The sequence below is a fragment of the Mesorhizobium sp. M0663 genome (assembly GCF_040320585.1).
In the GTDB taxonomy this organism is placed as follows: domain Bacteria; phylum Pseudomonadota; class Alphaproteobacteria; order Rhizobiales; family Rhizobiaceae; genus Mesorhizobium.
In genome coordinates this window covers 1-111,527 of sequence record NZ_JAMYPX010000007.1, presented here as the reverse complement: position 1 = coordinate 111,527, position 111,527 = coordinate 1, and the positions used below count along the sequence as shown (strand labels likewise).

Below are 111,527 nucleotides of genomic sequence, written 5' to 3'. Positions count from 1 at the left end.
GGGTCCAGTGCGTTACCGCTTTCACAGCCATGTCCCGGCAGGGCTCCCCTCGTACGCAAGCCGATTCTACGATGGTGACAGGCTTTGGCTAGTCGGCCTCAGGTACTTCAAGGCACTGTCAACAAGATTGAACGCCACCCGGAGGTGGCGTTCTTTCTTATGAAGGCCTCATGCTCGGATGTGGCCGAGGCGCTGAGCCTCACTCGCATAAGCCGACAGAGGCTTGTCCGCCCGGAAATGCAGGTCACGTTCGACCGGCAATCCAAGGCGCCCTCGCACTGACGCGAGTTCGGTCAGGCTGACGCTGCCGAGTTCGGGACAACCGAGCCCGAGGTCATAAAGACCGAAGGCGATATCCGGGTCGTCCGGATCGATCTCGGTAAGTAGCCAGGTCGCACCGGCATCCGGCGTGAACAGTTTGACGACGGGCATGAAGTCGATTTCGCCGTCGGCGCCGCGGAGAGGAAGCTGCTGGCGACCATTCGCCAGCAGCTTCGCCCGCAGGTCTTGGGTCAAGAGCTGCATGGCGGCCTCCTACTCGTCGTCTTCGACTCTGGGAGCGCGAAGGACGATGCGTCCGTCGAGCGGCAGGGCGTCGAGGAGGAGCGTGCCGCCTTCGCCGTCGTCGTGGGCGAAGAAGGAGCCGATGCGGGTCCAGAAGCCCTTCTGGCCTTCCTTGCCGTCCCGCACGGTGTAGGCGTGATAGATCGGCATCTTGGGCTCGGACTTCGCTTCGGTGTTGCGTTTGATGGTCATGGTCTTTTCCTTTGGTTGATGGTGTCTGTCCCGGAGGACGGTTCCAAAGGAGACGTCGTAAAGGGCTGGCTTGTCCCCAACACGGGAGCGCAGCGAAGGAGCGGGCAGGAACGGGACAAGACGGCCGCGCCGGCTAAAAGAGAACAGTCATCAGCTCCGGGCAGACCATCGACGGAAACGCCATGGCCAATCGCACGACATCGGACGTGACGAGCCAAATTCGACAACACGATCACGCTGCGGCGGCGGAGGCTGGAGGCCTGCCGGACGGGCCGCAGTCCTGGCTCCCGTATGCACAGACTGCGCAGGCGGTCGCCACCGACCCGCCAAGCCCGGCCCACACGGGCCACCGCTTGCCGCGCCGAACGCAATCCGGGTACCGGGCCAATGCGGTTGGCCAGGAACACGGAGAAGCGTGACGAGCATGGTCGGGCATGGAATGTCCGACGATGCCGGCGGCCGGCGGTCTGTCACTCGCCAATGTATTGGGGAGTGACAGACCGCCCGCAATCCCACGGTGGATGCCGGGTTCGCGCAAACGCCACCACATGACTCGCAAATGACGCCGCGCTTCGGTGATCATTTCCGGTGCAATGTGCTGGCCACAAACAGGCGACAGCCTCCACTATCCCGGCAGGCAAAAACTGCCTGATCCATCTCACCCGACCTTTTCCCCAACCAAAGGAGAGCAGAATGACTGCTTATCGCATACGTGCGCCGCCGCGGCGGCCACACCTCCGGTTTCGACCTCTCGGTAACCGGATGCCCAACAGGGCAAACCATATCGGCCAGCCGCCCGGCTGGCTCGGGAGGCTCATACCGTAAGGAAATTACGCATTCCGGCCCTGCCGCGAATGACCTTCGCGGGGTGTCACGCTCTACGGACGTGCATCGGCCATCAACACTCAGCCAAAAACAAAAAGCGAGCAAGATGGACGATCTGACCATGGACCTGGTGCGGCTGTGCCAACGCAACCGGGACGGCTCTTATGGCACTCAAAACAACCGCCGGCGCGGCCTGTCCGCAATGGCCAACGACCTCGTGGACCTCGGCTACAAGCTGCCGTCCGCGACTTCCCTCAAACCCAAGCATGTCGAGGCCCTTGTTGAACGATGGCTCGATACCGACACCTCGGATGCGAGTATCCGCAACCGCCTCACCTGGCTGCGCTGGTGGGCGGAGAAGGTCAACAAGCCCAACGTCGTCAACCGTGACAACGCCACGTACGGCGTCGCCGAACGTGGCGAGGTCACGCGCAATCGCGCGCAAACCCTCGACACGGCCAAGCTCGGCACCATCGAATGTCCCTATATCAAGGCCTCGATTCTCCTTCAGGTGGCGTTTGGCCTGCGGCGCGAGGAGGCCATGAAGTTCCAGCCGCAGGCGGCCATCCGCGCCGACCAGATCGCCTTGCAGGCGAGCTGGACGAAAGGGGGCCGGGCGCGGACCGTGCCCGTCACCACGCTGGAACAGCGGCAGGTCCTTGAACACGTTATGCGCCTTGTCCCCGGCGGCGGATCCCTGATCCCCGCGCAGATGACCTATGTCGAACACCTCAAGCGGTTCGAGTACCAGACGCTCAAGGCAGGGCTGCGCAACACCCACGGATTCCGCCACGCCTATGCCCAGCAACGCTATGCGGTGCTGACCGGCCAGTCCTGCCCGCTGGCAGGCGGCAAGCGCTGGGCTGACATGAGCGGAAACGAACGTGCCGCCGACCGCGCGGCGCGCCACCGGATTTCCGCCGAGCTGGGCCACGGCCGCCTGAAAATCACCGACACTTACCTCGGGAGTGCCTTCTGATGAAACGCGCGGAAGGCAATGTCCTCATGGCCACCAATACGAGGACGAAATACGCTGAAAGGCTCTTCAAGCCCGCGACGATCGCGGCCGCCATCGATGAGGCCGCCTTCCAAGGCCATCGCCGCTACCGTGTGGTGCAGGAGTTTCCATTCGACCTTTCTGATACGGAGGCCGCCAAGGCGCTTGAGAAATGGCTCGATTCCGAGCAGTTCGAATACGTCTGGCGTCCGACCCGTCTCGAACAGGATGATTTCCGCCCGTCAATCCTGGCGGAATACCCGGAACTTGAGATTTCCTGGTGAAAATGCCGGAAACAAGGGCAACTGCAAGGAACAGTAATCAAGGCGTCAAAGAACGGGAAAACTGGGCGTTCGCCTGCTCAAGAGGCAAGGGGATGTTCATCCCCCTCTTTTGTTTCTTGCCTCCGCTTCCGGAGGCCTCTGGCACAGCAGTTCTGCTGTGTGACTGAAAGTGGCCCGCCAGCTTTCCACTCCGGCCCTTACCGTAGTCTCGTCACGAATCCGCGAGCGAACATTCTGGAAAATTCGTCCAGCCCCTACCAGAGGGGGGTTTATGCCAGCTGTTTCTTGGTGTTACATCGTCCCGTCTTGCGGGGGCTGGGGCATGCCGGATTGGTTCAAGGATTTCGATCCCTTGAAGGGAATGGAGCCGTTCGGATCGTCCGGCAAAGGGGCGACAGACGGCCTGTCCACCGGGATTAAAATCGGCAGCGCCATCACCAACATGTTCGCCCAGCGGCGGGCGCGCAAACAGATCGAAAACGAGCAGCGCGAGGAGCAGCGGCGCGTCGACGAGGGCATCGCCAACCCGCCGCCGCTGCATGGTTCGGCGCGCTGGGCGGATGCCTCCGATCTCCTGAATGCCGACCTGCTGCACCCGGCGCCGAAATTTGAGAGCGCGTCTTCCATTTTGATCGGGGCCTTCGAGGACCCCGCTCTCGGCGGCGCCGTCGTCGGCCAGATTCACTGGGATGGCGAAGGGCACCTCCTCACCGTGGCGCCGACACGCTCCGGCAAATCGACGACGACGATCATCCCCAACCTGGTCCGCTACAAGGGTTCATGCGTCGTGCTTGACCCTAAGGGCGAGCTCTACGCGCAAACGGCGGCCTGGCGCCGGCAGAACGTCGGGCCGGTTTACCGGATTGCACCGTTCCAGCCCGAAACCGATGCCTACAACCCGCTCGACGGCGTGGTCTCGTTTTCCGATGCGCAGGCGCTTGCCGACCTGATCATGCCGCCGGATCCGAACGCGCCGGACTTCTTCCGCAAGGATGCCATCGCCATCCTGACCGCCATCATCATGTTCGTCACCGAGTCCGCGCCGCCGGGCCATCGCAGCATGGCCGAGGTGCGGCGCATCACCGCCGCGCCGCTCGACCTCTTCACCGAGGCGATCAGGACCATGGCCGGCTCGCGCAACCATGCCATTGCGAATGCCGCCAACATTGTCCTCGGCAAGGACCGCAGCAGGGCCATTCCGGCGCTGCGGGATACCCTCAACACCGAGTTCGCCCTTTGGGACGACCCGGGACTCCACCGTGCGACCTCGGTGGCTTCGTTTGATTTCCGCGCGCTGAAGGATGCACCGGCGACCGTCTACATCACCGTGCCGTTCCACAAGATGTCCGCCTACGCCGCGTTCCTGAAGATCACGCTCACCACCGCCCTGGAAGCGATGCTCCAGAACGAAACCATTCCCGACATCCCGGTCCTCTTCATCCTCGATGAATTCCTGAGTCTCGGCCCGTTCCCGCGCTTCCGCGACGCCATCCGCACGCATGCCGGCGCGGGCGTCCGCCTCTGGTTCTTCCTTCAGGACGTGCCCACGCTGGAAGAACATTATCCCGCCGGCTGGAAGACGTTTTTCAACACCTCGGTGAAAACGTTCTTCGGCACCGACGAACACTTTACCGCCTCGATGATCTCGGATTTCCTCGGCGACCAGACGCGCGGCTACCGCACGGCAGGGACCAGCAACAGCGCCTCGACCGGCCCGGTCTTCAGCGGCAATGGCGCAGGAACGGGCTCGGTCAATCACGGCATCGCCTATTCCGGCCGTCCCCTGCTGACGCCGGACGAAGTGACGGAACTGCTCAGTGGCTCCGCCGCGGACCAGACCCGCATCGGCCTGGTCTTTGCGCGGGGCGTCCGCCCGATCCGGGCCAAACTCGTGCCCTGGTATCTGGGGCAAGCCTGCCGTGAGCGCGTCACTCCACCAGCCAATCGCAGAACGTGAGGAGCGGTATGACCCTTGGTGCTTTCCTGGACGAAGTTAAGCCCCTGGCTGCCAGGTATTTGACGGCCACGGCGCTGAGGCTCGGCTGGTACGCGATCAACAGCGGCCTTAGGCTTTACCCGAGCGTTGTTCTGCCGCTGCCGCCCCATCTTTATTGGCCAGGCCTGTTCGTGCTGGTCGACCTGGGGCTTACGATCTGGCAGGTGGTGCTCCTCGTCAAAGTCGTGAAAGCCGCCTTGATCCGCTTTCGACCGGATACCGCCGCAACGCTCCACCTGACGACTCCGGGTGAAACCCAGGAACGCGACCTGACCTCCTTAAGCCGCACCGTCGTCAGCACCCCCCTCGTGCTGGCGGGCACCGTGCTGTTTACCTGCGTCTTCATGCAATGGTTGATCATGGGCGGCCTTCTCGGTGTGCCCTTGGTGTCGATGCCGCTGGACAGCCCGGGATGGGTGATCGGCGGACTCTTGGCGGTTGCCGGCCTCGTCTACGGCAACAGGTTTACCGCCCGGGCCAAGGCCAGGGTCGGCAATTCGTTCGGGGTTGAGTACCTCCAGGCCAATCACCCGCTTGCGCAGCGTGTCGCCGGACATGCCGCGACGCTTGGCATCAAGCCGCCGGCCGTCGGCGTGGTGAATGTCACCAACGCCTTCGCCATGGGAACCCGCACCGACGCGGCGGTCGTGATTGGCAAGCCCCTGTTGAACCTGCTGTCGCCGCAGGAGCTGGACGCGGTGATTGGCCACGAACTCGGGCACGTGGTCTACAACGACGTGGAACGGATGCAATTCGCGGAAGGGTTCCAGACCATGATGGGTCACGTGGCGAATTTCGGCACGGTCATCGCGACGACAGTGGTGGCGCAGGCCACCAAAGACAAGCGCTATGGGCGCGATGTGACGGAGGTGACCGGCGCCATGGGCACGGCGGCCCGGCACACGCTTTTTGCCGGGTCCGAGCTTATGGTGAAGGGATTGTCGCGCGCCCGTGAGTTCAAGGCCGATGCCATCGGTGCCAGCATTGCTTCACCGGAGGCGATGATTGGCGCCCTTGAGCGGGTCCATGGCATACCGGCCAAGCCGACCGGGGCCGAAAACAAATACGGCTACCTGATGTTTCGCGGCGGCAAAATGGGGGCTTTGTTCAGTACCCACCCCACGCTCAAACGCCGCACCGATGCCCTTCGCAGCGGCGCCCACCTGAAAATGCTTCCCGGGAAAAGGGCCGCCTGATCCTTGCAGGCTTAGCGATCTCGCTGCCATTCGGGGCTTAAGTCCCGCTCTTCCTCATGGCCACCAGAAGCAGCTGCGCCGGGTGACCGCTTGACCCACCATGGATCGGCGTCGGCCTGGATCTGACGTTGCATGCCATCGAAATGCGCCGGGTTAACAGCGCGCATCTCCTCCAACTGGTCGCGGAGCCCACGATACTCCTGAAACAACGCCGGAAGCCGCAAGCTGGCGTCGATGGCCTGCTCCTTCCGGGTCTCGTCCCGGGGCATCTCGCCGAGCGAGAAGAGATGGTTTTTCAGGATTTCGTACGAATGGGCGTCGTTCAACGCGAACTTGGTCCACTCGCCATAAGCGACATCGGGCTGCTCAAAGCAGCGCCCGAAGAGATCGGCAAACTGGCGGTTGAGCTGAACCATCCGCGTGGTCAGTTTCTGCATGTCTGCTTCCGGGTCGATCGAAAAATCCTTCGCCATCGCGATATCCTTTGACAGACCGTAGGAATAATGTCCTATTTTTCCTATGCGGCCCTATTGGATCAGAAGGTTAGACTACGAACTTGCATTAGCAAAGCGGCGCCGCTGGGGCGATTGGCCAACATGGTTGTGGTTTCACCTGGTGAAACGACATTACTATGCCTACCTGCTGTACCGTCGCCGCAAGCTCGGAACCTATCGGGAAGGGTTGCCACCCGGCGCTACCGCGACCCGCGTACGACGCACCATGCTCGCGGAGGCGCTGCCTCCCAGGCATATTCCAAAAGATTCACTGCACTAGCGTTCGACACATCCCGGCCGAGACGCCAGTCAGCGGGTCCGCCACCAGGCCTCGCGGTCCCGTTCAGGTGCGTCAGGTTCGCTTTCTGGTTGCCTTTGGTGTTCGGCATTGACCCACCACGCCCTGTCGTTCTCCGCAGTGAGTTCCTGCGCGTTCGGGAGCGGATAACGGTCAGCCGGTTGCTCGACCTCGGCAATCATCCTGTCCTGCGCCGCCTCCAGCTCATGCGAGGGTATCAGGTCGCCCTCGGGACCTGGAACAGGCCGATCGCGCCCGGCAACCGGATCGCCTCGCTCGTGATCCCGCGACTGCCAATAGAGCCAGAATTCGTCACGTTCGCGCTCGCTCATGTCCGGCGCCGGCTCGCGGCTTTCAGGCGGCCAGTCCCGCCTCAGGGACAGGTGGGGATACAGGTCGGCAAGCGGGTTTGGCATTCTCAGCTCCTGGCGGACCGTGGCAATACGTTCTGCATCAATCTGCGCCCGGCGTGCCCGTCGCGCCTGGCGATCGGCACCTACGTGCTGGCCCGCGCGCTGCGCCGAACCGATCGCGGCATGGCTGCGGGCATCGATGCGGGCATCGAGGCCGGCGCTGGCGAAGCTGGCATTGGCAATTTTGGCCCACATGGCACGCGCGTCGGTGACGAAGCGAACCCCGTCGGCCTCACGGAGCTTTCCGGCGAATCCTCCTGCCGTGATCCGACGCGTTGTCAGCAGCAGGTGGGCATGCGGATTGGTGTTCCTGCCGTCCTCGTGAATCGCCAAATCGACGACATAGCCTTGGCGCGTGTACGCGTCGGCCATGGCGCCAGTCAGCTCCAGCCAAATCGCCGGCGCGACTTCACGCGGCAGCGCAAATTCGATTTCCTTGGCAAGCCGCGCGTCCTTGCGCTTCTCGGCGGCTTCGACGGCATTCCAAAGCTTGGCACGCTCGCCCATCCAGACCGGAGCTCCAGCCGGCATCCGGATCTCGGCGTGAACAACGTCGCGCCGGCCGCCGAACGCGCTCTCGCGTTCTTCCGCGTCGTTCGGCAGCGTTTCGCCGGCCCGATAGGCGGCGGCAGCGACAACCGAACGACCGTCACCGCGGCTGATGTTTTTGACGTGCAGATGAAAGATCGCCATTCGTCACCCTGCCTATCCGCACTTTGTCGGGCCCCGGCGCACAGTCAAGGTGAAACCCGGTTCTCGATGCTGAGCGGGGTTCCAAGGGGCTTGCCCCTGGCGCACTTGCCGGTTTTCTCCGGGCCGCTCTACCCGCGCCCGGTTAGAAAACCGAGCAACGCATCGCTTTCTCTGGCTCAATGCGTACACATTGGGCGATGCGTAAGTGCGCTGTACGCATTGCCATAAGCTCCCCGGACAGCTTTCAAGCCTGCCCAGCCCAAGGAGGCACCTCAACCCTCAATCTGCTCTGCCGTCTCGGGCTTGGCCCGCTGTGCCGGCTTGGGCTTGCGCACGTTGATGGCCGCCGCGTCGAGGCGGTTCTTGAGATGCACCGCATAGTGCTTCTCGATCATTTCGACACTTGTCCGGCAGTTCTTGGCGATCTGGTAGATGTCGGCGCCCTCAAGCAACCGGAAGCTTATGTAGCTGTGGCGGAGCGAGTACAGCGTCCGCCGATTGCCCTCGCGGTCGGATTTGAGGCCGAGCTTATCGAGGATGCCGTTGAACTGCTTCTTGTGGTCGACCGGAAACACCCGGTCGGTGGGCTTCGGCTTGTTGCGCGCCACCATCCGCTGGAAGGGGAATACGGCGCCGGACGTACTTTTGCAGTACCCTACCCCGCGCTTGCCGCGCACCTGGATTTCCAGGATCTTTTGGCCGCTCGCCTCGTCCTTGACGACCTCGACGTCCCGATATTCGAGCCAGGTGGCCTCGTCCGGTCGCAGGCCCGTGTTCGTCAGGAAGAGGATCTTGTCGTGGAGTTGTTCCGCCAGCCACACCCGCTTGGCCTGCTCGCCCTTCTTGGCTTTGTGGCTAACATCCCGCGCCTTCTGCGCGTGGGCCCGCGTCGCTTGGTACAGCTGTTTGTACTCCTCTGGCGTAAACCAAGCGCGGTGGACGACCTTCGCAGACTTTTTGTAAGGCTGGGAGATATCCGGCAGATGCGCCAGCCAGCGATGGCGCACAGCGGTTTTCAGGACCAGGCGCAAGGTCACGGTTTCGTGGTGCAATGTGCTGCGTGAGGGGAGTTTCTTACCCTCCGCAGGTGTGAGCCGGGAGATGCGATAGTCCTGCACCGTGCCGGCGGTGATGGTCGAGAGGCCCATCTTGCCAAAGAACGGCACCAGATAGGTGCGAACCCTTCGATAATGATCCTGGACCCATCGGGCGTTGCGCTCTCCGTCTGTCAGCACCTCATATTCGGTGATGAACTGATCGGCGGCGTCTTTGAAGGTCTTCTCGGCCACCAACTCGCCGCGCCGTCCCTTGTCCTTCAGGCCGAAATACCAGTCTTCGGCCCAGTCCTTAGCCCGCGCCAGGCTGTCTTCCTTGGTGCTGACCCGCCAATTTTTGCCTTTGAGATACGTCGAACACTGCCAAATCGGGCTGTCGTTGCGCCGATAGACGTGAACCTTGCCTTCGAGAATCGTGTGATTTTCCGCCACTGCCAGACACTCCCTGCGCACGTGCAAGTTTGTGAAAGAGATGTGTAAGGCTAATTTCGGCGCTACCGGCAATCAAGCGAATTCCTAAATGCTTGATTTCGTTGCCTGAATGGCACGGGCAGCAGGGCTCGAACCTACGACCTGCGGTTTTGGAGACCGCCGCTCTACCAACTGAGCTATGCCCGTATGCGCATGTCGGCGCAGCAGGCGCTTCCTAAAAGCTTCCGCGCGCTCTGTAAAGAGCGACGTGCGCTACCCGGCCTTCATCTTCGAAAGTCCAGGCGTCCTCCCGGCCATTTCCCGTCGATCCGTTGATTGCTGACGATCAAGCCGACCCAGGGACGCACGATTTCCGGGTCGGTCAGATTGATGTATTTTCCCACCAGCCCTTTCGCACCCTGGCGCCGGGCATCGATGAGCCCTTTGCGCACGCCATTATGCCAATCGAACAGCAGGTAAACTCTCTCTCCCGCCGTCTTCACCTCGCCCCAGCCAGACTTCCATTTATCCTTGCTGTCGCCTGGAATCGTGGGATCGGCACCGCCGTTCCAACGGCTGGACCAGCTGCCTTCGATGGTGTCGTTGCGGTCGCGGTCGCTTTCGGTGCCCCAGGCCTCGGCATTTTCATCGCTTGGAGTTCCCTCCGGTTTCACGCCGGCGGCGAACGCCGACACCTCCTCGTCGTCGGGAGTAGGGACGTCCATGACGCCAAACGGATTTCGGAGTCCGCGGTCGCTGTCAGAATTTGCTTTGCTGTCCGATCCCATCGCAGGCCTCCGGTTTTTCAGCGCGGCCCCCGCCGGCCACGGTGGCCTCAAACCGTTCCAGCCTGGCGGACCGAACCATTCACCGCCACCCATTTCCCGCAAATCGGGTCCTGGCGGCAGGGTTTTCGACCGATTCGCGCCCCGGTCAGTCTCCCGAAGGCGGCTTGTAGGGGCCGCCCGGCACGCCCCAACCCCAGGCCGGCATTGGTTCCGCCTCGGGATCGCAGGTCGGGCCCTTGTTGGAGTTCATCTTGGCCAGCCGCGATCCCCATTCGACATAGGCCATGAAGGCCGAGCGGAATTCGGGATCGTCAGGCAGCCCGATCTCGTCGGCGGCGTCGGCGAGAAGATTGATCCAGCGCCGGCGCTGCTCCTCGGTCAGATGCTTGCCGAGATGGTGCATCACCATCTCGCGGTGGCCGCCATGCTTTTCGCTGTAGGTTTTCGGTCCGCCAAAGACTTCGCCGATGAAGGCTGCGACGTGAGCGGGATGGTCCGGCGACATATGTTTGAACACCGGCCCGACGATGGGATCCCGAGAGACGCTGTCGTAGAAGGTCTGGGTCAGGCGGTTCAGCGCTTCGGAGCCGCCGGCCCATTCAAACAATGTCGGGACATCCTGGCTCATTCGCGATCCCTCCCATGCTGGTCTTCAACCGCGCTGGACGATAGCGGAAACATCGAGCGCCGCTCAACCTGCCTCGATGGGCAGTGCAAGGTTGCGCTAAAGCTTCGCCGGCGTCTCTGCCTCGGCGCTGGCGGACGGCAGAACGCGGCAGTTGTCGGGCTTCGGCGACGACTTGCAGATGGTGGCGCCCGTCAGCGCGTCCACCGATTGCGGCCCCGTCGTCAGTCCAACCTTCAGCATTAGGTCGGGTTCGAGCTGGCGCTCGACCGAGCGCTGCTCGAGCGCGGCGAACAGACCGGGACCAATCGCCATGTCCTCGAGATAGGGCTTAATTATCTGCTGCTGTCCCATCAGGTACATGCCGAGCCGCGCTTGCGGACCGACAAACCGTCTGACGCCGCCGGCAAGCATGAGCGCGCAAGCCGAATCGCATGCCGCTCCCGAATCGACGGTCAGGCCGGCATAGGCGCCCTCTTTAGCCAAGCAACTCCACTCTCCCGGGTCGCAGCCAACGAAATCGGTGCGGGCGACGGCGATGTCGAGCTTCTTTTCGTGGATAAGTCGCCCCACCGCCAGAGCACTGAACAGGTCGCCTCCTTGTGAGCTGACCACCACCGGCAGCCGTCGGTTGCCAAGCATGGCGAGCAACTGGCGCAGCTTCTGCGGGGTCTGAGGCGCAATCGCGCCTTCCGCCGAGATCCATTCCGGGCAGTTGGGATTGCACAGCGGATTGCTTCCGCGAACCACAACGAAGCGCATCTCCGGCGCCCCATTCCCTGGCGCTGCCTCGACCGGCTGGGTAGGTGCCACCTTCGCCGGCTGAGAAAGTGGGACTTGAGCCGGTTGAGAAGGTCTGGCCTTAGCATCGATCGCTGCCACCTCGGCCGGCTTGGCATTCGCAGGGATTTCCTTGCAGTTCGCCGGCGCCGGGCTCCGCCGGCATATGGCTGCTTCCGTCAGGATGTCGACGGACTCGAGGCTGGTGACGAGCTTCATCGCCAGCATATCTCCCGGCTTGATCTGCCTTATATCGCTGGCTGGCGTTGCCTTCATGATATCCAGCACGCCCTTATCAATACCCATCTCCTTCAGATAGGCCGATAGCCGCCTCTCCAGCGGCTTGTTCATCTCGTAGGTCTTGTAGCTGCCGGCGTCTCTTCGGCTGACGATCCGGGTGCTGAGGATCTTTTTCTTGCCCTTCACCATGCGATAGGTGGTGCGGTACAGCAGTTTCGTCCGGATGTAGGTCGTGGTGATCTGATGAACGCCGAGAAAGGCCCATTCGCCTACCACGCGCCGCGTTCCGCCGGCAAACATCAGCGGACAGGCGGAATTGCAGATGGCGCCGCTGGCATAGCTGAACCCGAAATAGGCCGCGCCCTTGCCGTCATTGGCCCGGCAATTCTTCATCTGCGGCTCGCAGCCGTAAAACATCGTCGCGCCGACAGCGATATCGAGCTTGTTCTTGCGGATCATACGGCCGAGTTGAAGCGCTGCATCGACATTGCCGCCCGGAGAATTGACGACGATCGGCAATTTGCGGCCACCAAGCGTCTTCAACGTGCGTTTGAGCAGGGCGGGCGTGCCGGCTTCTATGGTGCCTTCCGCCGAGATCCATTCCGGGCAGTTGGGCTCACAGCCCGGCGCGGTGCTGCGCACGACAACAAACCGCATCGTCGGACCAAGATCGGGCGTGGTTTCTGTTATAGCTGCCGCCAGGGCATCAGCGTACCCCGCAATGAGCAACGACACCAGGCAGATCAGCCCTAGCGACCACCATGCCTGACTATGCAAACGGCGCCATGGAACCATTCGGGCAGCCCCCTCGATGCAACCTATACTAGTTATGGCAGAGGCGCTTGCAACAGGATTTGAAGCAATGCGGTTAATCCATTGCCAGAATATCAGAATCAAAAAGGGCGGCCCGAAGACCGCCCCTTTGCATCCGATCTCAACCGGCAGCGCCGGCGATTACTCTTTGATGGTGACGACGATGCCGGCACCGACGGTGCGGCCGCCTTCACGGATGGCGAAGCGCAGCTTCTCTTCCATGGCGATCGGCACGATCAGCTCGACATCGACGGTGATGTTGTCGCCCGGCATCACCATCTCGGTGCCTTCCGGCAGCGACACGATGCCGGTCACGTCCGTCGTGCGGAAATAGAACTGCGGACGGTAGTTGGTGAAGAACGGCGTGTGGCGGCCGCCCTCGTCCTTGGTCAGGATGTAGGCTTCGGCAACGAACTTCTTGTGCGGCTTGACGGTGCCGGGCTTGGCCAGGACCTGGCCGCGCTCGACGCCCTCACGGTCGACACCGCGCAACAGCGCGCCGATGTTGTCGCCGGCCTGGCCCTGGTCGAGCAGCTTGCGGAACATCTCGACGCCCGTGCAGGTCGTCTTGGTGGTCGGACGGATGCCGACGATCTCCAGCTCCTCGCCGACCTTGACCACGCCGCGCTCGACGCGGCCGGTCACAACCGTGCCGCGGCCCGAGATCGAGAACACGTCCTCGATCGGCATCAGGAACGGCTTGTCGAGCGGACGCACCGGCGTCGGAATGTAGGCATCGACCGCAGCCATCAGTTCGCGGATGGCGTCCTCGCCGATCTTCTTGTCGGAATCTTCAAGTGCGGCAAGCGCCGAACCCTTGACGATCGGAATGTCATCGCCGGGGAACTCGTTCTTGGTCAAAAGCTCACGCACCTCGAGCTCGACCAGCTCGAGCAGCTCGGCGTCGTCGACCTGGTCGACCTTGTTCAAGAACACCACGATCGAGGGCACGCCGACCTGGCGGGCGAGCAGGATGTGCTCACGCGTCTGCGGCATCGGGCCGTCGGCGGCCGACACCACCAGGATCGCGCCGTCCATCTGCGCGGCACCGGTGATCATGTTCTTCACATAGTCGGCGTGGCCGGGGCAGTCGACATGGGCATAGTGGCGGTTGGCGGTCTCGTATTCGACGTGCGCCGTCGAAATGGTGATGCCGCGGGCCTTCTCTTCGGGCGCCGCATCGATCTGGTCGTAGCGCTTGTATTCGCCAAAATACTTGGTGATCGCCGCCGTCAGCGACGTCTTGCCATGATCGACGTGACCAATCGTGCCAATGTTCACATGAGGCTTAGTGCGCTCGAATTTACCTTTTGCCATAGTCTCTTTCCTTGGACGGCCTGGGGACGGCCTGGACCTTCAGTTCAGTCGAATGCGGGGCGATTAGCGACTAAGGCCGAAAAACACAAGTGCCTTGTCGCCGAGCGCGCTCGCCCGGCCCGAACGTGTGATCCGGTTTCGGAGAATGTGGCGCGGATATAGGAACGAACAAGGGCAAATGGAATGGTTACGGCGGCGGCTGACGGCTTTGTCGGATTTACAGCCGGATCTGGCCCATTGCCGCCCTGGCGCCGGTCTGATTTCGTGGGCCGATGCATTTCATCCCGACTGCCATACGAGGCCCGCTGTTCATGGTCGTTTCGACCGGGTCCTACATCGTCAACGACACGATGATGAAGCTCGCAACCGCGGGACTGCCGCCCTATGAGGTGCTGTTCCTGCGCGGCGCTGCGGCAACATTGTGGGGCATTCCGCTGCTGTTCATGTTGGGCTATGGCAAGCAAATTCCGCTGATCCTCGACGCGAAGGTTTTGCGCAGGAACCTGCTCGAACTGGGTGCTATCCTTTGCTACGTGGTGGCGCTCGCCAACATGCAGATCGCCGATTCGACCGCGCTCGGGCAGATCACGCCCTTGCTGATGCTGGTCGGCTCCTCGATGCTGTTTGGCGAACGGATCGGCGGGCTGCGCATGGCGCTGATCGGCCTTGGTTTTATCGGCGCGGTGATGGTTGCACAACCGACGATGCAGGGGATTTCGGTCTATGCCCTGCTGGCGCTAGGCAATGCCGCCCTGTCCGCGGCGCGCGATCTGGCCGGACGCAAGGTCGCCGCCGACGTGCCGGGGATGATCGTCGCTATTTCCGCGGTGATTGTGGTGCTCACCGGCGCCGGCGTTGCGCATCTGGTTTCCGAGCAGTGGGTGGTGCCTGAAATCCGTCACCTGCTGCTGATGGGCGGCGCCGGACTGTTCCTGATCTTCGGCCACTTCTTTATCTTCATGGCCTATCGCGTCGGGCCGACCAGCGTGGTGGCGCCGTTCTACTATTGCTTTACCGTCTGGGCGGTGATTTCAGGCCTGGTGGTATTCCGGCAGCTCCCGAATGCGCTGGCCATCTGCGGCATCCTGCTGGTGGTGGCCAGCGGGTTGACCATCGTCTCGCTCGACGAGCGCAAGCGCCGGTTGACCGTCGTCGCTTGAAACTGAAATCGGCCTGCACAATAGGAGGAGCGCGTGGCAAGCCCGGATGACAACCAGAATTCACGCAACCGCAGGCTTATCGGAAAGTGCCTGTGCGGCGCCGTTCAGTACGCGGTGGCGGACGCGTTCGTCTATGCCACGAACTGCCACTGCTCGAACTGCCGGCGCACCACCGGCTCGGCCTTCAAGCCATTCGCCGGCATCGAGCGCGACAGGCTGAGCCTGGCGAGGGGCGAGGACAATCTCATGATCTTCGGCGACGAAACCGGCCATGACGCGCATTGCAAGACCTGCGGCTCGTTGCTCTATTCCGTGGTCCGCGACGGTGCCTTCGTGCATGTCGCCATGGGAACCCTGGTCGACGAGCCGACCATCCGCCCGACGCAGCACATCTTCGTCGGCTCGAAGGCGAAGTGGTTCACGATCACCGACGATCTGCCGCAATACAGAGAACACGCGGTCGCCGGAGATGCCGGCGAATAGCTGACCGTTAGAAAACGCTCAACCAAATTATCGTTTCGTTTTCGCGTCGGCCGCCAACGAAACTATACTGTGCTCCGTCACTGAACTTATGTCGCGGGGATTTCTGTGGCATTGCCGCCCGACTGGTTGCCCAATGTTGCGATGAGGCGCGTCATTTGCCATTGGACGGCCGGCTCGCATTCGGCCGGCGATACCGACAGGGATGCGTATCACATACTGGTCGAGGGGAATGGCCGCCTGGTCAGGGGCCGGCCTTCGATCGCGCTCAATTCGAGCCGGGTAAAACCGGGATATGCCGCGCACACGCTCAACTGCAACGGCGGCTCGATCGGGGTTTCGCTCTGCTGCATGGCCGGGGCGGAGGAAAGGCCGTTCGATGCCGGCCGCTATCCGATGACCAGGGCGCAGTGGGACGCGATGACCACGGTTGTCGCCGAACTCTGCAAATATTACCGCATCAAGGTCACGCCCAAAACGGTGCTCTCGCACGCCGAGGTCGAAAGCAATCTCGGCATCGAGCAACGCGGAAAATGGGATTTCACCCGGCTGCCCTTCGATCCGACGATCAGCGGCGCAAGCGCCTGCGGCGACCGGCTGCGCCGCGACGTGACGGCGGCAATGGGCGCGATGCCAAATCTGCCGGTGAGGAACGGGCGCGATGCCGCATGGCAGCGACTGCTCGAGGAATCATGGCCGATCATGGTGAGAGGGCTGGAAGCCGGCCTCAACACGCTGATCCGCGAAATCCTCAAAAGGATCAGATAGGCGGTCGGCATTCGGGTGAATGCCGACGCAATTGCCGAGCGGCTTCTACAGAGCCCTCTTGCCGCTGAACTGGTGATAGGCCCACAGGACCACCACGGCACCGACCACGGCGACGATCAGGCTATAGATGTTGAGCCCGGTAACGCCCGACGCTCCAAAGGCGCTAAAGATGAGCCCGCCGACGATGGCGCCGACGATCCCAAGCACGATATCGAGCACAAGGCCTTGCCCGCTTTTATTGACGATCTTGCTGCCTATGAAGCCGGCGATGACGCCGAGAATAATCCAGCTTAATATTGACATTTTTCCTCTCCGTTCCCCGCACCCGATTACTTCCACATTATTAAGCAAAGCTCAAGCCAACTTGAAAATCATGATTACGGAAAGCTCAAACCGGCTTGAAATTCGCCATGATGCGTCATTGTTGGAGACGGACGGGCAATTTGACATGGAGATCCACAATGGGACTGTTTGACAATGCCGTTCCCGGCGGCAACGTCGCCAAGCCGCTGATGATCGCGCTCGGCGCACTTTTGGTGGGAAAAATGCTGAGCGGTGGAAGTTCCGCCCAGCCGGAGGCGGCGCAGAGCCCTGCCCCCGTCCCGCCTGATACAACCGCATCCGCCGATGGCGGACTGCTCGGCGGTCTGGGCGGCCTGCTCGACAAACTGAAGGACGCCGGCCACGGCAACGTTGCCAATTCGTGGGTCGGTACCGGTCAGAACCAGCCGATCAACCCCAGCGATCTGGGCAGTGCTCTCGGGCCACAAATCATTCAGGAGATCGCGCAAAGGACGGGCCTGAACCAGCAGGATCTGCTCAAGCAATTGTCCGCGGCCTTGCCAGGGCTTGTCGACCAGTTGACGCCGAACGGGCAGGTGCCGCAGCAGAACCAGCTCGCGTCCATATTCAGCAAATTCGCGAGCTGACGCCTGTCGCCCAACGCCGCCTGCGGTTCGGGACAACGATAACACAGATTAAGATGCGCGTCCGTCTGGACGCGCAACGAATACTTTGAATTATCGGCAAAGCGCTTCGCTTGGCGGTGCCTGCTTCGGCATCGTGCGCGAGGTGCGCCGCGGCTTGGGGGAAATCTGGAGCGGGTAGCGGGAATCGAACCCGCATATTCAGCTTGGAAGGCTGCTGCTCTACCACTGAGCTATACCCGCGCCTTTCAGTCAAGCATCGGATCCGCTCCGACGCTCGCTCTGCGTTTCAGGGCTTCCGGGCCGGCAGTGGTGGAGAGGGTTGGATTTGAACCAACGTAGGCATAGCCAACGGATTTACAGTCCGTCCCCTTTAACCACTCGGGCACCTCTCCAGTCTGCCGCCGGAGCCATGCAACGAGGCATCGACGCGTCGCGGCCGCCAAAGCAGCCCTTCCGCGAAGCGCCTTATGGCGGCAGCGCCCAAAACTGTCAACCGCAACAGCCCGGCAAAAAGCGCTGAATCTCACGCCTCGCCCGACAAGCAGCTTCTGCAGCTGTATCCATGACCGGACGACACGGCTATAGAAGCCGGCCATGAGCAACGATAACAAATCCAAGACCCCTAAAGACACCCACTACGCCAAGCTGCGCCGCGCGCATCGCGACGAGAAGAGCGGCGGCGCGCCGGCGTTCAGGCCACGCCAGCCGGTGCCGCCCGGCGAGAACCCGGCGGATGGGCTGGTGCGGCTCTACGGGCTGCACACGGTGCGGGCCGCACTCGACAATCCGCGCCGCAAAATCAAAAAGATGCTGGTGACGCGCAACGCTGCCGAGCGACTGGCAATCGCCGATCTCGGCGCTTTGCCCTTCAAGGCGGAACTGGTCGAACCAAGGGACATCGACAAGGTCACCGGCTCGGATGCCGTGCACCAGGGCGTGGTGATCGAGGCCGAGCCGCTGAAACCGAAACGCCTCGATGCGCTCGGCGACACCAGGCTGGTGCTGGTGCTCGACCAGATCACCGATCCGCACAATGTCGGTGCGATCCTGCGCTCGGCCGTGGCTTTCGGCGCCGGTGCACTAATCACCACGGCGCGCCACAGCCCGCAGGAATCCGGCGTGCTGGCGAAGTCGGCCTCCGGCGCGCTTGAGCATATCGACCAGATCGAGGTGAAGAACCTCGCCGATGCGCTGGGGCAGCTGCACGAGGCCGGCTTCCAGACGATAGGGCTGGATTCGGACGGGCCGGCGGAACTTGAAACCAGCTTTGCCGGTGACAAGATCGCTCTGGTGCTCGGCGCCGAGGGCAAAGGCCTGCGCCAGAAAACGCGCGAAACGGTGACGACGCTCGCCCGGCTCGACATGCCCGGCGCCATTCGTTCGCTCAACGTCTCGAATGCCGCGGCGGTGAGCCTTTATGCGGCGAGGCGGTGGTTCGCGCGCGGCAAATAGGGCGCAATGCATGTCATTGGATTTTGCCGTTCTCAATCCAGATGGACATATCGATCGATGCGTATCGGTAGGTCCCTCTGCGCATCATGAAAAATCGTGTCAATCGCAAACCAAAACGCGTTTGAACTCATACTGAAATTCGAAGATTTCTATGAGGACGTCACTCTTCCGATCGAATCCCTACCTTCCTTGACCAAGCAAGTTGAGGCACTTGTGCGAACTGAAGGAATGTCGGAGGAATCCAAAGATTTTCTGAAACGTTTTGCCGATCTCATACGCTATGCGGTCGAACGAAGTCGGCCCATCGAAGGTATTGCAGACTAATTCACTTCACTCTCACCCAACCTCGTGACCAGCCATCCGCTCCAGTGCCCTGACCAGTGCCGAATGATCTTCCTTTGCTCCACCGTTCGCCGCGCAAGAGTTGAACAATTGCTGCGTCATCGAGGTGTTGGGTAGTGCTACCCCAAGCGCCTTCGCGCCTTCCAGCGCCAGATTGAGATCCTTCTGGTGGAGTTCGACGCGAAAGCCCGGCGCGAAGCTGCGCTTGATCATGCGCTCGCCATGCACTTCCAGGATACGCGAGTTTGCGAGCCCGCCCATCAGCGCCTGCCTGACCTTGGCCGGGTCTGCGCCGGCTTTCGATGCAAAAACCAGCGCTTCGGCGACGGCCTCGATGGTCAGCGCGACGACGATCTGGTTGGCGACCTTGGTGGTCTGGCCGACGCCGTTCGGCCCGACCAGAGTGATGTTCTTGCCAAGCTTCTCGAAGATGGGCCTGGCGCGTTCGAAGGCTTTTTCCTCACCGCCGACCATGATGGTCAGCGAAGCCGCCTTGGCGCCGACCTCGCCGCCCGACACCGGCGCGTCGAGATAGTCGCAGCCGAGATCGTTTATCTTTTTAGCGAATTCCTTGGTCGCGATCGGCGAGATCGAGCTCATGTCGATGACCAGCCTGCCTTTAGTAAGGCCTGACGCGACGCCGTTTTGGCCGAACAGCACATCGGCCACCTGCGGCGTATCCGGAACCATGGTGATGACGATGTCGGCCGCGCGGGCAACGGCATCATGGCCGGTGACGGTCTTTAATCCCCTGGCGACGAGATCGGCCGGCGGCTTCGAGCGGTGGTCGCTGGCGACGACCTGATAACCCGCGTCTAGCAGATGCCCCGCCATCGGCGCGCCCATGATGCCGAGACCGATGAAGCCGATGGTGTCCATGTCTTTCTCCGTTTCTTGTTAAGGGGGCGTTCCTGCGCGCCCCCCTCTGGCCTGCCGGCCATCTCCCCCACGAGTGGGGAGATCGGCAGTTCCCGCGCCGGCCCTTAAACGTTCCCGACCTCGAAAATTGGCGAAAGCGGCGGTGACATCCAATCTCCCTCCTTGTGGGGGAGATGCCAAGTTTTGGCAAAGAGGGCAGGCCAGAGGGGGGCGCGCAGGAACGCGACGTGCGATACGTAGCGTCTACGCCGCCGCACTCCCCTGCCCGGCCGCGTCCCGAAACCAGCCAAGCCCGGCTTCCGTCCCCGCCTTCGGCTTATACTCCGCGCCGACCCAGCCGGAATAGCCGATGCGGTCGATGTGGTTGTACAGGAAGGGAAAATTGATCTCGCCCGTCCCCGGCTCATGACGGCCGGGATTATCCGCAAGCTGGATATGCGCGATGCGGTCGAGGTTTGCCTCGATGGTACGGGCGAGATCCCCCTCCATGATCTGCATGTGATAGATGTCGTATTGCAGGAACAGGTTCTTCGATCCGACGCGGTCGATCAGGGCCAGAGCCTGGTCCGAGTAATTCAGGAAGAAGCCCGGAATGTCGCGGGTGTTGATCGGCTCGATCAGCAGCCTGATGCCGGCCTGCTCCAGCTTTTCGGCCGCGAAAGCCAGATTTTCGGCGAAGACGTCTTCCAGCACGGAGCGATCGACGCCTTGCGGCGCGATGCCGGCGAGGCAGTTGACCTGCTCGCAGCCGAGCGCATGGGCATAGGTGACGACCTTGGCAATGCCCTGCCGGAACTCCGGGATGCGGTCGGGCAGGATCGCGATGCCGCGCTCGCCCTTGGCCCAGTCGCCGGCAGGCAGGTTGAACAGGACCTGCGTCAGCCCGTTCTTCTTCAACCTGGCCGCGACGACATCCGGCGCATGGTCATAGGGGCCGATATACTCGACGCCCTTGAAGCCGGCGCGGGCGGCGGCATCGAAGCGGTCGAGGAAGTCATGCTCGCCAAAGAGCATCGAAAGATTGGCTGAAAACCGTGGCATGGCAGTAGTTCCTCATATGCGGCTTAATCGAGCATGACGATCGCCGTGGGGGCATCTTCGTGATGTTCGGCTAGCTCCTCGAATTCGGTGATCTTGTCGATTTCGGTACCCATCGAAACGTTGGTGACGCGCTCGAGGATGAATTCGAGCACCACCGGAACCTGGTGCTCGTTCATCAGGCGCTTTGCCTCTTCGAAGGCACCGGCGAATTCCTCCGGCCGGCGCACCCGGACCGCCTTGCAGCCCATCGCCTCGGCAACGGCGACGTGGTCGACGCCGTAGCCCGCCTCGGGATCGCCCTGTCGGTTGACGTTCTCGAAGGCCAAGCTGACTTCGAAGTCCATCGAAAAGCCGCGCTGCGCCTGGCGGATCAGGCCGAGATAGGCATTGTTCACGACGACATGGATGTAGGGCAATCTGTGCTGCGCACCGGCTGCCAACTCCTCGATCATGAACTGGAAATCATAGTCGCCGGACAGCGCCACGATGGTGCGGTCCGGATCGGCGGCGCGAACGCCAAGTGCTGCCGGCAATGTCCAGCCGAGCGGGCCGGCCTGGCCGCAATTGATCCAGTTGCGCGGCTTGTAGACATGCAGGAATTGCGCCCCGGCGATCTGGGACAGGCCGATCGTGGTGACATAGGTGGTGTCGCGGCCGAACGCCTTGTTCATCTCCTCGTAGACGCGCTGCGGCTTCAGCGGCACCTGGTCGAAATGCGTCTTGCGCTTCATTGTCTTCTTGCGCTGCCGGCATTCGCCGGCCCAGCCCGACCAGTCGCGCAATTTTCCGGCCGTCCTCCACTCGGTGGCGACGTCGAGCAGCATCTTAAGCGCCGCACCGGCGTCCGAGACGACGCCGAGGTCCGGCGCGAAGACGCGGCCGATCTGCGTCGGCTCGATGTCGACGTGGATGAATTTCTTGCCCTTGGTATAGACGTCGACCGAACCGGTGTGGCGGTTGGCCCAGCGGTTGCCGATGCCGAAAACGAAATCGGCTTCGAGCATCGTCGCATTGCCATAGCGGTGCGAGGTCTGCAGCCCGCACATGCCGGCCATCAGGCGGTGGTCGTCGGGGATCGCGCCCCAGCCCATCAGCGTCGGGATGACAGGCACGCCGGTGACCTCGGCGAACTCGATCAGCAGATCGGACGCATCGGCGTTGATGATGCCGCCGCCGGCGACGATGACAGGCTTTTCCGCCGCGTTCAGCATCGTCAACGCCTTCTCGGCCTGGGCGCGCGACATTGCCGGCTTGAACGGCACCAGCGGCTCGTAGGCATCGATGTCGAACTCGATCTCGGTCAGTTGCACATCGACAGGCAAATCGATCAGCACCGGCCCCGGCCGCGACGAGCGCATCAGATGGAACGCTTTCTGCAGCGCCATCGGCACCAGATAGGGTTCCATGACGGTGACCGCCCATTTGGCGACGGGTGCGGCGATCGCCGCAATGTCGACGGCCTGAAAATCCTCCTTGTTGAGACGCGCGCGCGGCGCCTGCCCGGTGATGCAGAGGATGGGAATTGAATCGGCAGCGGCCGAATAGAGGCCGGTGATCATGTCGGTGCCGGCAGGACCCGAGGTGCCGATGCACAGACCGATATTGCCCGATCTGGCGCGGGTAAACCCTTCGGCCATATGCGAGGCCGCCTCGACGTGACGCGCAAGGATGTGGCGGATACTGCCCCTCGCCTTCAGTGCCGAATAGAGCGGGTTGATCGCAGCACCCGGCACGCCGAAGGCACAGGAGATGCCTTCCTTTTCGAGAACGAGAACCGCTGCGTCGACTGCGCGCATCCTGGCCATGTCAGCCTCCACGGAATTGTTGATAGCCGATGATGCCAGCGCACCAATGATTTTTCAATTTTTTCAGAATATTTTTCCATTTCTAGAAAACAGCTCTTGTTGGTTGAATTGATTGGCCTTTTTGTTTTCCATGAATTCGCTTCGTAAATCACTGGAAAACTTTTTCATTGCCTGTTTGGGCGAACAGGGCGAAGAATGGCCCGATGGAAACCACCGAAAAACGCCAGCGCGGCCGGCCGCGCGCCTTCAACGGGCCGTCCGAGGCCGCATCGGTGCAGTCGCTGGACCGGGCGCTGCGCATCCTGGCAATCGTCGCCGATGGCAGTGGCCTGTCGCTGAGCGAGATCGCTGCCAGTTCCGGTCTGCCGGCATCCACCGCCTACCGCATGCTGACGACGCTGGAGAACCATGGCATGGTCGAGTTCGACGGCATCGACCAGCTGTGGTCGATCGGCGTCGAGACCTATCGCATGGGCGCGGCGTTCCTGCGCCGCCGCAAGCTGGTCGACCGCGCCCGTATCGTCATGCAGGAACTGATGGAGAAGACCGGCGAGACCGCCAATCTCGGCGTCGCCGAGGACGATTGCGTCGTCTTCGTCAGTCAGGTCGAGACGCACCAGGCGATCCGCGCCTTTTTCCGGCCGGGCACGCGCAGCTCCTTCCATGCCTCGGGCATCGGCAAGGCGGTGCTGGCGCATCTCGAGCCGGAGCGCGTCGCCACCATCCTGCGCCGGGCCGGGTTGGAGCGCTTCACCGAAAATACGCTGTCCGACATCTCGGCGCTCGCCCGCGACCTGGTGACGATCAAGCTGCGCGGCTGGTCGGTAGACGACGAGGAGCGGCATCCCGGCATGCGCTGCGTTGCCGCCGCCATCTTCAATGAATTCGGCGAGCCGATCGGCGGCGTTTCGGTCTCCGGGCCGACAGTACGGGTCACGCCGGAACGGCTGGCCGAGATCGGCCCGCTGGTGCACGATGCGGCGGCGGAGGTGACGAGGATGATCGGCGGGCTGCCGACCCCTCCCGGCCTTGGCAGCGAGCCGAGCGCATGGCAGCGCTGACCGGCGCGGAATGGTGCGACATCTGCCAGGATGGCCAGAGCTAGGCCCCGGGCACCGCGCTCTTGGTCGATAGGTCGTAGAAATCAAGCAGCATCGCCAGCCCAACTCCGCAGGCGGTGAAGATGAGGCCGGCAATGAAGATACGATTGGCGCGTTCATAAACGCGCCGTTGTAGAGACGTTATGTCGAGCAGCAACCGCAGCGCTCGTATCTGCAGGGCAATGCCGATCAAAATCGGCGCGACGGCGGCCAGGTGATAGATTTCCCATGGTATCGGGTTGGCGGCCCAATGCGTGATGAAGCCCAGCGAGAACGCCAGCAGGATGCCGACGGTGGTGATTGTGCCGTTGCGGAAAATTGTCTCGATCGGCTCTTCGTTCGGATCTTGCTCGCCCAAGCGCCCTCTCCCCTGTTTCGGTATCGGTGCAGATTAGGCTGTTGGGAAATCGCTGTACATCGGCAAGAGTGTTGGCGAATGCTGAAGCGGCATCCGATCTCGTCTTAAGTGGGCGATGTTCGACAGGACAGAGAGGCTGACGGAGCGCGGCTTTATTCCAGCTTGGGTTCCTCGCCCCACGGAAGTGGGGAGAGGTGGCGCGGCGAAGCCGCGACGGAGAGGGGACCGCGCCCTACGAAGGCCCCCTCTCCGGCCGCGGAGCCTGTCCTCGGGCTTGCCGAAGGCAAGACCCGTGGGCGGCCACCTCTCCCCCGCTTCGCGGCGGGCGAGGAACCCAGGTCCTAAGAGGTCGGAGGAACAACCCCTCTGCCCTGCCACTCAGACGCGCAGAAAAAGGGGCAGTGGGGTGCCCCTTCTTCCGGTTGCCTGAAACGGTCACCTCCTCCCAAGCTGGCATAGTGGCCCTCAAAGCCAGCAGCGATGGCGATAGCCGTCGTAGCCGACATAGGTGTCCGAGTACGGGTCGTAGCTCTGGTAGCGATTGAGGCAGCGCCGGACGTGCCAGGAGCCGCCGTCTTCCTCGATATAGACGGTGCGCGGCTGGGCGAGCGCGCTGCCGAGCAGGAAGCCGCCGACACCTGCGGCAATGCCGATGCCGAGGTGCTTGTGCTTGTGATGGGCGGCCGACGGCTGAACGGTGCCGACCAGCATGGCGGCGGCGACGGTGGTGGCGACGAGGCCGGAAACGATGGTGCGCTTGAACATGACGATCTCCTTGTTGTGGGAGGCGATCCAACCGCCTCTTGACCGTCAGTCGTCGCGACAAGGAAAAAGGTTCGAAGGTCTTTTTGGATTTTTTCTCGGCGGGAGAAATCGCGCGGTCTGATGCGCGACCACGAACGGTCGCGCCGTCGACAGTTCACCGGAACAACCGGCAGGCCTCAGCCCATGCCGGTGATATGGCGAAGCCAGAAGGCGAGCGCGATGAAGCCGATGATGGTGGTGACGCCGGTCCAGTCGATATTGGCGTGCTTCAGGTCCTTGATGAGCTTCACCAGGAGAACCCAGGCCACGACGACGAGCGGGAGAATGATGACAAACCTGATCATGCGACTGCCTCGCTGATGCAATTGCACCTTCGATCAATATAGGAAGCGAATTGGCCGTTTTCAGGACGCCTTGGCGGCAGAACCGCCGCGTTCGCGGCAGCGGAAAACGGAGTTTTGTCTTTACTGGCGCAGCAGATATGGTAACCGGAGCGCCGTGCCCTTGTAGCTCAGCTGGTAGAGCAGCGGTTTTGTAAACCGAAGGTCGGCGGTTCGATTCCGTCCGGGGGCACCAGTACGGGCTTCTTGAGACCTCCGGGGCGCTTGATATCTGCTCATCCCCGATATCCACAGGCCGGGGCCGTCAGGATCGGTAGCACATCAGCTTCAACGCATATATTCCCTAGCGGAAACCATAGTTCCCTAGCGGAAAACCTAGGAGTCTTCGTTGGAGCAGAAACGCACGACCGCCCCCTTCATCAACGGCATATTTGGCGGATTTATCGTCTTCGCCTTCGCGTTCGGTTTCCGTTTCCTGCTAAGTCCCGATCCCGATCCAACATCAAGAGCAACGACAAGCCTTTCAGTACTGGCCTTCGCCATTTGTTTCGGCGCAGCCTTCCTCCGCGAGCACCGGCGCCAGATTGCCGCCGCCAGAGAATATATAAGCCGCCCAAGATCGTATTAGGGGCGTACGTGTCGGGACCGTCCTCGTCGGGTCACCAGAAACTTCCGTGAAATTGCTGGCAAAATCTGTCGCCAGACAACGAGTTAGCATCTCATATCTAGAGACGCTGAGCCCGGGCGTGACTTCGCGGTTGCAGAGCCGTCATTTCGGCCCTCTCTCCCGGCCTCGGCCATCTCGTACCATTCGATTAAATTGCTCCTGTGTATATTAGCACTCGCTCAATTAAGCGCGCCGACAATGTCGGTGCGGCGGGCCAAAAACCAAAGGGTGTTGTCATGCGAAGTGATTTCGCCGCGGCGCGCGAGCTTTTGGAGTGCGCACAAAACCGCCTCTGCGGCGCGGATGAAACGAGCCGACGCGTCAACGAGGCCCTCGACGCGCTGATTGAAGAAATAGCCATCGCGGAATTCCGCAAGGCGCCACTGACGGTTGTGCCGTTTCCGCGTGCGCGGCCGCCTAAGCATGTTCGGTAGAGCGCTGATCGCTCGCGTTGACGAAGAGCCGGCAACTGGTGTTTCCGCAATCGCCCGTTGGAGCGTCGTTGAACGACCAAGCCTTTGACGATAGAGTTGCCGGGCAGTGGTGCTCTGAAACTCCGGAGCCGATCCATGTCACGCTGTGGAGATGTCTACGAGAACAAAGTGACCGGCGAATATGCGGTCATCCTGCGTGGCACCGAAGACCGCGGCCAGGGACCTGGCATCGCTCATCTGACAGCCCGGCCGGGAGCCGCAGTGGTGGGCGAGCACTTCCACCCGAACCTGACGGAACGGTTTACCGTCCTCCGTGGCCGTCTCGACGCTTGCATCGCCGGGAAAACTTTGTCCCTGGGGCCTGGCCAATCCGCCACGGTCGAAGCAGGCGTCGCACATGATTGGTGGAACAGCAGCAAAACCGAAGAAGCGCATGTCCTGGTCGAAGTCGACCGGGCGCCAGGTGCGGACAATGTCGACCCGAACTGTTTCGAGCTGCTGATCGGCATGCTCTTCGGCCTGGCCAATGCCGGCAAGGTGGACAGAAAAGGTAGACCTTCGCCGCTTCAGGCAGCAGTCATCGCCAGAGAATTTGCCGACGTGATCGTCTTCACGCACCCGCCACCTTCGATTCAGCGAGTGGCGCTGGCGATCCTGGCGCCACTCGGCCATCTGCTCGGCTATCGCGCGATCGACCCGGACTACTGCAAGCCGCACGGGCATGTCACGCCGGCTCCTGAAATCCTCGCTAGAGCAGGCCTAGTAGCCGGATGATCCGGGTCCATATTGGGCGCCCGGCATTTTTGTCGGCAGCCATACATAGGACTCGCGGCAAGCTCTATGAAGCACTCGCGACATGACCGGATATGGCGACCCGGTCGAACGTGTTTCTCACCCTGACCGACTTGTAGACGTAGGCGACCCAGATGCCGGTCAGGACAAAAGAAACTGCGGGCATTACCAGCGCATCCCCTGCAAGCACCAAGCTCACAGGAGCGCTCATAACCGCTGAGATCCATGCCGCGTCCAGAATAAACACGATTGGTATTGCAAACCACTGATACAGGAATAGCTGCTTGAAGCGGTAACTCCGCAGCAGCATCGCAAAGAGCACAACCACCTGGAACACCACAAACGCCAGCAAGAGGGCAATCTCTCCGTAGACCGCCAAAGTGCCATTCGGGAGCGTCATGAGCTGTCGGTAGCCTTCACTCGATGAGCCCAATGAGACGAGCGTGCGTAGCGGGGAGAAAGCCTGAAGGATCGCCAGCAGCATAAGCCAGCCTCCGAAACCTACGAGAGCCGAAGGATCCTGTAATGGCTTTGCGGCTGACCGAACGGCAAAGAAAACAGGCACGCCGATCAGCAGCAGCACTATAGCCCAATGCCAGATGGAAATCTGCATCCAACCCTCCCTTGATGCCCTTTTAGGTTGTAACAGATTTCAACCTCAACTCAAGAGGCAACATCGAGAGGAAGCGCTGCTTGCAGACCCGTCAACACTAGATTTCCGGCATGATACTATTTCCGGCAGGATGCTGCCATGTCGCGAACTCTGATCGTCGTTGGTCTCAGCATAGTCGCCATAGGCCTGCTGTGGCCTTGGTTGGCTCGGACCGGCCTTGGCAGGCTGCCCGGCGATATCGTGATCGAGCGTGAGAACTTCAGGCTTTATGTCCCTATCACCACGGGGATACTGGTCAGCATCGTGCTCTCGGCCATTCTATGGCTGATCAACCGTTAGGCGATGCTCCGGCTGCGGCGATTTGGGTTGCAGGCCCTACTCGCCCTTGATCTTCTTACACTCCGATCGCCGCCACCAATATCCTGTTCTGCCTGCGTATCGCCGTGCGCAGTTCGGCAATCCTCGCCTCCTCGCGCTTCACGAATTCGATGAACATCATGTTCATGTTGTTGAAGATGAGTTCGCCGAGCGCCGGCCCGTCGATGTCGCGGCGCACCAGGCCGAGCGCCTGCAGGCGGACGATCAGCGCGCGGATTTGCTCGGTCAGGGCGCGGTCTAGCGCGGTATAGGCCTGGCCGAACGGGCTGTCGGGCAGTTGCGTCGAGATCGCCATCGCCTGCCGCCACATCTCCTTGCTGAGATAATGCAGCGAGTGCTCGATATAGATGCCGAGCAGCGTATCGAGAGCGTCGCCGACATTGGCCGGCGGGTTGGCGACGACGCCGCGCCCGGCATTCAGCACCTCGTTGACCTCCATCGAGACGATGGCGCCGAGGATGTCGCCCTTGTTCTGGTAGTAATTGTAGATCGTGCCGACCGAGACTTCGGCCTGCGCGGCGATGGTCTCGATCTTGGCGCCTTCATAACCCGCATCGCGGAAAAGCGCCGCCGCCGCCTCGATGATGCGGCGGTGCCGATCCGCCTTCTGCCTTGCCCGCAATCCGCTCATATCGGCTGTTTGCCACAAAAACAGAATTGACTCAATTTTAGAATTGGTTCAATTTTTTCCTACAAGCCAAAAAGGCATGGGAGAACACTCGATGTCCATCAATCAAAAGACCCCCAATCCAATTACCAGGAATCCGCTTTCCGTTCTGAAGAGCCATCTCCAAGGCGCCTGTGCGGCGGCAGCACTGCTGCTGGCGGCGGGCAGCCTCGCTCAGGCGCAGGATCTCAACGCACTGATCTGGTGCGATCACGCCGATCCGGCGCTGCTGCAGCCGTTCGAGGAGGCGAACGGCGTCAAGGTCAATGTCAAGGAGTTCGAAGGCACCGGGGCCGGCCTGGCGATCGTCGAACAATCGCAGCCCGGCGACTGGGACGTGATGGTGATCGACAGCATCGACGTACGGCGCGGTGTCGAAAAAGGCCTGTTCGAGCCGCTACCGGAAGACAAGCTGCCGCTGGCCGACCTGTTTCCGCAGGTGAAGATGGATAGCTCCACCGTCGTCGACGGCAAGCGTTACGGCATCACCGAAAAGTTCGGCTACAACACGATCGGCTACAACAAGACAAAGGTCGACCCGGCCGACATGCAGTCGATGGCGGCGCTGACCGGCGACAAATACAAGGGCAAGATCGCCATCTACGATTATTACCTGCCTGTCATCGGCATGGCCGCACTGGCGATCGGCAAGAAGACTGCCGAGCTGACCGAAGCCGACCTTCCCGCCATCAAGGAAGAGCTGCTCAAAATGAAGGCCAACGCCAAGCTGGTCGGCGAGGTGACCGCCAGCCAGACGGCGCTGGCGACCGGCGAGGTCGACATTCTGGTCGGCGGCGGCGAATGGGTGACGGCGGGACTGGCCAAGGAAAACCCTGCCCTCGATTTCTCTATCCCGAAAGAAGGCGCCGTGCTGTGGTCGCAGTCGCTGGCAATGTTCAAGGATTCCAAGAACAAGGAGCTGGCGCTTAAATTCATCCAGTACATTATGAGCCCCGAAGGCCAGGCGCGGCTCGCCACCTCGTCCTGTTATTGGGGCATGCCGGCCAACACCAAGGCGGCGCTGAGCGATGAGCAGAAGAAGATCCTGCGCTTCGACGAGCAGCCGGAATTCCTCGCCCGCGCGCAATCCTATCCGGCGCCGAACGCGGATCTCGACAAGAAGATGCAGGACGTCTGGACCGAAATGCTGCAGGCGCAATGACCGGCTGCCGGTCGTGAGCGTTGCGGCAAAGAGCCCCCTGCCCTGGGCGCTGGTCACGCCGGCGCTCGGCTGGACGCTGCTGTTCTTCGTGCTGCCCTTCGTCGCCATGGCGGTATCGAGCCTGACGGCGCATGACGGCGGCGGCTTCACGCTGTCCAACTACAGCCAATTCTTTGCCAATCCGTCCTACTGGCAGGCGATGGTGAACTCGCTGCAGGTCACGGCGATCGTCACCGTGATCTCCGTGCTGCTCGCCTATCCTTTTGCCTGGATCCTGGCCGAACAGGTGCCGGAGCGCTGGCAGCGGCTGGCGCTGATGCTGGCCGTGCTGCCGTTCTGGACCTCCTATGTCGTGCGCTCCTATTCGTGGCTGCTGGTGCTGGCGCAAAACGGCGTCGTCAACCGCGCACTGACAGGCTCCGGCCTGTCCAGCGAACCGCTGCAGCTCGCCAATACTCGGCTGGCCACCGTCACCGGCTTCGTGCATTTCTTCGTCATGCTGTTGACGCTGACGATCTTCGCCAATCTGAAGCAGCTCAGCCCCAGCTACCGCAAGGCCGCCGCCGATCTCGGCGCCGGGCCGATGCGCACATTCCTGCATGTCGTTCTGCCGCTGACGCTCCCCGGCATCATGGTCGGCGCCTTCCTCACCTTTGTGCTGTGCATCGGCGACTACATCACGCCGCAGATCCTCGGCGGCAACAACGAGCTTTTGATGCCGCAGCTCGTCATGATGCAGATCGGCCGGCGCGGCGACTTTCCGCTCGCCTCGGCGCTGTCGATCATCCTGATGGCGGTGGTCACCGTCGCCTACCTCGCCTGCTCCCGCTGGCTGAAGATCGAGCGGGCCTGACCATGCGCGCGCTCATCCGCCTCGTCTCCGGCCTTTATGCCATCGCCATCTATGGCTTCATCTTCCTGCCGGTGGTGGTGCTGGTGCTGTTTTCGCTGCAGGCGACGTCGTTTCCGATCCCGCCCTTCACCGGGCCGTCGCTGCGCTGGTACGAGGCCGTGCTCGCCGACACGCGGCTGACTTCGGCTCTGGTCAATTCGCTGCTGGTGGCGGTCGTCTCCTCGGCTGTCGCCGTCACGCTTGGCTTTCTCTCCGCCTGGGGTTTTGCGCGCTTCGCCTTGCCGGGCTCGGGCCTGATGCGCGGGCTGATCACCTTGCCCTTGACCGTCAGCTATCTCATCATCGGCATGGGGCTGCTGGTGCTGTTCAACTGGACCGGCGTACCGAAGTCTCTACTTGCCGCAGGCATCGGCCATGTCGTGATCAACCTGCCGCTCTGCTTTGCCATCGTCTACAGCCAGATGGGCGACCACCAGATCAATATCGAGCGCGCCGCGCGCGACCTCGGCGCGCCCGAATGGAAGGTGCTGCTGCTGATCACCGTGCCCATCATGGCGCCGGCCATCTTCGCCGGTTTCTTCCTGTCGATGACCTTCTCCTGGGACGAGTTCGTCATCTCGTTCCTGTTGACGCGCTTCGACACGACGCTACCGGTCGAGATCTGGAACCTGCTCCGCTCCGGCCTCAATCCCAAGACCAACGCCGTCGGCTCGCTGGTCTTCGCCGTCTCCATCGTACTGGTGGTATTGTTCGAGCTGATGCTGTTGCGGAGGAAGCCGGCATGACCGCGCCACTGGTCGATATAAGCTCTGTCTCGCATCGCTTCGGCCAGCACACGGTGCTGAAGAACGTCTCGCTGACGATCGAGCCTGGCAGCTACACGATCCTGCTCGGCCCGTCCGGCTCCGGCAAGACGACGCTTTTGTCCATCCTCGGCGGCTTCGTCACGCCGAGCGAAGGCAAGGTGCTGATCCGCGGCGAGGACTGCACCGCCGTGCCGCCGGCGAAGCGGCCGACGACGACCGTGTTCCAGGATTATGCGCTGTTCCCGCATATGAGCGTCGGCAGCAATGTCGGCTTCGGGCTGCGCATGCGGGGTGTCGATGGCGCAACCCGGGCAGCAAGGGCACGCGAGGCGCTGGCGCTGGTTGGCCTCGCCACCGCCTTCGACAAGAAGCCGCATCAGCTTTCGGGCGGTCAGCGGCAGCGCGTGGCGCTGGCGCGCGCCCTGGTGGTCGAGCCGGCGGTGCTCCTGCTCGACGAGCCGCTCGGCGCGCTCGACCTGAAATTGCGCCGGCAGATGCAGGATGAATTGAAGGCGATCCAAAAACGCGTCGGCACCGCCTTCATCCACGTCACTCACGATCAGGAAGAGGCGATGGCGCTGGCCGATCATTGCGTGGTGATGAATGACGGGCGCATCGAGGACGAAGGACCGCCCGAGCGCGTCTATGCACGGCCAGCGACGCGCTTTTCCGCGACTTTCATGGGCGAAAGCACGCTGTTATCGGGAACGGTGACCGAGGCGAAGAGCGGCAAAGTCACCGTCACCACGAAGCTTGGGTCGCTCTCGCCGCCCGGCACATTGCCGGCCGGCTCGACCGTTGCGCTGGCCATCCGCCCGGAGCATCTTGTTCTCGGCGCTGCCGGCGGTGCTGTGGCGCTCGGTACGGCCAAGGTCAGCGACGTCGTCTTCCAGGGCAGCTTCAAGCGCGTGCTGGGGACCTCCACGACCGACCCGGCGCTGCACTTCATCGCCAAGGTCGCGGCCGCATCGGCCGTCCAGCCGGGCGACGTTGTCGCGGTATCGTGCGATGCTGGCGACATCATCCTGCTTGCGGACCAAACATGAGCACGCTTCCAATCATCGACGCTCCTGACTGGTACGAAACTATCCGCATGGGCGATGGCGTGACGCTGATCCACGAGCCGTGGATCAAGCCGTTCTTCCGCTGCAACATCTGGCATGTGCGCGGCCGCAACCGCGATCTTCTGTTCGACACCGGCCTCGGCCATTTCAGCCTGCGCCGCCACGTGCCGCTGGTCACGGAGCGCAAGCTCACCTGCGTGGCCAGCCACACGCATTTCGATCATATCGGCTGCCATCACGAATTTCCCGACCGCTGCGTGCACCCGGCCGAGGCCGAAATCCTCGCCGATCCACGCAACGAATGGACGGTTGCCGACCGCTATGCAACTGACGAGATGTTCGACGGCATGCCGCAAGGCTGGGACACGAAGCGCTACCAGATCCTGCCCGCACCAGCCGGCCGGTTGCTCGAACAAGGCGATGTCGTCGATCTCGGCGACCGTGCCTTCGAGGTCATCCACACGCCCGGTCATTCACCCGGCGGCATTGCGCTCTACGAAAACAGGACAGGCATCCTGTTTTCCGGCGACATCGTCTATGACGGCCCGCTGATCGACGACGTCTATCACTCCGATATCGACGATTATGTCGAAACGCTGCTGCGCATGCGCGATCTCGATGTCTCGGTCGTGCACGGCGGCCATTTCCCGAGCTTCGGCAAAGTCCGCTATCGCCAGCTTGTCGACGAGTATCTCGCGCAAAAGCGCCAGGCCGGCTGCCATCTGTTGCAAGCCCGATAAGCACTGGCGCTGTGGCGTCAAAGCGCCCTTTGCGGACAGGGTGTCCCCGCCGCGTCGCCGCAGCGTGAGGCCGTGGGCTCGGGTCTAAAGCTCTTTTCCTCCGACTGGCGCACCAGTTCCGCGAAAGCCAGGGCAAAACTTGCCAGCATCAGGAAGACAATAATCAAGCGTGCCAGCGGCAATAGATCGGCCTCGACTGGTTAGCCCCCACGCCGCCCGTCCGCTGCCGGCTAACATGATCGATATGGCTTTACGAGAGTTTAAGGCGAGTCTTAACCATCACATCATTTTGTCCTCCGACATGATGCGCGAGTGCGGCTTGTTTGGTCGCCATCTCCAGGCACCTCCCTCCCTTTGCAGAAATGCCCACCCATGCTAACCCGGCGCTGGCGCGGCCCAGCAACCGGTCGCCGCCAATCGGTCGCCAGACGGTCGTCGCCAATCGGTTGTCGTTGAGAGCCATGAGCAAAACCGCCAGCCGTTTCGCCTTCGTCTCATCCGGTACAGCCGACGCCAATGCAGCGCTGGAAAGCCTCTCTGCACGTTACGGCCAGGCATCCGTCGAAGAAGCCGGGATCGTCGTGGCGCTCGGCGGCGACGGCTTTCTGCTGCAGACCCTGCGTGAGACGATGAGCACGGGAAAGAAGGTCTACGGCATGAACCGTGGCACCATCGGTTTCCTGATGAACGAATACCGCGCCAGCGGCTTGACCGGGCGCATCGCGGCGGCCGTTGCCGAAACGATCCGTCCGCTGGAGATGCAGGCGGTGACGGCCGAAGGCGAGACGATTTCGGCGCTCGCGATCAACGAGGTCGCGCTTTGGCGCCAGTCGTACCAGACGGCCAAGATCCGCATCACCGTGGATGGGCAAGAGCGGCTGGAGGAATTGCACTGCGACGGCGTGATGATTGCGACGCCGGCCGGCTCGACCGCATATAATCTGTCGGCGCACGGGCCGATCCTGCCGCTCGACGCTCCGCTGCTGGCGCTGACCCCGGTCAGCCCGTTTCGTCCGCCCCGCTGGCGCGGCGCGCTGCTCTCCAACAAGGCGATCGTGCGTTTCGACATTCTGGAGCCGGAAAAGCGGCCGGTGAATGCCGCCGCCGACCACACCGAGGTCAAGGCGGTGACGACGGTCACGGTGAGGGAATCGCCGACGGCAACGGCGACGCTGCTGTTCGATCCCAACCATTCGTGGAACGAGCGCATTCTCGCCGAACAGTTCAGGTATTGAGCCGGCGCAGCGTCCACTGCGCAAATTAAGCATCGCGATTAAGGTTACGACTTCACAATCGCGCCAATGCCGCCCGTTTGTGTTGACAAATCGTGGGCTTGCGCCTACCTGCAATACCAATCTTGCAGGCGCGCGGCGCTTGCCGCGACTGCATATGTTGCGCCCCCGAACCAGCCAAAGACAGCCAAACTTGTCCTCAGACACCCAGATCGCTCAAGAAGCGTTGACCTTTGCAGACCTCGGTCTGTCGCCGAAGGTCCTTTCCGCAGTTACCGATGCCGGCTACACCGAGCCGACGCCGATCCAGGCTGGCGCCATCCCTCACGCCTTGCTCGGCAAGGACGTGCTGGGCATAGCCCAGACCGGCACCGGCAAGACGGCGTCCTTCGTCCTGCCGATGCTCACCCGGCTGGAAAAGGGCCGCGCCCGCGCCCGCATGCCGCGCACGCTGATCCTCGAGCCGACGCGCGAGCTCGCCGCGCAGGTCGAGGAAAACTTCGTCAAATACGGCAAGAACCACAAGCTCAACATCGCACTGCTGATCGGCGGCGTGTCCTTCGACGAGCAGGACAAGAAGCTCGAGCGCGGCGCCGATGTGCTGATCGCGACCCCCGGCCGCCTGCTCGACCATCGCGAGCGCGGCAAGCTCCTGCTCAACGGCGTCGAGATCCTCGTCATCGACGAGGCCGACCGCATGCTCGACATGGGCTTCATCCCCGACATCGAGCGTATCTGCGAGATGATCCCGTTCACCAGGCAGACGCTGTTCTTCTCGGCGACGATGCCGCCGGAAATCACCAAGCTCACCGAGAAATTCCTGCACGCACCGGTGCGCGTCGAAGTGTCGAAGGCAGCATCGGCCGCCACCAACATCACCCAGCGGCTGGTGAAATCCGGTCCGAAACCCTGGGACAAGCGCGAGACGCTGCGCAATCTGATGAAAGCCGAGGATGCCGAGCTGAAGAACGCCATCATCTTCTGCAACCGCAAGATCGAGGTATCGGAGCTGTTCCGCTCGCTGCTGAAATATGACTTCGACGCCGGCGCTCTGCACGGCGACATGGACCAGCGCGCGCGCATGCAGATGCTGGCCAATTTCCGTGACGGCAAGCTGCGCTACCTCGTTGCTTCGGATGTCGCGGCGCGCGGCCTCGACATTCCCGATGTCAGCCATGTCTTCAATTACGACGTGCCGATCCACGCGGAGGATTACGTCCACCGCATCGGCCGTACCGGCCGCGCCGGGCGCTCGGGCAAATCCTTCACCATCGCGACCAAGTCGGACACCAAATACATCGACGCCATCGAGCGGCTGATCGGCACGAAGATCGAGTGGCATGACGGCGATTTGTCGACGGTCGTTGCCAGCGAAGGCGGCGAGGATGAGGCCCCGCGCCGTGGCCGCGGTGCGCCACGCCGTGCCGGCCGCAAGGACGACGCCAAGGACAGGGGCGAGCGCAAACCGCGTGAACGCCACGCCAAGCGCAGCGAAGAAGCAGCGCCGGAAGCAGTTAGCGAGGAACAGCCGGTCGTGGCCGAAGCCGCGGTCGCCGACATCGACGAGCGGCGTACCCGCAAGGACGCGATCCGGTCGGAAAACAGCGAACGCCAGGCTTCACCTGAACGGAAGGCTTCGCCGGATCGCAACGAAAGGCGCGCGCCCGAACGCGGCGACACCAGGCCGCAGCGCGAGCGCCCTGCCCGCCAGCGACAGGAAGACAATGACGCGACCGTCGGCTTCGGCGACGACATGCCGGCCTTCATGCGGATCGTCGCCAAGGTCTGATGCTGCAGCGCTTGTGCGTCCTGCGGACGCGCGAAGCACCGAAACCTGCATAAGACAGCCTCGCTTCGCGCTGAGATGGGGTTAGTCCGGCAGGCCCGCCTTGCGAAGGCCTTCGATATATCTGCTGCGATCGTCCGGTCGATAAAACGGCGGCAGCACCTCGGCGAGATTCGAAAGCCGCAGCGAGGGATCGAACTCGCAAAGCCGGGCCATCATTTGCTGCGCTTCCGTTAGGCGCCCCGCAAGGGCATGACCCGCCGCCACTACACGCATCGCGCTCACGTAGTTCGGCTGGTGACGCAGCGACTTTCCCGCCCAAGCGACGGCGTCATCGTAGTGGCCTGCACAAAAATGAGCGAGCCCGGTGTTGAACTGCCAAGCGAACAGGCGTGGATCCAATGGGCTTAGGCGCATGGCAAGCGCGGCGTGCTCGATGGCCTTGCCTGGCTCGCCCAAGCAAGCCCTCACCCAGCTGCTGACGCCCAAAGCAGCGGCCAAGTTCGGGTTGAGAGCGAGCGCGCGATCGATGCAAGCCGCACTATCATCAAGGTCGCCGCCTACGTAGCCGAGGACGTATCCACCGTAGGAAAGCGCAATTGCATCGTCCCTTCCGAGTTCGACCGCTCTCCTGGCCAGTCGAGTAGCTTCGGCAATCTCTTCTGCACGGTCGACCATCCAGCCGTTGCTTTTTCGGGTAGCGTAGCACCGCGCCGCCCGCGCATGGGCTATCGCGAACTCCGGGTCACGGTCGATCGCCTTCATGAAGAGGCGCAAGGCGTCGTCAATGGCCGCTCTACTAGTGATCGTTCGGTCAAAGGCCGCCAGCCCGCGGAGATAGTAGTCATAAGCATCGAGGCTTTCTGTCGGTTTGCGTTTGGCACGCTCGATCTCAGCCTCCTCCATTTTCGGTGTGATTGCGCCGACGATGCTCGAGGCGACCTGGTCCTGCAGATTGAAAACTTCGGCGAGCGTTCCATCAAAACGGTCGGCCCAGAGATAGGCCCCCGTCGAGGTGTCGATGAGCTGCCCGGCGATGCGCAGGCGGTCGCCCGCCCGGCGAACACTTCCCTCGACCACATAGCGCACGCCCAGCTCACGCCCGACCTGCTTTATGTCTATGGACCGTCCCCTGTAGGTGAAGCTCGAATTCCGTGCGACCACGAACAGGTGACGAAAGTGAGCCAAGGCGGTGACAATGTCTTCCACCATGCCGTCGGCGAAATATTCCTGCTCCACATCACCGCTTAGATTCTGAAACGGCAGCACCGCAATTGATGGCTGATCGTCGCGCCTCGTCGGGACTGCCAGAACCTGCGCCAGTGATACGGCGCCAGAGCTTGGCTCCGGCCGCTGACGTTCAGGTCGTTCGCGGGACTGCAGGGAAGCCGCAAGTGAGCTTGTCTGCTCCTCTGGGTCCGCATTCAGATGTTTTTTTAAAGCTGCCCGACACAGCTCGAACTGGCGCAAAGCGGCGTTTTCGTGGCCCCGATGAGCGTGGATGCGGATCAGCGCCCGATGGGCTGCCTCCGCCGTCGAATCCGAGGCGAGCAATCTCTCCGCGAGCCCTTCGCAGGCCGTCTCTTCCGCTGAGCCGGGTGCGGGCAGCGCCAGGCTCAGCCGATCGACCAATTGCAGCGCTTTGCGCTGATACTTGCTCAGATACGGTCCAAACCACTCGTCCAGTTCGTCAGGAATGGCTTGCCCAGCAAGCAGCTCACCGCGGTAGAGATCGGCGGCGAAGGCGAGATCGGTGGTTCGGCCCTCCTCTAATTTCCGATCGAAGATCGAGATGTCCGCCTCATCCGGTCCGGCAATCAGCGCAACGGTTTCCTGATCCCCATCGATGTAGACGGTCGCATCCGAGCTGGCGGGGAACGTGCGCCTGATGTCGACCAGCGCTTGCCGCAGACTATTGCGGGCCTGCCCATTGCTTCGCCCCGGCCAAAAGACTTCGGAAAGCTGCTCGCGACGATGGCCGCGGCGGCCTGCAAGAACCAGAGCAGCAAAAAGAAGCGAAGTCTTGCGTGTGGCGAACCGGACAGGCCGATGCTCCGGGGAAGTAACCTCCAGGCCACCAAGCAACCGGATGCGCACAAATCGTCTCCAGACTTTGACCGCAGCGACAGAATAGCATCTCGGTAGATTGATTTAACACCGATTTAACGGCGGATCGTCGGACTTCTCCCAGTTGTTCACGCACAGCCGAACAGCCCGAAAACGCCTTCGTGGCACGCTCCCATCCGCAAACTGGAAATGGGAGACCAAAACAATGGCTCACACGGAACCTCGCGCCGCCCGCAGCATGTCCAAACGGTTGCTTGGGTCTAGCCTGAAAGGCGCAGCAATGATGATCGCTGCCTTCACGCGATGGCGGCGGACCGTCGCGAGACGCAGGGCACTGGCAGATTTGACGAACGATCAGCTGAATGACATCGGTCATTCGGAGGTCCATCAACCCGTGGTCAACGCCGCCAAGGCAGTTCTGATCACGAACTTGATGTCGATGAGGTAAGATCGGCGCTCAAAATGGTTTTGCGCCCTAAAGATTCTTGAGTTCCAGGCGGGATGCCAGCAGGTCCAGAAAAGCACGGACTTTGGCCGAGGATAATCTGCCTTCCGGCCACACGGCGTGTATCGGCACCGGCACAGGCTCGAATTCGGTCAGAACCAGTTCCAGGCGGCCGTCGTCCACCAGGTGTTTTATCTGCCAAAGCGGCGAGTAGCCCAGACCCAATCCGTGAACCGCGGCTGCATAGATGGATATCATCAAATTCGACCGGAAAGTGCCCGCGACCTTCACCGACCGGGGCTTGCCTTCAATCTGAAACATCCATTCGCCCGGGCGGCCGTCGACAGTTCGTACGATGCAATCGTGCTCACGCAATTCAAGCGGATGGGCCGGTCGGCCGCGTTGCTGGAAGTAGGCAGGTGCGCCGAACACGACGCGCCGCAACGCCCCCAGCCGCTTCGCACGTAAATTGGAATCCGGCAAATTGCCGATCCGGACCGCCAAATCGAGACCCTCGGCATCAAGATCGACAAATTCATCGGAAAGCTGGAGGTCAACCTCGACGCGGGGATATGTCCGCATATAGTCGGCGATGACCGGCATCAGGAAATCCGGGCCGAACAGAACCGGGGCACTCACACGCAGGATGCCCGACGGCTCCGACCGTCGGTTGGCCGCCTGAAGCCTGGCTTCGTTAATTTCCTCGACGGCGGGTTTGATGCGCTGGAAAAAAGCCGCTCCGGCTTCGCTCGGCGTCGAGCGGCGTGTCGTCCTGTGCAGAAGCTCGACCCCGATGGATTCCTCCAATGTCGCCAAGGACCGACTGACCGACTGCAGTGAGCGGTTCAGCCGGCGTGCGGCAGCCGTCAGGCTGCCGTGCTCGACAATGGCAATGAAGGCTTCGAAATCATCTATCCGGCTCATCGCTCCTTTCTCCCGAAAATCGGGAGAAACTATCGCAAAATCGATCAATTGTAACGCAGTTCGCTAGATTTTATCTTCCCTGCATAGGCCGAAAGGCAGACTTGAGGGAAGGAGATCGTCATGCGAACACCCAGTCCAACGGTCCTGATCGTAGGCGCCGCAGGCCGCGTTGCCGGTTTGCTGGTGCCTGAACTCGTCCGCCGCAATGCCAGGATTCGGGCGCTTGTTCGTGACGCCGCGAGTGCCGAAAAAGCCCAGAAAGCCGGTGCATCCGAGATCGCGATCGGAGATCTGCGCGACCATCGGAGCCTTGAGCAGGCCGTGGAAGGTGTCGACGGTGTCTTTCACATCGGACCGGCCTTTGCTCCCGACGAAGCCGCCATGGGGGTTGCCATGGTTGAGGCGGCGGCGCGAGCAGGCGTTCGAAAGTTCGTCTTTTCGTCGGTGATCCAGCCGACCAATACGAGGCTGGAAAACCATGCAAGCAAGGTACCCGTTGAAGCTGCCCTCTATTCGACGAACATGGAGTACACCATTCTGCACCCGGCCAATTTCATGCAAAATATCGCGGCGGCCTGGCCGTCCGTCGTCGAGCACGGCGTTTTCGCCGAGCCGTTTCCAAGGACGGCGAAGCTCGCCCGCGTCGACTATCGCGATGTGGCTGAAGTTGCGGCAATCGCACTGACCGAAGCGCGTTTGTCCTATGCGACCCTCGAGCTGTGCGCCGACGGTATGCACAGCCGCGAAGAGGTCGTCGCCATGATGAGCGAAGCGCTTGGCCGGCCGGTTTCGGCGGGCGAGCCGACATTTCAGGACTGGGCGGCGAAGGCCCGCCTTCCCTATACGGACCGGCAGTTGCAGATGCTGGCCAAAGTACACAGCCACTACGCCAAATACGGCCTCGGCGGGAACAGCCTGACGTTGCGTGCCGTGCTTGGCCGCGAGCCGCGTTCGCTGCGAAGCTTCATTCGGGAATTGGCGCTGCAGACGGCATATGCCGCCTGATCGTCCTCACAATAGCGCCTACGCATATTTTTTTATTAGGAGATTTCGATGCAAGCATCACCGGACCGAGCCTTCAAGTTGAGAAAGCTGCCGCCCTCCTACGGCGCGGTGGTGATGCCGTTGGTTCTTTCGATTCTGATGTCCTCGATTGTCTCGGCGGTTTCGACGGCAATCGGCGCAGGCTGGACGAACGGGTTTATAGCGGCCTGGAGCTATGCGTGGGGCGCTTCATGGCTTGTTGCGTTTCCCAGCCTGCTGATTGTGCTTCCGATCGTGCGCCGGATCGTTGCCGCAATTGTCGATCAGCCGGCCCGGTCCTGATATCGCGAACGAAGGGCGCCGGCGGCCGGTGGTCCGGCATAACCATTAGAGCGGCCCCTTGCGGGGCCGCTCTCGGTTCATGTGCTTGCCTCAGGTGAGCGGCGACAGCTGGATCTCGACGCGGCGGTTCTGAGCCCGGCCGGCAGCCGTCGCATTGGAGGCGATCGGACGCGTCTTGCCGAAGCCGGTGACGGCGAAGCGGCGGGAATCGACGCCCTGTCCGGACAGATAGTTGGCGACCGCCAAAGCACGGCGCTGCGACAGGTCGAAATTGTGCTCGTCGCCGCCGGTCGAGTCGGTGTGGCCGAACACGTCGACGGTGGTCTGCCGGAACTTTTTCAGCACAAGGGCAACCGAATTCAGCACCGGATAGAAACCGGCCTTCACCGCGTCCTGGTCGACGTTGAAGGTGATGTCGGACGGCATATTGAGGATGATCTGGTCGCCGGTGCGGGTGACGCTGACGCCGGTGCCCTGAAGCTGTCGGCGCAGTTCGGCCTCGTTCTGGTCCATGGTGGCACCGATGGCACCGCCGGCAAGCGCGCCGATGCCCGCGCCGATCAGCGCGTTGCGGCGGTCGTTACCGCCGGCAAGCATGCCGAGCCCGGCACCCGCCAAAGCACCGAGACCGGCGCCGGCAGCGGTGTTGGAAACCTTCTGTTCCCCGGTGTAGGGATCGGTGGTGCATGCGCTCACGAGCACAGCCGTCGCCACGACGGCGAGCACAATCTTTTTCATATGGTGGTCCCTCTCCATTCCACGGTCGCGCAACGGCGCACCGCATCAGCCCTTCCAGCGACTTGTACCATGAAATGCGGCGAAAAACGGACCAGCAAAAGCCGTTGCCGCGGCTTTCCCCGGCTCAATTCCACACGCCTGCAGCGGCTCGCGCGACCACCCCAATTCGATCGGCTACCAGAGATTCTTGCCGTCGATGACCACCACTTCGACCTTGTCGAGATCGAAATCGTCGAACAGCCGCGAGTTCACGCTGATCTTCGGATTGTCGAAATTCGGCTCGCCTGTCGACCAGTCCGGCGTCTCGGTGAAGGTGCCGCAGCCGCAGGTGGCGCAAAAACCGTGTTTTATGGTTTTCGATCCCCACTGGTAGAACGAAACATTCTCCGGCGGGCTGGTGAGTCTGAATTGCGATGGGGTGTAATAGGCCCACAACGAACCGCGTTTCGAACAGAAGGAACAGGTGCATCGCGTCACTGTCTGCGGCGCTTGCGAAACCTCGAACGTCGTCGCCTTGCAGTGGCAGCTTGCCTTGATGGTCATGAATTGGTCCCTCACAATGCCGCCGCCCCGTACGGCAAAGGCAGCATAAAGAAACGCTCCTGACAACTGCCGGTCAGCAGACCTGTGAGCCTGCGATGCACAGATCGAAGGCCCATCGATCCAAAACCGCTGCACACGCTCGGGTCAGCCCGTGGGCAAGCTTTTGGGCGTCATGCGCTAGTAGGACGATGGGGGCACGAACAGGCAGATGGTCTTTCCGTCATTGGCACCGGCAACGGAGCACCAATGATATTCGCCGTCGGGCGAATTCTTGATCCGCTTGTCGCTATAGGCCACGACTTCCCCGGTTCCTTTGATGACATAGCCCTCGGGACGTTCGCTGATCGATGTCTGAGAGACCTCGCGGCAATCATAGCCCGAGCAGCAGGAGAACGGATAGCTCCAGCCTTGCGGCATTGCCGCGGTCGGCTTGGCATCATGCGCCAGAGCAGGCGCCGCAAATGGAATGGCGGCAGCAATCAAAACCACTGCCGCGACAAGTGAATTCAGGAGTCGGCGCGCCGTGCGGGCGACTGGGGCCGGTCTGGTTGTGAGAGCAGGCATGAGCGCAGTTCCTATCAACGGTTGTCAAGCATTTCGCTTGCCCGTTCCCGGAACGTGTCTTCCCAGTGGCCGGATCGTCAGGTCGCAGATACGCCGCGTCCGGCCATAAATGCTTTTTTCCTCCCCAGCGCATGAATGCTGGGCTGATTCCTTGGTTGGCGCAAGGAATTGCTGTCGCAATCGAACGCCGACCTCTGCAGCCGGAACCAACCTGCCGCCCTGGTTGACGAACCTCGTCGACCCCCGGCAGAGGGATCGCCAATAACGGGATTTGGCTCGCGCTGGTTCCAGGCTTGGCACCGGCAGGCCCGAGGCATCCGCGTCAAAAGCGGAAATCGATTTTGAAAAACTCTACGAAAAACAAAGTTGTAGAACGACAGGTAGGTGCAAATTGAGAGCTCGTCACTCTCGCACGATGGCCGTAACTCTCGCGTGATGAACCCACATTCCTGCCGGATTGGTGCCCGGCGGCCTCAGTCGATATCGGCCACCGTTTCGCCGGCGCCACCCTCGATCCGCTGCGACAGCGAGGCTTCCATGAAATCATCGAGGTCGCCGTCGAGCACGCTCGACGGGCTGGTGCTCTCGACACCGGTGCGCAGATCTTTCACCAACTGATAGGGCTGCAGCACGTAGGACCGTATCTGGTGGCCCCAGCCGATATCGCTCTTCGACGCTTCCGTGGCGTCCGCCACCGCTTCGCGCTTCTTCAGCTCTTCCTCGTAAAGCCGCGAGCGCAGCATTTCCCAGGCCTTGGCCTTGTTCTTGTGCTGGGAGCGCTCGGCCTGGCAGGCAACCGCGATGCCGGTGGCGAGATGGGTTATGCGCACGGCCGAATCGGTGGTGTTGACGTGCTGGCCGCCCGATCCCGACGACCGATACGTGTCGATACGGACGTCGGATTCGGAAACGTCGATGTCGATCGTATCGTCGATGACGGGATAGACCCAGACGCTGGCGAAGGAGGTGTGGCGGCGCGCATTGCTGTCATAGGGCGAAATCCGCACGAGACGATGCACGCCGGATTCCGTCTTCAGCCAGCCGTAGGCGTTGTGGCCCTTGATCAGCAGCGTGGCGGACTTGATGCCGGCTTCTTCACCGTCATGTACTTCCAGCACTTCGACCTTGAAGCGGCGGCGCTCGGCCCAGCGCGTATACATGCGCAGAAGCATCGAGGCCCAGTCCTGGCTTTCGGTGCCGCCGGCGCCAGCATGGACTTCCAGATAGCTATCGTTGGCGTCAGCCTCGCCCGACAGCAGCGTTTCGATCTGGCGCGCCTTGGCCTCGCCGCGCATCGAGCGGATCGCCGCTTCGGCCTCCGCGATTACGCCCTCGTCGCCCTCTTCCTCGCCAAGCTCGATCAGGCCGATATTGTCTTCCAGGGCCTGGGTGAGGCCTTTGACCGCGGCAATACCTTCCTCGAGGCCCTGACGCTCGCGCATCAGCTTTTGCGCTTCCAGCGGCTCGTTCCAGAGGCTCGAATCCTCGGCACGGACATTCAGGTACTCAAGCCGCTTTATGGCTTGATCCCAGTCAAAGATGCCTCCTCAGCAGGGTTATCGCCTGCCTGATCTCGTCGACAATATTTTGCGTTTCCGCGCGCATGGCTGGCTGTTCTGTCCTGTTGCTAAATGGCGGCTTGATGGCGCGATACATAGGGACGGCACCGGCCCCTGTAAAGCGGAATGGGCCGGCTCGACCATCATCGTCAAGTCGGCCCGACCCGATGTAGCGATTGTCAGTAGAGCCCGCCGCCGCCCGACTGGATGGCCTGGTTGGCCTGCGGCGACAGCGCCCCGCCGGTGGCGTTGGAGCCGTCCGCACCCATGCCGATCACCCAATAGCTGTCGGCGGGACCGGTACCCGGCTTGAAGGCTTCGGTGATGGTTCCGGCGTCGCCCGCGTTGGCTCGCATGCCGGTCTTGCGATTGATCGCAATCAGCTTCATGCCTTCCGGAACCTTGAAGTCGACATTGGGCGTGCCATCCAGCGCCACGCGCATGAAATCCTTGAAGATCGGCGCGGCAAGGCCGCCGCCGGTCGCGCCCTTGCCAAGACCTTTCGGCTGATCGTAGCCCATATAGAGGCCGACAACGAGGTTCGGCGTATAGCCGATGAACCAGGCATCCTTTTCGTCGTTGGTCGTTCCGGTCTTGCCGGCGATGTGACGGCCAAGCTCGTTGATGGTGGCGCCGGTACCGCGTTGCACGACGCCCTCCATCATCGATGTGATCTGGTAGGCGGTCATCGGATCGAGCACCTGCTCGGAGTTGTCGACCAGCTCCGGCTCTGGCTGGTCCTGCCACTCGGCGGCATTGCAGTTCGAGCAGCCGCGTTCGTCCTGCCTAAAGACGGTCTTGCCGTAGCGATCCTGGATGCGGTCGATCAGCGACGGCTTGATCGACTTGCCGCCATTGGCCATGATCGAATAGGCCGACACCATGCGCATCACCGTCGTCTCGCCGGATCCCAGCGCCATCGGCAGATACGGCGCCAGGTGGTCGTAGACGCCGAAACGCTCGGCATATTCCACGACCAGCTTCATGCCCATGTCGTTGGCAAGCCGCACCGTCATCAGATTGCGCGATTTCTCGATGCCGGAGCGCAACGTCGCCGGGCCGGCCACCGTTCCGTCGTAGTTCTTGGGCGTCCAGGTCGTGTTGCCGCTCTGGATGGTGATCGGCCCGTCCATGATCACGGAGGCGGGGGTATAGCCATTGTCGAGGGCGGCCGAATAGACGATCGGCTTGAACGACGATCCCGGCTGGCGCATGGCCTGCGTCGCCCGGTTGAACTCCGATTGCGCGTAGGAGAAACCGCCGACCATGGCCAGGACGCGTCCGGTATGCGGGTCCATGGCGATCAGGCCGCCTTCCACTTCGGGAACCTGGCGCAAGCTGTAGCTGTTGTCCGAGCCGTCGTTCTTCTGCACGAAAATCACGTCGCCCGGCTTCAACACGTCGGCGGGCGACTTCGCCTTGACGGTCCTGCCGTCGACCACGTGGCGCATGGCGAAGCTCATGTCTTCCTTGCTGACAGTGCCTTCGACGCGGTCCTTGACGATTTCGCCGGAGATCTGGCGCGTCGGCTGCAGGCCGATGGACAGGCCGGTGGCCGAGCTGTCGAGCACGACGGCGAGCGACCATTCCGGCACGTCCTCCAACCGCTTGACGTTGCCAAGCGGCACGCCCCAGTCGCCGGAAACGTCGATGCTCGTGACCGGCCCGCGGTAGCCGCGCAGCGTGTCGAACTTCATAAGTCCGTTCTGCATGGCCTTGCGGGCAATCAGCTGCATCTTCGGATCGAGCGTCGTGCGGACGGAAAGGCCGCCCTCGTAGAGCGCATTCTCGCCATAGCGCGCGATGATCTGGCGACGCACTTCCTCGGTGAAATACTCCCCGGCGAAGAGATAGTTGCCGGTGCGGCGCGGCGTGACGCCGAGCGGCTCGGCCTTGGCCTTCTCGCCTTCTTCATGCGTGACGTAGCCGTTCTCGACCATCTGGTCGATGACCCAGTTGCGGCGCTCCAAGGCGCGATCGGCATGCTTGAAGGGATGGTAGTTGTTCGGCCCCTTCGGCAGAGAGGCGAGATAGGCGGCTTCGGCCACCGTGAGCTCGTTCACCGATTTGTCGAAATAGGTTAGCGCAGCACCCGCGACGCCATAGGCGCCGAAGCCGAAGAAAATCTCGTTGAGATAGAGCTCGAGAATGCGATCCTTCGAGTAGGCCTGCTCGATGCGGAAGGCGAGGATCATCTCCTTGATCTTGCGCTCGTAGGTCTGGTCTGAAGACAACAGGAAGTTCTTCGCCACCTGCTGGGTGATGGTCGAGGCGCCGACCTGGCGCTTTCCCGAACCAACATTCTGCAGGTTGACGACAATGGCCCGGCCAAGGCCGGTCACGTCGATGCCGGGGTGATTGTAAAAGTTCTTGTCCTCGGCCGACAGGAAGGCCGCCTTGACACGGTCCGGGATCGCCTGAATCGGCAGATAAAGCCGCCGCTCACGCGCATATTCGGCCATCAGCGCGCCATCCGACGCGTGGATGCGGGTGGTCACCGGCGGCTCGTATTTGGCCAGCACCTCGTAATCGGGCAGGTCCTTCGACAAATGGCCGATATAGATCGCCACGCCCGCCGCGACCAAAAGGGCCAGCGTCGTGCCGATGCCGAAGAAATAGCCAATGAGACGAATCATACCCGCTCCAGTCCTTGGTTCGGGAATTTCCTAAACGAAGCCGCCCTTCACGCAAGCTTTCGGGACGATCCCAAACCGTAATCGCAAAATCCATGTCGCGACCATGTGGGCAAAATACGGCAGCGCGGGATTTCGGTTTCGAATGCCGGAAATAAAAGCACAGGGTGTTGTCGCCGTGCAACGCTGCTTCAGGTTGTGGGCGCCGGCGGACATTTCAGCCTCCGGCCCCCGTTCCGCTCTTGGCCGAAGCAAACAGGGCAACGGCGTTGGTTATGCTCTGGGTCGCCTTGTTGCGCCAATCGGCGCTGAGCAATTGCGCTTCGTCCTTGGCGTTCGACAGATAGCCGAGTTCGACCAGCACGGATGGAACGTCCGGCGCCTTCAGCACCTTGAAGCCGGCAGAACGCTGCGGGTTGTTGATCAGACCGACGCTGGTGGAAAGCTGTCCGACGAGAGTATGGGCGAAGCTCATCGAAAAATTATGCGTCTCGCGGCGGATCAGGTCGATCAGGATATCGGTCACTTCCTTGCTGTCGTCCTTGATCTCCATGCCGGCGAACTGGTCGGAAAGATTTTCACGGTCGGCAAGCGCCTGCGCCTCGGGATCGGAAGCCTTGTCGGACACGGTGTAGACCGTTGCGCCGCGAATGCCCTTGAGGCTGATCGTGTCGGCATGGATCGAGATGAGCAGGTCGGCCTCATGCTGGCGGGCAATGCGCACGCGGTCGTCGAGCCGCAGGAACACGTCGGTCTCACGTGTCAGGAACACGTCGTATTTGCCGCCGGCGGCGAGCTTGTCGCGCAGTTCCATGGCGAAGGCGAGCGTCACGTTCTTCTCGACCGTCCCGTTCAGGCCCTCGGCGCCGCCGTCGATGCCGCCATGGCCGGGATCGATGACGACGGTGAAACGATGGCCCGGATTGGAGACCGGCCCGGTACCGACCCTGCCGGCCTTGTCGGCGGAGACCGTCGAACCGGTGGTCAGCGCCTGATTGGCGAGCGCTGCGTCGAATTCCCGCTGCGAGGCCGCCGACATGTCGATGGCGATGCGGTAGCCGTTGCCGTCATCGTTCTTGAGCACGTCGAGATTGTCGACGGCGAACGGTCCCTTGCCGGTGAGAATCAGCCGCGATTTCCCCTCGCCGAGTCCGCCGTAACGCACGGCGCGGACAAGCCCGCGCGGCTTCATATCCTTGGCATTGAGGGCGAATCTCGTGGCCGGGAGATCGATGACCAGGCGATTGGGGCCGCGCAGCAGGAACCATTTGATGTCGGGCTCGCGGTCGAAATTGATGACGATGCGCATCTTGGTGGCATCGCCGGCCATCTTGTAGCTTATGGCGCCGAGCGGTACGTCGGCAGCACGCGAAAGCGGCGAAAAGACCAGGCAAGCCAGGATCAGCGGCAGCAGGCAGGCGGTGCGGAAGAACCAGCCTCCATGATGACGGCCCTTGTCTGCGAAGCCTGCCAGTCCCATCTTTCTACCAATCGCTCCCTTTGGCGTCATGCCCGATCGCTTGTCGAAGTGCCTTATTGCTTGTCAAAGTTCTGGCAGGCCGCGAACTCGATTAACGATTGGTATCCAGAGAAGGTTAACCAAGCCTTTTCATGGAAGGCTTGGGACCGGGGCTTCCGCTGCGGAACGGCTTTTTGCCGGCATCGGGAATCGGGGTTGCCTTCCAACCCGCCAAATCATAAAAGCGATGGTGGATCACTGCAATCCTGGAACCGTCCTCCTCCGCAGCTTCCTGCTACAGGTCAGACGCAAGACGGCTCCTTTCGCTTCAGGCGAAGAAGGCATCGGTGATCGCGACGATTTTCGCAGGCGTGCTCCCGTGGCGGGGGAATCGCCTGCGTGAGCAAAACGGCCGGGATTGTCCCGTGCCGGCTCTGTATGAGCAAACAAGCTGGTCCGGTTTTTTCCGGGCTTTGGTTCAAAAGGTTCTGCTGGTGACGATGGCTTCAAGCGCAATCATGGAAAGGTCCGCAACAAACCGCGCCACTACGGCTGCGGGCGGCACCGCCATGGCGCTCAGGCAGCGGCCGGCGGACGTTCAATTGTCCGGCACCCATGTTCCAGGTCCACGGCAGCGGGCAGTGTCCTGCAAGCTGCGGCCGACGGCTGCCGGGAGGAAACGAAATAATGCCCAACAAAATGCTGATAGACGCCTCCCACCCGGAGGAAACACGCGTTGTCGTCGTTCGCGGTAACCGTATTGAAGAATTCGACTTTGAATCCCAGGACAAGAAGCAGCTCAAAGGAAATATCTATCTCGCCCGCGTAACGCGCGTCGAACCTTCCCTTCAGGCAGCCTTTGTCGAATATGGCGGCAACCGTCACGGTTTCCTCGCCTTCAGTGAAATACATCCCGACTACTACCAGATTCCGGTCGCCGACCGTCAGGCGCTGCTGCGTGCGGAAGCACAGGAAGCCCAGGACGAAGAGGACGAGGAAGCCGCCGAAGGCGAGGACCGCCAGAGCCGCGACCGTGGCAAGCGCGGACGCCGGCGCGGCGGCAAGAGCCGCGACCGCGGCGAGCACAGGCGCGAGGCAGGCGCGGCCGACGGTGAGAATGGCGAGAACGGCGAAGATGCCGTCGCAGAAAAGCTGGATGCCGTTGCCGACAATACCACGTCCGACATTGCCGGACAGAGCGAGGGTGCCGCCGGGCAGAGCGATGAAGTCGCCGATAGCGGCGAGACCGAGCCTTCCGAAGGCGGATCGAGTTCCATCGCTGCCAGCGTCGATGCCGACGTAATCTCGGAAGCCGTCCCGCAAGTCGAGCTAAGCGGGCCCGAGACAAGCGGGGCCGAGACAAGCGGCGAAGCAACCTCCGAAGACAATGACCGCGGCATGCTGGAAGAGGTGCAATCCTCGCATCCGGACGATCACGAGGTCGAATCGGTCGGCGCCGAAGACGCGCTCGAAGAAGTACGCAACCGCCGCAAGCCGGTGCGCCGCCAGTACAAGATCCAGGAAGTGATCAAGCGCCGGCAGATCCTGCTGGTGCAGGTCGTCAAGGAAGAGCGCGGCAACAAGGGTGCGGCGCTGACCACCTACCTGTCACTGGCCGGCCGCTATTCGGTGCTGATGCCGAACACGGCGCGCGGCGGCGGGATTTCGCGCAAGATCACCAATGCGCAGGACCGCAAGCGGCTGAAGGAAGTGGTCGCCGATCTCGAAGTGCCGCAAGGCATGGGTGTCATACTGCGTACGGCCGGCGAAAGCCGCACCAAGGCAGAGATCAAGCGCGACTACGAATATTTGATGCGACTTTGGGAAAATGTTCGCAATCTGACGCTGCAATCGACGGCCCCTGCCCTGGTCTATGAGGAAGGCAGCCTGATCAAGCGCTCGGTGCGCGACCTCTACAACAAGGATATCGACGAGATCCTGGTTTCCGGCGAAGAAGGCTACCGTGAGGCCAAGGACTTCATGCGCATGCTGATGCCGAGCCACGCCAAGGTGGTTCAGCCGTTCCGCGACACGACGCCAATCTTTGTGCGCAACGGCATCGAAGCGCAGCTCGACCGCATGCTGCAGCCGCAGGTGACGCTGAAGAGCGGCGGCTACATCATCATCAACCAGACGGAAGCGCTGGTCGCCATCGACGTCAATTCGGGCCGTTCCACCAAGGAGCACTCGATCGAGGACACCGCACTTCACACCAATCTGGAAGCCGCCGAGGAAGTCGCCCGGCAATTGAGGCTGCGCGATCTCGCCGGCCTCATCGTCATCGACTTCATCGATATGGAGGAGAACCGCAACAACCGCTCCGTCGAGAAGCGGCTGAAGGATCACCTCAAGAACGATCGTGCCCGCATCCAGGTCGGCCGCATCTCGCATTTCGGCCTGATGGAGATGTCACGCCAGCGCATCCGTGCCAGCGTGCTGGAATCGACCATGAAGCCTTGCCCGCATTGCGGCGGCACCGGCCATGTGCGCTCCGATTCGTCGGTCGCGCTGATGGTGGTGCGGGCAATCGAGGAATTCCTGCTCAAGGATTCGCGCAGCCACATCACGGTGCGGACGCCGGCGGCGACCGCGCTCTATGTGCTCAATCACAAGCGCGGCACGCTGGTGGAATTCGAGCACCGCTTCGGCGTGACCATCACCATCGAAGCCGATGACGCGGTCGGTGCACAACACTATGCCATCTTCCGCGGCGCGCTGGCCGAAAAGCCGGAAGGCTTTGTCGAGGCGCGCACGTTCCCGGCCTATGTCGAGCCGGAAGAACCCGAGGACGAGATCGTCATCGAAGAGGAAGACGAGGCACCGGTGCAGGCCGAGCAGCCACGCATTGCCCAGCAGCCGCAGCAGCCAAGGTCCGGCGAGGACGGCGAAGGCCGCGATCGCAAGCGCCGCAAGCGCCGCAGACGGCGCGGCGGCAAGGATCGTGAACACGGGGATCGTGAACACGGGGAACGTGAACATGGCGATCGCGAGCATGGCGCTGCTGTGGAAGGTGCTTCCGTTTCGGAGCCGATAGACGATGCCTTCGTAGCCGCCGGCGATCAAGGCGCCGAAGCGGAACGTGAAACGCCGGCCGGTGTTGCCGAAACGGCGGAAGCGGCGGACGACGGTCACGGCAAGAAGCGCCGGCGCGGCAAGCGCGGCGGCAAGCGCAATCGCCGTGAGGACGGCGAGGACGGCTTGGAGGCTGCCCCCGGCGAGCCAGCCGCCATGACGGAAGGTGCCGTGTCGGAAGCAGAGCCCGTAACCGGCGAGCCGGAAGGTGCGCCGCCGGCCGAAGAGCTTGCGGTGCTCGCTCCGGCGAACGACGACATGCCGAGCGCCGAAAAGCCGAAGAAGCCGCGCCGTACCGCCAAGCCGAAGAAGGTTGCGGCGGATGCAGTTGCCGAGATTGCGGGCGCCGAAACATCGGCCGCCGAGGCCGCCTCAGTGGCTTCCGGCGAGACCCCCACGCCGGTTCCGCAGGAGACCGAAGCGGCGGCTGCCAAGGAAACGCCGAAGGTCCGGCCGTCGCGGCGCAAACCCGCACCGGTGGATGCTCCGGTCGTGCCGGTCGTCTCCTCGATCGTCCCGGACGAGGCAAAGACCGACGAGGCAAAGACCGACGAGGCAAAGACCGAGGACAAGCCGAAGCGTGCCGGCTGGTGGCAACGGAAGGGCTTTTTCTAAGCTTTTCCGTGCATTAGCCAGACTTTCTGATTAAAAAAAAATCCCGCGCTGCCGATCGGCTGCGCGGGATTTTTTTGCCCCAATTCAGGCGACAGGCACCAGAGCGGAATGTATTCAAATTGAATGGGGCATTCCGCTCACTGTTTGTTTTGCCGCATTTGTGCGGACGCCAAATGGTTCCATTTGGCTGCAAAATGCTTATGGCGCGAAGATCGACCAGTTCATCGTCTTCGCCAGTTTTTCCAACGCGATCGAGCCCAGCCTGGAATTGCCGTTGGCATTAAGGCCAGGGGACCAGACGGCAAGCGAGGCGACGCCCGGCACGATCCCCAATATGCCGCCGCCAACGCCGCTCTTGCCGGGAATGCCGACGCGGAAAGCGAAGTCGCCGGAGCCGTCATAGTGGCCGCAGGTCAGCATCATCGCGCCGATGCGGCGGGCGCGCTCTGCCGAGACGACGGAATGCCCGGTCGCCGGGTTGTTGCCGCCATTGGCAAGGAAGCGGCCGGCCAGGGCCAGTTGCCGGCAGCTCATGGCGATAGCGCAATGGTGGAAATAGACGCCCAGCGCCAGTTCCGGCGCGTGATTGAGATTACCGAACGATTTCATGTAATTGGCAAGCGCGAAATTGCGAAAGCCGGTGGCGCGTTCGGACGCCGCGACCTCGCGGTCGATGATGATGGTGTCGTCATCGGCCAGGAACTGGATGAAGCGCAGGATCTCGCCGATCGCCTCGCGCGGCTGATGGCCGGCAAGCAGGATGTCCGAGACCACGATGGCGCCGGCATTGATGAATGGATTGCGCGGAATGCCGTTCTCGTGCTCGAGCTGGACGATCGAGTTGAACGGATTGCCCGAAGGTTCGCGCCCAACCCGCTGCCACAGCGCGTCGCCGACATTGCCGAGCGCCAGCGTCAGCGTGAACACCTTTGAGATGCTCTGGATCGAAAACGCCTCGTCGGCATCGCCTGCGGTCAGCATGCGGCCGTCATTGGTCACCGCGGCAATGCCGAATTTTTTCGGATCGATCTTGCCGAGCTGGGGGATATAGCTGGCGACGTCGCCGCGATCGGTACGCTCCGCCATTTCGGCAGCGACCTCGCGCAACGCATGTTCGAGTTGGGGCGCCTGTTCAAGCTCCGGCATCGTCGCCCCCGCTACTTCAGCCAGCGTTCGATACGCGCCATCGCCTCGACCATGTCGTCGTGGCTGCCGGCATAGGAAAAGCGCATCGTGCGATGGCCTTGCAGCGGGTCGAAATCGCGGCCCGGCGTCGCAGCCACATGCGCCTCGGCAAGCATCCGGCGCGCAAACGCCATGCTGTCATTGGTGTGCCTGGTGACGTCGCAGAAGGCGTAGAACGCGCCGTCCATGGGCGCGGCCAAAGCAAAGCCGAGCTCCGGCAGGCGTTGCATCAGGAGCTCGCGGTTCCAGGCATAGCGCGCCTTCACCGCTTCCAGCTCTGGCGTCGCCTTGAATGCCTCGATCGCGGCAATCTGGGACAGTTCGGGCGGCGAGATGTAGAGGCTCTGGGCGATGCGCTCGACTGGCCGCACCAGTTCCTGCGGCAGCACCATCCAGCCGATGCGCCAGCCGGTCATGCAATAATATTTCGAGAAGGAATTGATCACCGTCACATCCGCGCCGAAAGAAAGCGCCGTCGTGTCGGGCGCCGCATAGGCCAGCCGGTGGTAGATTTCGTCCGAGATGACGGCGATGCCGAGCTCTTGCGCCGTCTCGACCAGCGCCTCGAGATCGCCGGCGGGGATGACCGCGCCGGTCGGGTTGGCCGGGCTGGCGAACAGCACGCCCTTCAGCGGTTTTTCGCGATGCGCGGCTTGCAGGTGCTCGGCATGCAGATAGGCGGCGCCGTCCAACTCGATCTCGGCGATGTCGATGCCGAGCGCGGCCATGATGTTGCGATAGGCAGGATATCCGGGCGCAGCGATGGCGACGCGGTCGCCTGGATCGAACATTGCCAGGAAAGCGAGGTTGAAGGCAGCCGACGATCCGGTGGTGACGGCTATCCGCTCGGGCGAAACGTCAAGCCCGTAGTGCTCGCCATAATGCGCCGCGATCGCCTTGCGCAGACCGGCGATGCCCAGCGCGTCGGTATAGCCGATGCGGCCTGCTTTCAAGGCATTGGCCGCCGCTTCGCGAACCCCGGCCGGCGCCGGATCGGAAGGCTGGCCGACGGCCATAGAAACGACCGGCAGGCCCTTGGCTTTCAGCCGATTCGCCTCGGCCAGGATGTCCATGGCATGGAACGGTTCGACCGCGCCGCGGCGCGAAAGCGAAACAACCATTTTTCAATCCACCACACTTGTCCGCACGTGCCGGCCATGCTGGCCGCGCCGCACAAATGCCCGATTGGTGTGGGGATCACAAGTTCGGTAAGTTTAGGCTGCCGACTTTTCATCCTTCGCCCACTCGTCTACCAGTGGACCTGCCATGTTGAGCCGACCCAAATCGACGATCGCCAGGACAGCGCGCGCCCTCGCGACGCTTTCGCTCGCCGCGGTGGTCGCCATGGCCGGCTCGGTCAATGCCTTTGCGCAGAATGTGCCGGTTGTGCGCGATGCCGAGATCGAGGCGCTGGTGCGCGATTACGCGCGGCCGATCTTCAAGGCGGCGGGCTTGTCGGGCGACGCCATCAACATCGTGCTGGTCAACGACCAGAGCTTCAACGCCTTTGTTGCCGGCCGCCGCCTGTTCATCAACACCGGCGCGCTGATGACGGCCGAAACGCCCAACGAGATCATTGGCGTCATTGCCCACGAGGCCGGCCATATCGCCGGCGGACACCAGCAGAAATTGCGAGAACAGCTCGAGCGCGCCAAGACGATGGCGATCCTGGCGACGCTGCTTGGCGCCGGCGCCATGGTGGCCGGCGCCACCAGCAACAGCCGCGGTCTCGCCGGCGCCGGCATGGGCGTGATGGCCGGCGGCGGCGAGATGGCGCAACGCAGTATCCTCGCTTATCAGCGCACCGAAGAGATGACCGCCGACCGTTCGGCGATCACCTATCTCAATGCAACCGGCCAGTCCGGCATGGGCATGCTGAAGACGTTTGGCCGCTTCCAGAACGCATTGTCGCTCTCGGGCGCGCAAGTCGATCCCTACAGGATCAGCCATCCGATGCCGCAGGAGCGTATCGCCAATCTCGAAGTGCTGGTGAAGCAGAGCCCTTACGTCGACAAGGTCGACCCGCCGGCACTGCAGCAGCGCCACGACATGATGCGCATCAAGATCGCCGCCTACATGCAGGGCCAGGCGGCGGCGTCGCGATTGATGCGCAAGAACCCCGGCAGCCTTGCCTCACGCTATGGCGACGCGCAGATGACCTATCTTTTCGGCAATCTGGCGTCGGCGCTCACCAAGACCAACGCGTTGATCAAGGAACAGCCGAAAAATCCCTATTTCCAGGAATTACGCGGCGACATCCTGATGAAGGCGAACCGGCCGAAGGATGCGGCGGACGCCTATGCCAAGTCGGTCAGCCTCGATCCGGCGCGATCGGGGCTGCTGCCGGTCTCTTACGGCCAGGCGCTGATGGCGATCGGCACGCAGGATTCGCTGAAGAAGGCGGTGGCGCAGATCAACACCGGCCTCGGACGGGATCGCGAAAACGCCGCCGGATACCGCTATCTGGCACAGGCCTACGGGGAACTCGGCAACATCCCGGCCGCCGAGCTTGCAACCGCCGAAGGGCATTTCTATTCCGGCGACTACAAGAATGCGAAGATATTCGCCATGCGGGCGCAGCAGAGCATGAAGCGGGGCGAGCCGGGCTGGCTTCGCGCGCAGGACATTATAAACTACGCACCATCAGGTAAGAAGAAGTGAACCTTTCCGACGCAGGCTGCGACACAGCCAAACCGGGCGGACCCAAACACAGGCAAGAGGATCGAGGATCATGACCAAGGCAATTCTGCTGGGCACTACCGGAGTGGCAGCGGCTCTCGCCATGCTGGCGTTCGGCTTCGTCGCCGGCAATCCGCAGACGGCGAAGGCCGGCACGGCGCAGCTTGCCCAGACGGCGTCCTCGGGTACCAAGCTCGACCGTGCCGAAGTCGAAGGCATCGTCCGCGACTATCTGCTGAAGAACCCGGAAGTGCTTCTGGAGGCCCAGCAGGCACTCGAGGCCAAGCAGAAGGAAGAACAGCGCGTCGCCAGTCTCGGCGTCATCAAAGACGCCAAGGACCAGATCTTCAATTCCTCATTCGACGGTGTTGTCGGCAATCCGAACGGCAAGGTCACCATCGTCGAATTCTATGATTATAATTGCGGCTACTGCAAACGCGCCATCGACGACATGCGCGCGCTGACCAAGGCCGATCCGGACCTGCGCTTCGTACTCAAGGAGTTCCCGATCCTCGGCCCGGATTCGCAGAAGGCGAGCGTCGTCTCGATGGCCTTCCATTTGATGAAGCCGGAGAAATACGGCGAATTCCACAATGCGCTGCTCGGCGGCCAGGGGCGCGCCACCGAGGCGGCGGCAATCAAGGTGGCGCTGTCGCTCGGCGCCGACGAGGCGGCGCTGCGCGAAAAGATGAAGGACCCGAGCATCACCGAGGCCTTCTCCAAGACCTATGACCTCGCCACCAAGCTCGCCATCACCGGAACGCCGTCCTATGTCGTCGGCAACGAGGTGGTGTTCGGCGCGCTTGGCCAGGAAGTGCTGGCCGAAAAGATCGAGGCGGCGAAGGCCGCGCTCTGATCAGCATTCGGGTTTCGATTAGGCTGCGGGTTTCCGGCACGGGCCGTTTTCCGGCTGTTGTGGACGGCGAAAGAACGCACTTGCGCTCTTTTCGCCAGCGTCTATGCCCATTATAGAGGGTCCGGCGCGCCGGCTTAGCCGCGCCGGGAAAGGTCGGCATATTTTGAAAACGGTTTTCGTCCTGAACGGCCCCAATCTCAACGCGCTCGGCAAGCGCGAGGCAGGCATCTATGGCGGCAAGACGCTTGCCGCGATCGCCGACGACTGCAAGCAGGCAGGTGCCGCACTTGGGCTGGAGATCGATTTCCGCCAGTCGAACCATGAGGGCGACCTCGTCGACTGGATCCAGGAGGCCGCCGACAAGGCCGCCGCGATCGTCATCAATCCGGGCGCCTACGGCCATACCTCGATCGCCATTCACGATGCCATCCGCGCTGTCGCGCCGCTGCCGGTCGCTGAGGTGCATCTCTCCAACATCCACGCGCGAGAACCATTCCGCCACGTCTCCATGGTCGCGCCGGTCGCCGTCGGCATGATCTGCGGGTTCGGGCCGCTCGGCTACACGCTGGCGCTGCAGGCGCTGGCTGCACGCCTATGACCGGCCAACAAACAGAAGGCTCGAAAATGTCGATAAAGAAGAACGGTGTTGACCAGCAGCTGATCCGCGATCTGGCGGGCATACTGAACGACACCAACCTGACCGAGATCGAGGTCGAGCTGGGCGATCTGAAGGTGCGCGTCTCGCGGCAGGCCCCGGCCGTCCATGCCGTCGCCACAGCTCAGCCGGCCTATGCCCCGGCAGCCGCGCAGCCTGCGGCAGCGGCCGCGCCGGCGACGCCCGACGTGTCGAAGAACGCCGTTGCCTCGCCGATGGTCGGCACCGCCTATCTGGCACCGTCGCCCGACGCCAGGCCGTTCATCGAAATCGGCCAGAAGGTCAAGGAAGGCCAGACGCTGCTGATCATCGAAGCAATGAAGACGATGAACCAGATCCCCTCGCCGCGCGCCGGCACGGTGACGGCGATCCTGTTTGAAGATGCGCAGCCGGTCGAATATGGTATGCCGCTCGTCGTGATCGAGTAGAGCCGGGAACAGGCGAAAGATGTTCCAGAAAATCCTCATCGCCAATCGCGGCGAAATCGCCCTCAGGGTGCTGCGCGCCTGCAAGGAGCTCGGCATCCAGACGGTGGTGGTGCATTCGACCGCCGACGCCGACGCCATGCATGTGCGTCTCGCCGACGAGAGCGTCTGCATCGGCCCGCCGCCGTCGCGCGACAGCTATCTCAACATCCACCAGATCGTCGCCGCCTGCGAGATCACCGGCGCCGACGCGGTGCATCCCGGCTACGGTTTTCTGTCGGAGAACGCCAAGTTCGCCGACATCCTCGCCGCGCACAACATCACCTTCATCGGCCCGACCGGCGACCATATCCGCATCATGGGTGACAAGATCGAGGCCAAGCGTACCGCAAAACGCCTCGGCATTCCCGTGGTGCCCGGCTCCGACGGCGCGGTCACCGAGGACAAGGAAGCCAAGCGCATTGCCGCCGCGATCGGCTACCCCGTAATCATCAAGGCGTCGGCCGGCGGCGGCGGGCGCGGCATGAAAGTGGCGCGTAGCGAGGCCGATCTCGAGGTGGCGCTGCAGACGGCACGCTCGGAGGCGGGTGCGGCCTTCGGCGACGACGCAGTCTATATCGAGAAATATCTGCAGAAGCCGCGCCATATCGAAGTGCAGGTGTTCGGCGACGGCGCCGGGCGCGGCGTGCATTTCGGCGAGCGCGACTGCTCGCTGCAGCGCCGCCACCAGAAGGTCTGGGAAGAAGCGCCCTCGCCGGCGCTCAATGCCGAGGAGCGCGCGCATATTGGCGGCGTCTGCGCCAGGGCGATCGCCGATCTCGGCTATTCCGGCGCCGGCACCATCGAATTCCTCTATGAGGACGGCGAGTTCTATTTCATCGAGATGAACACGCGCCTGCAGGTCGAACATCCGGTGACCGAGGCGATTACCGGCATCGACCTCGTGCACGAGCAGATCCGCGTCGCCTCGGGCGGCGGACTTTCGGTGCGCCAGGAGGACATCCGCTTCCACGGCCATGCCATCGAATGCCGCATCAATGCCGAGGATCCGCGCACCTTCACCCCCTCGCCGGGCACCATCACCCATTTCCACACGCCGGGCGGCCTCGGCATCCGTGTCGATTCCGGCGTCTATTCCGGCTACAAGATCCCGCCCTACTACGACAGCCTGATCGGCAAGCTGATCGTGCATGGCCGCAACCGCGTCGAATGCATGATGCGGCTGCGGCGCGCGCTCGACGAATTCGTCGTCGACGGCATCAAGACGACGCTGCCACTGTTTCGCGACCTCGTTGGCAACGCCGACATCGCCAATGGCGACTACGATATCCACTGGCTGGAAAAATACCTGGCCGAAGGCGAGTGACACAGGGGCGAAGTGATGACCCGTCCCTACGCACCCGGTTATCGCATCCCGACCGACCTTTTGCTCAAAGCCTATGCCTCCGGCGTCTTCCCGATGGCCGAAAGCGCCAATGACCCCGAAGTATTCTGGGTGCGGCCGGAGACGCGCGGCATCATTCCGCTCGACGGGTTCCACATACCGAAAAGCCTGAGAAAGACGATCCGCAAGAACCTGTTCGAGTTCCGCATCGATTTCGACTTCGAGGCGACGATCGAGGCCTGCGCCGAAAGGCGCGAGGAACGTCGGTCGACCTGGATCAACGCGCCGATCCGCGAAGCCTATATCGAGCTGCATCGGATGGGCCATTGCCATTCGGTCGAGGCCTGGCACAACGACCGATTGGTCGGGGGGCTCTACGGCGTATCGCTCGGCCGCGTGTTCTTCGGCGAGAGCATGTTCGCCAGGGAGACCGACGCGTCAAAGGCCTGCCTGGTTCACCTCGTCGAACGCCTGAAGGCGCGTGGCTTTGCACTGCTCGATACGCAGTTCACCACCGAGCATCTCAAACGCTTCGGTGCAATCGACGTGCCGCGCGGCAAGTACGAGAAGATGCTGGCCGAGGCGCTGAAGGGCGAGGCCGTGTTTTTTCCATAAACTGGTATGGTTCATCGTTTCACAGAAACGCAATTCCGGACGGAAAGCCGTTCACACTTTCCTGGAATTGCTCTTGCGGCCGGTCAGCCTTTTGCTGCCGTCACCAGCGGCGTCTGTGCGTGGAACATCATCTTCCAGCCATTGACGCGGTGGACATAGCCGGTGCTGACCAGCGCCGCATAGGCTTCGCCATCTTGCCGCGTCGCACGCGCCTCGTAGGTCAGCACGACGATGTCGCTGCCCGGCTCGATGATGCCCTTGAGGTCGATGTCGAGATCGCGCCAGCGGTTCGGGTCCGTGGCAGTTGCGGCCAGATCGGTATTGCTCATCACCCGCGCCATCTGCGGGAAGGCCACCAGGCATTCGGTATCGGCATTGGCCTTGAAATAGTCGGCGCCGCCGCTCCAGAATCCCCTTTCGATGTCGAGAAGTTCGTTCTTGTTGGCCATCATCATGGCAACCTCCTCCGTAGAGAGGCACCAACGCTCGGGCAACACGGCGGTTCCGCGAGACGCGGTATCCGCCGCGCGCTGACACATTCTAGTTGGTTTTGGGGGCGGCGGGTGCTGGCACGTCGGACTTCTGCTTGCAGCCCTTCAGCCAGATATCATAGACGGCATGCTCGACGGCGTTGATCCCGGGGCTTTCGGCAAACATCCAGCCGGTGAAGATACGGCGTATTTTCCGGTCGAGCGTGATCTCGTCGACCTCGACGAACGAATCCGTCTTCGGCTCTTCGTTTTCGGGCCGCGAATAGCAGATGCGCGGCGTCACCTGCAAAGCGCCGAACTGCACCGTCTCGTCGATGTAGACATCGAAGGTGATGATACGGCCGGTGATCTTGTCGATGCCGGCGAATTCAGCGACGGGATTGGTGATGCGCTCGGATACTGCGGGTGCTGCAGGCGCCACCGACGCGTCCGGCGCAGGCGGCGCCAATTCCTGCGCAGTAGCAAGCGCCACCATAGAAGCGAGAACGACCGCGGTTAATCCGCCCGTCAAAATTCGGCTGAACATGCTCATGCAAGGTCCGGTGGTTTGCGCCCGGGTGATTCTCTTAACGCCAAGGCTAGTTGCTGCTGTCGGATCAGCAAACAGCTAAACAGCAATTGTGGCGACAAAGGACCGCCCCCGTGGGGACGCCCCCGTGGGGACCGCGCGCGTGTCGCGGCGATCGATCACGAACCAGGCGTCCAGGCGTCGTAGTCGCCCGTCACTTGCGGACGATGCTGGTTGGTCAGCACCGAGCCTTTCGGGCGATAGGCCGCGGGGCTGCCGGTGAGGTTCGGCACATGCGGCTTTTGCCAGTCGCGTGGCTTGTAGTCTTCGCTTGGCGGCGCAACGTCGACACGATGATGGATCCAGCCATGCCAGCCGGGCGGAATCGCCGAGGCTTCCGAATAGTCGCGGTAGATGACCCAGCGACGGGTGCGGCCTTCCGAATCGACGCCGCCCTCGTAGTAGACGTTGCCGACCTCGTCCTGCCCGACCTTCTTGCCATGCCGCCATGTGTGGAAGCGCGTTCCCAATGTCTGGCTGTTCCACCAGGTGAAAAACTGCAGAAGGAAAGTTTTCATTCAAATCCTCGTGGCAAGTCCTTGTAGCAAGTCCTCGCGGCGGCTGCGGCGGCGCCTTTTCCTGCTTATGGCGTCACGGCATTGCGAAGGCAAGGGTCTTGCCGCAACCGGCGAGCAAATGGCTGGCGGCGAAGCGATACGTTCATGCGATCCTCGCGACCGAGCGAAGCAGATGAAATGGGTTGTTGGCAACCTTACGCAGCGTTATTCTAGGAGTTGAAGCTTCGTTGCCTCAAGGACGGCAAATGAGAGGGGCTCATGTCATCGCTGGCGGGCACGGCCGGTCGCGCGTTGCCGCAGGTCGTTGAGGCGATCTACGATTCGATTGCCGACGTCGACCGCTGGCAGGCGACACTCGAGGCCATCTGCAACCTGGCGGAAGGCCAGCTTGCCATGCTCGCCGTCATCGACACGATCAGCAGCTCCGCGCGGTTTTCGGTGTCTTGCGGCGATCCCGCAGTTCTTGAGCCGTTGAAGCATGACTACGGCTCGCAAGTGCCGTTCTATGCGGCGGTTCCCAAGATGGAGATCGACGTGCCGTTCACCGTCGATTCGATCTACGCCCTGCAAGGCCCGGATACGCGACAGAGATGGCTCGAAAGCCGCATCGTGCGCGAATGGGTGCAACCCAACCGCCTGGACGATTTCTTCTGGGTGGCGTTGATGAAGCGGCCGACCCGGATCGGCACGTTGATGGTGGTTACCGACAAGGACAGGCGCCAGATTTCCCGCGAGGATATCGAGCTTGTCTGCCTGTTGGCACCGCATGTGCGGCGCGCGGTGACCATCGGCGACCTGTTCGAGGCCGAGCGGCGCAAGGCCGAAATCTTCCGCTCCATCATCGAAAGCCTCGACCATCCGGTGCTGATCGTCGCAGAAGACATGACCATCATCTTCGCCAACCCGTCAGCCGAAGCGCTGCTCGCCGAAAACATCTCGGTCGCTTGCGTGCGCGGACAGCTTTCGTTCACCTATGCCAACGCCAACGCCGCGATCGGCCGTGCCGTCCAGCTCGGCACGCGCGACGAATTCGCGCTCGGACCTTGCGGCATCAACATTCCCCTGGCCAGGACGGTCGTTCCGGCGGTGGCCCATGTCATGCCGCTGGCGCGGCGTGAAATCTCGGCGCGCATCTCGCAACGCGCCGCCGCAGCGATCTTCATCGCCGCGGCCGGTTCGACACCGACCCCGGCGCTGGACGCCATTGCGGCGCTGTTCGGATTGACCGCGGCAGAAAGGCGCGTCGCCGGTCACGTTGCCGCCGGCCTGACGCGAAAGGAAATCGCCGCGGCCGGCGGCGTCTCGGACGGCACCGTCAAGTCGCAGCTGGCGACGATCTTCGACAAGACCGGTACAGGCGATCAGCGCGAGCTCGAACTGTTGATGCGCGAATTGTCACCGCCGTTGCGCTCCAGTTGATTTTGCTCAGGTTCCCCGGAACCGGCAGCGGTCCAAAAGACTCGGCCGGCAAGTTTTTCAAGCCCTTGAGACCATCGTCCGCAAAATCTGCGAAACGAAACCGGCATCGTTGCAATTCGGCCAAAATCATGGTGCGGTCGTTCGCGGTCCAGAAACGCGGCACTATGCTCGGCTGGAATGAAAATGGTTTCTGGCGCGGATCTCGATCTTTGACACCGACATCTACCGAGCGGCTGCTCCCCTACCTCTTTCTGCTTGGGCTGATCGTAATCGCGGTCGCTTTCCGGCCACTGCTGCCCGTCGACGAAACGCGATATCTCAGCGTCACCTGGGAAATGTATCTGAGCGGACAGATCTTCGTCCCGACGATGAATTTCGCGCCCTATCTGCAGAAGCCGCCACTGCTGTTTTGGCTTATCGACCTTGTCTGGAATATTTTCGGCGCCAGCCGGCCGGCGGCGATGCTGGTCATCTTCGCCGCCTCCTCGCTCGTCATCTGGCTGACGACGGCGTTGGCAAAGACCCTGTTTCCGGGCCGCGACGACATCGCGCGGCGCATCCCCTGGCTGGTTGCCGGAAGCAGCGTGTTCGTCATCTATTCGACGCTGATCCTGTTCGACCTGTTGCTGACGGTCTTCGTGCTCGCCGCGCTGTTGTCGTTGATTGCCTTTGCCCGCAGCGGCAACCGCTGGCAGGCCGTTCTGGCCGGGCTGTTCATCGGCATGGGCGTGCTGACGAAAGGCCCGGTGGTGCTGATCCATATGGGCGCGCCCATCCTGTTCTACCCGTTCTGGCGCGACGGGCGGGTGGGACTGACGACACCGAACTTCCTCGCTGGAGTGGGCCTGGCCCTGCTCGCCGCACTAATTCCGGTGGCGATCTGGCTGGTGCCGGCGACCATCCTGACAAAAGGCAATTTCGTTTATGATCTCGTCTGGAACCAGTCGGCGGGGCGCGTCACCGGCAATTTGCGCAATTCGCACGGCCGGCCGTTCTATTTCTATCTGCTGCTGCTGCCCGTCATGTTCATACCGTGGATCTTCATACCCGAGGTGTGGCGGTTGAAGCTGCCCACGCGGATACGCAGCCTGATCGACGCGAAGTCGCCGGATCTGCGCGCCTTGCGCCTGCTGTCATTCTCGTTCGTTGCCGTGTTTCTGGTGTTCAGCGCGATATCCGGCAAGCAGCCTCATTATGTCGTGCCGATGTTGCCGTTCGTGGTCATCCTGTTCGGCTATTTCATGGCGGAGATCCCGCTCGCCAGGCTGAAGAGCTCGGCCATCGTCATGCTTGTCATTTTCGGCATCGGCCACGCGGTGGCATCGGCGACCGCGTTCAAACGCTATGATCTGACGCCGCTCGCCAACTTCATCGACGAGCGAAAGGATGCGGACTGGGCCGTGGCTTTCGACTATCAGGGCGAAGTCGGCTTCCTGGCCCGGTTGCAAAAGCCGTTCGAAAGCACCGACAAACCGGAAGAATGGCTTGGCTCGCATCCCAGCGGCTATGTCATCGACAAGGTTTCCAAGGATCCCGGCACTGCAGGGCAAATCGCGTTCCGGCTTCGCGTCGAACGCGGCTATCTCGTCGTGCTGAAGGGACAGCATTGACGATCGTCACCGGTATGCGAGTTCGTCCCCCGCGCGGGAGATGAAGGCGTTGCTGCTTCGTGGTTCCATCGCTCGATAGAACCGGGAGGTATTCATGCGCAAGCTCATCTCGACGACGCTTTTTGCCGTATCGCTCGCTGTGGCCGGCCTTGCCGCCGATCCGGCATGGAGCTTCAAATGTCAGTCCGGAACGATTGGGCAAGGCAGTTGCTCCTGCTCCGGGACCGCCGACTGCACCGATATGCGGCATTCCAAAATGTGCAAGGGCGACCTGAACTGCGGTTCGGGCAAATGTTCCTGCACGGCCGCATTGGTAGTCGACCCCGGCCCGAAAACCCCCAAGCCCAAGGTCGTCGCGCCGATGGCGACAACCAAAGGCGTCGTGAAGCAGTAGACACCCAATCCGAAAGGACGGCGGCGGCTCAACGTCGCTGGGCCTGCCCGATGTTTCGCGGTTCATCCCCCGTGCGGGCGATGAACCGCCATCGAAGAAATGCTGCTGTCTAGCCGGAGGGTGGTTTCCAACGACAGAGCGAGGATACCATGTTGAAAACCTGCACGATGCTGTTCATCTGCCTGATGGCGACCACCGCGGCGGCCCAGCCGCCGCCTTCGGGGCCGCCGGTTCCCAGTGCGGCACTTGCCCCATGCAACGCCACACAATCGAACAGGCCCTGCAAAGCCGAACTCGGCGTGTTCCTGATCACCAACACCGTCCGCAACCTGGCGCAAGCCAAGGTCGACGCCACCAACGCACAGCTGGCCGCCCAGGGACGATCGTCACGCGCATCGATCGAATCGCTGAAGCAATGGCGGCCGTCGCGCTTTGCGACGCAGATGCTGAACCAGCCGAACAGGTGGTTTGTCAAAGTTCCTTACATCCTGACCATCAAAGTCTCGATCCCGGTGACCTCCGACCGCCACATCGGCATTCCCATAGACGTCAACGTCTTCTGCAGCGGCTGGCAGACCGATTCCAGCCAGGTCATCATCCGCTCGCAACCCGGCCCGGCGAGCTTCGAGGGCGGCAACATCCTCGAAGACGTTTTCAACGTCGGCAATTACATCGACGCCCAGGTACGCAGCTCGTTTTCGGCACCTCTGCCGGTGACGACGCCGGTTCCAAATTCGAAATGCTCGGCCATAGACGGCTCCGATGCCGGCACGCAGGCCACCGGCGATGATCTCATCTTCTGGACGGTGCCGCGGCGCAACCTGGTGGTGACGGACGCCATAGCCAAGCCGACGGTTGAAGTGACCTTCGACAGCCTCACACGCCTGCCAGCCCGCGACTTCCACAACAATGTCGTCTATGCGGAATCCGAGGCCATAAACCTCAACGTCTATGCCAATGAGGACGGCGTTCAGAAAGCCCTGACGATGCGCGAAGGCGACGTGGCTGCGCTGAACCTTCCCGTACTCAGGCTCGACGCGCGAAAATACGATTCGCTGGTCGTCATCGGCAATGTCGACCAGCCGCCGAACGATCCCAGAGACAGCGCCTTCGCGGTAGCGGCCAAGACTGCGGGATTCGGTGCCGGTTCCAAGATCATGCAGATCCCGAAGTGGTATTCGAGGCCTCCGGACCAGTTCAATCACAAACCTACATGGGTCAGAGTTCCGGGCTATGAGCTGCACTATACGGTACGCTATCTCAACAGCGGCGGGCTGGCCGTCGACGGTGGAGCCAGTACGGTCCGGCCCCCAAAAGTCGCCGTTCCGATAAAGACGCCCATCAAGCCGAAAACGCCCTGACGCGGCCGCTCGCGGATGACGGCGGCGGTTCAGACCGCTGCCGCCATCCCCCGCGCGGCAGATGCGGCAGCCCCGGCTTCATGGCCTGATCTTGCGGGAACAAATTGCGCCGCTGCGCCACGAGCGAGCGGCGCCATCGATGGAGACAAACGATGCTGCACCTTCCCCTCACCATGCCCGCCGTCAGGATCATTGCGGCAATCTCGCTGCTTGCCTTCCCGAACTTCATGCCGCCGGTCACGAGCCCGGCGAACGCGCTACCGGTCAGCCAATCCTGCCGGATCACCACCTATTACAAGACGGCGGCGAAGGCGACGGAGGTTGGCGTGCGCTCGACGTGCCAGGGCGTCAAAAAATGGGGCGTCACCTCGAAATATTACGAGGTCGAAAAAATCGAAGCCGCCACGCCCCCGCACACGTCGGGCGGCGGCGGCAGCCTGCCGTGCGAGTTTCTCGCTGCCGGCTGCTCCAACCTGCCTGAGAAACGCAACTGAACGTCAGGCGAACGAGCTAGCCGATCGCCTTCTCCAAAACCAGCGCCGGCAATCCCGAGGCGCCGCCGCAATCGGCCGTGTTGCCGGCGGGCAAGAACCCTCTCGCGCGGTAAAAGGCAACGGCCGGAGCATTTGCTTCCTCGACCTCGACACGCAGCGTCCGGGCCTCCGGAAAGCTGGCCTCGATCTCGTCCAGCAGCGCCTGGCCGATGCCTTGCCTCTGCCAGGCCGGATGCACGTAAAGCTGGTTCAGCATGACGATCGCGGGATCCGTGGTGGCGGCGGCGAAGGCCATGCCGCCGATGCTTTTGCCGTCGTCGGCGACCAGGAACTCCGAGTTCGGCCGCGTCAGCCGTGCCTTGAGCGCGGCGATCGAATGCCATTCATCGGTGATTTCGGTAACCCGCGCCGCGCCATAGATGGCGTCATAGGTGGCATGCCACGTCTCGATCAGCAATGCGCGCACCGCCGCCAGATCGCGCTCGCCGGCGGTGCGGACGAACATCCTACTCGATCCCGAGCCTGGCCTTGACCAACTCGTTGACCGCCTGCGGATTGGCCTTGCCGCCGGTCGCCTTCATCACCTGGCCGACGAACCAGCCGGCCATGGTCGGCTTGGCGCGCGCCTGTTCGACCTTGTCCGGGTTGGCCGCGATCACCTCGTCCACCGCCTTTTCGATGGCGCCGGTATCGGTGACCTGCTTCATGCCGCGGCTTTCGACCAGCTGACGCGGATCGCCGCCCTCGTTCCAGACGATCTCGAACAGATCCTTGGCGATCTTGCCGGAGATGGTGCCTTCCTTGATCAGGTCGATGACAGCACCAAGCTGGTCGGGTGAAACAGGAGCGTTTTCAATGTCCTTGCCGGCCTTGTTCAAGGCCCCCAGGAGGTCGTTGATGACCCAGTTGGCGGCGAGCTTGCCGTCGCGCCCGGCCGCCACCTTCTCGAAATAATCGGCGACCGCCTTTTCCGATACCAGGATCGAGGCGTCGTAGGTCGACAGGCCGAGCGAAGCGATCAGCCGCGCCTTTTTGGCATCGGGAAGTTCCGGCAGGTCCTTTGCCAGCGCGTCGACATAGGCCTGGTCGAATTCCAGCGGCAGAAGATCGGGATCGGGGAAATAGCGGTAGTCGTGCGCTTCCTCCTTGGAGCGCATCGAGCGCGTTTCGCCCTTGTTGGGGTCGAACAGCCGCGTTTCCTGGTCGATCTTGCCGCCGTCCTCCAGGATGGCGATCTGGCGGCGCGCCTCGTAGTCGATGGCCTGGCCGATGAAACGGATGGAGTTGACGTTCTTGATCTCGCAGCGCGTGCCGAATTCACCGCCGGGCCGGCGTACCGAGACGTTGACGTCGGCGCGCAGCGAGCCTTCGTCCATATTGCCGTCGCACGTGCCGAGGTAGCGCACGATGGTGCGCAGCTTGGTGACATAGGCCTTGGCTTCATCGGCGGAGCGCATATCCGGCTTCGAAACGATCTCCATCAGCGCCACACCGGAGCGGTTGAGATCGACATAGGACATCGTCGCATGCTGGTCGTGCATCGACTTGCCGGCGTCCTGCTCCAGGTGCAGGCGCTCGATGCCGACCTCGATGTCCTCGAATTCGCCCTGCCGGTCCGGGCCGACCGAGACGATCACCTTCCCCTCGCCGACGATCGGCTGCTTGAACTGCGAGATCTGGTAGCCCTGCGGCAGGTCGGGATAGAAATAGTTTTTCCTGTCGAAGACCGATTTGTGGTTGATCTCGGCCTTCAGGCCCAGCCCGGTGCGGATCGCCTGCTTGACGCATTCCTCGTTGATGACCGGCAGCATGCCGGGCATCGCCGCGTCGACCAGGCTGACATTGGCGTTGGGCGCGGCGCCGAAAATGGTCGAGGCGCCGGAAAACAGCTTTGCCTGCGAGGTCACCTGCGCGTGGACCTCGAGGCCGATGATGATCTCCCAGTCGCCGGTGGCGCCGGGAACCAGGCGCTTGGCGTCGGGCGTGCGGGTGTCGATAATGCTCATAAGGGCCTGCATATTGAAATTGCGGATATGCGAGAACGCATATTTTGATGTGCAACTTCGCTAGTGCAAACCGCCAAAAGAGACAAGCGCAAAGCCGCAGGCGCCGACGCGGCACAGGCCCGCACCTGCCGCGACGAACTGCGATAGCAGCTTGAAAAATCGACCTGTCGGCAACCCGGCCGCCGTCGCCTCATGCCGTGGCGATATAGGCCCTGATCTCCTCGGCCTCGCGCTCGACATCCTCGATGCGCCGCTTGACCACGTCGCCGATCGACACGATGCCGTCGAGCAGCCCGTTCTTTTCCACCGGCAGGTGGCGGAAGCGGCCCTTGGTCATGATCTCCATGACCTCGTTGACGGTGTGGTTCTCATTGCAGATCTTCACCTTGGGCGTCATCGCCGAGCGGACGGCAAGGTCGAGCGCCGCCGCCCCCTCCTTGGCGAGAACCCGCACCACATCGCGCTCGGAAAGAATGCCGACGATCTTGTGATCGCCGTTGGTGATGACCAGCGCGCCGATCCTGTGTTCGGAAAGCATGCGGATGGCTTCGCTGAGCTTTTCGTTCGGCCCGAGCGTCACCACGTCGTGGCCTTTTGCCTCGAGAATTGCCTTAACAGTCATGGCGTCCTCCTCTGCATTTCCTGCCGGCTCCTGCCCTGGCCGGCTTTCCCTGGGATGAACATGGTGCGCCGCGATCGGTTGCATTTCAAGTGCGGCGGTCTCAGGTCTCCGGCTCGTCCGCCTGCCGGGGCACCTGCTCTCGCCGATCAAAAAACCGCAGGCCGAAGAAGCCGGCAAGAAAGCCGCCAATATGGGCTTCCCAGGCGATCTGGCCGTCAATGCCGGGCGCCAGGCCGAAGAGGCCGGTCGCGAGGTTGATCACCATCCACATGGCGAGAAAGGTGACGACGCCGCGCGAGCGCAGCACCGCCGCCATCGGCAAAGGCTGGCCGGCGAAGGCGGCCTTGCCCGACGAGCGGTCGATGCGGAAGCCGTAGCGTGCCGCCGCGCCCATCATGCCGGAAATCGCGCCGGAGGCGCCGACCAGCGGCGCCTCGCCAAGCGGATGCATGGCCCAGAACAGCGCCACCGCCGCCAGTCCGGTCGCGGCGAAGAACAGGCTGAAGCGCAGCGCGCCGAAGCGGTTGGCCAGCGGTGAGCCGAAGGCCGCAAGCCACACCATGTTGATGGCAAGATGGGCAAAGCCGCCATGCAGGAAGGCATATGTAAAGGGCCGAGAAAACAGGAACCAGTCGAAGCCGTATTGGCCAGTGTAGAGAACAGGAATGAAGGCCCCGTCGTACAATAGTGTCAACTGCTGGTCTTGGCTAAGCACATACTGCTGCATCAGAAAGACGACGACGCAGATGGCGATCACCGCCAGCACCACGGGCGGCAGGTTGAACACCGGCTCGCGGCGGCGCTCCGGTTCGCGGGCGACAGGCCCACCCTGGCCCTGCTCGATCTCCGGTGGGCTTTCTGGGTCGCTCATATGGCTTGCACTCAGTCGCTGGATTGGACTTGGCGAGCATGTAGATCACGGCCAACCGAATCACAAACGGCGAATCAGCAGCCCCGAATCAAAAAAGAAGCCGTCCAAGGTTTCCCTTGAACGGCTGGTCGAGCCCCCTTGCTCCCCCTGAACTCTTGACTGAAGTGCTGCCGATCGTCGCAAAACGACCGCTTCTGGAGTGGTTTTGGTGTGCCACAGGACTGGCAGGCGCGCAACGTAAACCAGTTGTTAACCTTAACCGCCCCGACCCGTGAACAAGTATTAACGATGCTGGCACGCATCCTGCTCCGCAACGCATGTAGGTCTTCGGAGGGCGCCCTTCTGTTCACCGATGGGACATCAGAAGACAGAATGCGCGGAGCAGCATTAGCATGAACCAGACCGGATCGATCACGCTGTTCCATTATTGGAACCGGTTGCGTGACGGACGCCCTGCCCCGAAACGCTCGGAAGTCGAACCGGCCGATATCAAGTCGCTGCTGGCCGACACGTTCATCCTGGAAAAGGACACGCGCGGCGAAGCGGTGTTCCGGCTGGCCGGCACCAGGCTCTGCGCGGTCTATGGCCGCGAACTCAAGGGGTTTTCATTCCCTTCACTGTGGCGCGAGAAGGACCAGCGACTGATTTCGAAGCTGACCGATGGCGTCTTCGACCTGAAATCGGTGATGCTCATCACCTATGAGGGTTTCAGCCGCAACGGCCGGTCCAACAGGTTCGAGCTGCTCGCGCTGCCGCTCGACGGCGGTGTCGAGAGCCCGCGCTGCCTCGGCGTGATAAGCGCCGTCGAAAAACCCTTCTGGCTGGGTGCCGACCCGGTTCTCGACGCCTTGATCGATTCGATCCGTGTCGTCGATCCCGACAAGGAGCCGATGTTCCTGAAGAACCGGCCGGCGATAGAGGTTCCCTCGCTCGCCCCATCGGAATTCGACCCGCCCGAGACGATTTCGGCGCTCGGCCAGGCTCGCCGCATCCGTCACCTGGTCGTCTTCGACGGCGGACGCGAGGAATGATGCCCAAAGCTTAAAGCAACAGCGCCGGGCTTTCCCCTTTGTTAACCTGCTTTGTTGTAGTTTTCCGCTGAAATTCCCCGCATCCATGCGCGGAATGCCGAACGGGGTATGGCAGTGATGAGGTCAGCGGCGGTCGACCATGCGCCGTCCCAAGCTGAAAGGCGTAACTTTCAGCGCGTCCGCGTGAAAATTTACGGACGCTTCATGCTGGAAGACCGCACCGAACATCCCTGCCAGGTGGTCGACATGTCGCCCGGCAACGTTGCGCTGCGCACCGAGCGCGCCGGCCTGGCTGGCGAAAAGGTCATTGCCTACATCGATCACATCGGCCGCATCGAAGGCGTCATCACCCGCACACTGCAGGATGGCTTTGCGATGACCGTCATCGCGTCGGAGCGCAAGAGGGACAAGCTCGCCGCGCAACTGACCTGGCTTGCCAACAAGCACGAGCTCGACCTGCCGGAAGACCGCCGCCATGAACGCGTCGCACCGCGCAACCCGACGAGCGTGCTGCAGCTTGCCGACGGACGCCAGTACCAGTGCCGCATCATCGACCTGTCGCTGTCGGGCGCGGCGATCGAGATCGACGTCAAGCCGGCCATCGGCGTCCAGGTGACGCTGGGCACCATGCGCGGCCAGATAGTGCGGCATTTCGAAGATGGCCTCGCCATCGAGTTCGCCGTCATCCAGCGGCCGGAAACGCTCGATACCGAATTCAGCTCATCGCGCGGCTGACGCGGAAGCGTTAGCACTATCGGGAAGAGAGGCTGGCGATCCTTCGCGCCCCCCTCTGTCCCGCCATCCTGGCTGTTCGAACGGTGCGACGAAGCATGGGAACATGCCCGGCTGGAATCCTTAAACAATTCTATATTCAATTGCGTCAAATTTTATGTTTATTCTATTGGCGTTTTACTTAATGTCTACTTCGCACTTTTGCGTCAAATAAATCCAGTCGTGTCATTGTCTCCTCAAACGGGGAGACTGAATAATGAACAGGATGAGGGGCAAGCTGTTGCTGGCGGCAATAGCGATGCAGCTTTTCGGTTGGGGGACTGTAAACGCGGCGGAGCCGGCCTTCATGCACACCGGCGGCCGCACCACGCAGCCGGTCGGACACTACGAATTGTGCCAGCAGCTTCCGCAGGAATGCAATCAGAGGACGCCTGGCCGGGCACCCGTCGAGCTGACCCGCAAGCTGTGGGCAACGATCGTCAAGGTCAACAATTCGGTCAACAGCAGGGTCGCGCCGCGCACCGACATGGAAATGTGGGGCAAGGAGGAAGTCTGGTCCTTTCCCAATAGCGGCTTCGGCGACTGCGAGGACTATGCGCTGGAAAAGCGCCGCGAGCTGATGAGCATCGGCGTGCCGGCCGGCGATCTGCTGATGACGGTGGTGCGCCAGCGCAATGGCGAAGGCCATGCGGTGCTGACCGTGCGCACCAGCCTTGGCGAGTTCATCCTCGACAATCTCCAGCCCAAGGTGCTGTCCTGGACCAATACCGGCTACACCTACCTGAAGCGCCAGTCCGAGCGGAATTCCGGCGCCTGGGTGACGATCAACGACGGCCGCTCCGACGCGGTCGCCAGCGTCCGCTGAGGACGCGACGCAAAACCCGGTCGAGTCCCCACCCTCCCCGTCCCCAACGACCGGGTTTAAGGAGCCGGCCCCGTCCCCGGGCCGGCTCCACCATTTCCGGGTGGGACCTAGCCCAGAAAATAGTCGCAGTTATCCAGCTTCGTTTTCGACGCATACCGTCTTTTGCGTTGTCATCCACGGCTTGCGGTGGGTAGTTTGGCCCCATGGGGGAAGTCCTGGCCGACACCGAAAAATTGGAAGCCTTGATCGCTGAGGCGCGTGCCTCTGGCGGTTCTGAGCTCGCCAACTATCAGCTTTTCATCGAGCGCCTGTGTATCGCGCTCAATCTGCCGCGTCCCGCGATGGCGCAGGAGCAGAATCAACTGAACGACTACGTTTTCGAACGCCGGGTGGATTTCAAGCATCCTGACGGCACTCGCTCGGCGGGCCGAATCGATTGCTATCGACGCGGCTGTTTCATTCTCGAAGCCAAGCAGTCCGGCAAGCGTCAAGCCACCAAAGTCGATCCCAGCCAGCTTCTGCTGCTCCCGGAAGACGCAGCCCAACGCAAGCCCGGTCAGGCCAAACGCGGCACGCGCGGCTGGGACCAGGTGATGCTCGCTGCCCGCAAACAGGCGGAGGACTATGCCCGCGCCCTGCCGGTTGAGCATGGCTATCCGCCGTTCCTGCTGGTGGTGGATGTTGGCAATACTATCGAGGTTTTCGCCGACTTCTCCGGTCAGGGCAAAAACTACGCCCACTTCCCCGACCGTCAGACCTTTCGCATAGGCATGGACGATCTTCGCGACGCGAAAATTCAGGCGCGGCTGCGGGCGATCTGGACGGACCCGCTAGCACTCGACCCGACCCGTATATCGGCGGAGGTCACGCGCGACATAGCAGAACGCCTGGCCAAGATCGCTAAGCGACTGGAAGGCAAGCACGACGCGAAGGACGTTGCCGAATTCCTCATGCGGTGCCTGTTCACGATGTTCGCGGAAGACGTGAAGCTTATCCCCGAGAAGGGCTTTCAAAAGCTGCTGGGCCAGATGAAGGACACGCCCCAGCACTTCGTAGCGGCGCTGGAGAGCCTGTGGGCAGTGATGGATGGCGGAGGCTATGCGCCACACCTCAACGCCACCTTGAAGAAATTCAACGGCTCGCTGTTCAAAAAGCGGGCCGCGCTCCCGCTCGACAGGGACGACATCAACGAACTCTGGATCGCGGCAGGCAAGGATTGGTCGGATGTGGAGCCTGCGATTTTCGGCACGCTTCTTGAGCGTGCTCTCAATCCGCGCGAACGGTCAAAGCTCGGTGCGCACTATACACCGCGCGCCTATGTCGAGCGTCTTGTCGTGCCGACCATCATCGAGCCGTTGCGCGCCGACTGGGAGCTGGTTCAGGGGCAGGTGAAGGAGTTGCGCGACAAGGGGGACCATGCCGGAGCCTTGGCGGCGGTCAAGGCCTATCATCACAAGCTCTGCACCACGCGGGTGCTAGATCCGGCCTGTGGCACTGGCAATTTCCTCTATGTCAGTCTTGAGCTGATGAAGCGGCTCGAAGGTGAGGTGCTGGAGGCCCTGGACGATCTGGGTGAGGATCAGGGGCGGTTCGCCATGGAAGGTGAGACGGTCAACCCGCGTCAGTTTTATGGGCTTGAACTGAACCGCCGCGCTGTCCCCATCGCCGACCTCGTGCTGTGGATCGGCTACCTCAAATGGCAGCTCAAGACCGCCGGTCTAGCCTCGATCACGGAACCTATTTTACATGCTTATGGCACGATCAGAGAGCAGGATGCAGTGATCGCCTATAATCGGCAGGAATTGCTACGGGATGCCAGCGGACGGCCTCTTTCGCGCTGGGATCGTGTGACAAAGAAACTGCATCCAATTACGGGCGAGGAAATCCCTGATCCCGGCGCACAAGTGCCGCTCTATAGCTATGTCAACCCGAAGCGCGCATCTTGGCCGGAGGTCGAATTCATCGTCGGCAATCCGCCCTTTATAGGCGGCAAGGACATACGACAGGAGCTTGGCGACGGTTATGCGGAAGCTTGCTGGGCGGCGCGTCCGCATATTCCAGGCGGGGCGGATTTCGTCATGCACTTCTGGGACGAGGCTGCGACCCGCCTTTTACGGAAGCCAACCAAGGACGCCACGAATCCCCTGCGACGCTTCGGCTTTATCACGACCAATTCCATCACCCAGACCTTCTCGCGACGTGTCATCGAGCGCCATATGGTCGCCAAGGAGCCTCTGTCTCTGGTCTTCGCAATACCCGATCATCCATGGCTAAAGGCCGCGGACAAGGCCGCAGTTCGCATCGCCATGACCGTTGCAGAGAAGGGTGATCGCGAGGGTGTACTGGCTGAAGTCTTGGCGGAGATGGGGCTTAATACAGACACTCCCCAGGTCCAACTGGACCAACAGGAGGGCAAAGTCCGAGAAAATCTTGTTGTTGGAGCAAACACCGCATCCGCGAAGCCATTGCTTGCGAACGAAGAATTATCGCGACCCGGCGTAAAGCTACACGGCGCTGGCTTCATCGTTTCCGTTAGCCAAGCCCAAGCACTTGGGCGCGGAACGATTGCAGGCGCTGACGAACATATCCTCCCCTATCTTAACGGTCGAGATATTACCGCCCGTTCACGAGGGGCCATGGTAATCGACCTGTATCCGCTCGACATTGACGAAGTCGGCAGCCGCTTTCCAGCTATTTACCAACACGTTCTGGAGAACGTAAAGCCGGAACGTGACCACAACCGGGACAGCGATATTCGGGCAAACTGGTGGCTATTTGGACGTGTACGCACCGAATTTCGCGACATGGTCCGCGCCCTTCCGCGTTACATCACGACCGTTGAGACGGCGAAGCATAGGTTTTTCCAGTTCCTAGACGCAAGCATTCGACCGGACAACAAGCTGATTGCTGTCGGTCTCGCGTCCGCCGAACATGCCGCCGTGCTTTCCTCGCGTCTGCACGTTGTTTGGTCCATCGCTAAGGGTGCATGGATGGGCGTCGGCAATGATCCCGTCTACGCAAAGAGTGAGACGTTCGAGCCATTTCCGTTCCCGGTTGCCGTTGATCCGAGACTGACATCCATGGATCCTCTCTATGCTCAGCAAGAACGCCTTCGCGAGCTTGGCGAACGGCTGGACGTTTTCCGCAAGACACAGCTCGCACAGCACTTCTTCCTCACGATGACTGGTCTCTACAATGCGCTGGAACGCCTGCGCGAGTTAGAAAACGGCTGTGACGTGCCATCCCTGACCGATGCTGAGCGCAATGTGCATCAGGCAGGACTGATCTCGGTGCTGAAAGGAAATTCATGATGACATCGACCGCGCCGTGCTCACCGCGTATGGTTGGGAAGACCTGATCCCGGCGCTGGTTGGCAAACCCGGCGCGACATTGCCTTCGCCTCACAAGACAAAGGCGCAAGAGCAGGCAGAGGAAGAATTGCTGACCCGGCTGGTGGCGCTCAATCAGGAACGGGCAGCCGAGGAAAAACGTGGGCAAGTACGCTGGCTCCGCCCCGACTACCAGATACCGAAGCTGGGCGTGAAAGCTCCGATGGCGGAAGGCGAACACGTTGGCACGCTCGACATCGAACTGCCCGACATTGTGGACCGCCCAAAATGGCCTACAGACGGTCTGGAGCAGATCAGGCTGGTGCGGGATCTACTCGCAAAGGCGCCAGCGCCCGCCCCGCCGGAAGCCATCGCCAAGGTATTCGACGGCAGGAATACCGCCAAGCGTCGCGACCGGATCGAGGAGGTTCTGGAGACGCTGGTCGCGACCGGCGTTGCCCGAACCGGCGAACATGAGGGGCAACGGAAATACTTCCTTCCAAGGTAGGGGCAAATTCGCGCCCGTGAGCTGCCACTAGACCTTCCTCAACCCAGCCCTAAACCGCCTGCCGTTTGCCACATAATACGCGGCCGAGGCGCGCAGCCTGGCGACTGCGGCCTCGTCGAGCATCCTGACGACGCGCGCGGGCGAGCCGACGATCAGCGAATTGTCGGGAAATTGCTTGCCTTCGGTGACCAGCGCACCGGCGCCGACCAGCGAGTTGTTGCCGATCTTCGCGCCGTTCAGCACGATGGCGCCCATGCCGATCAGGCTGTTGTCGCCGATCGTGCAGCCATGCAGCAAGGCGCGATGGCCGATCGTGCAGCGTTGGCCGACGGTCAGCGGAAAGCCGGCGTCGGTGTGCATGATTGTGTGCTCCTGCACATTTGTGTCGGCGCCGATGACGATCGGCTCATCGTCGCCGCGGACGACGACGCCGAACCAGAAGCCGGCATTGCGGCCAATGCTGATATTGCCGATCAGGGTGGCATCGGGCGCGATCCAGTTGCTGTCGGCGTCCTCGAAGGCGGGCGCTTTTCCGTCAATCGCGTAGATCGGCATTGCTGTCTCCAGATCGTCTCACACCGACAAGCTGCCAGACCCTAGAAGCGAAGCCGCCCAGGACGCAATGGCGATCACCACCATGCCCAGCGCCAGCGCCCAGATGGTCGCCGTACAGCCGCAGGAGATCAGCCCCAGCACCGAGATGCGACGCTCGCGCCAGGCGTCCAGCGCCTCGTTGGCGAACATCAGCGGCCCGGCGCAAGCCGTCGTGGCGAGCGAGCGCAGCATGTGCTTCGACGATACATAGGGCTGGACGAAGGCAAGCCTACGGCCGGCGATCAGCTCCATCACCGATCCGGTCAGGCCGCAAGCCGTCAGCCCAGCCATAAAACTGAATATGATTTGTTCGACCGGGCCCATCTTTACCCTCCGTTTACCATGAAATCGCACAGTCGCCCGCAAAGCTGCGAAGCAAGAGCCGTGCGCGCCGAGATGTGCCGTTCAGGTACACCCGATGGGACGGCAAATGAGGATCGCGATGAAGCAGGCAGCCGCCACAGAGGGCCCGCAACTCAGCGTCGTCGATTCGACGCTGATGAAGCGAGTGTTTTATGCGTTCGCGACGCTGGCGCTGCTTTCGGTGGCGATCAGCCTTGGCGGCAAATGGTTCGGCCGCTCGATTGCCATGGCCGGGTACACCGACGACACCACGGTCCACAAGGTCGTCATCGGCAACAACGTCATCGCCGTGCCGGCCAATGTCATCCGCTTTGCCCAGGCCCGGCGCGACGGCATCGCCTCGCGACTCGACCTCTATCTGCGCTATCCCGAGATGGACGGCTACAGCGAGGCTGCCCGCAACGACTTCAACCACACCGGACCCAGCAAGGACATCGTCTTCCTGTCGTTCGAGCCGCAGATGATGTCGCGCGACATGAGCGGCCGCTTCGCGCCGATCTACAGCGCGCTGATCGCCAAGCCGGGTACGCCCGGCCCTGGCGGCACCACGCTTTACGCCTTCAGCGAAAAATCAGGCTATCTGAACGAAGTGCTGGCGGTCGCCGATCGCCCCGGCAAGGATCCGTTCGTCGCACGCTGCCTGAGCGGCCCGAGCTCGGACGAATCGCTGGCGCCCTGCGAACGCGACATCCTGGTCGGCGACAATCTCAGCCTTACCTACCGCTTCCCCCGGGAATTCCTGGGCGACTGGCAGGGGCTCGACGCGGCGATTTCGGGCGAGGCGGCACGTGTGCTGAAGACCGGGCGGTAAGCAACGAAACGAGCCGTTCCGTAGCGATCCTTCGCGCCCCTCTCTGTCCTACCGGACATCTCCCCCACGAGGGGGGAGATCGGCCGTCATCTTGGCTTTCGCCAGTCTCCAATGTTGCAGGAAGAGTGCAGCGCCGAGGCTGCCAATCTCCCCCCAGGTGGGGGAGATGGGCGGCAGGCCAGAGGAGGGCGCTGTTCCGCCGGCGTCCTGCAAGGTTCCGTACCGCCGCAGCGCTTGAGGCGTAGCGGCCAGCTAAACTCCCAACTCAGGCCAGATCGATGTCGAGGATCGCCATCGAGAAATTATAATCGCCGTCGTCCTCGTCCTTGAAGACGATGCCGAGGAACTCGTCGCCGACATAGACCTCGGCCGAATCTTCCTTGCGCGGCCGCGCCTTCACTTCGAGTTTGGGGTTCTGGAAGGTGCGCTTGAAATAGGCGTCCAGCTTTCTGATTTCGTCCGGCTTCAACAGTCTTCTCCGATCGTCGGCTTCTTCGTTTGAGCGCGCTTCTGGCACGTCGACAATGGCCATGTAAAGGCAAGCCGGCGAGAGAACACGGGCAATCGCCTCAGGTTTGCGCTGCCCCTCATCGCCCTGCCGGGCACTTCTCCCCGTATAGTGACGGGGAGAAGGCCGCCCTCGCAAAAAATTTCGCCAATCTCCAGCGTTACAGAAACAGTGCCGAGGCCGCAGTCAGCCCCTTCTCCCCGTCACTATACGGGGAGAAGATGCCGGCAGGCAGATGAGGGGCAGCGCCGACATTGATAGTTGGTCCGACGCGACAAGCCCCTGCCCGAGCACTCAGATGTCGAAGCTGACGACGTGGTCCATCGTCTGCGATGGCAACAGCTGGTCCATCTGCCGCGAAGGCTGGTCGCAGCCGGTCTCGCCGACGACGCGGGCCGGCACGCCGGCAACCGTCTTGTTGTGCGGTACCGGCGACAGCACCACCGAGCCGGCCGCGATCTTCGAGCAATGGCCGATCTCGATGTTGCCGAGGATCTTGGCGCCGGCGCCGATCAGCACGCCGTAGCGGATCTTGGGATGGCGGTCGCCGCCGGCCTTGCCGGTGCCGCCCAGCGTCACGCCGTGCAGGATCGACACGTCGTCCTCGATCACCGCCGTCTGGCCGACGACGAGGCCGGTGGCGTGGTCGAGGAAGATGCCCTTGCCGATGCGGGCAGCCGGATTGATGTCGGTCTGGAACACCGAGGACGACCGGCTCTGCAGATACAGCGCGAAGTCCTGGCGGCCCTGGTTCCACAGCCAATGCGCCAGCCGGTGCGTCTGGATGGCGTGAAAACCCTTGAAGTAGAGCACCGGCATGATGAAGCGGTCGCATGCCGGATCACGGTCGTAATAGGCCTGGATATCGACGCGCACCGTCGTCGACCAGTCCTTGTCGTCGGCCGCCATCGCCTTGAACGTCTGGCGGATGAGGTCGGAGCCGATGTCCTGATGGGCGAGGCGCTCGGCCAGCCGGTGAATGACCGCTTCTTCCAGGTTTTCCTGATTGAGGATGGTCGAATAGAGGAACGCCGCCAGCAGCGGATCGCGGTTGACCGCTTCCATCGCTTCGTCGCGGATCGAACGCCAGATCGGATCTACCGGCTGCACCCTGGTGGGACGGGAAATCGTAACGCTGTTCATCTGATGTCTCCGGCCATCCAATGTCTCGGCCATCCAATGTCTCGGTTGGCGGCTTGCCTATTCTCCGGCCGCACCTATAAGCCAGATCATAGCACGGGTGAACTCAATTTTCCTTAGTGCTTCGTGAAATGGATTTGGTTGGCGGAATTTCAAGCAGCCATGGAAAACGCAACCTTGATGGACGAGACCCTGAAGCGCGAGCTTTCCGCGCTCTATGAGGCCGAAGATCGCCACTACCACGACCTTGGCCACATCGAGGCGACGCTGGCGCTGGCCAATGATTACAAGGCGTTGTTGCATGATCCTGAAGCAGTCGAGGCAGCGATCTGGTTCCACGACGCGATCTACGACAGCCGCGCCAAGGACAATGAGGCGAGGAGTGCCGCACTTGCCGAGGAAAAGCTCGCCGGCCGCGCCGATGCACAACGCATCGGTCGCATCGCGGCGATGATCACTGCCACTGCCGGCCACGAATTGCCGCCCCTTGGCGACCAGCATTCGGTTCGTGACGCGGCGCTGTTCCTCGACATGGACCTGGCGATCCTGGGTGCTGCGCCCGACGTGTTCGACGCCTACGAGCAGGCGGTTCGCCGCGAATATAAGTGGGTCGATGAGCCGATGTGGCGGGCCGGCCGTGCCGCAGTGCTAGAGGGCTTCCTCGCGCGGCCGCATATCTTCCACAGCGAGGAATTCCGCCGGCGCTTCGAAACCCAGGCCCGGCATAACATGACGCGCTCGCTCAGGGCGCTGGGGCACAGCCCGCGCCGATCGTAGCCCGACGCGTCGCTCGCTTGCCTGCCGGAGAGTTGCCCGAAATCAGGTAAACGCGCCGATGGTCGATGCCATTCCCCACAGCATGAACACCCCGGCCGCAAGCGACGCGCCGTTGACTACGATGCCAGCCAGACCGAGCACACGACTGTCGTTCGAACGACCGAGCGCCATCAACCCGAAAACCACGCCGGTAAGATGTGCCAATGGCCCGGCCAGAAAAAATACGGCGGCGAAGAAGCCTGTCGCACTGTTCTGGAGCAGTGGGGACGCGTCGCTCGGCATTGCCATCAACGCGGTGATCGCCATCGCGCCTGCCACCAATGCAGCCAGCGCTAGAACAACGGACCATTCGCCGAACCTGCTTTTCGCAACGACGCCCAGCAAAGCGGCGTCGCTTCTTCCCCATTGTGCCATCGTACCCCCTGCCCTTCGTTCAGCGTGGCGGGTTTGAACCGATCCACACGTCGCTCTCATTTATTCCTGTATCGTTGCAAAACCGCTAAGGACCCGTTCAGGCCGGATGGCCGCTTTTTGGGGAGCCATCCATCAGAGCGGATGCTCGGCATAAAACTCCAGCACACGCTGCTTGAAGGTCTTGTCGCCGACCGCCAGCATGTGGTCGCGGCCTTCGATGTGAAACGCCCTGGCGTTGGGCATCAGGGCGGCGAGCTCATCCGGCGAGCCGCCGATGTCGTCCTTGCTGCCGACGGCGATCAGCGTCGGCTGGGCAATGCGGGCAAGGTCGGCCTCGCTCAGCAATTCGCGGGAGGTGGCGATGCAGGCGGCGAGCGCGCGGCGATCGCTGCGGGTCTGATCGGCGAAGGCGCGGAACGAGCGGCCGCGCGGATCGCTGGTGCCTGCCGGATCGTCGGCCAGAAGGGCGTCGGCTATCGGATCCCAGTCGCCGACGCCGTCGACCATGCCGATGCCGAGACCGCCGAAGACCAGCGTCGCCACCTTCTCCGGGTCGGAGAGCGCCAGGAAGGCCGATATGCGCGCGCCCATCGAGTAACCCATGACATGAGCGCGTTCGATGCCGAGATGGTTCAAAAGCGCTGCCGCGTCCGACGCCATTTTTGCCGGCGTGTAGTCGGCTTCGTCATAGCTCTTCGACGACGAGCCATGGCCGCGATTGTCGAAGGCGATCGCACGGTAGCCGGCGTCGTTCAGCGTCTTGAACCAGCCGGGCGACACCCAGTTGACGTAATGGCTCGAGGCAAAGCCGTGGATCATCAGCACCGGATCGCCCTGCCCCGATGCCGGCTGGCGGTCAAGGAAAGCAAGGTCGAAACCGTCATGGGAGAAGAACTGCATCGGCCGAAGATCCTGCCCGCTCAGTCGGAATCGACACTCGGCGCATCGCCCTTGTCGGGCGGCGGCATGGCCGGCCCCGCCGCCGTGCCGATGGCCGGATGGCGCAGCAGGTCGCCGTCCTCAATGCCCTTTTTGGCAGCCGTGCCCGCCTTGAGCTCGAGCACGAAGCGCACCGGTTCGTCCGGCGAGATGATCGCCTCCGACTGCGGCTCGCCTTGCTCGATCGCCCGGATCCGGCCGTCCTGGCCGACGAAGATCAGGTCGAGCGGCATCGGCGTGTTCTTCATCCAGAAACTCACATCCTGCGGCGCGCCGAACACGAACAGCATGCCGTGATTGTCGGCCATGTGCCGGCGGAACATCAGCCCGGCTTCGCGCTCGGCGGGCGTGTCGGCGATTTCCACGGAAAAAGAACGCTCGCCGGCCTTCGTCACCGCGACCAGCGGCGCCGGGTCGACGGGAAGGATCATCGCCTTGCCGTCGGCGGAACTCGGTTGTTGAAAATAGAAGAACGCACTTGTGGCGACGATGAGGAAAATCCCGGCGCAGAGCGCGCCCGCCGTCACCCGGTTCCTGTGAGCCATATGAAATCCTCGGCCGGAACTAATGCGAGACCGGCAAGGTACCCATATCGGGGTGAATTTCGGCAGCCATAAGGCCTTTGTCGCCGCGTCCGAAGCGGACCAGCACCACCTGGCCCGGCCGGAGTTCGGTGATGCCGTAGCGGCGCAGCGTCTCCATGTGGACGAAAATGTCCTCGGTGCCCTCGCCCCGGGTCAGAAAGCCGAACCCCTTGGTACGGTTGAACCATTTGACCAGCGCCCGTTCGAGGCCGCTTTCCGGCGTCACCGCGACATGGGTGCGCTGCTCCTGTAGCTCCGCCGGATGCACCGCCGTGGTGACATCCATCGAGAGCACGCGGAAGGCCTGCAGCCCGCGCTCGCCCTGCTTGACCAGGCAGACGACACGGGCGCCTTCCAGGGCGGTCTGAAAACCATCCTTTCGAAGGCATGTCACATGGAGGAGGATGTCGCCCGAAGTACCATCATCGGGAAGGATGAAACCGTAGCCCTTGGCCACGTCGAACCATTTGATGGCGCCGGCGATTTCGACGAGATCGGCCGTATCGGCGCTCTCATCCCGCTTCAACGTATCGTTACCGGCCCCGTCCCGCCCCATGAAAGAGGCCTTTTCCCCCATAAGAACGCCCCCTTTTTTCAAGAAACACTGCAACTGATTCTTGGTATCAGATTAACACCGCGGCTTCCGGTGTGTGCAAGACCTGACGTGCCTTTTTTCACGGTTCCATACAGGAATAGCGGATTTGCCGTTTGCCGGCGCCGGCAAACGTGGCCAATTGCCCTTTGGCCGGGCCGCCCCTATGTTGCGCCGCAACGCAACATAAGGAGGAAATCATGCGCTATCTGCACACCATGGTCCGCGTCGCCGACATCGATGCTTCGCTCGATTTCTACTGCAACAAGCTTGGCCTCAAGGAAGTGCGCCGCCATGAAAACGAGCAGGGCCGCTACACGCTGATCTTCCTCGCCGCCCCCGAAGACGAGCAAAGCGGCATCTCCGAAAAGGCGCCGCTGGTCGAGCTGACCTACAATTGGGATCCGGAAGACTACAAGGGCGGCCGCAATTTCGGCCATCTCGCCTATGAGGTCGACGACATCTACGCCACCTGTCAGCGGCTGATGGACAATGGCGTTACCATCAACCGGCCGCCGCGCGACGGCAACATGGCGTTCGTCAAATCGCCGGACGGCATCTCGATCGAGCTGTTGCAGAAAGGTCCGGCCAAGCCGAAGGCCGAGCCGTGGGCGTCGATGCCGAACACCGGCAGCTGGTAACCGATCACGCCATCTTGAACGGACGCAGGCGGGCCCTGGTTCGGTTTTCGCGTCCGCATTCCCAAGGAGAATTCATTCATGCCGGCCAGCCATGTCGACGTCGCCACCGAACATGCCAGCCGCTATCTGCAGCAGCTGTGCAAACATTGGGCGCACAAGTTTCCCGTCGAATTCGACCCGAACCACGGCACCATCGATCTGACGCTCGGCCGCACGGTTCTCGATGCCGACCCGGCTGCGCTGCACATTGCGGTGACGACCGATGAAGCCGGCTCGCTCGAGCGCCTGGAAACGGTCGTCGCCGAGCACATCAAGCGCTTCGCCTTCCGTGAAGCGCTGGCATTCGACTGGAAACGCGCTCCGGCCGCGTAGACGACCTGTCAACCGCCGGCCTTGGCCATGTCCAGCAGCATCAGCACGGTGCGCCAATTACGCGCCGTGCCCGGCACCTTCAGAACGCGCGGAATGAGATTGGCAAACACCGATTTGCCGAGCCCGTCAGGCGCATGCAGGTAGAGCACGTCGCCCTTGATCTCGAAGCGTTCTGGCCCGGTGCATTTTTCCGCCAGCCGGGCGACCTCCTCGGCGGTCGGCCGGCGCTCCAGCGCATAGGCATGCAGCTTCGTCGGCTCGCCGGCCACTTCCGGATAGGGATTGTCCGCCGCCAGCCGCTCGAGCCAGCCGAGATCGCGCACCATGATGCGTGAATGGAACCCCCATTTCTTCTCGAATTCCGCTTCCAACCGCTTGGTCAGCGTCGCCGCATCGCCATCTGGCGACCGGAACACGGCGTTGCCGCTCTGCACATAGGTGGCGACATCGGAGAAGCCGAGCTGCTCAAAAAATGACCTGAGTTCCGCCATCTTGACGATGCGGTTGCCGCCGACATTGATGCCGGAAAACAGCGCGATAAAAACGTTCGCCGGAGCGTTCGGAAGATCGTTGCTGCTCATATGATGAACCCGGCGAGCGTCTCGTTGTCGGTGATGTCCTGGTAATGGACGCTCTCGGCGTCGAAATTCGCCTTGAGCAGGTCGAAATTGCGGCGGTCCTTGGTTTCGATGCCGATCAGCACCGAACCGAAATTGCGCGCTGATTTCTTCAGATATTCGAAGCGGGCGATGTCGTCGTCGGGACCCAGCAATTCGAGGAAATCGCGCAGCGCGCCGGGCCGTTGCGGAAAGCGGATGATGAAGTATTTCTTCAAGCCCTCGAAGCGCAGCGCCCGTTCCTTCACATCCGGCAGCCGCTCGAAATCGAAATTGCCGCCCGACACCACGGCAACGATGGTCTTGCCCCTGATTTCCTTCCTGGAAAAATCCTTGAGCGCATCGATCGCCAGCGCGCCGGCCGGCTCCAGCACGACGCCTTCGACATTGAGCATTTCGATCATGGTCGCGCAGAGCCGGTTTTCCGGGATCAGCCGCACGGTGTCGGCGGCAAACTCCCTTAGGTGGCGCAGCGGCTCGCGGCCGATCTCGGCCACCGCTGCGCCGTCGACGAAATTGTCGACCTTGGCGAGCTTGATCCGCTTTCCGGCGGCAAGGCTATCGCTCAAACTCGGGGCGCCGGCCGGCTCGCAAAAGACGAAGCGCGTTTCGCGGTGCTGGTCAGCGAAATAATGGGTGACACCGGCGGCCAGGCCGCCGCCGCCGACCGGCAGCATGACAATGTCGGGCATGCGCGCGCCGGGCATCTGGCCTGATATCTCGTAGGCGACGGTCGCCTGCCCTTCGATAATGTCCTTGTGGTCGAAAGGCGGCACCATGTGGGCGCCGGCAGTTTCGGTGAATTCAAGTGCCGCGCGATAGCAGTCGTCGAAGAAATCGCCGACCAGCCTGATCTCGACGAATTCGCCGCCGAACAGCCGCGTCTTGTCGATCTTCTGCTGCGGCGTCGTCACCGGCATGAAGACGACGCCCTTCTTGCCGAAATGGCGGCAGACGAAGGCAAAGCCCTGCGCATGATTGCCGGCCGAAGCGCAGACGAACAGCTCGGCAGCGTTGCCGGCGGCGAGCGTCTTGCGGAAGAAGTTGAAGGCGCCGCGGATCTTGTAGGAGCGCACCGGCGTCAGGTCCTCGCGCTTCAGCAGCACCCGCGCGCCGGTCTTCTTCGACAGATAGTCGTTTTCCTGCAGCGGCGTCTCCGGAAAAATCTCGCGGATCGCCGCAGCGGCAGCGGCGACGCGAGAGGAGAAACTGGTCATGGCTGGAGCACCCCACAGGCTAGGCGAGTTCGGTCCCGCTATTGCATATCTGGCCTCGTGAAGCCATTGTCCGGCCGCCCCGAAGGGGCATTTCCGGAATCAACGTAAGCATTTGGGGGCGTTTGCTCATGCCTGTCGCATCGGTGGCCCGGAAAACCGTGTCGCTGCCGGAGTTCGGCGAGCCGACGGTGATGCCGCTGGTGCCCCGCGCCACCTATGAGGCCCGTATCGCGGCGCTGGTCGCACTTGGCGGGTTCGATGCCTTCGTCGTCTATGGCGACCGCGAACATGCGGCCAATGTCGCCTACCTCTGCGGCTACGATCCGCGCTTCGAGGAGACGCTGCTCATCATCGTTCCCGGCAAGCCGCCGAAACTGCTGGTCGGCAATGAGGGCTGGGGCTATGCCGAGATCTGCGACGGGCCGTACGAGCGCGTGCTCTACCAGACGTTTTCGCTGCCGGCGCAGCCGCGCGACCGCTCGCAGGGGCTTTCCGACATCCTTGCCGATTGCGGCCTGAATGCCGGCCAGCGCATCGGCGCCATCGGCTGGAAGCCGTTCGGCCCCGGCGATGCCGGTTTTGGCGAAACGACGCTCGACCTGCCGTCCTTCATCGCCGACACGTTGCGCAGCCTTGTCGGCGATAGGGGCGTGATCATCAATGCGGCGAACCCTTTGATGAACCCCGCCGACGGCCTGCGCGCCATCAATGAGGCCGACCAACTGGCGGCGTTCGAATTCGCCGCGACCTATTCCTCGCAAGGCCTGCGCAACGTCCTGCAAGGCATCGAACCCGGCATGACCGAATTGCAGGCGGCGCGGCTGATGGGCATCAACGGCCTGCCGCAATGCTGTCACCCGATGCTGTCGGCCGGCAAGCGTGCGGCCTATGGCCTGCCGAGCCCGCGCCTCGACATCATCAAGCGCGGCGACCCGATCACCATGGCCTATGGCATCCAGGGCTCGCTCAATGCCCGCGCCGGTTTTCTGGTCGAGGACGCGGCCGAGCTTCCGAGGGGCATCCAGGACTATGTCGAGAAGCTGGTCGCGCCCTATTTCTGCGCCGTCGTCGACTGGTACGAGACGGTCGGCATCGGCGTTCCCGCCGGCGCGTTGTGGCAAGCGGTGCACGACCGCATCGGCGATCGGTTCTTCGGCGTAGCGCTCAACCCCGGCCACCTCATCCATATCGACGAATGGATGCATTCGCCGGTATTTTCCGGCTCCGACATCAGATTGAAGTCGGGCATGGCCTTGCAGGTCGACATCATCCCGGCGACCGGCACCGACTATTTCACTACCAACATCGAGGACGGCATCGCGCTGGCCGACGAGGCGCTGCGCGAAGAGATCGCCGCGCGCTATCCCGAAGCCTGGCGCCGCATCGAGGCGCGCCGCGCCTTCATGACCGACGTGCTCGGCATAAGGCTGAAGCCGGAAGTGCTGCCGTTTTCCAACATTCCGGCGTTCCTGCCGCCGTTCTGGCTTTCGCGCAACAGTGCGATGGCAGTCGCGAGGCGCTGAGCGCATTTCGGCGCCTGCGACTTACTTCCGCCGCACTTGGCCTGTCCGGGAGGTGCGGCGGAGGTGGATGGGCCTTTGGTCAGGCCGGAGTGGAATTGCTTAAGTGCCCTTGAAGACGATTTGCATCATTCTCATTGCCGCGCTGCTCGCCGGCTGCGGCGGGCGCCAAACCGAGGAACTGCTCGGCAGCGCCATGATGGCGGTGCCGGTGACGGAAATCGCCGGCAACCACTCGATCTTCATCGCAACCACGCGCAAGCGCTCCGACGATCCCGACAAGGTCTTCGACGGCGAGCGCTCGGCGACGCTGAACTATGCCCGCGTCAACGTCACCGTCCCCGGTATCCACAAGACAGGCCAGATCGAGCGGCGCTCGCGCGGCAAGTCGGACGATCCGGCCAAATACTTCATGGCTTCCGAGGTCGTCGGCTACGACACCCAGCCGAAATTCTCCAGCGCGCTCAGCGCCGACATCGCGGCGCGCGGCGGCCGTGTCATGGTCTTCGTCCACGGCTACAACACCGGCTTCGACGACGCCGTCTACCGCGTCACCCAGATCACCCATGATTCCGGCTATCCAGGCACGCCGGTGCTGTTTTCCTGGGCGTCGGGCGCCAAGACCACCGACTACGTCTACGACAAGGAAAGCGCCAGCGTTGCCCGCGACCAGCTGGAAGTGACGCTGAGAATGCTGGCGCAGACCGGCGCGCGGCGCATCGACATCGTCGCCCATTCGCTGGGGACCTGGGTTACCATGGAGGCGTTGCGCCAGCTCGCCATCACCGGCGACCGCGATCTGGGCGGCAAGCTCGGCGACGTCGTGCTGGCCTCGCCCGACATCGACGTCGACGTGTTCAAGAGCCAGATGCGCCGCTACGGCAAGCCGGACAAGCCGTTCATCCTGCTGCTCTCCGACGACGACCGGGCGCTGCGGCTCTCCGGCCTGATCGCCGGCGCGCGGCCGCGCGTCGGCGACTACAAAAACGCCGCCGACCTCGCCAGCTATGGCGTGTCGGTCGTCGATCTCTCCAGCGTCAAGGGAACCGACCGCTTCAACCACACCAAATTCGCCGACAATCCGGAATTGGTGCAGTTGATCGGCCAGAAGCTGCGCGAGGATGACGGGTTTGCCAGCGACCGCGAAGTGACAGACCGCATCGCCTCGGTCGGACAATAGCTGCATTGCGCGGCAGTGACTGTTGACCATTGCCGCACCATCGGAACAGTTTGAACTGGACCGTGCCGGCCTCTGCCTCTATCGAATAGGCCAAGACGTCTCCGGCTCGACGTCGCCTTTGCGGGAGCCCGCGTGATCGTGCCTTCGAAGATCTTTCTCGTCGTTGCGTTCGCGCTCGCGGTTACCGGCTGCGCCGGCCAGAACACGCACGATCTGCTCAACAAGACGACGATCATCGTGCCTGCTTCGGACATTGCGGCGACGCACAAGATCTTCGTCGCAACGACCCGGCAAAAGGCAATGAAAGCGCCCCGGCAGGTGTTCGATGGCGACCGTTCGCCGACCACCAGCTTTGCCAGCGTCGAGGTGACGGTGCCCAAAATTCACCAGCTCGGCGCCATCGAGCGGGTCAAGGGATCGGCCAACAGCAATCCGGCGAAGGATTTCACGGCGACCGGCGTCACCTTCTACGAAGGCGCGCCGCAATTCGCCAAGGCGGTCGGCGCCGATATCGCGATGCGCGGCGACCGCGCGCTGGTTTTCGTGCACGGCTTCAACAACGGCTTCGACGACGGTATCTACCGCCTGACGCAGATCGCGCACGACACGAAATACCCGGGCACGCCGGTGCTGTTTTCGTGGGCGTCGAGCGGCAAGACGACCGGCTACATCTACGACAAGGAAAGCGCCAATGCGGCGCGCGACGATCTCGAAGCGACGCTGCGCATGCTCGCCAAGAGCCGCGCCAAGAGCATCGACATCATTGCCCATTCGATGGGGACCTGGGTGACGATGGAAGCGTTGCGCCAGCTTGCCATCACCGGCGACCGCGACCTCGGCGGCAAGCTCGGCTATGTTATCCTGGCTTCGCCCGATATCGACGTCGACGTGTTCAAAAAGCAGATGATCCGCTACGGCAAGCCCGACAAGCCGTTCGCCGTGCTGCTTTCGGGCGACGACCGGGCGCTCAGACTGTCGACCCTGATCTCCGGCGACAAGCCACGCGTCGGCGACTATGGCGACGCGGCCGACCTCGCCAGCTATGGCGTCTCGGTGATCGACCTGACCAAAACCAAGGGCGGCGACCGGCTGAACCACGCCAAATTCGCCGACAACCCGTTCCTGGTGCAGCTGCTCGGCGACCGCTTGCGCGCCCCGGCCGGCCTCGCCTCCGAAGAGACCGCGCCGGCCCAGCTCGACAATCTCGGCCAGGGCCTCGGCAAGGCCGTCGGTTCGGTCGCCGAAATCGTCATCACCACGCCGTTCAAAGTGCTGACCATCGCCACGGGCGGGTGAGCCGACCTCTACTGCCAAACGCGCCGGTGATTGGCAGCTGTCAACAAAAACGCTCTGTAGCGATCCTTCGCGCCCCCCTCTGTCCTGCCGGACATCTCCCCCTCTAGTGGGGAGATTGGCCGCCACTTTCGGCTTTCGCCAATCTCCAACTCTGACGAACAACGCGCTGTCGACGAAACTGCCAATCTCCCCCCTTGAGGGGGAGATGTCCGGCAGGACAGAGGGGGGCGCTGTCCCTCCAGGGTTCAGTGATTCTTCAAACGAACAAATCAACTTTCTGGAAAGTCGTCACGTCGATCAGGCCGACGTCGGAAATCCTGAGCTCGGGGATGACGACCAGCGCCAGCAGCGAGTGCTGCATGTAGGCGTTGTTCAGCGAGCAGCCCATCTGGCGCATGGCGTCGCTGAGTTTGTCCGCCTTGGCGGCGACGATTTCCGCCCGCTCGTCCGACATCAGCCCGGCGATCGGCATTTCGACCAGCGCCAGCTCCTTGCCCTTGGAGAACAGCACGACGCCGCCGCCGACCTCGCCCAGCCGGTTCACGGCCAGAGCCATATCCTGCTTGTTGGTGCCGACGACGATGATGTGGTGGGCATCATGCGCCACGCTGGAGGCCATGGCGCAGTCGCCGATGTAGCCGAAGCCGGAGACGAAGGCGTTGGTGACGCCGCCGGTGCCCTTATGGCGCTCGACCAGCGCGATCTGGCAGACATCGTTGCGACGGTCCATGGCGACCAGCCCGTCCTCGACGGCAAGATCGGCCTCCAGCGCCCGCGTCGGCGCCTGGTTCTCGATGACGCCGATGACCCGCACCCGCACCTCGTTGGCGCCCATGGGTGCCGCGATGTCGAAATCGCCTGCCTTGAGCTTCCTGCCGAGCTTGACGGTGTTCTTCGCCGTCCGCGGATAATTGTAGGCCGGAATGTCAATTTCGAGCTTGCCGCCCTTGGCCAGCCTGACGCCGCGGCCATAGACCTCGTCGATGGTCATTTCGGCCAGGTCGGAGATGATCAGCAGGTCGGCGAGCCGACCCGGCGCGATCGAGCCGATCTCGCGCTCCAGCCGGAAATGCTGGGCGGTGTTGAGCGTCGCCATCTGGATCGCCGTCACCGGCTTCAAGCCCTGGCTGACGGCGTGGCGGACGACCCGGTCCATATGGCCTTCGTGCACCAGCGTACCGGAATGGCTGTCGTCGGTGCACAGGATGAAGTTGCGCGGGTCGAGCCCGCTCTCCGTCACCGCCTTGATCTGCGAGGCGACGTCATACCAGGCCGAGCCCAGCCGCAGCATCGCCTTCATGCCCTGGCGGACGCGGGCGATGGCGTCCTCGGCGCGCGTGCCTTCGTGGTCATCCTCCGGGCCGCCGGCAACGTAGCCGTGAAACGGCAGGCCGAGATCGCGCGAGGCATAATGCCCGCCGACGGTCTTGCCGGCCCTCACCGTCGCCGCGATCTCGCCCGACATCACCGGATCGTTGGCGGCGACGCCCGGAAAATTCATCACCTCGCCGAGCCCGATGATGTTTTCCCAGGTCATCGCTTCGGCAACGTCGGCGACGGTCAGCTCGGCGCCGGCATGCTCCAGCCCCGGTGCGGAGGGCACGCAGGACGGCATCTGCACAAGCACGTTGACCGGCATGGCGACGGCCTCGTCATGCAGCAGCCGCACGCCCGGCAGGCCGAGCACGTTGGCGATCTCATGCGGATCGATGAACATCGAAGTTGTGCCATGCGGGATCACCGCGCGGCAGAATTCCGTCACCGTCACCATGCCGCTCTCGACATGCATATGCGCGTCGCAAAGCCCCGGCACCAGATAGCGGCCGCCGGCATCGACCACCTTGGTGCCCTGGCCGATGGCATGGCCGGCGTTCGGCCCGCAATAGGCAAAGCGGCCGCCGGCAATGGCGATGTCGGTGCCGGCGATGATCTCACCCGAATGGACGTTGACCCAGCGCCCGTTGCGGATGACGAGATCGGCGGGTTTGCGGCCCATGGCGACATCGACCAGATGCGTCGCCATCTCGGCCCAGGGTTTTGGTTTCGTCGCATTGGCGGTCTTCGGCATCAACAGGCTCCTCTTTGCCCGACTGTGCCAAGCCGCGAGGATTTTGACCAGCGAGGAAGTAAAACGCGGACGGCGAAGTTGCAGATCTCCCCCCTTGAGGGGGAGATGTCGCCGAAGGCGACAGAGGGGGTCGGGACGTCCTGACGCGAACCTTTACCGCGAACAAAACAGGCTGGCGCTCGACGCGCGACGACCCCCTCTGGCCTGCCGGCCATCTCCCCCTCAAGGAGGGAGATCGATGCGCCATGGCCTTCGCCAATCGCTAAGGGCATTTTGTGCCGGCCGCAGCAACTTTGTTCTTGCTTTGTGCCGGCAGCTATGCTACTAATTTGGGTATGGTGCCAATTGGCTCCAACGACCCGTCCTCCCGAGGCGGGTTTTTTGTTATTGCGCCATTCATGGCAAATGGCCCAGGCGGAATACGATTCCGTTGCGGCCAATCAGCTTTCGTCTCGTTAGAGGATCCTCCTGAATCGACGGTCGCGGAGTTTGACGCACTCCATCGTTCGAGCCTTCGGCCGGTTCACTCAATTCGATCCCGAACTGTCACTTTTTGCTTGGATCGTCCGCCGGGTTGACGTAGGTGATCTTGAATGGCCCCTCGCCATGAACCTGGATAATCGTATCGCTTGTCGTCCAGGCGAAGTGATTCATTCCGGCCGGCGCGACGCCGAAGCCGCCAGCAGTCAGTTCGACACCTTTCGCCTCGTCGAGCTTATCGCCCATTCCAATATGGAAGTTGCCGGAAAGCACCGTTACGTATTCCGTGGTGGGATGATTATGTGCGGCAATTTTGTAGCCGGCGGGTGTCTTCAACCGCAGCACATAGGCGCCGTCCTTTGAGGGATCTCCAGCGACAACAGCCATTTCCGCGCCAGCGGGAATGACAGCAGGAGCAGGACCCCATTTGATGTCTTTGGCGTTCATCGGCATCTCATCGGCAAACAGAGGCGCCGTCCCAACAAGCAGCAGTGCCAGGGCAGAGGCAAGCTTGAGCATGACAATCTCCCAGTGTCTGTAGAGGACGGCGTCGAGTATCGGCGCGCCGATCCACTTGCCAATTGGAGTCTATCAGGGCAGAGCGCCCGAACGCATCCTGCGAACGGGGGACGCGCATTCGCGGTAGCCGCGGAAGCTGCCGCTAAAAACATTTCCAGGTGAAACGATTTTGTTTGTATCACTGTAGGTGATCGGCCTCGCTAGCTTCCAGTGCCAGATTTGTCGACGGCAGAAGACGGCTTGACGGCCTTTGGCTGGCGGCTGAAAAGGGCTGGCCTGCGGACGTGGCGGAATTGGTAGACGCAAGGGACTTAAAATCCCTCGATCTCTGATCGTACGGGTTCGATTCCCGTCGTCCGCACCAGCAACATCGGCGCCGCCATTGCGGCCTAAGCAAGAGCATGAACTCGCCGAATACAGGCTGCCACATGCCATTTCTCGACCAGGAGCCGGCGAGCCGATGCGGGATCTGCGATATGCGTATCCGGTGTCCGCATGTTCGTTTGCCAGCTTCCAAAGCGCACTCAGGCAAGGGTGGCGGTATCGGTCACACGCATCATCGCCAGCAATTTCGATATGATTTTGTCACATCGGCTGCTATATGGTGGAAAAGGAGCCCGCCCATGCGGACCACCCAGCCGATAAGTATCACCCTCCCGCGCGACATGGCCGAGGCCGTCGCGCGCAAGGTCGAATCCGGCGCGTACGCCTCCGTCAGCGAAGTGCTGCGCGAGGGCGTGCGCGCGCTGCTCGACCGCGACGCCGCCGTTGAACGCTGGCTGCGCGAGGAAGTCGCCCAGAGCTACGACGAGTACAAGGCGAATCCGTCCAGCGCCATCCCTGCCGAGCAGGTCATGCTGCGTATCCGCGACCGCGCCGCCGCGCGGCGCGACGATGCCACTAAGGAATGACGCGCAGGGTTGTATTTTCCGCGCAAGCGGAGCACCAGTTGGATGCGCTGTATCGCTACATAGAGGAATATTCCTCCACAGCCCGTGCGGAATCGTTCGTTGGCGGCATCGTGGCCTATTGCCACGCGTTCGAGCCGTTTCCCGAGCGCGGAACGCGCCGCGACGATATTCGTCCCGGCCTCCGCGTTCTAGGCTACCGCCGCCGCGTCAGCATTGCCTTCACGGCCGAAGCCGACACCATCGCCGTCCTCGGCGTCTATTACGGCGGGCAGGACTATGAAGCGGACCTCAAGGACAAAGGCTAACGGGCGTAACGATCGGGCGATAAGACCTCTGCCCCAGTGGAGCCTCGCCGATCGCGCCGGCGAAAGAAGTCTGTTCAGCCCCAGGCCTCCAGCCGCAACCAGCGTCGCCTTGTCCCAGCCCCGCAAGGCGGCCTGGTGGAAGGGGTTCCGGCCGGGCGCTTCCTCGCAGGGTCCAGCTTCCGGCATGGCTCACCTCCCGATCGGGTTCAGCTTCAGGTGCTGGATGAGGATGATGGTCTTGGCGTCGATGATCCGACCGTCGTGGATGCCGGCCAGTGCCTCGTCGAGCGGCATCTCCAAAACTTCGATGTCCTCGCCTTCGTCGTGGGCGCCGCCGCCGTCGGAAATGCGGTCGGCGGGCGAGTAGCGGGCGACGAAAAACCAGAGCCGCTCAGTGACGCTGCCGGGGCTCATATAGGGCGAAAACAGCCGCTGCACGTCCTTCAGCCGATAGCCGAGTTCCTCCTCGGCCTCCTTGCGGATGCAGGTTTCGGGATCGTCTTGGTCTAGCAGGCCGGCGCAGGCCTCGATCAGCGGCTCCTTGTGGCCGGTGACGTAGGCGGGGTAGCGGAACTGCCGCACCAGAAGCACCGTCGAACGCTCCGGATCGAAAGGCAGGATCACCGCGCCGTCACCGCGATCGTAGGTCTGGCGGGTGTGCGTTTCCCATTTGCCGTCGCGCCGGCGATAGTCGAAGACGGTCTTTTTCAAAACCGCCCACTCGTCGGAAAGGACTTCCTCAGAGCGGATGCGAATGCGATCTTCCATGGTGGACTCCCTGCTGCCGCGGCAAGGCGTAGCCGCGAACGGCGGTTCGTGCAATCGGGCCACCAATTGGTCCAGAGCGCCGGTTCACCGTCTCGTGTCTGGCGCTGGCACAATCGGCTGCATAAATAGCGGCAACCCTTTCCGGAGTTTTTTATGACCTCATCGCTTTTCCAGCCGATCACCCTCGACGGCCTGACCTTCCCCAACCGCATCGCGGTCGCGCCGATGTGCCAGTATTCGGCCGAGGACGGCTCGGCCAGCGATTGGCACCTCTATCACTGGATGAACCTGGCGATGTCGGGCGCCGGCATGGTCACGGTCGAGATGACCGATGTCGAACGGCGCGGCCGCATCTCGCATGGCTGTCTCGGCCTCTATTCCGAGGACAACGAGGCGGCCGCGCGACGCACGCTGGATGCAGCCAAGCGGGTCGCCGCGCCGGGCACGAAATTCGGCACGCAGCTTGCCCATGCCGGCCGCAAGGCCTCGAACCGCAAACCCTGGGAGGGCGGCGGCCCGCTGTATGCCGATCAAGATCCGTGGCCGATCGTGTCGGCCTCGGCCATCGCCTACGACACCGGCTGGCAGGTGCCGCGGGCGCTGGAGGACGACGAGATCCTGCAAATCATCGAACGCTTCGCAGAAGCGGCACGGCGGGCCGAGCGCGCCGGCTTCGACTTCATCGAGCTGCATGCCGCGCATGGCTATCTGATCTTCCAGTTCCTGTCGCCGCTCTCCAACCGGCGCACCGACCGCTGGGGCGGCTCGCTGGAAAACCGCATGCGTTTCGCCGTCGAGATCGCCAAGGCGGTGAAGAAGGCGGTGCCCAGGCTGATGCTGGGCGCGCGGCTGTCGATTAAGGAATGGGTCGATGGCGGCTTCGAGGTCGAGGATGCGATCGAAGTGGCAAAAGCGCTGAAGGAAGCCGGCGTCGCCTATCTCTGCTGCTCGAGCGGCGGCAATTCACCGTTGCAGAAGCTGCCCTCCGGGCCCGGCTACCAGGTTCATCTGGCCGAAGCGGTGCGCAAGGCCGTCGGCATCCCGACGCGGGCCGTCGGCCTGATCGACGATCCGAAACAGGCCGAGGCGATCGTCGCCGACGGGCGCGCCGACATGGTGGCGCTGGCGCGCGCCTTCCTCGCCGATCCGCGCTGGGGCTGGCGCGCCGCGGCCACCTTTGGCGAAGAAATCCACCCGGCGCCGCAGCTTGCCCGCTCGGTGACAACGATGCAGCATTGGATGAAGGCGGCGAACTGAAGGGGCCGGTTCTCACCTCGCTGGGCGGGGCATCACAGCTTCGCTTTGATCCTCTGCCGGTGTAGGGTGGCCGGGACCGCGGCTGGGCGCGGCGGGTTGGGGGAGCAGAGACATGTCGTTCAGGGGGAATTCCATTGCGCTGCTGCCGCGGTGTTGGCCGGGCTGTCGTTCGCCGCATCGACGCCGGCTGGGGCGCAATATTGCGAAGGCACGGTGCACGGCCTTTCCAGGCACTACAATCTGGCGACGGGAAGCGGCTTTCTCGCCGTTCGAGCCCGACCGAACTCGTCGTCGCGCATGATCGGGCAATTATTCAACGGCGACCAAACCGAGATCTTCGACCGCCGCGGAAGCTGGTACAAGGTCGATTTCGGCGGCCGCACCGGCTGGGCGAATGCACGCTGGCTGCGCAACGACTGCGGCTATTGAGCTATTTTCGCCTGAGCTAAAATAGCAGTTGCAACCAAATCGGCCGCTCCGCGTTGGCGGCGATGATGGACAGCAAGCCATTTGAAAAGCCGGTCGTGGTCGAACTCGGCCATGTCGGCAAATATCGGCAGATCCGCAGCGCCCAGGAGGCGGCGGAGTGCCTGATGACGGTCTGGCCACTCAATCGCGGGCCGCGTCATCGTGATGCCCTCGACACTTGCCTAAAAGTGCTGGAAGGTTATCGTTCGACGGCGGATGCGCGCCGGGCACTGATCGAAGCCGCCAGGGAATCGGACGTGCTGGTCACAGACGACAGGCTGCCAGACGACAGACTGGCCGACGATAGGCTGCATTGAGGCAACGGGCTTTCAACCGGAGGGTTTCATGGCGAAACTGACCTACAAGATCGTCGAGCATGACGGAGGCTGGGCCTACAAGGTCGGCTCGACATTCTCCGAAACGTTCCCAACCCATCAGGACGCGTTGCGCGCCGCCGAGATCGCTTCGGCCGAACAGCAGGTCGCCGGCAATACCGACGGCATCCAGTACGAGGACGCCGACGGCAAATGGCACGACGAGCTCGCAGATGGCCGCGACCGGCCGCAGACGGAGGTTTCGGATTAGGGTGTGTCGATATCCAGGTGATGCCGGGCTGCTTTACAGGTCGGTTTGGTAGCGCTACCGTCTCACATCGCGCGTGACCGGAGAGGAGCCTGGGCGCTGTCGCGGTCCAGGCAGGAAAGCGGTTTCCTTCGAAGTCGTTGCGGGAATCAATCGGGAGGAGATCGATGGCGTCTGTCGCGATCGGCGATGTCTACAAATCATTTGGGACCGTCGAGGTCCTGCACGGGGTCAGCGTCGATATAGACGACGGCGAGTTCGTCACGCTGGTCGGTCCTTCGGGTTGCGGAAAGTCGACCCTTCTCAGGATGATCGCCGGCCTGGAAAAGATCTCGCGCGGCCAGATCGCGATCGGCAAACGTGTCGTCAACAACGTTGCGCCAAAGGAGCGCGACGTCGCCATGGTCTTCCAGAACTATGCGCTCTACCCGCATATGACGGTCGCCGAGAACATGGCGTTCTCGCTGATGCTCAAGGGCGTTCCCAAGACGGAGAGCGATGCCGGCGTGCGGCGCGCGGCCGAAATCCTGGGACTGGTGCCGCTGCTCGACCGCTATCCGCGCCAGCTTTCCGGCGGCCAGCGCCAGCGCGTCGCCATGGGCCGGGCGATCGTACGCGACCCGCAGGTCTTCCTGTTCGACGAGCCGCTCAGCAATCTCGATGCCAAGCTCCGGGTGCAGATGCGCGCCGAGATCAAGGAACTGCACCAGCGCCTGAAGACGACGACGGTCTACGTCACCCACGACCAGATCGAGGCGATGACCATGGCCGACAAGATCGTCGTCATGCATGACGGCATCGTCGAGCAGATCGGGCCGCCGCTCGAGCTGTACGACCGGCCGAACAATCTCTTTGTCGCCAGCTTCATCGGCTCGCCCGCCATGAACATGCTCAGGGGCGAGATCGTAAGCGACGGCTCGCCGTCATTTCGCGGCGCCGGAGGGATTTCGGTCCCGTTGGCCTCGGCACTTTCCATCGGCAATGGTGAGCCGGTCGTGCTGGGGATACGGCCCGAGCATTTACGGCTGTCCGACCATCAGGGCATCCCGGTCACCGTCGTGGTGGTCGAGCCGACAGGGTCCGAAGTGCAGCTCATCGGCCGCACCGCCGGCGGCGAGGAGATCGTCGCAAACTTCCGGGAACGCCATTCCTTCACGCCAGGCGAAACCATCCGGCTTACGGCCGAGCCTGGCCTCATCCATCTCTTTCACGGCAAAACCGGACAGCGGTTCGAAACACCCATCGGGCAGTAGGACGGCAAGGACAATAAGCAGGAGGAAGCGAGCATGAAATTCACCAGACGTGACGTGATCCGCACCACCGCCGGTGCGGCGGCGGGAGCCTTGGGAAGCCGGCTCATCGGCTCTCCCGCCTTTGCCCAGGAGGGGTTGAAATACAAGCCCGAGGACGGCGCCAAGCTCAGGCTGTTGCGCTGGTCGCCTTTCGTGCAGGGCGACGAGGATCAATGGCTGGCCAACACCAAGCGCTTTACCGAAGCGACCGGTGTCGAGGTCCGCGTCGACAAGGAAAGCTGGGAGGACATCCGCCCCAAGGCGGCGGTCGCCGCCAATGTCGGCTCCGGCCCGGACCTGATGTTCGTCTGGTTCGACGACCCGCACCAATATCCCGACAAGCTGCACGACGTGACGGAACTGGGCGAATATCTCGGCTCGAAATATGGCGGCTGGCACGATGGACCGCACCAATATGCGACACGGCAAGGCAAATTCCTCGGCCTGCCGCTGGCGACCATCGGCAATGCCATCGTCTATCGCGAAAGCTGGGTGAAGGAGGCCGGCTTCTCCGAATTTCCGAAGGACACGGCGGGCCTGCTCGAGCTTTGCAAGGCATTGCAGGCAAAGGGGCACCCGGCCGGCTTCACGCATGGCCACGGCGTCGGCGACGGCAACAACTACGCTCACTGGCTGCTATGGAGCCATGGCGGTCAGATGGTCGACGAGAGCGGCAAGGTGACGATCAACAGCCCCGAGACGCTCAAGGCGATCGAATACGCGCAGCAACTCTACAAGACCTTCATTCCCGGCACCGAAAGCTGGCTCGACGTCAACAACAACCGCGCCTTCCTGGCCGGGCAATTGAGCGTCATCGCCAACGGCATTTCCGCCTACAACACCGCCAAGATCAACAAGGACAAGGATCCGAAGCTCACTGAGATAGCCAAGGACATCCGCACCACCAACCTGCCGATCGGCCCGGTCGGAAAATCCGTCGAGCTGTTCCAGGTGACCACGGCCGTGATCTTCGACTACACGCCCTACCCCAACGCCGCCAAGGCCTACCTGCAGTTCATGTTCGAGGATCCGCAAATGTCGCAGTGGATCACGTCGTCGGCAGGCTATTGCTGCCAGACGCTCAAAGCCTTCGACAACAACCCGGTGTGGACGGCCGATCCGAACAATGCCGCCTACGCCAAGGCCTCGGCGACGCTGCGGCCCAACGGCTATGCCGGCCCGCTTGGCTATGCCTCGGCAGCGACCATGGCCGACTATGTGCTGGTCGACATGTTCGCCAAGGCGGTGACAGGCCAGGCGACGCCGCAAGAAGCGATGGAAGAAGCCGAGAAGCGCGCAAACCGTTACTATCGCGTTTGAGCCAGGTTCAGCCGGGCAGCCATGCTGCCCGGCTTCGAATCGCGCATGGCCGCCCGGCCGTTCAATGAGACCTTAGAGGAGCCGACCCATGGCCGTGACCTCCGCTGCCGTTCAGCCACGCCGGTCGACGCTGTCGCGCATTCTAGCGTTCGTGTCCGAAAGTCATAACGCGCTTGGCTTCGGCTTCATGCTGCCGGCGGCGGCGCTGCTGCTGGTCTTCCTGACCTATCCGCTCGGGCTCGGCGTCTGGCTCGGCTTCACCGATGCCCGCATCGGCCGCCCCGGCATCTTCATCGGCTTCGAGAACTATGAATATCTGTGGGATGACGCGGTCTTCTGGCTCTCCGTCTTCAACACCTTGCTCTACACGATCAGCGCCTCGATCCTGAAGTTTGCGCTCGGCCTGTGGCTGGCGCTTATCCTCAACCAGAACCTGCCGTTCAAGTCGTTCTTCCGCGCGATCGTCCTGCTGCCCTGGGTGGTGCCGACGGTGCTGTCGGCGATCGCCTTCTGGTGGATCTACGATTCGCAATTCTCGATCCTGTCCTGGGCGCTTATGGAAATGGGCCTGATCGACCATCGCATCAACTTCCTCGGCGATCCCGAGAATGCGCGGGCTTCGGTCATCGCCGCCAATGTCTGGCGCGGCATTCCTTTCGTAGCGATCACGCTGCTTGCCGGCCTGCAGACGATTCCGCAGTCGCTCTACGAGGCCGCCACGCTCGACGGCGCCAGCCGCTGGCAATTGTTCCGCTATGTGACGCTGCCGCTGCTGACGCCGATCATCGCCATCACCATGACGTTTTCGGTGCTGTTCACCTTCACCGATTTCCAGCTGATCTATGTGCTGACGCGCGGCGGGCCGGTGAACGCCACGCATCTGATGGCGACGCTGTCGTTCCAGCGCGGCATTTCCGGAGGCCAGCTTGGCGAAGGCGCCGCGATCGCAGTTGCCATGATCCCGTTCCTGCTCGCGGCGATCCTGTTCAGCTATTTTGGCCTGCAGCGTCGCAAATGGCAGCAGGGCGGCGGAGATTGACATGACCGCGATCGAAACGAGCAAACGCCCGGAACTCGACGAAGGCGGCATGGGCTACCTGCAGAGTTTGCCGCGCCGCGTGGTGACGGTCTACCTGCCGTTGCTGATCTTCGTCATCGTGCTGTTGTTTCCGTTCTACTGGATGACGATCACGGCGGTTAAGCCCAACCTCGAGATGACCGACTACGCCAATTTCAATCCGTTCTGGGTGGTGCATCCGACGCTCGAGCATATCCGCTACCTGCTCTTCGAGACGTCTTATCCGGGCTGGCTGCTCAACACGATCATCATCTCGACCGCCGCCACGTTCCTGTCGCTGCTGGCTGCGGTGTTCGCTGCCTATGCGATCGAACGCTTGAGGTTCTCCGGGGCGCGGCAGGTCGGCCTCGCGGTGTTCCTCGCCTATCTCGTGCCGCCTTCGATCCTGTTCATTCCGCTGTCGGTGATGGTGTTCAACCTTGGGCTTTACGACACGCCGTTCGCGCTCATCCTCACCTATCCGACCTTCCTGATCCCGTTCTGCACATGGCTGCTGATGGGTTATTTCCGCTCGATCCCGTTCGAGCTGGAAGAATGCGCGCTGATCGACGGGGCGAGCCGTTGGCAGATCCTCACCAAGATCGTGCTGCCGCTATCGGTGCCGGGCCTGATTTCCGCCGGCATCTTCGCATTCACCCTGTCATGGAACGAGTTTATCTACGCCTTGACCTTCATCCAGTCGTCCGAAAACAAGACTGTGCCGGTCGGCGTGCTCACCGAGCTCGTGCGCTCGGACGTCTATGAATGGGGGGCGCTGATGGCGGGAGCGCTGATCGGCTCGCTGCCGGTCGTGGTGCTCTATTCGTTCTTTGTCGAGCACTATGTTTCCTCGATGACCGGAGCCGTGAAGGAATAGCCAGCATCGTGATTGGGTTCGGAGGTATTCCCGGCGGCCGGGAATGCCTGGGGTAGGCATCCTGCCGGCCGAGGCTACGTTCCGGGAGGGTGTCAGCTGCCGGTGTCGGACTTCGGCGCAAATGCGCGGTCGGCAATGCGTTCTATGAAAGCGACGACCCGTTCCGGCTCGACGAATTGCGGCATGTGACCAAGCCCCTCGACAGGCTCGAAATGCAGCCCCCTGATCTTTTCCATCACCGGCCAGCCTTGAATATCGATGCCCAGCACGAGATCGGAAGCACCAAACAGAATGCCGGCCGGCATGGTGATCTCGCGATAGCGTTGCTCGATGCGGCCAAGGTCGTGCTCGATGGCCACGACATCGGTCGACGTTGCATAGAAATGGCTTGGCCTCAGCCCGCACCAGCCGCCGCCCTCGACCATATAGTCGGCCGGCGCCGTCTGCGGCGCGAAGATGAAGGCAAGCGTCGCTTCCGCATATTTGAGAGCCGCCGGGATCGCCACCGTATGAGCCATGATCCGGCGCCGCAGCGGCGACTTAATGTACAGCGGGCCGAACTTCTCGCGCGCGTCCGGCTCCAGATGGGTCAGCGGTGCCAGCAAGGCGATGCCGGAAATCGCCTCTGGATGCTCGATAGCCAGCGTCAGCGCGATGGCGCCACCCAGCGAATGACCGACGACCAGAGGCTTTTCCAGCCCAAGCGCGTCGATAAAATGCCGCACGATCTCGGCCTGCTCGGGCAGCCGTCCGCTGGCGCCCCTGGCCCGCACCGAATAGCCGGAGCCCGGACGGTCGAGCGCGATCAGCCGATAGTTCGGGCCGAACCGCCCGAACAGCGTGTGGCCGAATTGATGAAGCTGCGCGCCGAGGCCGTGCAGGAAGACGATCGGCCGCCCCTCGCCCGTCTCGACATAATGGATGCGGTTGCCGTCGATCTCGATGAATTTGCCACTGGCCGGCACCAGCCTTTCGGCCTTCGCCGCGATCCGCAGCGTCGCCAGCATCGGATAGGCTGCCACAACGAGCGCCAGCAGAAACAGCGCGCCGGGTAGCCATAGCAGAATCGATGCCGGCATGTCTTGCTCAGGCTCCAAACCGGCACGCAGCATCACCCGCCGACGGGTGCACTGCAAGGGAGGTGGCACAGGTAGATCCGTCGTTTGGCGGCATTGCCGCCGGCCGTTTGCCGCGCTATCTCAAGCGACCCGTTTGCCGGAGCCAGTCATGACCGAAATCGTCACCGCCGCCATGCTCGTCATCGGCGACGAGATTCTGTCCGGCCGCACCAAGGACAAGAACATCGGCCACCTCGCCGACATCATGACGGCGATCGGCATCGACCTGAAGGAAGTGCGCATCGTTGCGGACGAGGAAGACGAGATCGTCGCTGCGGTGAATGCGCTGCGCACCCGCTATACTTATGTCTTCACCACCGGCGGCATCGGCCCGACGCATGACGACATCACCGCCGATTCGGTTGCCAAGGCCTTTGGCGTGCCATGCGAATACGACGCCAAGGCCTACGCCCTGCTGGAGGCAAGCTACGCCGCCCGCGGCATCGAATACACCGAAGCGCGCAAGCGCATGGCGCGGATGCCGCGCGGGGCAGACCACATCGATAATCCAGTGTCGGTTGCGCCGGGCTTTCGCATTGGCAACGTCCATGTCATGGCCGGCGTGCCGGCGATTTTCCAGGCGATGCTCGACAATGTCGTGCCGACATTGCGGGCCGGCACCAAAATGCTGTCAGCAACCGTGGAATGCCCGTTCGGCGAAGGCCTGATCGGCGGGCCGCTGGGCGACATCCAGAAGGCGCATCCGGACACGATCATCGGCTCCTACCCGAAATATGGCGACGGCAAGTTCTGGACGGAACTGGTGGTGCGCGCCCGCAGCCAGCAGGCGCTGGACTCCGCACGCGCCGACGTAGAGGCTATGGTGGCGGGCTTGATCAAGGCAAGCCGAGTGGGCTGATCGGCCGGCCTGACGGAACCAGCATCGCGCAGTGACGTTTGTCACGAGTGGGATCGCCGTAAGAAGTGAGGGACTGCCATGCGCTTCAAGACCATCGTCGCCATATTGCAGAATGAACAGGATGCCGAGCGCGTCCTCGACTGCGCGATCCCGCTGGCCGGCCGATTCCAGAGCCATCTGATCGGCATCCATGCCGAGGCGCTGCCCGTGCCCTACACCTCTGCCACCGGCTTTCCGGACACCGAGTTCCTGCAGGTTTCCGCCGATATGAACCGGGAGCGCGCCGAGAAGTTGCAGGCCGCCTTTCACAGGCGCATCGAGGATTCCGGCCTGTCGTTCGAGTGGCGCAGTCTCGAGAGTTTTTCCGGCGACAGTGCGCTGACCGGCATCTCGACCGTTCGCACCGCGGACCTGATCATCGCCGCGCAGCGCGAATCGGGCAGCGATCCGAGCGCCGACGTCGACACGCTGGTCTACGATGCCGGCCGGCCGGTGCTGGTGGTGCCGCATTCGGGTCCCCTCGTCACCAGCTTCAAGCACGTGCTGCTCGCCTGGAACGGCAGCAAGGAAGCCGCGCGCGCGGCCTTCGATGCCCTGCCCTTCATCATCGAGGCCGAGAAGACGGACATCGTCGTCATCGACCCGCCGGATACGCTCGACGAGGCGCCGGAAACAGCCGGCGCAGAGATCGCCGCCTCGCTGTCCAGGCATGGCGCGACCGTCAGCGTCTCAGTGCTGAGGTCCGGCGGCGCTTCCGTTGACGACATCATCCAGACCAGGGTCGCCGAGTCGGGTGCGGACCTGCTCGTGCTCGGCGCCTACAGCCATTCCTGGCTGCGCCAGCTGCTGTTCGGCGGGGTGACGCGAACGGTGCTGCGCACCGCCCCGGTGGCGGCTTTCCTGTCGCGGTAGGTTCACAGGGATAGCTGGCAGGACAATAGCTTTGCCGCGCCCTTGCCAAAGCCAAGCCTTTCCAGTTAATTCCGCGCGCATTCCATAGGTGTCTGCGCGCGATGCGCGCTTTACGGAGTGCGCGAAAGATGTCCCTGCCCGAAAAAGCCTTCCCGGTCTCCTGGGACCAGTTCCACCGCGATGCGCGCGCGCTCGCCTGGCGGCTTGCCGGCGCCAACAAGGGGCAATGGAAGGCGATCGTCTGCATCACGCGCGGCGGCCTGGTTCCGGCCGCCATCATTTCGCGCGAGCTTGGCATCCGCATCATCGAGACGGTCTGCGTCGCCTCCTACCACGATTATACCAGCCAGGGGCAATTGCAGGTGCTGAAGGAGGTCACGCCGGCGCTGCTCGCCGATGACGGGGCCGGCGTGCTGATCATCGACGACCTCACCGACACCGGCAAGACGGCGGGCATCGTGCGCGCGATGATGCCCAAGGCGCATTTCGCCACCGTCTATGCCAAGCCGAAAGGCAGGCCGATGGTTGACACTTTCGTCACCGAGGTCAGTCAGGACACCTGGATCTATTTCCCCTGGGACATGGGCTTCACCTACCAGAAGCCGATCGCCGACGACCACGCCGGCTGATTCGCGGCAACGCCGCTTGATGCACCGAGTCCGCCCAGGGGACCTCCGCACACCGATAAAGGCGTGGCGCGACGCTGCTGCAGTCGCGCCATTAGGCTGAGATCGGCGCAGATTGACGGAATCTGGCCGATCCGTGAAACATTTTTTACTTTCATTGCTTATAATTAGCCGTAAGATTCGTGAGACGGCAAATGATTCTGGAAGCTGGGGCAAGCTTCTCCGATGTTGACGAGGCCAACGACGCACGACCATAAGGCCGAAAGGGTCCGGCGACTCTTCGGCGCGGTGCCGTCCCGCCTGCAGGTTGCAGCGCTGCCCTGGCGCGATAGCGGCGACGGCGTCGAAATCATGCTGATCACCAGCCGCGATACCGGCCGTTGGGTGCTTCCCAAGGGCTGGCCGGAAGCGAAGGAGCCGCTTTGCGAGGCGGCGGCACGCGAAGCCGGCGAGGAGGCCGGGCTGCGCGGCACGATCTCGCATCACGAGGCCGGCCGCTATTTCTATGCCAAGCTGCTGGATTCCGGCGAGGAAGTGCCGTGCGAGGTGCTGGTCTTCCCGCTGCAGGTCGACAAGGTCGCCGACCGGTGGAAGGAAAAGCGGGCACGCACCCGCAAGTGGGTCAGCGCCGCCGAGGCTGTGCGCATGGTCAACGAACCCGACCTCAGCCAGATCATCGCCCATTTCTGCGCGGATCCGCATCGGTTCTCCTGAGTCTCAGTCGCGCATAGCCTATCGCTCAGGTGCTGTGGAACGTCGTTGCCGAAGCGCCTCCACCCAGAGCCGACCCTTCCTTGCGCTCCGCTTCTATCCCCGTTATCCACATGTGTGACACACAAGATGTGGGGGTCATAAAAGCTACGCAAACGAATCCTTGACGCCGCAAAACGAGTCGCCTTTTATAGGCCATGCGCTCCTGTTGAGAGTGCGACCGGAAAAGTTTCGAGGCCGGTCTTTTTCCCGGAATATGTGCGTTTTGAGCCGCATTCCCGCCTGTTTACGAGGCCGGCGAAGGCGTGGGATTTTGAAGCCTTGGGTGGCGAAAGGGGAGGATTGTCGGACTTGAATAAATTGTCTGTTAATACTATATTTAGTGTTTGCAGGTAGGTTCGACGCTAGATAATGTAAATTTCCCTCGATCGAGGGCGTTACAAAAAGTTTTCAGTTTTGAGGGACCCACAGGGTCCGTGAGCGCGTTGGACAGCGGCCTCGCGAGAGGTTTGACCGGCAGGGCGGCGGAGCCTGTGAAGATGAGAGCCGGCGGTTTTCGAACGCCGGCAGGCGGCGGACATGCGCGTTTCGTCAAGAGGGCAGAAATCCTCTGGGAAAAGCGCTATATGTAGACAAAAGGGACCGGACCAATGCGCATCGAGCGTCGTTTCACCAAACCAGGACAATCTGCCTATTCGGAGATCGAATTCCGCAAGGCGCTTTCGGAGATCAAGAATCCGGATGGCTCGGTGGTGTTCCGCTTGGACAACATCGACGTGCCGGCGCAGTTCTCCCAGGTTGCCGCCGATATCCTGGCGCAGAAATATTTCCGCAAGGCGGGTGTTCCCGCACGGCTGAAGAAGGTCGAAGAGACGCAAGTCCCCTCCTTCCTGTGGCGCTCGGTCGCCGACGAGGCTGAACTGGCCAAGCTGCCGGAAGCCGAGCGCTACGGTTCCGAGACCGACGCCCGCCAGGTCTTCGACCGGCTTGCCGGTACCTGGACCTATTGGGGCTGGAAGGGCGGCTACTTCAAGTCGGAGGAAGACGCGAGCGCCTTCCGCGACGAGCTCGCCTATATGCTGGCCACCCAGCGCGTCGCGCCGAACTCGCCGCAATGGTTCAACACCGGCCTGCACTGGGCCTATGGCATCGACGGCCCGAGCCAGGGCCACTTCTATGTCGACCCGTTCACCGGCAAGCTGACCAAGTCGAAGTCTTCCTACGAGCATCCGCAGCCGCATGCCTGCTTCATCCAGGGCGTGCAGGACGACCTCGTCAATGAAGGTGGCATCATGGACCTGTGGGTGCGTGAGGCGCGCCTGTTCAAATACGGCTCCGGCACCGGCTCCAACTTCTCGTTCCTGCGCGGCGAAGGCGAAAAGCTGTCGGGCGGCGGTCGTTCGTCGGGGCTGATGAGCTTCCTCAAGATCGGCGACCGCGCGGCGGGCGCCATCAAGTCGGGCGGCACGACGCGTCGCGCCGCGAAAATGGTCATCGTCGACGCCGATCATCCCGATATCGAGGAATTCATCGACTGGAAGGTCAATGAGGAGCAGAAGGTCGCCTCGCTGGTCACCGGCTCGAAGATCGTCAAGAAGCATCTCGAAGCGATCATGAAGGCCTGCATCAACTGCGAAGGCAATGGCGACGACTGCTTCGACCCGGCGGTCAACACCGCGCTGAAGCGCGAGATCAAGGCGGCCAAGAAGGACGCGGTGCCGGAGAACTACATCTACCGCGTCATCCAGTTTGCAAAGCAGGGCTACACCTCGATGTCGTTCAAGACCTACGACACCGACTGGGATTCGGACGCCTATCTCACGGTTTCCGGCCAGAATTCCAACAATTCGGTGTCGCTGAAGGACGATTTCCTGCGCGCCGTCGAGCAGGACGGCGACTGGCATCTCACCGCCCGCAAGGACGGCAAGGTACTGAAGACGCTGAAGGCGCGCGATCTCTGGGAAAAGATCGGCTATGCCGCCTGGGCATCGGCCGATCCGGGCCTGCATTTCAACACGACGATGAACGACTGGCACACCTGCGCCTCGGCCGGTGCGATCCGGGCGTCCAACCCGTGCTCGGAATACATGTTCCTCGACGACACCGCCTGCAATCTGGCCTCGATCAACCTTCTGCCCTACCGCAATGCCGACGGCACGATCGACATATCAGCCTACGAGCACACGGTGCGGCTGTGGACCATGGTGCTGGAAATCTCCGTCATGATGGCGCAGTTCCCGTCGAAGGAGATCGCCAAGCTTTCCTACGAGTACCGCACGCTCGGCCTCGGCTATGCCAATATCGGCGGCCTGCTGATGACCTCGGGCATTCCCTATGATTCCGACGAGGGCCGCGCCATCTGCGCCGCCCTCACCGCGATCATGACCGGCACGGCCTATGCCACTTCGGCCGAAATGGCCGCCGAGCTCGGCGCCTTCCCCGACTACGACCGCAACGCGCAGAACATGCTGCGCGTCATGCGCAACCACCGCCGCGCGGCCTATGGCGAAAGGGACGGCTACGAGAAGCTAGCCGTCAACCCGGTGCCGCTGGTCGCCTCCGATCTCAGGCAGCAGGAGCTTGCCGACCATGCCAAGGCCGCCTGGGACCGCGCCATCGAGCTCGGCGAGGAGCATGGCTACCGCAACGCGCAGGCAACGGTGATCGCGCCGACCGGCACGATCGGCCTGGTGATGGATTGCGACACCACCGGCATCGAGCCCGACTTCGCGCTGGTAAAATTCAAGAAGCTCGCCGGCGGCGGCTATTTCAAGATCATCAACCGCGCGGTGCCCGAAGCGCTGCGCACGCTCGGCTATTCCGAGGCCCAGATCGCCGAGATCGAGGCCTATGCCGTCGGCCACGGCAATCTCAACCAGGCGCCGGGCATCAACCCCGGCTCGCTCAAGGCAAAAGGCTTTACCGACGAAAAGATCGCAGCACTCAATGCCGCGCTGAAGTCGGCCTTCGACATCAAATTCGTCTTCAACCAGTGGACGCTGGGCGCTGACTGGGTGAAGGAGACGTTCGGCTTCACCGACGAGCAGCTCAATGATTTCTCGTTCGAGATGCTGCCGGCGCTGGGCTTTTCGAAGAAGGACATCGAGGCCGCCAACATCCATGTCTGCGGGGCGATGACGCTGGAAGGCGCGCCGTTCCTGAAGGCCGAACACCTGCCGGTGTTCGACTGCGCCAGCCCGTGCGGCAAGATCGGCAAGCGTTCGCTGTCGATCAAAAGCCACATCATGATGATGGCGGCGGCGCAGCCCTTCATCTCCGGCGCCATCTCCAAGACCATCAACATGCCGAACGACGCGACGGTGGAAGACGCCAAGGGCGCCTACATGCTGTCGTGGAAGCTGGCGCTGAAGGCCAACGCGCTCTATCGCGACGGCTCGAAGCTGTCGCAGCCGCTCAACGCCTCGCTGCTTGCCGACGTCGAAGACGACGAGGACGAAGCCATCGAGCAGCTGATCGCGGCGCCGGCCGCACAGCGCGCCGTGCAGGTGACCGAGAAGATCGTCGAGCGCGTCGTCGAGCGTCTCTACCGCGACCGCGAGAAACTGCCGAACCGCCGCAAGGGCTATACCCAGAAGGCGGTCGTCGGCGGCCACAAGGTCTATCTGCGCACTGGCGAGTTTGATGACGGCCGTATCGGCGAGATCTTCATCGACATGCACAAGGAAGGTGCCGCCTTCCGGGCGATGATGAACAACTTCGCTATCGCCATCTCGCTCGGCCTGCAATATGGCGTGCCGCTCGACGAATATGTCGAGGCCTTCACCTTCACCAAGTTCGAGCCGGCCGGCATGGTGCAGGGCAACGACGCCATCAAGAACGCCACGTCGATCCTCGACTACGTGTTCCGCGAACTGGCTGTCTCCTATCTCGGCCGCCACGATCTCGCCCATGTCGACCAGTCGGATTTCGACAAGACGGCACTCGGACGCGGCATCAATGAAGGCAAGGCGACGCCCTTCTCCAAGGGCCTGACCCGCGGCGCCTCGCCGGTCAAGCTGGTGTCGGGCATGGGCGCCGAGCCGAAAGGCTTTGCGGGTTCCGGTTCCGGAACTCCAGCCCGTACCGCCCCGACCGCTTTCTCCGGCTCCAACGTGCTGACGCTAAAACCGGCAAGCGACGAAGCCGTCGCCTACAAGCGCGACTACGAGGAGCGCGCCAGGGAACTGGTCGAGGACATCGTCTACGCGGAAGCGTCCGACCCGACGGAGCTGTTCACCGACGAGGCGGCGAAGGAAGCAGCCGAAGCAAAAGCGCTTGCCGCCAACCGGCGCCAGCAGTCGCTGATGCAAGGCTACACCGGCAACGAATGCTCGGAATGCCACAACTTCACGATGGTGCGGAACGGGACTTGCGAGAAGTGCGATACTTGCGGGGCCACGAGCGGGTGTAGCTGAGGAGCTGAGGTCGCGCCCTCCCTTCTCCCCTTGTGGGAGAAGGTGGCCGAGCGAAGCTCGGTCGGATGAGGGGTGCTCCAGCTTGGCACCGGCGGCGCTCCGTCCAACACCCCTCAACCGTCTCGGCGCTCCGCGCCGAGCCACCTTCTCCCACAGGGGGCTAGCGTGCGCACACATCTGATTTGGCGGGGATTAGTTTGGATTTGCAAGAGCGAAGCCCTCGGCGATGGCGTGGAAGCGTTTTAGCCCATTGGAGAAG

The 111,527-nt window shown here is 62.5% G+C and carries 113 protein-coding genes and 5 tRNA genes; 65 read left to right on the top strand and 53 right to left on the bottom strand.

The window, feature by feature from the left end; genetic code table 11:
* Positions 1–168 precede the first annotated feature (168 nt).
* Complete coding sequence (locus NKI54_RS15765; protein ID WP_352691898.1) at positions 169–525, bottom strand: DUF2958 domain-containing protein; 357 nt, start codon at positions 523–525, stop codon at positions 169–171.
* A gap of 9 nt (positions 526–534) precedes the next feature.
* Complete coding sequence (locus NKI54_RS15760; protein WP_352578745.1) at positions 535–756, bottom strand: hypothetical protein; 222 nt, start codon at positions 754–756, stop codon at positions 535–537.
* A 931-nt stretch (positions 757–1,687) separates the two neighbouring features.
* On the opposite strand from NKI54_RS15760, the gene NKI54_RS15755 reads away from it, so the two are divergent.
* From NKI54_RS15755 to NKI54_RS15740, 4 genes are all read left to right on the top strand, one after another.
* On the top strand, positions 1,688–2,560 hold the full coding sequence (locus NKI54_RS15755) for a phage integrase N-terminal domain-containing protein (RefSeq protein ID WP_352691895.1): 873 nt from the start codon (positions 1,688–1,690) through the stop codon (positions 2,558–2,560).
* Positions 2,560–2,862 carry a type 2 periplasmic-binding domain-containing protein gene (locus tag NKI54_RS15750; RefSeq protein ID WP_352691893.1) on the top strand — a complete coding sequence of 101 codons (303 nt, stop codon included), beginning with the start codon at positions 2,560–2,562 and terminating at the stop codon, positions 2,860–2,862. The genes NKI54_RS15755 and NKI54_RS15750 overlap by 1 nt, the downstream gene beginning before the upstream one ends.
* Positions 2,863–3,031: 169 nt before the next feature.
* Entirely contained in the window at positions 3,032–4,819 is a 1,788-nt protein-coding gene (locus NKI54_RS15745; protein WP_352691891.1) for a type IV secretory system conjugative DNA transfer family protein, read from the top strand.
* Between the two features lie 8 nt (positions 4,820–4,827).
* Entirely contained in the window at positions 4,828–6,054 is a 1,227-nt protein-coding gene (locus NKI54_RS15740; RefSeq protein ID WP_352691890.1) for a M48 family metalloprotease, read from the top strand.
* An 11-nt stretch (positions 6,055–6,065) separates the two neighbouring features.
* Here NKI54_RS15740 and NKI54_RS15735 read toward each other — a convergent pair whose 3' ends face one another.
* The 8 genes from NKI54_RS15735 to tuf all read right to left on the bottom strand — a co-directional run bounded on the left by NKI54_RS15735 (position 6,066) and on the right by tuf (position 13,981).
* Positions 6,066–6,527 (bottom strand): hypothetical protein, encoded by a 462-nt coding sequence (locus NKI54_RS15735; protein ID WP_352691888.1) that lies wholly within the window; start codon positions 6,525–6,527, stop codon positions 6,066–6,068.
* A 330-nt stretch (positions 6,528–6,857) separates the two neighbouring features.
* Complete coding sequence (locus tag NKI54_RS15730; protein WP_352691886.1) at positions 6,858–7,952, bottom strand: MobA/MobL family protein; 1,095 nt, start codon at positions 7,950–7,952, stop codon at positions 6,858–6,860.
* Positions 7,953–8,224: 272 nt separating this feature from the next.
* On the bottom strand, positions 8,225–9,439 hold the full coding sequence (locus tag NKI54_RS15725) for a site-specific integrase (protein ID WP_352691884.1): 1,215 nt from the start codon (positions 9,437–9,439) through the stop codon (positions 8,225–8,227).
* A gap of 110 nt (positions 9,440–9,549) precedes the next feature.
* A tRNA-Trp gene (locus NKI54_RS15720) sits at positions 9,550–9,625 on the bottom strand.
* Positions 9,626–9,702: 77 nt separating this feature from the next.
* The gene (locus NKI54_RS15715) at positions 9,703–10,206 is read right to left on the bottom strand and encodes a hypothetical protein (RefSeq protein ID WP_352636969.1); all 504 of its coding nucleotides are present in this window, start codon (positions 10,204–10,206) and stop codon (positions 9,703–9,705) included.
* Between the two features lie 145 nt (positions 10,207–10,351).
* Positions 10,352–10,834 carry a group II truncated hemoglobin gene (locus tag NKI54_RS15710; protein ID WP_352636970.1) on the bottom strand — a complete coding sequence of 161 codons (483 nt, stop codon included), beginning with the start codon at positions 10,832–10,834 and terminating at the stop codon, positions 10,352–10,354.
* Between the two features lie 96 nt (positions 10,835–10,930).
* Entirely contained in the window at positions 10,931–12,646 is a 1,716-nt protein-coding gene (locus NKI54_RS15705) for a COG3904 family protein (RefSeq protein ID WP_352636971.1), read from the bottom strand.
* A 159-nt stretch (positions 12,647–12,805) separates the two neighbouring features.
* Positions 12,806–13,981, bottom strand: a complete 1,176-nt coding sequence (gene tuf, locus NKI54_RS15700; RefSeq protein WP_254817137.1) for an elongation factor Tu — start codon at positions 13,979–13,981, stop codon at positions 12,806–12,808.
* Positions 13,982–14,253: 272 nt separating this feature from the next.
* On the opposite strand from tuf, the gene NKI54_RS15695 reads away from it, so the two are divergent.
* The 3 genes from NKI54_RS15695 to NKI54_RS15685 all read left to right on the top strand — a co-directional run bounded on the left by NKI54_RS15695 (position 14,254) and on the right by NKI54_RS15685 (position 16,389).
* On the top strand, positions 14,254–15,141 hold the full coding sequence (locus NKI54_RS15695; protein ID WP_023680434.1) for a DMT family transporter: 888 nt from the start codon (positions 14,254–14,256) through the stop codon (positions 15,139–15,141).
* 33 nt (positions 15,142–15,174) lie between these two features.
* Positions 15,175–15,624 (top strand): GFA family protein, encoded by a 450-nt coding sequence (locus tag NKI54_RS15690; protein WP_023680433.1) that lies wholly within the window; start codon positions 15,175–15,177, stop codon positions 15,622–15,624.
* Positions 15,625–15,729: 105 nt separating this feature from the next.
* Positions 15,730–16,389 (top strand): N-acetylmuramoyl-L-alanine amidase, encoded by a 660-nt coding sequence (locus tag NKI54_RS15685; protein ID WP_352636972.1) that lies wholly within the window; start codon positions 15,730–15,732, stop codon positions 16,387–16,389.
* Positions 16,390–16,434: 45 nt separating this feature from the next.
* On the opposite strand, the gene NKI54_RS15680 is transcribed toward NKI54_RS15685, so the two are convergent.
* Positions 16,435–16,692 (bottom strand): GlsB/YeaQ/YmgE family stress response membrane protein, encoded by a 258-nt coding sequence (locus NKI54_RS15680; RefSeq protein ID WP_023717513.1) that lies wholly within the window; start codon positions 16,690–16,692, stop codon positions 16,435–16,437.
* A gap of 158 nt (positions 16,693–16,850) precedes the next feature.
* Here NKI54_RS15680 and NKI54_RS15675 point away from each other — a divergent pair, with 158 nt between their 5' ends.
* Positions 16,851–17,318: a YidB family protein gene (locus NKI54_RS15675; protein WP_023680430.1), complete on the top strand. Its 468-nt coding sequence runs from the start codon at positions 16,851–16,853 to the stop codon at positions 17,316–17,318.
* Between the two features lie 166 nt (positions 17,319–17,484).
* Here the strand turns inward: NKI54_RS15675 and NKI54_RS15670 are convergent.
* Together NKI54_RS15670 and NKI54_RS15665 are read right to left on the bottom strand one after the other, a co-directional pair.
* Positions 17,485–17,558 (bottom strand) — tRNA-Gly (locus NKI54_RS15670).
* Positions 17,559–17,625: 67 nt separating this feature from the next.
* A tRNA-Tyr gene (locus tag NKI54_RS15665) sits at positions 17,626–17,710 on the bottom strand.
* A 202-nt stretch (positions 17,711–17,912) separates the two neighbouring features.
* On the opposite strand from NKI54_RS15665, the gene NKI54_RS15660 reads away from it, so the two are divergent.
* Positions 17,913–18,770, top strand: a complete 858-nt coding sequence (locus NKI54_RS15660) for a TrmH family RNA methyltransferase (protein ID WP_352570931.1) — start codon at positions 17,913–17,915, stop codon at positions 18,768–18,770.
* Positions 18,771–19,106: 336 nt separating this feature from the next.
* Here NKI54_RS15660 and NKI54_RS15655 read toward each other — a convergent pair whose 3' ends face one another.
* The 3 genes from NKI54_RS15655 to gcl form a co-directional block, all read right to left on the bottom strand.
* The gene (locus NKI54_RS15655) at positions 19,107–19,991 is read right to left on the bottom strand and encodes a 2-hydroxy-3-oxopropionate reductase (RefSeq protein ID WP_352623236.1); all 885 of its coding nucleotides are present in this window, start codon (positions 19,989–19,991) and stop codon (positions 19,107–19,109) included.
* A gap of 243 nt (positions 19,992–20,234) precedes the next feature.
* A complete protein-coding gene (gene hyi, locus NKI54_RS15650; RefSeq protein WP_352570928.1) occupies positions 20,235–21,032 on the bottom strand; it encodes a hydroxypyruvate isomerase in 798 nt (265 codons plus the stop codon).
* A 23-nt stretch (positions 21,033–21,055) separates the two neighbouring features.
* The gene (gcl, locus tag NKI54_RS15645) at positions 21,056–22,837 is read right to left on the bottom strand and encodes a glyoxylate carboligase (protein WP_352691880.1); all 1,782 of its coding nucleotides are present in this window, start codon (positions 22,835–22,837) and stop codon (positions 21,056–21,058) included.
* Positions 22,838–23,040: 203 nt separating this feature from the next.
* On the opposite strand from gcl, the gene bhcR reads away from it, so the two are divergent.
* Complete coding sequence (gene bhcR / locus NKI54_RS15640) at positions 23,041–23,898, top strand: HTH-type transcriptional regulator BhcR (protein WP_352636974.1); 858 nt, start codon at positions 23,041–23,043, stop codon at positions 23,896–23,898.
* Positions 23,899–23,938: 40 nt separating this feature from the next.
* Here bhcR and NKI54_RS15635 read toward each other — a convergent pair whose 3' ends face one another.
* The 3 genes from NKI54_RS15635 to NKI54_RS15625 form a co-directional block, all read right to left on the bottom strand.
* A complete protein-coding gene (locus NKI54_RS15635) occupies positions 23,939–24,295 on the bottom strand; it encodes a hypothetical protein (RefSeq protein ID WP_352593845.1) in 357 nt (118 codons plus the stop codon).
* Positions 24,296–24,760: 465 nt separating this feature from the next.
* The gene (locus NKI54_RS15630) at positions 24,761–25,060 is read right to left on the bottom strand and encodes a BA14K family protein (protein ID WP_352636975.1); all 300 of its coding nucleotides are present in this window, start codon (positions 25,058–25,060) and stop codon (positions 24,761–24,763) included.
* A gap of 176 nt (positions 25,061–25,236) precedes the next feature.
* Positions 25,237–25,404, bottom strand: a complete 168-nt coding sequence (locus tag NKI54_RS15625) for a hypothetical protein (RefSeq protein WP_352451069.1) — start codon at positions 25,402–25,404, stop codon at positions 25,237–25,239.
* Positions 25,405–25,560: 156 nt separating this feature from the next.
* On the opposite strand from NKI54_RS15625, the gene NKI54_RS15620 reads away from it, so the two are divergent.
* The 4 genes from NKI54_RS15620 to NKI54_RS15605 all read left to right on the top strand — a co-directional run bounded on the left by NKI54_RS15620 (position 25,561) and on the right by NKI54_RS15605 (position 27,276).
* Positions 25,561–25,636 (top strand) — tRNA-Thr (locus tag NKI54_RS15620).
* Between the two features lie 153 nt (positions 25,637–25,789).
* Positions 25,790–26,029, top strand: a complete 240-nt coding sequence (locus tag NKI54_RS15615) for a hypothetical protein (RefSeq protein WP_156937488.1) — start codon at positions 25,790–25,792, stop codon at positions 26,027–26,029.
* Positions 26,030–26,304: 275 nt separating this feature from the next.
* Entirely contained in the window at positions 26,305–26,502 is a 198-nt protein-coding gene (locus NKI54_RS15610) for a hypothetical protein (RefSeq protein WP_084641813.1), read from the top strand.
* 135 nt (positions 26,503–26,637) lie between these two features.
* Complete coding sequence (locus tag NKI54_RS15605; protein ID WP_352691877.1) at positions 26,638–27,276, top strand: cupin domain-containing protein; 639 nt, start codon at positions 26,638–26,640, stop codon at positions 27,274–27,276.
* 64 nt (positions 27,277–27,340) lie between these two features.
* Here NKI54_RS15605 and NKI54_RS15600 read toward each other — a convergent pair whose 3' ends face one another.
* Complete coding sequence (locus NKI54_RS15600; RefSeq protein WP_352691875.1) at positions 27,341–27,907, bottom strand: DUF2569 family protein; 567 nt, start codon at positions 27,905–27,907, stop codon at positions 27,341–27,343.
* Positions 27,908–28,045: 138 nt separating this feature from the next.
* On the opposite strand from NKI54_RS15600, the gene NKI54_RS15595 reads away from it, so the two are divergent.
* The gene (locus NKI54_RS15595; RefSeq protein ID WP_023679908.1) at positions 28,046–28,246 is read left to right on the top strand and encodes a DUF2905 domain-containing protein; all 201 of its coding nucleotides are present in this window, start codon (positions 28,046–28,048) and stop codon (positions 28,244–28,246) included.
* A 55-nt stretch (positions 28,247–28,301) separates the two neighbouring features.
* On the opposite strand, the gene NKI54_RS15590 is transcribed toward NKI54_RS15595, so the two are convergent.
* Positions 28,302–28,916, bottom strand: a complete 615-nt coding sequence (locus NKI54_RS15590) for a TetR/AcrR family transcriptional regulator (protein ID WP_023679909.1) — start codon at positions 28,914–28,916, stop codon at positions 28,302–28,304.
* A gap of 91 nt (positions 28,917–29,007) precedes the next feature.
* On the opposite strand from NKI54_RS15590, the gene NKI54_RS15585 reads away from it, so the two are divergent.
* The 7 genes from NKI54_RS15585 to NKI54_RS15555 all read left to right on the top strand — a co-directional run bounded on the left by NKI54_RS15585 (position 29,008) and on the right by NKI54_RS15555 (position 36,598).
* Entirely contained in the window at positions 29,008–30,114 is a 1,107-nt protein-coding gene (locus tag NKI54_RS15585) for a polyamine ABC transporter substrate-binding protein (RefSeq protein WP_352691873.1), read from the top strand.
* Positions 30,115–30,127: 13 nt separating this feature from the next.
* A complete protein-coding gene (locus NKI54_RS15580; protein ID WP_352691871.1) occupies positions 30,128–30,967 on the top strand; it encodes an ABC transporter permease in 840 nt (279 codons plus the stop codon).
* Positions 30,968–30,969: 2 nt separating this feature from the next.
* On the top strand, positions 30,970–31,752 hold the full coding sequence (locus NKI54_RS15575) for an ABC transporter permease (RefSeq protein WP_023679912.1): 783 nt from the start codon (positions 30,970–30,972) through the stop codon (positions 31,750–31,752).
* Complete coding sequence (locus NKI54_RS15570; RefSeq protein WP_352691869.1) at positions 31,749–32,819, top strand: ABC transporter ATP-binding protein; 1,071 nt, start codon at positions 31,749–31,751, stop codon at positions 32,817–32,819. The genes NKI54_RS15575 and NKI54_RS15570 overlap by 4 nt, the downstream gene beginning before the upstream one ends.
* Complete coding sequence (locus tag NKI54_RS15565; protein WP_352691867.1) at positions 32,816–33,577, top strand: MBL fold metallo-hydrolase; 762 nt, start codon at positions 32,816–32,818, stop codon at positions 33,575–33,577. Before NKI54_RS15570 ends, NKI54_RS15565 begins: the two co-directional genes overlap by 4 nt.
* 461 nt (positions 33,578–34,038) lie before the next feature.
* Positions 34,039–34,812 carry an NAD kinase gene (locus NKI54_RS15560; RefSeq protein ID WP_352691865.1) on the top strand — a complete coding sequence of 258 codons (774 nt, stop codon included), beginning with the start codon at positions 34,039–34,041 and terminating at the stop codon, positions 34,810–34,812.
* Positions 34,813–35,002: 190 nt separating this feature from the next.
* Positions 35,003–36,598, top strand: coding sequence for a DEAD/DEAH box helicase (locus tag NKI54_RS15555; protein WP_352593834.1), 1,596 nt, complete (start codon positions 35,003–35,005; stop codon positions 36,596–36,598).
* An 81-nt stretch (positions 36,599–36,679) separates the two neighbouring features.
* Here the strand turns inward: NKI54_RS15555 and NKI54_RS15550 are convergent, their stop codons facing one another.
* The gene (locus NKI54_RS15550) at positions 36,680–38,692 is read right to left on the bottom strand and encodes a BTAD domain-containing putative transcriptional regulator (protein ID WP_352636983.1); all 2,013 of its coding nucleotides are present in this window, start codon (positions 38,690–38,692) and stop codon (positions 36,680–36,682) included.
* A 175-nt stretch (positions 38,693–38,867) separates the two neighbouring features.
* Between NKI54_RS15550 and NKI54_RS15545 the strand changes: the two genes are divergently transcribed.
* On the top strand, positions 38,868–39,110 hold the full coding sequence (locus NKI54_RS15545; protein WP_352641198.1) for a YjiS-like domain-containing protein: 243 nt from the start codon (positions 38,868–38,870) through the stop codon (positions 39,108–39,110).
* Positions 39,111–39,137: 27 nt separating this feature from the next.
* Here the strand turns inward: NKI54_RS15545 and NKI54_RS15540 are convergent, their stop codons facing one another.
* A complete protein-coding gene (locus tag NKI54_RS15540; RefSeq protein ID WP_352623249.1) occupies positions 39,138–40,079 on the bottom strand; it encodes a LysR family transcriptional regulator in 942 nt (313 codons plus the stop codon).
* 72 nt (positions 40,080–40,151) lie between these two features.
* On the opposite strand from NKI54_RS15540, the gene NKI54_RS15535 reads away from it, so the two are divergent.
* Positions 40,152–41,036, top strand: coding sequence for an NmrA/HSCARG family protein (locus NKI54_RS15535; protein WP_352636985.1), 885 nt, complete (start codon positions 40,152–40,154; stop codon positions 41,034–41,036).
* A gap of 48 nt (positions 41,037–41,084) precedes the next feature.
* The gene (locus tag NKI54_RS15530; protein ID WP_023679921.1) at positions 41,085–41,357 is read left to right on the top strand and encodes a DUF2798 domain-containing protein; all 273 of its coding nucleotides are present in this window, start codon (positions 41,085–41,087) and stop codon (positions 41,355–41,357) included.
* Between the two features lie 90 nt (positions 41,358–41,447).
* Here the strand turns inward: NKI54_RS15530 and NKI54_RS15525 are convergent, their stop codons facing one another.
* From NKI54_RS15525 to NKI54_RS15495, 7 genes are all read right to left on the bottom strand, one after another.
* A complete protein-coding gene (locus NKI54_RS15525) occupies positions 41,448–42,095 on the bottom strand; it encodes a YiaD family glycine zipper/OmpA-like lipoprotein (RefSeq protein ID WP_023679922.1) in 648 nt (215 codons plus the stop codon).
* Positions 42,096–42,269: 174 nt separating this feature from the next.
* Positions 42,270–42,638: a GFA family protein gene (locus NKI54_RS15520; protein WP_023679923.1), complete on the bottom strand. Its 369-nt coding sequence runs from the start codon at positions 42,636–42,638 to the stop codon at positions 42,270–42,272.
* 177 nt (positions 42,639–42,815) lie between these two features.
* On the bottom strand, positions 42,816–43,202 hold the full coding sequence (locus NKI54_RS15515; protein ID WP_031212810.1) for a hypothetical protein: 387 nt from the start codon (positions 43,200–43,202) through the stop codon (positions 42,816–42,818).
* A 473-nt stretch (positions 43,203–43,675) separates the two neighbouring features.
* Positions 43,676–44,807 (bottom strand): peptide chain release factor 2 gene (gene prfB / locus NKI54_RS15510; RefSeq protein ID WP_156937454.1). Its coding sequence is split into 2 segments (ribosomal slippage): positions 43,676–44,740 and positions 44,742–44,807, totalling 1,131 coding nucleotides; the frame shifts between segments, so codons are not numbered across the junction.
* A 133-nt stretch (positions 44,808–44,940) separates the two neighbouring features.
* Positions 44,941–47,397 (bottom strand): penicillin-binding protein 1A, encoded by a 2,457-nt coding sequence (locus NKI54_RS15505; RefSeq protein ID WP_023679927.1) that lies wholly within the window; start codon positions 47,395–47,397, stop codon positions 44,941–44,943.
* A 30-nt stretch (positions 47,398–47,427) separates the two neighbouring features.
* Positions 47,428–47,610, bottom strand: coding sequence for a hypothetical protein (locus NKI54_RS15500; protein ID WP_352457449.1), 183 nt, complete (start codon positions 47,608–47,610; stop codon positions 47,428–47,430).
* Position 47,611: 1 nt separating this feature from the next.
* On the bottom strand, positions 47,612–48,874 hold the full coding sequence (locus NKI54_RS15495) for an N-acetylmuramoyl-L-alanine amidase (protein WP_352636986.1): 1,263 nt from the start codon (positions 48,872–48,874) through the stop codon (positions 47,612–47,614).
* A gap of 666 nt (positions 48,875–49,540) precedes the next feature.
* Here NKI54_RS15495 and NKI54_RS15490 point away from each other — a divergent pair.
* Positions 49,541–52,540 (top strand): Rne/Rng family ribonuclease, encoded by a 3,000-nt coding sequence (locus NKI54_RS15490; protein ID WP_352691862.1) that lies wholly within the window; start codon positions 49,541–49,543, stop codon positions 52,538–52,540.
* Positions 52,541–52,738: 198 nt separating this feature from the next.
* Here the strand turns inward: NKI54_RS15490 and NKI54_RS15485 are convergent, their stop codons facing one another.
* On the bottom strand, positions 52,739–53,686 hold the full coding sequence (locus NKI54_RS15485; RefSeq protein WP_352636988.1) for a glutaminase: 948 nt from the start codon (positions 53,684–53,686) through the stop codon (positions 52,739–52,741).
* Positions 53,687–53,697: 11 nt separating this feature from the next.
* Positions 53,698–54,846 (bottom strand): pyridoxal phosphate-dependent aminotransferase, encoded by a 1,149-nt coding sequence (locus tag NKI54_RS15480; RefSeq protein WP_352636989.1) that lies wholly within the window; start codon positions 54,844–54,846, stop codon positions 53,698–53,700.
* A 145-nt stretch (positions 54,847–54,991) separates the two neighbouring features.
* Here NKI54_RS15480 and NKI54_RS15475 point away from each other — a divergent pair, with 145 nt between their 5' ends.
* The 6 genes from NKI54_RS15475 to aat all read left to right on the top strand — a co-directional run bounded on the left by NKI54_RS15475 (position 54,992) and on the right by aat (position 60,339).
* Complete coding sequence (locus tag NKI54_RS15475) at positions 54,992–56,386, top strand: M48 family metalloprotease (RefSeq protein ID WP_352636990.1); 1,395 nt, start codon at positions 54,992–54,994, stop codon at positions 56,384–56,386.
* Between the two features lie 70 nt (positions 56,387–56,456).
* Complete coding sequence (locus NKI54_RS15470; protein WP_352636991.1) at positions 56,457–57,260, top strand: DsbA family protein; 804 nt, start codon at positions 56,457–56,459, stop codon at positions 57,258–57,260.
* Positions 57,261–57,423: 163 nt separating this feature from the next.
* The gene (gene aroQ, locus NKI54_RS15465; protein WP_352636992.1) at positions 57,424–57,858 is read left to right on the top strand and encodes a type II 3-dehydroquinate dehydratase; all 435 of its coding nucleotides are present in this window, start codon (positions 57,424–57,426) and stop codon (positions 57,856–57,858) included.
* A 26-nt stretch (positions 57,859–57,884) separates the two neighbouring features.
* Positions 57,885–58,343, top strand: coding sequence for an acetyl-CoA carboxylase biotin carboxyl carrier protein (gene accB, locus NKI54_RS15460; RefSeq protein WP_023674823.1), 459 nt, complete (start codon positions 57,885–57,887; stop codon positions 58,341–58,343).
* A gap of 19 nt (positions 58,344–58,362) precedes the next feature.
* Positions 58,363–59,706 carry an acetyl-CoA carboxylase biotin carboxylase subunit gene (gene accC, locus NKI54_RS15455; protein WP_023674822.1) on the top strand — a complete coding sequence of 448 codons (1,344 nt, stop codon included), beginning with the start codon at positions 58,363–58,365 and terminating at the stop codon, positions 59,704–59,706.
* A 15-nt stretch (positions 59,707–59,721) separates the two neighbouring features.
* The gene (aat, locus tag NKI54_RS15450) at positions 59,722–60,339 is read left to right on the top strand and encodes a leucyl/phenylalanyl-tRNA--protein transferase (RefSeq protein WP_023674821.1); all 618 of its coding nucleotides are present in this window, start codon (positions 59,722–59,724) and stop codon (positions 60,337–60,339) included.
* Between the two features lie 83 nt (positions 60,340–60,422).
* Here the strand turns inward: aat and NKI54_RS15445 are convergent, their stop codons facing one another.
* The 3 genes from NKI54_RS15445 to NKI54_RS15435 form a co-directional block, all read right to left on the bottom strand.
* Entirely contained in the window at positions 60,423–60,791 is a 369-nt protein-coding gene (locus NKI54_RS15445) for a hypothetical protein (protein WP_352637029.1), read from the bottom strand.
* A gap of 88 nt (positions 60,792–60,879) precedes the next feature.
* Entirely contained in the window at positions 60,880–61,362 is a 483-nt protein-coding gene (locus tag NKI54_RS15440; protein ID WP_023674819.1) for a DUF2155 domain-containing protein, read from the bottom strand.
* Positions 61,363–61,517: 155 nt separating this feature from the next.
* Entirely contained in the window at positions 61,518–61,916 is a 399-nt protein-coding gene (locus NKI54_RS15435; RefSeq protein ID WP_023674818.1) for an NADH:ubiquinone oxidoreductase subunit NDUFA12, read from the bottom strand.
* Between the two features lie 258 nt (positions 61,917–62,174).
* Here NKI54_RS15435 and NKI54_RS15430 point away from each other — a divergent pair, with 258 nt between their 5' ends.
* The 5 genes from NKI54_RS15430 (at position 62,175) to NKI54_RS15410 (ending at position 67,194) form a co-directional block, all read left to right on the top strand.
* Entirely contained in the window at positions 62,175–63,335 is a 1,161-nt protein-coding gene (locus NKI54_RS15430; protein ID WP_352570906.1) for a helix-turn-helix transcriptional regulator, read from the top strand.
* A 209-nt stretch (positions 63,336–63,544) separates the two neighbouring features.
* Complete coding sequence (locus NKI54_RS15425) at positions 63,545–64,945, top strand: ArnT family glycosyltransferase (RefSeq protein WP_352636994.1); 1,401 nt, start codon at positions 63,545–63,547, stop codon at positions 64,943–64,945.
* A gap of 94 nt (positions 64,946–65,039) precedes the next feature.
* Positions 65,040–65,339: a hypothetical protein gene (locus tag NKI54_RS15420; protein ID WP_352472757.1), complete on the top strand. Its 300-nt coding sequence runs from the start codon at positions 65,040–65,042 to the stop codon at positions 65,337–65,339.
* A 152-nt stretch (positions 65,340–65,491) separates the two neighbouring features.
* Positions 65,492–66,700, top strand: coding sequence for a hypothetical protein (locus NKI54_RS15415; protein WP_352636995.1), 1,209 nt, complete (start codon positions 65,492–65,494; stop codon positions 66,698–66,700).
* A 152-nt stretch (positions 66,701–66,852) separates the two neighbouring features.
* Complete coding sequence (locus NKI54_RS15410; RefSeq protein WP_352636996.1) at positions 66,853–67,194, top strand: hypothetical protein; 342 nt, start codon at positions 66,853–66,855, stop codon at positions 67,192–67,194.
* A gap of 16 nt (positions 67,195–67,210) precedes the next feature.
* Here NKI54_RS15410 and NKI54_RS15405 read toward each other — a convergent pair whose 3' ends face one another.
* The 4 genes from NKI54_RS15405 to NKI54_RS15390 form a co-directional block, all read right to left on the bottom strand.
* Positions 67,211–67,699, bottom strand: coding sequence for a GNAT family N-acetyltransferase (locus NKI54_RS15405; RefSeq protein ID WP_352636997.1), 489 nt, complete (start codon positions 67,697–67,699; stop codon positions 67,211–67,213).
* Position 67,700: 1 nt separating this feature from the next.
* Positions 67,701–69,200: an Asp-tRNA(Asn)/Glu-tRNA(Gln) amidotransferase subunit GatB gene (gene gatB, locus NKI54_RS15400; RefSeq protein ID WP_352623263.1), complete on the bottom strand. Its 1,500-nt coding sequence runs from the start codon at positions 69,198–69,200 to the stop codon at positions 67,701–67,703.
* 190 nt (positions 69,201–69,390) lie between these two features.
* Positions 69,391–69,822, bottom strand: coding sequence for a CBS domain-containing protein (locus tag NKI54_RS15395; protein ID WP_023674810.1), 432 nt, complete (start codon positions 69,820–69,822; stop codon positions 69,391–69,393).
* Positions 69,823–69,922: 100 nt separating this feature from the next.
* The gene (locus NKI54_RS15390; protein WP_352623264.1) at positions 69,923–70,693 is read right to left on the bottom strand and encodes a rhomboid family intramembrane serine protease; all 771 of its coding nucleotides are present in this window, start codon (positions 70,691–70,693) and stop codon (positions 69,923–69,925) included.
* A 392-nt stretch (positions 70,694–71,085) separates the two neighbouring features.
* Between NKI54_RS15390 and NKI54_RS15385 the strand changes: the two genes are divergently transcribed.
* The 5 genes from NKI54_RS15385 to NKI54_RS15365 all read left to right on the top strand — a co-directional run bounded on the left by NKI54_RS15385 (position 71,086) and on the right by NKI54_RS15365 (position 77,158).
* A complete protein-coding gene (locus NKI54_RS15385; protein WP_352492545.1) occupies positions 71,086–71,724 on the top strand; it encodes a PAS domain-containing protein in 639 nt (212 codons plus the stop codon).
* A 117-nt stretch (positions 71,725–71,841) separates the two neighbouring features.
* Positions 71,842–72,459, top strand: a complete 618-nt coding sequence (locus NKI54_RS15380) for a PilZ domain-containing protein (protein WP_352570899.1) — start codon at positions 71,842–71,844, stop codon at positions 72,457–72,459.
* A 262-nt stretch (positions 72,460–72,721) separates the two neighbouring features.
* Positions 72,722–73,321 (top strand): transglutaminase-like cysteine peptidase, encoded by a 600-nt coding sequence (locus NKI54_RS15375; RefSeq protein ID WP_352623276.1) that lies wholly within the window; start codon positions 72,722–72,724, stop codon positions 73,319–73,321.
* Between the two features lie 203 nt (positions 73,322–73,524).
* Positions 73,525–76,632 (top strand): class I SAM-dependent DNA methyltransferase, encoded by a 3,108-nt coding sequence (locus NKI54_RS15370; RefSeq protein ID WP_352636999.1) that lies wholly within the window; start codon positions 73,525–73,527, stop codon positions 76,630–76,632.
* A gap of 16 nt (positions 76,633–76,648) precedes the next feature.
* Complete coding sequence (locus NKI54_RS15365; protein WP_352637000.1) at positions 76,649–77,158, top strand: hypothetical protein; 510 nt, start codon at positions 76,649–76,651, stop codon at positions 77,156–77,158.
* 27 nt (positions 77,159–77,185) lie between these two features.
* Here the strand turns inward: NKI54_RS15365 and NKI54_RS15360 are convergent, their stop codons facing one another.
* Together NKI54_RS15360 and NKI54_RS15355 are read right to left on the bottom strand one after the other, a co-directional pair.
* A complete protein-coding gene (locus tag NKI54_RS15360) occupies positions 77,186–77,713 on the bottom strand; it encodes a gamma carbonic anhydrase family protein (RefSeq protein WP_352637002.1) in 528 nt (175 codons plus the stop codon).
* Positions 77,714–77,731: 18 nt separating this feature from the next.
* On the bottom strand, positions 77,732–78,076 hold the full coding sequence (locus tag NKI54_RS15355) for a DUF6949 family protein (protein ID WP_352570897.1): 345 nt from the start codon (positions 78,074–78,076) through the stop codon (positions 77,732–77,734).
* 118 nt (positions 78,077–78,194) lie between these two features.
* Between NKI54_RS15355 and NKI54_RS15350 the strand changes: the two genes are divergently transcribed.
* Positions 78,195–78,926, top strand: coding sequence for a hypothetical protein (locus tag NKI54_RS15350; protein ID WP_352570896.1), 732 nt, complete (start codon positions 78,195–78,197; stop codon positions 78,924–78,926).
* Between the two features lie 265 nt (positions 78,927–79,191).
* On the opposite strand, the gene NKI54_RS15345 is transcribed toward NKI54_RS15350, so the two are convergent.
* Together NKI54_RS15345 and cysE are read right to left on the bottom strand one after the other, a co-directional pair.
* Positions 79,192–79,395, bottom strand: a complete 204-nt coding sequence (locus NKI54_RS15345) for a DUF3126 family protein (protein ID WP_023674799.1) — start codon at positions 79,393–79,395, stop codon at positions 79,192–79,194.
* Positions 79,396–79,728: 333 nt separating this feature from the next.
* Positions 79,729–80,577 carry a serine O-acetyltransferase gene (cysE, locus tag NKI54_RS15340; RefSeq protein WP_023717455.1) on the bottom strand — a complete coding sequence of 283 codons (849 nt, stop codon included), beginning with the start codon at positions 80,575–80,577 and terminating at the stop codon, positions 79,729–79,731.
* A 159-nt stretch (positions 80,578–80,736) separates the two neighbouring features.
* Between cysE and NKI54_RS15335 the strand changes: the two genes are divergently transcribed.
* Positions 80,737–81,351: an HD domain-containing protein gene (locus tag NKI54_RS15335; RefSeq protein ID WP_352637004.1), complete on the top strand. Its 615-nt coding sequence runs from the start codon at positions 80,737–80,739 to the stop codon at positions 81,349–81,351.
* A gap of 42 nt (positions 81,352–81,393) precedes the next feature.
* On the opposite strand, the gene NKI54_RS15330 is transcribed toward NKI54_RS15335, so the two are convergent.
* The 4 genes from NKI54_RS15330 to NKI54_RS15315 all read right to left on the bottom strand — a co-directional run bounded on the left by NKI54_RS15330 (position 81,394) and on the right by NKI54_RS15315 (position 83,865).
* Positions 81,394–81,765 carry a hypothetical protein gene (locus NKI54_RS15330; protein WP_352637005.1) on the bottom strand — a complete coding sequence of 124 codons (372 nt, stop codon included), beginning with the start codon at positions 81,763–81,765 and terminating at the stop codon, positions 81,394–81,396.
* A gap of 132 nt (positions 81,766–81,897) precedes the next feature.
* Entirely contained in the window at positions 81,898–82,665 is a 768-nt protein-coding gene (locus tag NKI54_RS15325) for an alpha/beta fold hydrolase (protein ID WP_352637006.1), read from the bottom strand.
* Between the two features lie 20 nt (positions 82,666–82,685).
* The gene (locus NKI54_RS15320; protein ID WP_023674794.1) at positions 82,686–83,249 is read right to left on the bottom strand and encodes a DUF192 domain-containing protein; all 564 of its coding nucleotides are present in this window, start codon (positions 83,247–83,249) and stop codon (positions 82,686–82,688) included.
* Between the two features lie 19 nt (positions 83,250–83,268).
* Positions 83,269–83,865 (bottom strand): cold-shock protein, encoded by a 597-nt coding sequence (locus tag NKI54_RS15315; RefSeq protein WP_036238076.1) that lies wholly within the window; start codon positions 83,863–83,865, stop codon positions 83,269–83,271.
* A gap of 215 nt (positions 83,866–84,080) precedes the next feature.
* Between NKI54_RS15315 and gloA the strand changes: the two genes are divergently transcribed.
* The gene (gene gloA / locus NKI54_RS15310) at positions 84,081–84,521 is read left to right on the top strand and encodes a lactoylglutathione lyase (RefSeq protein ID WP_023674793.1); all 441 of its coding nucleotides are present in this window, start codon (positions 84,081–84,083) and stop codon (positions 84,519–84,521) included.
* A 78-nt stretch (positions 84,522–84,599) separates the two neighbouring features.
* A complete protein-coding gene (locus tag NKI54_RS15305; RefSeq protein ID WP_352691854.1) occupies positions 84,600–84,893 on the top strand; it encodes a DUF2218 domain-containing protein in 294 nt (97 codons plus the stop codon).
* Positions 84,894–84,901: 8 nt separating this feature from the next.
* Here NKI54_RS15305 and NKI54_RS15300 read toward each other — a convergent pair whose 3' ends face one another.
* Both NKI54_RS15300 and ilvA read right to left on the bottom strand, forming a co-directional pair.
* Entirely contained in the window at positions 84,902–85,474 is a 573-nt protein-coding gene (locus NKI54_RS15300; protein ID WP_031211246.1) for a DUF1697 domain-containing protein, read from the bottom strand.
* A complete protein-coding gene (gene ilvA / locus NKI54_RS15295) occupies positions 85,471–86,727 on the bottom strand; it encodes a threonine ammonia-lyase IlvA (RefSeq protein WP_352691852.1) in 1,257 nt (418 codons plus the stop codon). The genes NKI54_RS15300 and ilvA overlap by 4 nt, the downstream gene beginning before the upstream one ends.
* Before the next feature lie 128 nt (positions 86,728–86,855).
* On the opposite strand from ilvA, the gene NKI54_RS15290 reads away from it, so the two are divergent.
* The 3 genes from NKI54_RS15290 to NKI54_RS15280 all read left to right on the top strand — a co-directional run bounded on the left by NKI54_RS15290 (position 86,856) and on the right by NKI54_RS15280 (position 90,723).
* Complete coding sequence (locus NKI54_RS15290) at positions 86,856–88,250, top strand: hypothetical protein (protein ID WP_352637010.1); 1,395 nt, start codon at positions 86,856–86,858, stop codon at positions 88,248–88,250.
* Between the two features lie 103 nt (positions 88,251–88,353).
* A complete protein-coding gene (locus tag NKI54_RS15285) occupies positions 88,354–89,427 on the top strand; it encodes an alpha/beta hydrolase (RefSeq protein WP_352637011.1) in 1,074 nt (357 codons plus the stop codon).
* A gap of 132 nt (positions 89,428–89,559) precedes the next feature.
* Positions 89,560–90,723: an alpha/beta hydrolase gene (locus NKI54_RS15280; protein WP_352691849.1), complete on the top strand. Its 1,164-nt coding sequence runs from the start codon at positions 89,560–89,562 to the stop codon at positions 90,721–90,723.
* 256 nt (positions 90,724–90,979) lie between these two features.
* Here NKI54_RS15280 and ade read toward each other — a convergent pair whose 3' ends face one another.
* Both ade and NKI54_RS15270 read right to left on the bottom strand, forming a co-directional pair.
* A complete protein-coding gene (gene ade, locus NKI54_RS15275) occupies positions 90,980–92,791 on the bottom strand; it encodes an adenine deaminase (protein WP_352691847.1) in 1,812 nt (603 codons plus the stop codon).
* A gap of 546 nt (positions 92,792–93,337) precedes the next feature.
* A complete protein-coding gene (locus NKI54_RS15270) occupies positions 93,338–93,790 on the bottom strand; it encodes a cupin domain-containing protein (RefSeq protein ID WP_352570883.1) in 453 nt (150 codons plus the stop codon).
* A gap of 278 nt (positions 93,791–94,068) precedes the next feature.
* Between NKI54_RS15270 and NKI54_RS15265 the strand changes: the two genes are divergently transcribed.
* The 3 genes from NKI54_RS15265 to NKI54_RS15255 all read left to right on the top strand — a co-directional run bounded on the left by NKI54_RS15265 (position 94,069) and on the right by NKI54_RS15255 (position 95,006).
* Positions 94,069–94,154, top strand: a tRNA-Leu gene (locus NKI54_RS15265).
* Positions 94,155–94,413: 259 nt separating this feature from the next.
* Complete coding sequence (locus tag NKI54_RS15260) at positions 94,414–94,701, top strand: ribbon-helix-helix domain-containing protein (protein WP_023674775.1); 288 nt, start codon at positions 94,414–94,416, stop codon at positions 94,699–94,701.
* Positions 94,698–95,006 carry a type II toxin-antitoxin system RelE/ParE family toxin gene (locus NKI54_RS15255; RefSeq protein ID WP_352458602.1) on the top strand — a complete coding sequence of 103 codons (309 nt, stop codon included), beginning with the start codon at positions 94,698–94,700 and terminating at the stop codon, positions 95,004–95,006. The genes NKI54_RS15260 and NKI54_RS15255 overlap by 4 nt, the downstream gene beginning before the upstream one ends.
* Before the next feature lie 189 nt (positions 95,007–95,195).
* On the opposite strand, the gene NKI54_RS15250 is transcribed toward NKI54_RS15255, so the two are convergent.
* Positions 95,196–95,774: an NUDIX domain-containing protein gene (locus NKI54_RS15250; protein WP_352646774.1), complete on the bottom strand. Its 579-nt coding sequence runs from the start codon at positions 95,772–95,774 to the stop codon at positions 95,196–95,198.
* 153 nt (positions 95,775–95,927) lie between these two features.
* On the opposite strand from NKI54_RS15250, the gene NKI54_RS15245 reads away from it, so the two are divergent.
* From NKI54_RS15245 to NKI54_RS15210, 8 genes are all read left to right on the top strand, one after another.
* Complete coding sequence (locus NKI54_RS15245) at positions 95,928–97,031, top strand: NADH:flavin oxidoreductase/NADH oxidase (protein WP_352646777.1); 1,104 nt, start codon at positions 95,928–95,930, stop codon at positions 97,029–97,031.
* 96 nt (positions 97,032–97,127) lie between these two features.
* A complete protein-coding gene (locus NKI54_RS15240; RefSeq protein WP_352646779.1) occupies positions 97,128–97,460 on the top strand; it encodes an SH3 domain-containing protein in 333 nt (110 codons plus the stop codon).
* Positions 97,461–97,522: 62 nt separating this feature from the next.
* A complete protein-coding gene (locus NKI54_RS15235; protein ID WP_031211240.1) occupies positions 97,523–97,816 on the top strand; it encodes a DUF982 domain-containing protein in 294 nt (97 codons plus the stop codon).
* Positions 97,817–97,844: 28 nt separating this feature from the next.
* Positions 97,845–98,084, top strand: a complete 240-nt coding sequence (locus NKI54_RS15230; RefSeq protein ID WP_023674770.1) for a DUF2188 domain-containing protein — start codon at positions 97,845–97,847, stop codon at positions 98,082–98,084.
* Positions 98,085–98,248: 164 nt separating this feature from the next.
* Positions 98,249–99,334, top strand: coding sequence for an ABC transporter ATP-binding protein (locus NKI54_RS15225; RefSeq protein WP_023674769.1), 1,086 nt, complete (start codon positions 98,249–98,251; stop codon positions 99,332–99,334).
* A gap of 33 nt (positions 99,335–99,367) precedes the next feature.
* The gene (locus NKI54_RS15220) at positions 99,368–100,693 is read left to right on the top strand and encodes an ABC transporter substrate-binding protein (protein WP_352691844.1); all 1,326 of its coding nucleotides are present in this window, start codon (positions 99,368–99,370) and stop codon (positions 100,691–100,693) included.
* Positions 100,694–100,880: 187 nt separating this feature from the next.
* Entirely contained in the window at positions 100,881–101,732 is an 852-nt protein-coding gene (locus NKI54_RS15215) for a carbohydrate ABC transporter permease (protein WP_502896011.1), read from the top strand.
* Position 101,733: 1 nt separating this feature from the next.
* Positions 101,734–102,627 (top strand): carbohydrate ABC transporter permease, encoded by an 894-nt coding sequence (locus NKI54_RS15210; RefSeq protein WP_023674766.1) that lies wholly within the window; start codon positions 101,734–101,736, stop codon positions 102,625–102,627.
* Positions 102,628–102,719: 92 nt separating this feature from the next.
* Here NKI54_RS15210 and NKI54_RS15205 read toward each other — a convergent pair whose 3' ends face one another.
* The gene (locus tag NKI54_RS15205; protein WP_352623607.1) at positions 102,720–103,706 is read right to left on the bottom strand and encodes an alpha/beta fold hydrolase; all 987 of its coding nucleotides are present in this window, start codon (positions 103,704–103,706) and stop codon (positions 102,720–102,722) included.
* A gap of 148 nt (positions 103,707–103,854) precedes the next feature.
* On the opposite strand from NKI54_RS15205, the gene NKI54_RS15200 reads away from it, so the two are divergent.
* From NKI54_RS15200 to NKI54_RS15180, 5 genes are all read left to right on the top strand, one after another.
* The gene (locus NKI54_RS15200; RefSeq protein WP_352570874.1) at positions 103,855–104,604 is read left to right on the top strand and encodes a competence/damage-inducible protein A; all 750 of its coding nucleotides are present in this window, start codon (positions 103,855–103,857) and stop codon (positions 104,602–104,604) included.
* Positions 104,605–104,682: 78 nt separating this feature from the next.
* Positions 104,683–105,516: a universal stress protein gene (locus tag NKI54_RS15195; RefSeq protein ID WP_023674763.1), complete on the top strand. Its 834-nt coding sequence runs from the start codon at positions 104,683–104,685 to the stop codon at positions 105,514–105,516.
* A 128-nt stretch (positions 105,517–105,644) separates the two neighbouring features.
* Positions 105,645–106,145 carry a xanthine phosphoribosyltransferase gene (gene gpt / locus NKI54_RS15190; protein ID WP_023674762.1) on the top strand — a complete coding sequence of 167 codons (501 nt, stop codon included), beginning with the start codon at positions 105,645–105,647 and terminating at the stop codon, positions 106,143–106,145.
* 222 nt (positions 106,146–106,367) lie between these two features.
* Positions 106,368–106,856 (top strand): NUDIX hydrolase, encoded by a 489-nt coding sequence (locus NKI54_RS15185; protein WP_352691842.1) that lies wholly within the window; start codon positions 106,368–106,370, stop codon positions 106,854–106,856.
* 647 nt (positions 106,857–107,503) lie between these two features.
* Positions 107,504–111,268: a vitamin B12-dependent ribonucleotide reductase gene (locus tag NKI54_RS15180; protein WP_352637027.1), complete on the top strand. Its 3,765-nt coding sequence runs from the start codon at positions 107,504–107,506 to the stop codon at positions 111,266–111,268.
* The last annotated feature ends 259 nt before the right edge of the window (positions 111,269–111,527 follow it).

Bases quoted from the DNA above. Each gene is read 5' to 3' on its own strand.
- NKI54_RS15675 (WP_023680430.1), top strand. From the start codon at position 16,851: ATGGGACTGTTTGACAATGCCGTTCCCGGCGGCAACGTCGCCAAGCCG.
- accB (WP_023674823.1), top strand. From the start codon at position 57,885: ATGTCGATAAAGAAGAACGGTGTTGACCAGCAGCTGATCCGCGATCTG.
- NKI54_RS15515 (WP_031212810.1), bottom strand. From the start codon at position 43,202: ATGCCTGCTCTCACAACCAGACCGGCCCCAGTCGCCCGCACGGCGCGC.
- aat (WP_023674821.1), top strand. From the start codon at position 59,722: ATGACCCGTCCCTACGCACCCGGTTATCGCATCCCGACCGACCTTTTG.
- NKI54_RS15430 (WP_352570906.1), top strand. From the start codon at position 62,175: ATGTCATCGCTGGCGGGCACGGCCGGTCGCGCGTTGCCGCAGGTCGTT.
- NKI54_RS15335 (WP_352637004.1), top strand. From the start codon at position 80,737: ATGGAAAACGCAACCTTGATGGACGAGACCCTGAAGCGCGAGCTTTCC.
- NKI54_RS15290 (WP_352637010.1), top strand. From the start codon at position 86,856: ATGCCTGTCGCATCGGTGGCCCGGAAAACCGTGTCGCTGCCGGAGTTC.
- gloA (WP_023674793.1), top strand. From the start codon at position 84,081: ATGCGCTATCTGCACACCATGGTCCGCGTCGCCGACATCGATGCTTCG.
- NKI54_RS15530 (WP_023679921.1), top strand. From the start codon at position 41,085: ATGCAAGCATCACCGGACCGAGCCTTCAAGTTGAGAAAGCTGCCGCCC.
- NKI54_RS15735 (WP_352691888.1), bottom strand. From the start codon at position 6,527: ATGGCGAAGGATTTTTCGATCGACCCGGAAGCAGACATGCAGAAACTG.
- NKI54_RS15235 (WP_031211240.1), top strand. From the start codon at position 97,523: ATGATGGACAGCAAGCCATTTGAAAAGCCGGTCGTGGTCGAACTCGGC.
- accC (WP_023674822.1), top strand. From the start codon at position 58,363: ATGTTCCAGAAAATCCTCATCGCCAATCGCGGCGAAATCGCCCTCAGG.
- NKI54_RS15245 (WP_352646777.1), top strand. From the start codon at position 95,928: ATGACCTCATCGCTTTTCCAGCCGATCACCCTCGACGGCCTGACCTTC.
- NKI54_RS15200 (WP_352570874.1), top strand. From the start codon at position 103,855: ATGACCGAAATCGTCACCGCCGCCATGCTCGTCATCGGCGACGAGATT.
- NKI54_RS15325 (WP_352637006.1), bottom strand. From the start codon at position 82,665: ATGCAGTTCTTCTCCCATGACGGTTTCGACCTTGCTTTCCTTGACCGC.
- NKI54_RS15445 (WP_352637029.1), bottom strand. From the start codon at position 60,791: ATGATGGCCAACAAGAACGAACTTCTCGACATCGAAAGGGGATTCTGG.
- NKI54_RS15710 (WP_352636970.1), bottom strand. From the start codon at position 10,834: ATGAGCCAGGATGTCCCGACATTGTTTGAATGGGCCGGCGGCTCCGAA.
- NKI54_RS15475 (WP_352636990.1), top strand. From the start codon at position 54,992: ATGTTGAGCCGACCCAAATCGACGATCGCCAGGACAGCGCGCGCCCTC.
- ade (WP_352691847.1), bottom strand. From the start codon at position 92,791: ATGCCGAAGACCGCCAATGCGACGAAACCAAAACCCTGGGCCGAGATG.
- NKI54_RS15395 (WP_023674810.1), bottom strand. From the start codon at position 69,822: ATGACTGTTAAGGCAATTCTCGAGGCAAAAGGCCACGACGTGGTGACG.
- NKI54_RS15695 (WP_023680434.1), top strand. From the start codon at position 14,254: ATGCATTTCATCCCGACTGCCATACGAGGCCCGCTGTTCATGGTCGTT.
- NKI54_RS15195 (WP_023674763.1), top strand. From the start codon at position 104,683: ATGCGCTTCAAGACCATCGTCGCCATATTGCAGAATGAACAGGATGCC.
- NKI54_RS15470 (WP_352636991.1), top strand. From the start codon at position 56,457: ATGACCAAGGCAATTCTGCTGGGCACTACCGGAGTGGCAGCGGCTCTC.
- NKI54_RS15610 (WP_084641813.1), top strand. From the start codon at position 26,305: ATGCGAAGTGATTTCGCCGCGGCGCGCGAGCTTTTGGAGTGCGCACAA.
- NKI54_RS15320 (WP_023674794.1), bottom strand. From the start codon at position 83,249: ATGGCTCACAGGAACCGGGTGACGGCGGGCGCGCTCTGCGCCGGGATT.
- NKI54_RS15715 (WP_352636969.1), bottom strand. From the start codon at position 10,206: ATGGGATCGGACAGCAAAGCAAATTCTGACAGCGACCGCGGACTCCGA.
- NKI54_RS15180 (WP_352637027.1), top strand. From the start codon at position 107,504: ATGCGCATCGAGCGTCGTTTCACCAAACCAGGACAATCTGCCTATTCG.
- NKI54_RS15305 (WP_352691854.1), top strand. From the start codon at position 84,600: ATGCCGGCCAGCCATGTCGACGTCGCCACCGAACATGCCAGCCGCTAT.
- NKI54_RS15535 (WP_352636985.1), top strand. From the start codon at position 40,152: ATGCGAACACCCAGTCCAACGGTCCTGATCGTAGGCGCCGCAGGCCGC.
- NKI54_RS15680 (WP_023717513.1), bottom strand. From the start codon at position 16,692: ATGTCAATATTAAGCTGGATTATTCTCGGCGTCATCGCCGGCTTCATA.
- NKI54_RS15315 (WP_036238076.1), bottom strand. From the start codon at position 83,865: ATGGGGGAAAAGGCCTCTTTCATGGGGCGGGACGGGGCCGGTAACGAT.
- NKI54_RS15750 (WP_352691893.1), top strand. From the start codon at position 2,560: ATGAAACGCGCGGAAGGCAATGTCCTCATGGCCACCAATACGAGGACG.
- NKI54_RS15185 (WP_352691842.1), top strand. From the start codon at position 106,368: ATGTTGACGAGGCCAACGACGCACGACCATAAGGCCGAAAGGGTCCGG.
- NKI54_RS15730 (WP_352691886.1), bottom strand. From the start codon at position 7,952: ATGGCGATCTTTCATCTGCACGTCAAAAACATCAGCCGCGGTGACGGT.
- NKI54_RS15390 (WP_352623264.1), bottom strand. From the start codon at position 70,693: ATGAGCGACCCAGAAAGCCCACCGGAGATCGAGCAGGGCCAGGGTGGG.
- NKI54_RS15595 (WP_023679908.1), top strand. From the start codon at position 28,046: ATGTCGCGAACTCTGATCGTCGTTGGTCTCAGCATAGTCGCCATAGGC.
- ilvA (WP_352691852.1), bottom strand. From the start codon at position 86,727: ATGACCAGTTTCTCCTCTCGCGTCGCCGCTGCCGCTGCGGCGATCCGC.
- NKI54_RS15570 (WP_352691869.1), top strand. From the start codon at position 31,749: ATGACCGCGCCACTGGTCGATATAAGCTCTGTCTCGCATCGCTTCGGC.
- gpt (WP_023674762.1), top strand. From the start codon at position 105,645: ATGTCCCTGCCCGAAAAAGCCTTCCCGGTCTCCTGGGACCAGTTCCAC.
- NKI54_RS15585 (WP_352691873.1), top strand. From the start codon at position 29,008: ATGTCCATCAATCAAAAGACCCCCAATCCAATTACCAGGAATCCGCTT.
- NKI54_RS15300 (WP_031211246.1), bottom strand. From the start codon at position 85,474: ATGAGCAGCAACGATCTTCCGAACGCTCCGGCGAACGTTTTTATCGCG.
- NKI54_RS15655 (WP_352623236.1), bottom strand. From the start codon at position 19,991: ATGGACACCATCGGCTTCATCGGTCTCGGCATCATGGGCGCGCCGATG.
- NKI54_RS15205 (WP_352623607.1), bottom strand. From the start codon at position 103,706: ATGCCGGCATCGATTCTGCTATGGCTACCCGGCGCGCTGTTTCTGCTG.
- NKI54_RS15385 (WP_352492545.1), top strand. From the start codon at position 71,086: ATGAACCAGACCGGATCGATCACGCTGTTCCATTATTGGAACCGGTTG.
- NKI54_RS15500 (WP_352457449.1), bottom strand. From the start codon at position 47,610: ATGTCCGCCGGCGCCCACAACCTGAAGCAGCGTTGCACGGCGACAACA.
- NKI54_RS15490 (WP_352691862.1), top strand. From the start codon at position 49,541: ATGCCCAACAAAATGCTGATAGACGCCTCCCACCCGGAGGAAACACGC.
- NKI54_RS15630 (WP_352636975.1), bottom strand. From the start codon at position 25,060: ATGTTCAAGCGCACCATCGTTTCCGGCCTCGTCGCCACCACCGTCGCC.
- NKI54_RS15565 (WP_352691867.1), top strand. From the start codon at position 32,816: ATGAGCACGCTTCCAATCATCGACGCTCCTGACTGGTACGAAACTATC.
- NKI54_RS15575 (WP_023679912.1), top strand. From the start codon at position 30,970: ATGCGCGCGCTCATCCGCCTCGTCTCCGGCCTTTATGCCATCGCCATC.
- NKI54_RS15505 (WP_023679927.1), bottom strand. From the start codon at position 47,397: ATGATTCGTCTCATTGGCTATTTCTTCGGCATCGGCACGACGCTGGCC.
- NKI54_RS15625 (WP_352451069.1), bottom strand. From the start codon at position 25,404: ATGATCAGGTTTGTCATCATTCTCCCGCTCGTCGTCGTGGCCTGGGTT.
- NKI54_RS15355 (WP_352570897.1), bottom strand. From the start codon at position 78,076: ATGGGCCCGGTCGAACAAATCATATTCAGTTTTATGGCTGGGCTGACG.
- NKI54_RS15760 (WP_352578745.1), bottom strand. From the start codon at position 756: ATGACCATCAAACGCAACACCGAAGCGAAGTCCGAGCCCAAGATGCCG.
- NKI54_RS15740 (WP_352691890.1), top strand. From the start codon at position 4,828: ATGACCCTTGGTGCTTTCCTGGACGAAGTTAAGCCCCTGGCTGCCAGG.
- NKI54_RS15215 (WP_502896011.1), top strand. From the start codon at position 100,881: ATGCTGCCGGCGGCGGCGCTGCTGCTGGTCTTCCTGACCTATCCGCTC.
- NKI54_RS15525 (WP_023679922.1), bottom strand. From the start codon at position 42,095: ATGAAAAAGATTGTGCTCGCCGTCGTGGCGACGGCTGTGCTCGTGAGC.
- NKI54_RS15230 (WP_023674770.1), top strand. From the start codon at position 97,845: ATGGCGAAACTGACCTACAAGATCGTCGAGCATGACGGAGGCTGGGCC.
- NKI54_RS15480 (WP_352636989.1), bottom strand. From the start codon at position 54,846: ATGGTTGTTTCGCTTTCGCGCCGCGGCGCGGTCGAACCGTTCCATGCC.
- tuf (WP_254817137.1), bottom strand. From the start codon at position 13,981: ATGGCAAAAGGTAAATTCGAGCGCACTAAGCCTCATGTGAACATTGGC.
- NKI54_RS15520 (WP_023679923.1), bottom strand. From the start codon at position 42,638: ATGACCATCAAGGCAAGCTGCCACTGCAAGGCGACGACGTTCGAGGTT.
- NKI54_RS15255 (WP_352458602.1), top strand. From the start codon at position 94,698: ATGACGCGCAGGGTTGTATTTTCCGCGCAAGCGGAGCACCAGTTGGAT.
- NKI54_RS15210 (WP_023674766.1), top strand. From the start codon at position 101,734: ATGACCGCGATCGAAACGAGCAAACGCCCGGAACTCGACGAAGGCGGC.
- NKI54_RS15380 (WP_352570899.1), top strand. From the start codon at position 71,842: ATGAGGTCAGCGGCGGTCGACCATGCGCCGTCCCAAGCTGAAAGGCGT.
- NKI54_RS15375 (WP_352623276.1), top strand. From the start codon at position 72,722: ATGAGGGGCAAGCTGTTGCTGGCGGCAATAGCGATGCAGCTTTTCGGT.
- NKI54_RS15220 (WP_352691844.1), top strand. From the start codon at position 99,368: ATGAAATTCACCAGACGTGACGTGATCCGCACCACCGCCGGTGCGGCG.
- NKI54_RS15485 (WP_352636988.1), bottom strand. From the start codon at position 53,686: ATGCCGGAGCTTGAACAGGCGCCCCAACTCGAACATGCGTTGCGCGAG.
- NKI54_RS15435 (WP_023674818.1), bottom strand. From the start codon at position 61,916: ATGAAAACTTTCCTTCTGCAGTTTTTCACCTGGTGGAACAGCCAGACA.
- cysE (WP_023717455.1), bottom strand. From the start codon at position 80,577: ATGAACAGCGTTACGATTTCCCGTCCCACCAGGGTGCAGCCGGTAGAT.
- NKI54_RS15560 (WP_352691865.1), top strand. From the start codon at position 34,039: ATGAGCAAAACCGCCAGCCGTTTCGCCTTCGTCTCATCCGGTACAGCC.
- NKI54_RS15270 (WP_352570883.1), bottom strand. From the start codon at position 93,790: ATGCTCAAGCTTGCCTCTGCCCTGGCACTGCTGCTTGTTGGGACGGCG.
- NKI54_RS15330 (WP_352637005.1), bottom strand. From the start codon at position 81,765: ATGGCACAATGGGGAAGAAGCGACGCCGCTTTGCTGGGCGTCGTTGCG.
- NKI54_RS15260 (WP_023674775.1), top strand. From the start codon at position 94,414: ATGCGGACCACCCAGCCGATAAGTATCACCCTCCCGCGCGACATGGCC.
- NKI54_RS15660 (WP_352570931.1), top strand. From the start codon at position 17,913: ATGAGCAACGATAACAAATCCAAGACCCCTAAAGACACCCACTACGCC.
- NKI54_RS15440 (WP_023674819.1), bottom strand. From the start codon at position 61,362: ATGAGCATGTTCAGCCGAATTTTGACGGGCGGATTAACCGCGGTCGTT.
- gcl (WP_352691880.1), bottom strand. From the start codon at position 22,837: ATGGCCAGGATGCGCGCAGTCGACGCAGCGGTTCTCGTTCTCGAAAAG.
- NKI54_RS15765 (WP_352691898.1), bottom strand. From the start codon at position 525: ATGCAGCTCTTGACCCAAGACCTGCGGGCGAAGCTGCTGGCGAATGGT.
- NKI54_RS15495 (WP_352636986.1), bottom strand. From the start codon at position 48,874: ATGGGACTGGCAGGCTTCGCAGACAAGGGCCGTCATCATGGAGGCTGG.
- NKI54_RS15545 (WP_352641198.1), top strand. From the start codon at position 38,868: ATGGCTCACACGGAACCTCGCGCCGCCCGCAGCATGTCCAAACGGTTG.
- NKI54_RS15420 (WP_352472757.1), top strand. From the start codon at position 65,040: ATGCGCAAGCTCATCTCGACGACGCTTTTTGCCGTATCGCTCGCTGTG.
- NKI54_RS15370 (WP_352636999.1), top strand. From the start codon at position 73,525: ATGGGGGAAGTCCTGGCCGACACCGAAAAATTGGAAGCCTTGATCGCT.
- NKI54_RS15590 (WP_023679909.1), bottom strand. From the start codon at position 28,916: ATGAGCGGATTGCGGGCAAGGCAGAAGGCGGATCGGCACCGCCGCATC.
- NKI54_RS15350 (WP_352570896.1), top strand. From the start codon at position 78,195: ATGAAGCAGGCAGCCGCCACAGAGGGCCCGCAACTCAGCGTCGTCGAT.
- NKI54_RS15605 (WP_352691877.1), top strand. From the start codon at position 26,638: ATGTCACGCTGTGGAGATGTCTACGAGAACAAAGTGACCGGCGAATAT.
- bhcR (WP_352636974.1), top strand. From the start codon at position 23,041: ATGGAAACCACCGAAAAACGCCAGCGCGGCCGGCCGCGCGCCTTCAAC.
- NKI54_RS15705 (WP_352636971.1), bottom strand. From the start codon at position 12,646: ATGGTTCCATGGCGCCGTTTGCATAGTCAGGCATGGTGGTCGCTAGGG.
- hyi (WP_352570928.1), bottom strand. From the start codon at position 21,032: ATGCCACGGTTTTCAGCCAATCTTTCGATGCTCTTTGGCGAGCATGAC.
- NKI54_RS15360 (WP_352637002.1), bottom strand. From the start codon at position 77,713: ATGCCGATCTACGCGATTGACGGAAAAGCGCCCGCCTTCGAGGACGCC.
- NKI54_RS15225 (WP_023674769.1), top strand. From the start codon at position 98,249: ATGGCGTCTGTCGCGATCGGCGATGTCTACAAATCATTTGGGACCGTC.
- gatB (WP_352623263.1), bottom strand. From the start codon at position 69,200: ATGAGCATTATCGACACCCGCACGCCCGACGCCAAGCGCCTGGTTCCC.
- NKI54_RS15755 (WP_352691895.1), top strand. From the start codon at position 1,688: ATGGACGATCTGACCATGGACCTGGTGCGGCTGTGCCAACGCAACCGG.
- NKI54_RS15600 (WP_352691875.1), bottom strand. From the start codon at position 27,907: ATGCAGATTTCCATCTGGCATTGGGCTATAGTGCTGCTGCTGATCGGC.
- NKI54_RS15250 (WP_352646774.1), bottom strand. From the start codon at position 95,774: ATGGAAGATCGCATTCGCATCCGCTCTGAGGAAGTCCTTTCCGACGAG.
- NKI54_RS15410 (WP_352636996.1), top strand. From the start codon at position 66,853: ATGCTGCACCTTCCCCTCACCATGCCCGCCGTCAGGATCATTGCGGCA.
- NKI54_RS15405 (WP_352636997.1), bottom strand. From the start codon at position 67,699: ATGTTCGTCCGCACCGCCGGCGAGCGCGATCTGGCGGCGGTGCGCGCA.